Source organism: Enterococcus rotai (assembly GCF_001465345.1).
GTDB lineage: Bacteria > Bacillota > Bacilli > Lactobacillales > Enterococcaceae > Enterococcus_L > Enterococcus_L rotai.
This window is the reverse complement of sequence record NZ_CP013655.1, coordinates 1,031,462-1,146,804: the sequence shown is the minus strand read 5'-3', so window position 1 is coordinate 1,146,804 and position 115,343 is coordinate 1,031,462. Positions and strand designations below refer to the sequence as shown.

Here is a 115,343-nt window from a genome sequence, read left to right as displayed (position 1 = left end):
GAAATGGGTTGTTTTGGTTTTGTTCATTGATCATCGATCCCTTCGTTTTGTAGCTTTAGTGTACTGCTGATCGATAGATGGTTCTTTCGAAAAATGAACATCAATTTTTTTATTTTGATTTAGGGTTTGGTAAGTGGTGACTTCTCTCTTCATAGATCTTGTATTGTTCACCATCCATTCTGGAGGAGCCCGGATTGTTAATACAAGAGATTTATCATGAGCCGCACTATCTGATTTACTTTTTCTTGATTTAGGCTTTGGTGATTCTCTAGTAAGGACACTTCGCTCTCTTTGTTCGCCAAGTATTGTTCATCATCCATTCTGGCGGAGCCCAGATTGTTAATACAAGAGATTTATCATGAGCCGCACTATCTGATTTACTTTTTCTTGATTTAGGCTTTGGTGATTCTCTAGTAAGGTGACTTCGCTCACTTTGTTCGCCAAGTATTGTTCATCATCTGCTCTGCGAAGCAGTCGCAGTGATTCACAACAAATAACCCACTCTTTGGGGAAGAGTGGGTAAAAGGAGTTAAAAAATGAAAAAGTGTTTTGTTAGGGTTGTTTGTTTGGTATGAATTTATAATAACCTGAAAGTGTGACTATTTTGTGTTGAAAGATTGGTTTCTTTATTATGATTATTTGTCGGAAATCTGAAGTTTTAGTTTAACTTACCATAAAAGATTAATAATTGGAACGCTTTGTTCCTTTTACCGATCCAAAAATAATAAAAAAACTGATATAGTTCGTCACAGCCTTTGCTTTAAGAAGCTCGTTAAATACATTTTATAAGTGACTGAGACAAACACCCATGTAAATTTTATATATAAATCATATACCATTCTTCTCGTTTCCTTGTTCTCTAAAATGCCATATACATACATAAATATTCACATTTCCTAAACTTATACAAAAAAATAAAATAATATTCCTCAAAGGTAAAAATCCTCTATCACCAAGCTGTTCTACACTTTTTATACAAAAACCATCAAATAATGATTATTATTTCATTATTTGATTATCAAAAAATTGTAATTATGATGAAAAATATGATAAATGTTTTACTTAAGACTATTGTATAATTACATTTATGAAAATATAAATTTCATTAAGATTTTATATTTTTACTATATGAACATTACTACAAAAAAAGGAAGGTATGTGTGGTTTAATGAATGACTCATGGAGAAAAGGTTCGTTTAAATTTATGTTGTTTTCCAGTGTGGTTCTCATAGGTTCTGGTAGTCCTATACACGCACTGGCTGCAACAATAGAGCAAAAGCAAGCTGCTCAAACAACGTTGGAAAAAGATTATAAGAGTATATTAGAAGAATACACCACAGCGAAAAAGGAATACGAAGATACAAAAAAAGAGTATGATACTGCCTTAAATGACTACAATACCTCTAAAAGCAAAGCTGATAAAACTTATGAAACAGCTGATCAACTTAAAACGACTTTAGATGGATTAAAAGAAACGTACAAAAATCAGTTAACGATTTTCGAAGAAGCGACAACGACTTATAACGCACATAAAGCTACATATGAAACAAATAAGTCTAGCTACGAAGCACATATTGATACTTACAACGAAGCAAAAGCTGCCTATGAAGTAGAACAAAAACGTTATCAAGACACGGAAACAACTTTTCTCGGTATGCAAACAAACTATTTAAATGCCCAAGCTGAATACGAGGCATTGAACAAAGATGCTGAAGAAAAAAGAACAATCTACGAAAATTTAAGAGTGGAATACGAAGCAAAACGAAAAATTTACGAGGATGCTGCAACAGCATATAGAACCATTCAAACAGCGTACAATGAGGCAAAAAATAAGTACAACACGCAACTATCAGACTATAATTCACAAAAACTTTCTTATGAAGCGCTACTTAACAACTACACTATTAAAAAAACAGCGTATGATACTAAAGCGACAGAATTCAACGTAGCGACAGAGACATACAACACCTTAAAAACAGAACTTGAAACAGCAAAAACCAGCTATATCGAAGTAAAAACTGACTATGATAAAGCACTTGAGGAATATAACGTACTGCTAACTGAATATAATGATGCAAAAACAACTTATATAGCGGATAAAGCAACTTATGAAAAACGTTTATCAGATTTAACGGTAACCATAAGTGATTATGAACGAAAACTTACTGAATATAATAAAATTAAAGATGAATATAACACAACAAAACAAGCGTACGAAGAAGCAAAAACAACTTACGAAACTTTATCTAGTCAACTTAAAGAATTAGCAACGCAATATGAAACAGAACGTACGACCTACGAAACCGAAAAGACAGCCTTTGATCAAAAAACAAAAACATATGAAACTGCGAAAACAACCTATGATCAACAAAAAGCTGCCTATGATGCTAAATTGACTGCTTATGAAACTGATTTAGCTACCTATAATGAAAAAAGAGCAGCCGCTGAAGCTATTCTAAAACAGTATGAAGAAGGCACAGTGGAATATTCAACAGCTTTAGCAGCCTATAATGAAAATAATGCTCGTTATAACGAAGTGGACAAAGAATATCAACAAGTAAAAGAACAAGCTGAACAACTCACGACAAAGTTCAAAGACGTTCAAACAGCTTATGACACTGCAACAGCTGATTATCAAAAAATTGCTGCTTCCTATCAGTCTATCAAGCAACAATATGATACTCTTGAAGCACAATGCGAGCAAGCAAATACTGATTACCAAAAATTGGAAAAAGACTACCAAACAATCAGCACGAACTATACACAAGTAATCAGTGTCTATGAAGAAACAGAATCTGCCTATCAAGCAGCAGTCACAGAGTCTGCTGAAGTAAAACGCCAATATGACCTGTTAAAAGAAACTTATGACGCCATATCTGTTAAATTTATAAACGGATCAGACGCTTTTGACATCATAGAAGCGCACTATAATGAGGCGAGCAAAACATATGATGCTGCTAATAAAAAATATGAACTAGCACGTGCTGAATATGACCGTCTTTTACCAGAATATCAAACACTAGCAGAGGAATTAACTACACTAAAATCAGAGTTGGCTTCAGCGAAAATAGCTTTTACCAAACTAGGAGAAACATTAGAAACAACTACAAAACAATACACCGCCTTAGAAAGGCAATATACTAAAACAAAAGAAACTTATGATATAGTAACAAAACAATTTGCTGCTTTAGATAAAGAGTACCTTTTAGCTGAAACAGCATATACCACAGCAGCAACTGCCATTTCTAAAGCGAAAGACACATTTGAACTTCGCGAGAAAGAATATACGGATTTAGCTGCATATTATATTGGTCTGAAAACGCAATATGATGAAACCCTGAAAACCTATAATGCAACGCGAATCAAATTGGGTGAAGTGAAAGATGAGCAAACAGCTCACGAAAAAGAATTCGCCGCTGTTTCAAAAGAGTACACAGAATTAGAAACTTCCTTTAAAAAGCTTCATGAACAGTATAAAGGCGTTAATACAGCCTACGGTACTGCAAATGATGCGTGGGAAGCTGCTGATAAGGACTACCAACTAGCTAACGGAAAATTAAAAACTCTTACTATCAATTACGATAAAGCTCTTACACTCTATACAAATCTCAAAACTAAATATGACCTTGCAAAAGAAAGTTTCACTACAGCTGCAAAACCATATGAGGATGCACTTGCTGCTTACGAGAAGGCAGTTGTTGCTGAAAGTGAGATCAATGCTGCTATTACTGGAATGAATAACGTTCTTGATGACTTTCCAGCTGATAAAATAACGCAAGAAAATCTTGATAATCTTCCTGCTGACTTAGCATTGTGGCAAACTAAATACGAAACAGCTAAATTAGCTTTAACTAAAGTACTAAATGAATCGTGGCCAGTTATTATGGACTATCAAGATAAAAATGATAGTTACAATGCTAGTTCTATTAAACCAGAAATTACCCAAGACCTTATTTATGGACCAGAAGATTTTCAGTCTAAATTAGTAAATTTCATTGCTGAGGCTGAACATGTGATGGAGGATAATATTAATAGTGCTAAAGTGTATCAGCAATACTATCAATCATACAAAACTTATTCTGATGCTTTCGATTTATACACTAAAGGATGGAGTGTAGGCAACGCTGGAGATCCTGACGAAGAATTGGATTCTTGGATCGAAATTATTAACACTGCTGGAACCTTAGATTTTACTCCTATAGGCTATCCAACAGAACGCTTACAATCATTAAATACATCGGAAGAATGGGATAAATTTGTCTCAACTTATGAGTCAATTGCAGGTGGAGCAATTGAGAAACTTACGAATTATTCTGATTATCTAATAAGCGTTTCTGATAAATGGACAGTAGCTAATTCAACCATGGCTGCTGCAATTGAAGAATTCAATTTAGCAACGGGCAACAATGTTAAACCACCCGTAAACTTAGATAGAATTCCAACTTCAATCACTACAAGTCTCAACGTTGCAACTGGAGCTTATCAAACAAGCTTAGATGCTTTTTATGCAGATCCTTATATTGAAGATGTTGGTCTTTCTCTCTATGACTGGATAAAAATGGGGGGTGGAAGTTCAATAATCACTTGGCGAATGAGTACACAATCCGCGCTTGGAAAGGTTAACCTTCCACCTATTGATCTAAAAACAATCCAAACTGAATTAGATTCGCTAATACTCAAAAAAATCAATGCTCCAGAAATTCCAACAGTACCAGATATGCCTGAAATCCCGACAAAGCCAGTAGGAATTAACACACCTAAAAAAGTCGAAAATGTAACAGAACCAACCAATCCAGCGCTTGTGCCTGCTGCGGCTTCAACAAAAATAATTGAAAATATCACAGGAATCAACTTACCTACTTTAACAGATAAACATGCATCTACTCCTCCTAGTTCACTTGTAGAACTAGGTACTTCAGAAGATGTAACTGATGTGGAATTAGATAGCGAAGAAGCTGAAGAAAGTATTCAACCTGATGCTCCTGTTGAACTAGAAGATTTGGAAGATGTTACAGATGTCGATCCTTTAGAGAAACCTGAAGAATTAGAAGAAGCTCCTATTGTTGAAGCGCCAGTTATTCCAGAAGTTATCGCACCAGAAACCGTTGACCCAGTAACACCGCCAGTAGAACAGCCAATCGAACTTACTGCACCAACGGAACCTAATGCACTAGAAGCTCCTATCGCAGCCAATCTAGCCGAGGCGCCAGTAGCTTTAACTGATCCTAAGAAGAAGGAAGAATCTACAGGAAACACTGTGGCAACAAGTACTAAACGCAACACAGTCTCTGATCCTTCAACTAAACTATTACCAAATACTCGTTCTGAAAGAAGACTACCGAATACAGGAACAGAATCTTCTCTAATGGAACAAGGAATGGGTGCCTTTATGGCAGGTGCCGCTGGATCTCTTCTTTTCTGGAAGAGAAGAAAAGGAAAACACAGTAAATAGAATTTAGTTTTCTAAATGACACTATGATTAAAAAAAGAAGCTACGCATGCAAAATTATTTTTGCACGTGTAGCTTCTTTTAAGTACCGTTTTTTATTTTAATTGAATGACAATTCGAATTATAAGCGATTTATTTGGTTGTGTTGGTTTTGCTTCTATTGTTTTTTATATTAAGGCTTTGGTGACTCTCTAGTAAAGACACTTCGCTCACTTTGTTCGCCAAGTATTGTTCATCATCTACTTTGGTATAGCCAATCGTAGTGATTCACAAAAAAGAACCCACTCTTTGGGGAAGAGTGGGAAAAGGAGTTAAAAAATGAAAAAGTGTTTTGTTAGGGTTGTTTGTTTGGTATGAATTTATAATAACCCGAAATTGTGACTTTTTTGTGTTGGAAAAGTGGCTTCTTTATTACAATTGTTTGGTGAAAATCTGAATTTCTTTTCGTTTTCTATAAGTTGCCAATTAGTTGGTTGTTCTTAATAATGCTTGTGTAGTGCATCGGAAGGAACCGCCAAATATTCTTGAGACTTCATAATCTAATGTTTCGACCTTCACTCCATATTTTTCTAATGCTATGATCAATCTTGTAAATGATTGATCCGTAATATAAACAGAATCATTGAGTGGTAGTCCATTTGTCATGAGTAATGATGCTTCTTTTAAGGAAACATTGATTTTATCCCAGTTTGTTAATTCTTGAGGCACTCCATCTAAAAAGGCTTCTTCACAGCATATCATCAAGCCATCTTTCACCATACTCATGGCACAATCTAAATGTAAAATATCCGGATGCAACCGCACAGGTACAACATTATATCCCCAGTGCGCTAAAAATGATTTCAGCCAGTGGATTCCATTTAAATTACTTGCCAAACCTGAATGACCGACAAATATGGTTTTACCATAAACTAACACATCGCCACCTTCTAAAAATGGTCCTGCTTCACTTTTTGATCCTTGTGAAATATCCGGTTGTGGTGCTGCTACATAAATAGCCTCTGGGTGTCTTGATTCCTCAATTAAAATATCCCGAATCGGCAAAATTTCCAAGCGGCGATGGGCAAATCTCAAATTTCCTTCAATGACGAAGTGACCAATGGTAAAGAATGGATCTCTTGAAAAGAAATTAGCATAACCGCACCTACTCTGTTTTCCTAACTCTTTTTCATAAGCTGTTAGCATTCTTGGCCTGATCACTCCTACGCCATATGAAGTTAATAATTGAGTCATTTGTACTTTTTCATTTTCCCATTTTTCTTGCATTTCTGGGTAAAGATCGGCTATATCACCAACTTTATGATCAAAAAGGTTGAGGTTTTTTTCGGATAAAAAACTTGTGTCTAACTCATTTTCCTCTTCAGGTAAACAAAATTGAGATTGTGCTAAAACAACTCTTTTTAACGGAGCAAATTCACTCTCTACAAAGTTTTTTGTCATTAATCATCACTCCATCTATCCTTACTTTTCCACCATTATAGCAAGATTTCCTTATTTTTTATAGATAAGACCTTTTCTAAATGTGTCGTCTCTCATTTGATCAATTGAAAAAACCAGATCCCCACGTTGTATCTGTACGACCGTCATCCGGCCCAACGGCTACATAACGCCGTGCACCACCATGGCTGATATAACTGATCCAAACATAGCCATTGCTATGAATATAATGATCATAGTAAATCATCATACCAGGTAGATAGTAATCAAGTGCGGGGCTGGTCGCATCGTCTGGATTAGTATCTTGACTGACTGCTAATTTTCTGTCTGGATAAAAAGTTCCTGTCATTGAAATTAAACCGACCAGTTGTTCTTGCGGCACGGGCTTAGGCGTCGAAGGTGTCGGCTGTGGTCTGCTTTCATTTCTTCCATAACGATAAATCGTCATCGTAGGACAACCGTTTAATCCCCAAATCGTATCATGGTTATTGATCGTGATGCCATTATAGCCATAATTGCAGTGAATGATGTTATCTTGATCATCTATAAAAATCCCTGTATGACCAGCAGCTCCTCCTGATGCTCCACGATTTCCCCAAATAAAAATATCTCCTGTTTTAGCTGGATAATTTCCGGTTTCATCTGCTTGTATCTTAGTCCAGCCAGCATTTTCTAAATGGGAGAAAAGAGTATCTGTATTGCCCATCATGCCAGTATTTAAGAAACCTCCGTGGATCAAAGCGAGATAAACAGCGCTAGAACAATCATAGCTGTTTGGTCCTAACCTTGCATTCATCGAGTAAGTGACTTTTCCTTTTCGATCAGTCATCCATTGAATCATTTTTTCTATATTTTTCATTTTTTTCACTCCTTATTTTCTGTGCGTATAACTCATAAAATTGTTTTTGCAATTTCTTGAACGTTTTGAAGAAGTTGTTCATCTTCCATCCAATTTTCATCTTGAATCCACTGGTAAATCAATTTCATCTTTTCCGGAGTTTCAGGATCTTTAATGACTGCTTGGTAGGACTCCATCAGTTCATAGACAAAGGTGTTGATAATCTCTACATCCAGTTTCGTTTGCATTTGAAGAATATATGTTAATGGCGGATTCCAGCGTTGGCTGGCAGCTAATTTAGCTTTTCCTCCAACTAAATCCGACCAATTTAATTCTTTTTTTATTCTTATTTCATCGATTACTTGCCAGAAATCTTCGACTGTTTTGATTGTACGCATCGGTTTTACTCCTTTAGTTTCATTAATATTAAATATTTGGCTGACTTTCTTTTATCTACCTGTTTTGATCTTACTCTATTTTTATGTATATAAACTTTTAACTTACTGTTAAAAGTCTCCCGAAAATCTGTTACATTTATTTAGATAGCGTTCATCAAATGTTTCACATGAAACAAAAAAGGAGGGAGCTTCGTTAGGAGCTCCCTCCTTTTTAACTATTATTCGGCTTGTTCGGTCTTTTATACCTATTACTAGTTATTATGTCATAGCGATGTTTTAAACGTAAACAAACTACATTCTTTTTTTAAGCTTGTACTTTCGCTATCTTGCCTTGCTCAATATACACCATCAAAATCGAAACATCAGCTGGGTTCACACCACTGATTCGGCTTGCTTGGGCAATTGTTTCTGGTTGGATTTTTTGTAATTTTTGTTTCGCTTCAGTTGCCAAACCGTTGATTGCAGCATAATCGATATTTTCTGGAATTCGTTTGGCTTCCATACGTTTTAGTTTATCGACTTTTTCCAACGCTTTTTTGATATACCCTTCATATTTTAATTGAATTTCAACTTGCTCAATGACCTTATCATCTAGTTCTACATCAGAAGCTGGGATAAATTGTGTCACTTCATGATAGCTCATTTCAGGGCGTTTTAAGAAGTCTCCTGCTAAGACCCCATCTTTCAACGGAACAGAACCTTTCGCCTCTAAGAACGCTTGTACGTCCGCTGTAGGCTTCACTCTAACTGAATTCAATCGCGCGATTTCAGCTTCGACTGCTTTTTTCTTTTCAAGGTAAGCTTTATATTGTTCCTCTTTGACTAGACCAATTTCATGACCTTGTTCTGTTAAACGTAAATCGGCATTATCATGACGTAAAATCAAACGATATTCAGCTCTTGAGGTTAGCAAACGATAGGGTTCATTCGTCCCTTTTGTCACCAAGTCATCGATCATTACACCGATATAGCCATCACTACGTTTCATCACAAATGGGTCTTTGCCTTGAACTTTAAGTGCTGCATTGATCCCTGCAATCAGTCCTTGACCTGCTGCTTCTTCATAACCGCTTGTACCATTCGTTTGTCCTGCTGTAAATAAACCATCGATTACTTTCGTTTCTAACGTTGGGCGTAACTGATGCGGCACAACAACGTCATATTCGATCGCATAACCAGTACGCATCATTTCAGCTTTTTCCAATCCTGCAATTGAATGTAGGATATCCGTTTGAACATCTTCTGGTAAAGAAGTAGAAAGCCCTTGAACGTACACTTCTTCTGTGTTCAATCCTTCTGGTTCTAAGAATAATTGATGACGAGGTTTGTCCGAAAAACGAACGATTTTGTCTTCGATCGATGGACAGTAACGTGCTCCAACGCCTTCAACGATTCCAGTAAACATCGGTGCACGATGTAGATTGTCTTGAATGATTTCGTGGGTTCCTTCATTGGTATAAGTTAACCAACAAGAACGTTGATCTAAATTATAGGCATCATCTGGCGTGCTGAAACTAAAGTGATTCGGTTGTTCATCACCAGGTTGTTCTTCTGTGACAGAATAATCGATCGTGCTAGATTTCACGCGTGGCGGTGTCCCTGTTTTGAAACGATCCATTTCAAGTCCTAATTCTTTTAAATGATCGGCTAGACCAATCGATGGTAATGAATTATTGGGACCTGAGGAATATTTTAGTTCACCGATGATAATCTCGCCACGAAGTGCTGTTCCAGCTGTGATGATCACGGCCTTACTTTGGTACTGTGCACCTGTTGTTGTAATGACACCTTTGCAAATGCCATCTTCTACAAGCAAACGTTCCACGATACCTTGGCGTAATGATAGGTTATCGGTGCGTTCGATCGTGTGTTTCATTTCAGTAGCGTAAGCGTGCTTGTCCGCTTGGGCGCGCAAGGCGCGAACAGCCGGACCTTTTCCTGTGTTTAGCATCCGCATTTGGATGTATGTTTTGTCTATATTATGACCCATTTCGCCACCCAGTGCATCGATTTCTCGCACAACGACGCCTTTTGCGGGGCCTCCTACAGATGGGTTACATGGCATAAAGGCTACCATATCTAAATTAATTGTTAGTAGCAATGTTTTACTGCCCATACGAGCGGAAGCTAAGGCGGCTTCTGATCCTGCGTGACCTGCTCCAACTACGATTACATCATACGATTCTGCTTTAAATTGATTCATCGACTCTTCCTCTCTATTTTCCTAAACAAAATTGACTGAATAATTGAGTGATCAGTTCGTCTTGAACACTATCACCGACGATCTCACCTAAAAAGTCCCAACAACGGGTCATATCCATTTGAACGAGATCCACTGGCATTCCAGCTTCGATTCCACGAATTACTTCGTCTAGTGCTATCGCAGCCTGATCTAGTAAAGCAATATGGCGAGTATTGGATACGTAGGTTGCATCTTTTTCTCCTGTTTGTCCACCGAAAAATAAGTCTGCAATTTTTAATTCTAATTGTTCCATCCCTGTATTGGATAAAACGGATACTGGTAAAATTTCTTCGTCTTTCACAAACTGTTTTAATGCTTCTCGATCTAGTTGCGAAGGTAAATCCATTTTATTTAGTAAGATCACACGTTTTAAGCCTTCGGTGGCAACCAATAGTTGGCGGTCTTCTTCTGATAGTGGTTCATTCTGATTTAAAACCAGTAAAATCAAATCTGACTCCGCTAACGCTTTACGGCTGCGCTCTACCCCGATCCGCTCTACGATATCTTCTGTTTCTCTGATACCAGCTGTATCGATCAATTTTAGCGGTACACCACGAACATTGACATATTCTTCGATCACGTCACGTGTTGTGCCTGCAATATCTGTAACGATTGCTTTTTCTTCACGTAGTAAATGGTTTAGTAAGCTTGACTTTCCAACGTTTGGGCGACCGATGATTGCTGTACTTAAGCCTTCACGTAAAATTTTTCCTTGTTTAGCAGTTGTCAGTAAGCCTTCGATTTGAGCTTTAACAAAACCCGCTTTTTCAAGTAATAATTTTGTTGTTAATTCTTCAACATCGTCATATTCAGGATAGTCGATATTTACCTCAACTTGGGCTAATGTTTCTAAAATTTCCTGTCTCAATGAACGGATCAAAGAAGATAAATTTCCATCTAATTGATCTAATGCGACATGCATTGCTCGATCAGTTTTCGCTCGAATCAAGTCCATCACAGCTTCTGCTTGAGATAAGTCCATTCGGCCATTTAAGAAGGCTCTTTTTGTAAATTCACCTGGTTCAGCTAAACGTGCACCTTCTCTTAAAAGTAGCTGTAATAATTGATTCACGACCACGATTCCGCCGTGGCAGTTGATTTCAACTACATCTTCTCTAGTGAATGTTTTTGGCGCTCTCATTACAGAAACCATCACTTCATCGACCAAGCTGTCCTCTTTTGGATCAAAGATATGCCCATAATGAATCGTGTGCGTCGGCACATCTAGTAATTGCTTACTGCCTGAACGATAAACCTTATCTGCAATAGTGATTGCTTGGTCTCCACTTAAGCGGACAATACTGATTGCTCCTTCGCCAGGAGGTGTTGAAATTGCGGCGATCGTATCAAATTCTAGCGTTATTTGTTGCATGATTGACTGAGTTCCTTTCGTTAATGGATTGAGCTGTTTTCCGCGTAATAATTGCTACGTAAAATAACTCCTATCTTATTTCAAACTATGTATGCATCTATTTTTGGCTACAAAAAAAGCGCCCACTCCACCCCTATTTTTTCAGGTTGGATCTAGCACTTTCACTGCATCAATTCCTATTAATTTCTTGACATAGAATAGCATATTTTCTTATTTTTCGCAACACTATTTGTTTGCTATAAGCGTTCGTTAACGTTGCATTTCTTCTCCTTTATCTTTAAAATAAACTTAATAATGCGAGGAGGTTCCTAAAATGAGACAAGCTAAAAGAGATGAGTTAAATGAGCAAGAATTAGAAAATCGTTTAAATGGAATCACATTATCTACAGGAAATGTCAATAAAAAATATATCCTTCGTGATATTGTTTTCGCGACAGATCGAATTGAAACAGACTTATTTTCACCCGACGTCAATCCAAATGATGTGTTCAGCGGTGTTTACCGTCAGTTAAAAGTCATTGCCTTTGAATATGAAGCAGACGCGGTGATTAATTGTCATTTTGAAGAAAAATATGTGGAATATCAAGGAAAATGGGTCGTGGAAATATTTGCTTATGGCACTGTAGTTCAGTTTACCCAAACGAATATTGGTTGATCAATCAAAGAAAAACGGGAAAAGTCTACTAGCTTTTCCCGTTTTTTAACTAAAATATTGTATGAAACGCGCCAACTAGCATCCCGACAACAGGAACCAAGACCCAAGCCCAACTTGCCCAAGCATCCTTATTTTCTTCTTTGATTGTAGCTAATTTTAAACGTAAGTTTTCATTTTCCAATTCTAATTCTTCAATTCTGTTTGTTTGATTATTCATAGTGATTTCTCCTTGTTAGTTGATACCCTTATTATGCCGGAAAAATCCTGTCTTCGTTAGATTCATTTGTCATAAGCTCTTATGACTTTTGTCATATAAGCCTAGTTGTTTTAGATAAAATAAAAAACCTGATCCTAAAAGAACCAGGCTAGAAGAAGCACGAATGCTTCAACTACTTTATCATCGTATTTTGTACGTTGATAAGAATGATTTCGTTTAAAATATACTTTGTTTGACGGTATTTGTCAATGTATTTTTTAGTGAAGTGATCCAATCTAAACAAAAAATCTCCCTTTAAAAAAATACTTTTTAAAGGGAGATTTTTATTAGTAATATTTTTTCACAGGTTCAACGACTAAATAGCGGTATGGTTCATCGCCTTCTGAATGTGTTTTGATATGGTCGTCTTTGCTTAATGTAAAATGGATTTGTTTTCTTTCAAATGCTGGCATTGGTTCTAAGAAAACTGGACGACCTGTTTGCTTCACTTTTTCGGCCGTTCTTTCTGCCAAGCGCTGTAAGATTGCTTGCCGTTTTTCACGGTAATCACCAACATTTACTACTACAGATAATTTATTCTCTGCAACACGATGAACGAATACTTGCGCTAAATATTGCATAGCATTCAAGACTTTACCATGCTTTCCGATCAAGATTCCTTGTTTATCTGTATCCAAATGGAAAACCAACAAACCATCTTTACGTTCTAAACGGACTAGAGCAGGTGCATTCAATTCTTTTGAAATTTTTGTTAAATACATTGCTAGTTCTGTGATTGCGTCTTCATCTGCTAAGTTTTCCAAGACCTTTGATTCAGAGGAATCAGATTTGGAAACTAGTAATTCTTCAACAGCTGTTTCAGTTTTTACTTCCTCATCTGTCACAATGATATCTTCAACTGTTTCGGCAACTGCTTCAGCGATTTGTTCACTAACCGTTGGCTCGATCGATACTTGAGCTAATTTTTTACCAAAGCCCAAAAAACCTTTTTTAGCATCTGCGATCACATTGATCTCTACTTCTTCTTTTGACAAATTCAGTGCGTGCAACCCTTTAGTTGTTGCTTCTTCAATTGTGTTTCCCTCATAAACCGGCATCTGGAAAACCTCCTTTTATTTTTTCTTATTTTTTTTCTTAGGATTCATTGCTTTCTTCAATGCACGTTCGCGTTCTTTTACTTGTCTTTCAGCCTCTGCACGTTCTCTACGAATCTTGAATGGGTTATTGATCAATAATGTTTGACCTACTTGGAATGCATTAGAAACTACCCAGTAAAGTGATAATCCACTGGCTAAACTCATCCCCATGACAAAAATCATAACAGGCATGACAAAATTCATGATTTTTAATGAAGCATTTGATTCGATCTGACTCATACTTGTTAAATAAGTGCTGGCAAAGGTAAAGACTGCCGCAAGGATCGGTAAAATCAGATACGGATCGGGTTGTCCTAGGTTCAACCACAAGAAACTACCTTGTTTCAATTCTGGTACACGAGAAATCGATTGATAAAGTGCCATCATGATCGGCATTTGAATCAATAATGGTAAACAGCCTGCATAAGGGTTTACATTATTTTCAGCATATAGTTTTTGTTGTTCTTCACGGAATAAACGTTGTGTTTCCGGATCTTTTGATGAATATTGTTTTTGTAGCGCTTTTAATTTAGGCTGTAATTCTTGCGTTTTGCGCATACTTTTTGTTTGGAAATGCATCAATGGTAGTAAAATAATCCGAATCACTAATGTAAATAGGATAATCCCAATACCAGTATTTGCCGAAATGGATAAAAATTTGATTGCTTCAGCGAAATAATAGACAATGTAGCGGTCCCAAATTCCTGTACTGCTCTCGTTAATCGGGGCGGTTCCACAGGCAGACAGCACAAAAACAAGTGTAACTAGACCTGCCATCAATAATAAGCGTTTATACTTCTTCACAAAACTGTTCCTCTCTTATTTCAAAATTTTTGCAAGTTTTAACACATGGATCACGTTACTATGGATTTCTTCCGATGTTAACTTGTCAACACCAGGTCTTGCGATGATAATAAAATCACAAGTCGGATCGATCGATTCTTTTAGCTGGTAAATCGATGTACGAATTTTACGCTTAACAGCATTTCTGACAACAGCATTCCCGATTTTTTTCCCTACGGAAATTCCTACTCGAAAATGCTTTTGTTCCGGTTTTTCCAATACATAAACAACAAATCTACGATTGGCACAGGAACGTTTATGCTGAAAGACTGCTTGAAATTCTTTTTCTTTTTTTACTCTATAGGATTTCTTCATCTGCATCCCTTTGTTTCTTTCTATCTTTCTTTTTTACTCACTCTACAATAATAGCATATTTCAGTCATTTTTTATCAAAATTAAGGGAAAATATCCAGAGATTTTGCGAATCATGACTCTAAATTCATATAGTATCATTTTTCTGCTCTTTTTTCACTTTATTTTACGAGATTGTGATATTTTCCGAGGTTGATTCGTTTTTAGAGAATGGTTATTGTTGATTTTTCCGGCTGATTTAATTGCTATGTTTTTGGTTACTACTATAGTAAAGATGTTTATAATGTTGAAGACTGTCTTGATAAAATAACAACTCTATTTGGAGCCACATACTTAGTCCTACTTTTTTTGGGATTTAGGTTTTCGTGATTCTCTAGTAAGGACACTTCGCTCACTACGTTCGCCAAGTATTGTTCATCATCCATTCTGGCAGAGCCAGTCATGGTGATTCACAACAAAAGAACCCTTTATTATTTCCACACATACATTGTGAAGATAATAAAGGGTTCTTAGTTTGAACTTGATTCGTTATTTAAAGTCAACATACATTATGCTGAAATAACTTTTCTGCCTTTACGACGTCTGCTCGCTAATACGTTGCGACCATTTTTTGTGCTCATGCGTTTACGGAAACCGTGAACTTTTTGACGTTTGCGTTTGTTTGGTTGATACGTTCTTTTCATCTCTTGTTCCACCTCCTGAAATTGTAACTATCCATCAATACATAGACATACTTTGATAGTATACCTAGTATTGGGTATATTTGTCAATAAATTTTCTGGAATTAATTTCCTTTCTTTGTTAAATAAGTTATCCACAAAAAGGAAAAAGTCAGGGATAACTTGTGGATAGTTTTTTTTCGTGAATCATTCATTTTTAGTTTTCGTTAGACTTTTGCACAAAAAAACAGGGTGTTCAAAAGTTATGCACATCCGTTTTATAAATTGTGCATAACTTTTGGAAAAGCCTATGCTACGTGGTTTATTTTTGCAGAACCTGCTGTGGATAAATAATTTTTATCAGAGAAATCCACGGTTTACTTTCGCTTTGTGGATAAGTTTATCACCCTCTGTGAATTTTTTTTCCACAATTCACAATTTGCCTGTGGAAAAAGTTCTGAAAAAATGCTAAAATTCTATTTGCTTATCTATTTATATTTGTTCTGCTTTTTTATATAGAAAAAATTTATTTAGCTTTATGAGCTTTTACGTTAAAACATGCCAAAAACACAACAAAGAAATGAGTTGATGTTGAATGGTACAAGGTGAAATTTGTTACCATATACTATCTAGCTGCATAAGCCAGCTCTTCGGAAAAAAGATAAAATCTGAATAAGGTAAAAAACACCTTATTCAGATTTTCCTATTTTTCAGTCAGAGCTAAACGGCTTGTTCCGCTTTTAAACTAAGGAGGTCACCATATGCCCGATATGGAAAGTTTCTGGAAAGATCTAGAAGATACTTACCAATCTGTTTTGTCCGCACCAAGTTTTGATGCATGGATAAAAACAACGCAACCGCTAAAGTTGGAGAATAACCAGTTATGGTTAGAAGTTCCTTCTGCTGTTCATAAAGACTATTGGGAAAAGAATTTAGCCGCAAAAATTGTTGAAACCGGCTTTAAATTAACTGGTGCTGAAGTGATGCCTCATTTTGTTGTTACTGGTGAAAAAGAGATGATGCCGGTTCAAGAAGAGAAGAAAGCCCCTGTGACACAAGAAAAAATTGCTGAACACGGGAAAAAAGCTTTATTGAATCCAAAATACTCTTTTGATACATTCGTTATCGGAAAAGGAAATCAAATGGCGCATGCAGCAGCATTAGTTGTAGCAGAAGATCCTGGTTCTATTTACAATCCGCTATTCTTTTATGGTGGTGTTGGTCTTGGAAAAACCCATTTGATGCATGCTATTGGTCACCAAATGCTGCAAAATCGCCCCGATGCCAAAGTGAAATACGTCAGTAGCGAAACATTCACTAATGAATTCATCAATTCGATCCAAACGAAAAATTCCGAACAATTTCGTAAAGAATATCGAAATGTTGATCTGTTACTAGTTGATGATATTCAGTTTTTAGCTGAAAAAGAAGCAACTTTAGAAGAATTTTTCCATACCTTCAATGATTTGTATAATGAAAATAAACAAATCGTACTAACGAGTGATCGACCACCAAATGATATCCCGAAATTACCAGAACGTTTAGTTTCTCGTTTTGCTTGGGGATTGTCAGTCGACATCACACCACCTGATTTAGAGACCCGTATTGCAATTTTACGGAAAAAAGCAGATGCAGAACGACTGGAGATACCTGACGATACGCTAAGCTATATTGCAGGTCAGATCGATTCTAATATCCGTGAATTAGAAGGCGCTCTGGTTAGAGTTCAAGCCTTTGCAACAATAAATGGTGAAGATATTACAACGAGCCTTGCAGCTGATGCACTTAAGTCCTTAAAATCTGTCGGCAGCCAAAATCATCTATCCATTTTACAAATCCAAGAAGAAGTGGCAAAGTATTACCATATTCAATTAAAAGATCTCAAGGGCAAAAAACGCGTTAAATCGATCGTTGTTCCTAGACAAATCTCAATGTATCTTTCTAGAGAAATGACCGATAACTCGCTACCAAAAATTGGTGCCGAATTTGGTGGAAAAGATCATACGACCGTAATTCATGCGCATGAAAAAATCCAGCAATTAATGGAAAAAGATCCCACGATCCAAAAAGAAGTTGGGGAAATCAAGAACTTGCTTAATTCCTAGCCTGTGGATAAAAAAGTAAAAAAGTAAAAAGTTTTCCACAAGTTATGCACAGGTGGAAAACTCCTATTTCATTTCGTTTTCTGACTTTTCCACAGAATTAACAGGACCTACTACTTTTATTATTTATTTATATATAAATACAAAACTGTCTTAGTAAAATTTATGCGTTTAAAATCAATTAAAAAGGAGTTCAATTATTATGAAATTAACCGTAAAAAGAAATACATTTTTACAAGAATTGCAAACTGTTCAAAGAGCCATTTCTTCTAAAACAACGATCCCTATTTTAACAGGTGTAAAAATCGTTTTAACCGACGAAGGTCTATCCTTAACAGGTAGCAATGCCGATATTTCGATTGAAAGTTTTTTAAGTAAAGAAGATGAAAAAGCTCAAATGACGATCGAGTCAACTGGTAGTATCGTTTTACAAGCTCGTTTCTTTGGTGAAATCATCCGTAAATTACCTGAAGACATGTTCACCTTAGAAGTATTAGACAACAATCAAGTAGCGATTACTTCTGGGAAAGCTGATTTTACTGTTAATGGATTGGATGCAGATAATTATCCACATCTTCCTGTGATCGATGCTAAAAATCAAATTCAATTACCTGTTCACCTATTGACAAAAATTATTAATGAAACAGGATTTGCTGTATCACTTCATGAGAGTCGTCCCATTTTGACTGGGGTTCATTTTATTTTAGACGATCAAAAATTATTGGCTGTTGCGACTGATTCACATCGTCTAAGCCAACGAATCATTCCGATCGAACAAGCAGCTGAGAATTTCAATATTGTGATTCCAGGAAAAAGTTTGACTGAGCTTTCTCGTTCATTTACCAATGAAGAAGAAATGGTTGAAATTAGTATCATGGAAAACCAAGTATTGTTTAAAACACAAAATATGTACTTCTATTCTCGTTTGTTGGAAGGAAATTATCCTGATACAAATCGTTTGATCCCGACAAGCTTTAATACAGAAATTGATTTTTATGTTCCGGAATTACTATCTGCTATCGACCGTGCTTCTTTGCTGTCACATGAAGGTCGTAATAATATCGTTCGTTTAGCAATTGCTTCTGATTCCGTTATTCTTTATGGAAATTCTCCAGAAATCGGTAAAGTGGAAGAACCATTAAACTATGAAAAAGTAACCGGTGATCCATTGGAAATTTCCTTCAATCCAGATTATATGAAAGATGCCTTACGAGCATTCGGTGATATGAGCATCACAGTCAAATTTATTTCTGCAATTCGTCCATTTACTTTGGAACCAACAGAAACTGATTTAGACTTTATTCAATTGATTACACCTGTTCGTACAAATTAAAAAATTTAGAAAAAAGTGTGTGTGAAAAACTGAATTCAGTTTTTCACACACACTTTTTTCATGCTGATTACAGCTGAGAACAAGATTTATCCAGTCTCATATTTTTTTATATGTTTTTTTGTTTTTGTCCCAGTAATTGTAAAGTAGACAGTGCTCAATAAAAAAAACATCATTGGCATTATCATGATAATCAAAAAGAAGGTTTCCATGATAATCATTCCGATTAATTGAAGACCACTATACTCCCAAATACTTGGCGTTAAGTACCATGAGGATATATTCTCAAAAGATGGGTGCAACATAAGAAAATAGATAAGCATTAATAGTCCCCACATAACCGCATGATTATACAAGCGTTTATAACGATCATTACTTGAACTAACATCTGAAAATATATCAAACTCTTGGTTTTTGTAGTTTGTTGGTAAAAAAAATTGAAATCCACTCCAGCGAGTCCCACTAATATGTTGCCAACCGCTATCCTCAAATAAAGTTAAGTAAGCAAGATAGTCTGCTTTCTTTTTAAATGTTTGATAATCAATCCTATAATTCAATGGGGCAGGCGTCGTTTTATCAAATGTATAAACATTCCATAAACTGTAGTTACTTAAACACCAACCTTTTTCAGCCATTTTATTTAGATATTTTTCTTCTTTTTTGATATCAGTGAAAATTCTTAACTTTTTCATTTCATCCTCCTACAATAAATTATCAGCAAGCTGTACCAATTGTTTTAAACGTGTCACTTCTAATTTTAAAACGTCTTTTCCAGTATCCGTCAAAGTATAAATACGACGACGTTTGTCTTCACCAGGAACTTCACGTATCAATTTTTGCTTTAATAGATTCTCAGTTGCTCCATACATGGTTCCAGCCGCAATGCGCACCCGACCATTACTTAACTCTTCAACTTTTTGCATGATGGCATAGCCATGTGATGGTTCGATTAGTGAAATCATAATATAAAATGTTGTTTCCGTTAGCGGTAATATTTTATGGCTATTCATTTATAGACACCTCTGTTTTGTTGTATTCAATTATACAGTTAAACTATACAATTTGATTGTATATCGCCAAACTGTATATGTCAATTACTAAAATTTGAAAATGAATAAGTGTGAATTTATCCAAACAAGAAATTTTGCTTCTTTCCCCCTTCAAAATGAAACATGCTAAAAAAATTTTCAAGAGCTAAACTCACAAATTTCTCCTTAAAATGCATTTTAAGCCTTTTTTAATCGTTAGAATATTTTTTGTCGATTAGATTCAAAATTGCTTAGAAAGAAAATTAGACGGACAAATTTGTTTTTTGACGTAAAAAAGAGTATAATATTAAGAGTAAAAGTGAAAACAAAAAAGAGGGATGCATTTTGAAAAAGACGATTGTTTTAGAAACTGACTACATGACACTAGGTCAAGTCTTAAAAGAAGTCGACGTTATCAGTAGCGGCGGTGCTGCTAAGTGGTACTTAGCTGAGAATAGTGTTTTTGTGGATGGGGAATTAGAGAATCGCCGCGGTAGAAAATTATACGCCGGTATGATGCTCGAGATACCTGAAGAAGGTACTTTTTTTATGGCCAAAAAAGGCGAGGTAGTCGATGAGACTGAATAAAATCGAGGTACAGCATTATCGTAACTATGATGGGCTGACCTTAGATTTTCCTAAAACACTAAATATTTTCTTGGGGGAAAATGCGCAAGGTAAGACGAACCTTTTAGAAAGTATTTATGTTTTAGCCATGACACGTAGCCACCGAACTAGTAACGAAAAAGAACTAGTTCACTGGGATTCCGATTCGGCTAGAATTAGTGGTGTCATCGAAAAGAAGACAGGGACCGTGCCATTGGAAATCATTATTTCCAATAAAGGCCGCAAGACCAAAGTCAATCATATTGAACAAAAACGTTTGAGTTCGTATATTGGTCAGTTAAATGTCATTTTATTTGCGCCGGAAGATTTATCGTTAGTTAAAGGCTCACCCCAATTACGTCGTAAGTTTATCGACATGGAATTAGGTCAAGTCAATCCGATTTATCTCTATGATCTCGTTCAATATCAGTCTGTTTTAAAACAACGTAATCAATATTTAAAACAATTAGCTGAAAAAAAACAGTCAGATCACATTTATTTAGATATTTTGACGGAACAATTGGCGGAATTTGGTGGAAAAGTATTATTTGCCCGTCTAGAATTTATCAAAAAATTAGAGCATTGGGCTAATTTACTTCATAAAAAAATCAGCCATGAAAAAGAAGAGTTAGCGATCGACTATTTTTCAAGTATCCCACTAGATAAAGAAAATTTTTCACTAGAAGAGATTCAAAAGCAATTGCTGCAGAGTCTACTTGATAGCCGAAAACGAGAATTGTTTAAGGCGAATACTTTTTTAGGTCCTCATCGAGATGACCTGATTTTTAATGTAAATGGACAAAATGTCCAGACATATGGTTCACAAGGACAGCAAAGAACCACAGCTCTTAGCGTAAAGCTTGCGGAAATTGATTTAATGTATTCAGAAACAGGTGAATATCCTGTTTTGTTATTGGATGATGTCATGAGTGAGTTAGATAATGAACGACAATTGCACCTGCTAGAAACGATTGAAGGAAAGGTTCAAACTTTTTTAACTACAACCAGTTTGGATCATTTAAACAATAAATTAACTGTTGAACCAGACATATTTTATGTTCATCAGGGAGAGATAGAGAGGGAAGCAACTATATGACAGAAGAAGAAAAAAATATGAAAGAACGTGCCCAAGAATATGATGCCAGTCAGATTCAGGTATTAGAAGGTCTTGAAGCCGTTCGTAAGCGTCCTGGTATGTACATAGGATCGACGAGTTCAGAAGGTTTACACCACTTAGTTTGGGAGATCGTGGATAACTCCATTGATGAAGCGTTAGCTGGTTTTGCGTCAAGTATCCAAGTAGTTATTGAAGAAGATAACAGTATTACAGTTGTCGATGATGGTCGTGGAATCCCAGTTGGTATTCAAGCCAAAACAGGTCGTCCAGCAGTCGAAACAGTCTTTACCGTTCTCCATGCCGGAGGAAAATTCGGCGGTGGCGGATACAAAGTTTCTGGCGGACTTCACGGGGTAGGTTCTTCCGTTGTTAATGCCCTATCAACAACATTAGACGTAAAAGTCTACAAAGAAGGAAAAATCTATTATCAAGAATTCCATCAAGGTGCTGTTAAAGACGATTTAAAAGTGATTGGTGATACAGACCGTCATGGGACAACCGTTCACTTTGTTCCAGATCCAGAAATCTTTACAGAAACAACGATTTTTAACTTCGATAAATTAGCAACACGTGTGAGAGAATTAGCATTCTTGAACAAAGGATTAAAAATCTCGATCGAAGATAAACGTGAAGAAAAACCTGTCTTAAAAGAGTATCACTACGAAGGCGGGATCAAGAGCTATGTTGAGCATTTAAATGCCAATAAGGATGTTTTATTCCCAGAGCCTGTTTTCATTGAAGGGGAACAACAAGACATTATTGTAGAAGTTTCTATGCAATATACGGATGGCTACCATACTAACTTACTAAGTTTCGCTAACAACATTCATACGTATGAAGGCGGAACGCATGAATCAGGTTTTAAAACGTCATTAACGCGTGTGATCAATGATTATGCTCGTAAACAAAAGATCATGAAAGAAAATGACGAAAACTTAACCGGTGAAGATGTTCGTGAAGGCTTAACAGCGGTTATTTCTATCAAACATCCAGAACCTCAATTTGAAGGACAAACCAAAACTAAATTAGGAAATTCAGAAGTTCGTACGGTTACAGACCGTTTATTCTCTGAGTATTTCAATAAATTCTTGATGGAAAACCCAACAGTTGGGAAACAAATCGTAGAAAAAGGTCTACTGGCTTCAAAAGCCCGGATGGCTGCTAAACGAGCACGTGAAGTAACGCGTCGTAAAGGGGCACTTGAAATCAGTAATTTACCTGGTAAATTAGCAGATTGTTCAAGTAAAGATCCTGAAAAATGTGAAATCTTCATCGTCGAAGGAGATTCTGCCGGCGGTTCAGCAAAACAAGGACGTAGTCGTGAATTCCAAGCGATTTTACCGATTCGTGGGAAAATCCTAAACGTTGAAAAAGCCAGCATGGATAAAATTTTAGCGAATGAAGAAATCCGCTCACTATTTACAGCGATGGGAACAGGTTTTGGTGCTGATTTTGATGTATCGAAAGCTCGTTACCATAAATTAGTGATCATGACCGATGCCGATGTCGATGGTGCACATATTCGTACACTGTTGTTGACGTTGTTCTATCGTTTCATGCGCCCAGTTGTTGAAGCAGGCTATGTTTATATCGCTCAACCACCTTTATATGGGGTCAAACAAGGAAAGAATATCACGTACGTTCAACCAGGGAAAAATGCTGAAGATGAACTGGCTGAAATCTTAGCTTCTCTACCAGCTAGTCCAAAACCAAGTGTTCAGCGGTATAAAGGTCTTGGGGAAATGGATGACCATCAATTATGGGAAACAACCATGGATCCTGAAAGACGTTTAATGTCACGTGTCAGTGTTGATGATGCGATCGAAGCCGATCAAATTTTTGAAATGTTGATGGGGGACCGTGTTGAACCGCGCCGAGCATTTATTGAAGAAAATGCCCATTATGTGAAGAATCTAGATATTTAATGAAGAAGGAGATAAATTCATGAGTGAAGAAATCAAAGAGAACATTCAAGACGTCAATCTGACCAGTGAAATGAAAGAATCCTTCATTGATTATGCGATGAGCGTTATTGTAGCTCGTGCGCTACCAGATGTTCGTGATGGGTTAAAACCAGTTCATCGCCGTATTTTATATGGGATGAATGAGCTAGGTGTAACACCTGACAAACCACATAAGAAATCGGCCCGTGTCGTTGGGGACGTAATGGGTAAGTATCACCCGCATGGTGACTCGTCAATTTATGAAGCAATGGTTCGTATGGCACAACCATTTAGCTATCGTAGTATGCTAGTTGATGGCCACGGAAACTTTGGTTCTGTCGATGGCGATGGAGCAGCTGCAATGCGGTATACCGAAGCAAGAATGAGTAAGATTGCTTTGGAAATGTTGCGTGATATCAATAAAAATACAGTTGATTTCCATGGAAACTATGATGACTCTGAACAAGAGCCAGATGTATTACCAGCGCGTTTCCCTAACCTTTTAGTTAACGGAACAACAGGGATCGCAGTAGGGATGGCAACCAATATTCCACCTCATAACTTAGCTGAAGTAATCGAAGCAACTAGCTTACTGATGGAAAACCCAGATGTTACAACCAATGAATTGATGGAAGCATTACCTGGACCTGACTTTCCTACAGGTGGTTTAGTCATGGGGAAATCTGGTATCCGTCGTGCTTACGAAACTGGGCGAGGTTCGATCACTGTTCGTGCTAAAGTTGATATCGTTGATATGCCGAATGGTAAAGAGCGTATCTTAGTATCAGAATTACCTTATATGGTCAATAAAGCTCGTTTAATTGAGCGGATTTCAGAATTACATCGTGAGAAACGAATTGAAGGAATCACAGATTTACGTGATGAGTCCTCTCGTGAAGGAATGCGGATCGTAATCGATGTGCGTCGTGATGTGAGTGCTTCTGTTATTTTGAATAATTTATATAAAATGACAGCTTTGCAAACTTCTTTTGGTTTTAATATGTTGGCAATCGAAAAAGGCGTTCCGAAAATTTTAAGTCTAAAAGAAATTCTTGAAAATTATATCGAGCACCAAAAAGAAGTGATCACACGCCGTACAGAATTTGATAAGAAAAAAGCAGAAGCTCGTGCTCATATCTTAGAAGGGTTACGAATTGCTTTAGACCACATTGATGAGATCATTTCAATCATCCGTGGATCAAATTCAGATGACGAAGCGAAATCTTCATTGATTGAACGTTTTGAGTTTTCAGATCGCCAAGCACAAGCGATTTTAGACATGCGTCTACGTCGTTTAACAGGTTTGGAACGTGATAAGATCGAGAATGAGTACCAAGAATTGTTGAAATTCATTGCTGATTTAAATGATATCTTAGCTCGTCCAGAACGTGTTGTTGAAATCATTAAAACAGAATTAGGTGACATTCGTGATAAATATGGTGATGCTCGTCGTACCGAATTATTAGTCGGTGAAGTTTTAAGTTTAGAAGACGAAGACTTGATCGAAGAAGCTGAGGTCGTTATCACATTAACAAACAATGGCTATATCAAACGTGTAGCAAACAGCGAATTTAGAGCACAGCGCCGTGGTGGTCGTGGTGTTCAAGGAATGGGTGTTCATGATGATGATTTCGTGAAAAATCTAGTTTCTTGTTCAACTCATGATACGTTATTATTCTTTACGAATAACGGAAAAGTTTACCGTGCTAAAGGATATGAAATTCCAGAATACGGTAGAACAGCCAAAGGAATCCCTGTAATCAATATGCTAGGAATCGATTCTAGTGAGAAGATCCAAGCGATCATTGCTGTTGAAGGTCAAGCAGAGGAAGGTCACTATCTATTCTTCACGACCCGTAAAGGTACGGTTAAACGTACAGCTGTTAAAGCATTCTCTAATATTAGAAGTAATGGTTTGATTGCAATCGGGCTAAAAGAAGATGATGAATTAGTCAATGTCGTTTTAACTAACGGTGAACAAAATATGATCATCGGAACGCACAATGGTTATTCTGTGACGTTTGCTGAAACAGCCGTTCGTGATATGGGCCGTACTGCCTCTGGTGTACGTGGTATTCGTCTAAGAGAAGATGATTACGTCGTAGGAGCCTCTTTATTGGACGCTGACACGGAAGTACTAGTGTTGACGGAAAATGGTTACGGTAAGCGGACAAAAGCCTCTGAGTACCCTGTGAAGGGCCGTGGCGGTAAAGGAATCAAGACAGCTAATATTACAGCGAAAAATGGTCCATTAGCAGGGCTTACAACTGTTCGTGGTGATGAAGATATTCTAGTAATCACGAATAAAGGTGTCATTATTCGTTTTAATGTCGATTCAGTTTCTCAAACAGGACGTGCCACATTAGGAGTTCGTTTGATGAGAATGGAAGAAGATGCAAAAGTGGTGACGATGGCAGTTGTTGAGCCGGAGCCAGATGAAATCGTTGAAGAAGTTGAAGGTGTGGAAGTCGTTACTGAGACTGTAACTGAAACGCCAGAAACAGACACAACAACAGAAGAATAAATAAAAAAGAACATTTCAGCGAGATGCTGAGATGTTCTTTTTTATTTATCGTTGGTAAATTCGAAAAAAATATAATATCGTTTTTGTTTTGTTTTGAAAAAAATATGATTATAATAAAGAGTAATAAGAAGTGAGAGGTAAAAAGGATGACACAAGAAAAATTATTACTATCGAAAACTTTTTCAAAACAATTAAATATTGGAACGGCGTTATCTAACTTTATCGAAAATATACTAGAAATATTTGGTGGTAAGACAACCGTTTATGAACGTAGACCGATTACCTTTTCAGAGTATCTATATGTCGAAATGATCACTTTTTCAAATGGTTTTCAGATTAGAACTAGCTTAAAAAGAAATCCAGAAACCTTTGAAATCGAAGCATTTGCCTACTCTGAACCAAATCATGTTTATTTAGCCAATTTAACCACAGAAGAATTAAATTTGATGCATGCACTTGTCAAAAAAGAAAGAGAAAAAATCTTGAATCAAAAATATTCAGAAGTGGATCAAAATGAGCTAGATGTGATGTCCTCTTTATTTATGAAATTAAAAATCATAACTGGAGAAATTATGTAATTATAATAAAATAATATAAAAACAGAAGCATCTGGGGGAAAATCTAATGTGGATTAGTCTTTCTCTAGAATTAACCTTGAATTTAATTGATGTAAAAAAATCTTTTTTTGGAATGAGAATAAAAAAGCAGGTAAATTAAAAATAGCTACACTATTTTAACTTACACGCTTTTTTATTTTTCCGTTCGTTTAAGCAAGGTACAACGACCAACGCTGATCAGATTTCCAGTTTCATTGAAAATTTTTCCTTCCCACACTTGCAAGGAGCCGCCAGTATGATTTGGTTGGGCTATGACTGTCAGAACACCCTCCGCGACACTTTTTAGATGGTTGACTTGCAAATCAACACCGACAGCATAGGCATTTTCTTCTGAAAATTGTTCGTTTGCACCTAAACTACAGGCTGTTTCAATCAAAATACCGTTCATTCCGCCATGCAAAATTCCATAAGGTTGTTTATGAAAATCCGCTATTTTCATTGTTAGCACAACTTTTTCTTTAGATTTCTCAGTTGTTTCGATCGTTAAATAGTCTAATAAGTGCATAAAAGTCAGTCCTCTCTTGTTATTGCTCAATCGATTCTAGAAATTTGATGACGTTATCTAAAGCTAATTCATGATAACTTAAAGAATCAAAGTAAAATACTTTTTCTTTAGGATAATTCTTGAGATCAAACTGTTTCTGTAATCCTGGTACACAGATAATGGCATCAGCTTCTTGAGCGATCACATCGATATCGGCTATTGAATCATCTAAAGCGACTAGCCAAGGACTATTTTTTGTTTCAAGGGTTTTATTTAATTTAGTTACTAGTTTTTTTTGTTTAAACATCCCTAAAATTGAACCATTAGGTAGTTTACTTTTTCCGATCATCGGCGTACTTTGATACACTACAACAGCTTTATTAATAAAATCGTCTCCTTTTATTGAAAGAATTACTCTTAATTATGATAGTAACCAAGTTATGGGATGATCACAAGTGATTTTGTATTTTTTAATAAATTTATGCTCAGAGCAATTATCTATTTTCTGCTTTTATAGTATAATTTAATTTTATATCGTTAAGTAGAAATGGGAGGATTTAAGATGGGCTGTTTAGGAAATATTATTTGGTTTATTTTTGGCGGATTTTTTGGCGGACTGACGTGGCTTTTAGCGGGCATTCTTTGGTGTATTACAATTGTTGGGATTCCGATTGGTTTACAGTGTTTCAAGCTTGCAGGGTTGAGTTTTTGGCCATTTGGCAAAAGAGTTGTTTATAGCACAAGTACAGTTTCGTTTTTAGTGAATATTCTTTGGCTAGTTTTCAGCGGATTTTGGTTAGCAGTAGGGCATTGTGTCAGCGGAATTATTTTATGTGTGACGATTATTGGGATTCCATTTGGGATGCAGTCGTTTAAATTAGCTAAATTGGCGTTGATGCCGTTTGGGGCCCAAGTTGTGCCTACTAATAGTGTTTATATGGAGTAGTTTTCGAAAATGGAATGGACTGATATAAATCGGAGTAGCAGATTTTGTATCAGTCGTTTTACAAATAAAAGGTCAAGGAAGAAACGTAACGTTTTTTTCTTGGCCTTTTATGCATCCCTTGACAATGAGAAAAAAAGTTGTTATATTCTCATTTAGTTAAAACGTAACGATTACGTTTTGAGCAACCGAAATCGGAAAGGAGCAGTAAAATGAAGGCTTAAACCATTAAAAAGTTAGGAAAATAGAGCTTTTCACATTAGTAATTATTTTAAGATACGATGCATCATAAATAAAACGATTGAGGAGATCAGAAATGAAAAAGAAGTTAAATCTTATTATCGCGGGGCTATTTTTACTAGGAATTATTTTCACCGCCTGTACCAAACCAAAAACTGAGACAAAAGAGAATAAAGAACAAAAACAATTAACGATTGTTACTTCATTTTATCCGATGTATGAATTTACTAGAAATATCGTTGGCGATGTTGGTGAGGTGACGTTAATGGTTCCAGCAGGAACAGAAGCACATGATTACGAACCTTCTGCAAAGGACATTGCCAAATTACAAGATGCAGATGCCTTTGTTTATAATAGTGAATACATGGAAACTTGGGTGCCTAAGATGGAAAAATCACTAAAGAATGTGACGAGCATCAAAGCAAGTGAAGGCATGGTTCTTTTACCTGGAAGTGAAGACCACGATCATTCAGCAGAGGAAAGCCATGAAGGACATTCTCATGACTATGATCCTCATCTATGGTTGAGTCCCTTTCGAGCAATCAAAGAAGTAGAAACAATCAGAGATGAATTGATTAACCATTTTCCAGAGCAAAAAACAACATTTACTAAAAATGCGGCCGATTATATCGAACAATTAACGGAGCTTAATGAGCAATACGAAGCAAAATTAGCGAATGCCAAACAAAAGAATTTTATCACCCAACATACAGCTTTTTCTTATCTGGCATTAGATTATAACCTAAAACAAATTCCAATCGCAGGAATTTCTCCCGATCAAGAACCACAGCCTTCTCGGATTGCAGAATTGAAAAAATTAGTTGAAGAAACAGGAATCAACTATATCTATTTTGAAGAAAACGCAAATGACCGAGTAGCGAAAACTTTAGCAAATGAGACGGGTGTAGAATTACTTGTATTAAATCCATTAGAAGGTCTTACCAATGAGGATATGAAGGCAGGTAAAACATATATTAGCGTGATGAAAGAGAATTTAGAAGCATTGGTAAAATCAACAGAAGTTACCCCGAAAAAAGAATTAACTGAAACTGCCGTAAACAAGACAGTTTCAAATGGGTATTTTGATGATAAGGATGTTAAAGACCGTGTCCTTTCTGATTATGCAGGTGAGTGGCAATCGGTGTTTCCTTATTTAGAAGATGGCACATTTGATCAAGTATTTGATTATAAAGAAAAACTAACGAAAAAAATGACGGCAGAAGAATACAAAGCCTATTATCAAAAAGGATACCAAACAGACGTGGATCGAATTGATATTAGCAAAGATGCCATGACGTTTATAGTAGGGGATAAGAAGTATTCATCGAAATACAAATACGCAGGCAAAGAAATCTTAACGTATAAAGCAGGAAATCGTGGCGTTCGCTATTTATTTGAAGCCACAGAAGACACGCCTTATAAATATGTTCAATTTTCAGATCATGGAATCGCACCGTCAAAAGCAGCACATTTCCATATTTATTTTGGTAATGAAAGCCAACAAAAGTTATTGGAAGAAATGGATAATTGGCCGACTTATTATCCTGTTGGTATGACTGGATTTGAGATAGCCCAAGAAATGTTGGCGCATTGATAGGATGTAAATAGTTAAAAATAAAATGATTAGAACCTTGAAATAATAGAACCTTGCTAATTATATAAGATGCTTGTGTAATTAAGTATTCACATTTTTGATAGTTAAAAAATGGAAGCAAATAAAACAGGCATATGCTCAAAAAAGCTACTTTCCGAAAGAAATGTTATTTCAGGAAGTAGCTTTTCATTTATTCTATTTTGTATTAGTTCAATAAAATTAATCTATTAAGTTTGTGTTTATGCTAAGTGCTTTTCTTTCGTTTCATATCCGAACATGACAACAAGGGCTGTTGCAATACTTACAGTAATTAAAGCAGAAATTAAATAGATAATCATTGGACTGTATGCTGGAATTCCTAAAAAACTGGCGAATGCATAAGAGACCATTTTGACTTGAAAAAAGCCATTGATTCCTCCGCCGACAGCTCCGGCGATAATAATGTAAATAAATGTTTTGCGGTATGGAACGATTAGCCCGTAGATAATAGGTTCTGTAATACCACTTAATGCAGCTGGTACAATGGAAGAACCGGCTAAAGTTTTTAGCTTCTTATCTTTTGAACGAATAAGAAAACCTAAAGCGATACCCATTTGAGCAAAAGCACACATCCCACCCATTGCGTATAGAGGATCTCCCCCATTAGCTAAATTAGCTAAAACAATCGGGACTAACCCCCAGTGTAGTCCCATCACTATTAAGAAAGTGTAGAAACCGCCTAATAGTGCACCTGTTAAAAGACCGCTGACACCACTCATCATTACGACAAGTTTGGCAATACCTTCTCCAACGAAAGTACCAAAAGGACCAAATAACAACATCGTTAATGGAACAACAATAACGAGTGAAAGCATGGGTACCATAAACATCTGTAACATTTGTGGAATATATTTCTTTAATAACTGTTCAAGTTGCCAAAAGAATGTAACCGCTATAAAAACAGGGAATACAGTTGAAGCGTAATTGATAGGAATCAATTGAATGCCTAAAAAATCTACGTCTGTTTTTTCTATTAGTCCGACAAAGCCTGGTTCCAAGAGAGCTGCACCAATCACAGCACCAATATATTCATTTGCGCCTAGACGTCTGGCCAATGTAAAGCCTAGTAAAACAGGTAGGAAATAAAACCCCGCATTGGCAATCGAAGATAATACGATATAAGTATTATTTGTGTCGGAAATAAGGTTAAACTCTAATAACAACGTTAGAATAGCTTTTAACATTCCCGAACCAGCTAAAATTCCTAATAAGGGCAAAAAGCTCCCTGAAATAATATCAAAAGTCTCTTGAGTAATTGTTTTTTTCTTGATAGTTTCTGGTTTCACATCTGTTGTTACGCTTTCATTTTTTCTTAAGGTCTGTATAGCGGCGTATACTTCTCCTACTTTGTTTCCAATAATGACTTGATATTGACCACCAGCTACGACTGTTCCTATGACAAGCCCAATTTCTTTGACTTTGTTATCAGAAACTAACGAGTCATCGTATAATTGAAATCTCAAACGTGTTGCACAATGGGTCAAATTACTGATATTCGAAAGACCACCCACATTGGTAATCAATTCTTTTGCTGTTGTTTCATATGTCATGATTCTTTTCAACTCCTCAAACATTTTTTATTTAGCGTTAGTGTAACGTCAGTTTGGTTTCCAAACAATTCTTTTTATTTTCTAGATTTGGAAAATGAAAATTAGCCCTACATTGTGTTTATATGTTGTTTTTAATTAAGAGATATATTACTAGTGTGAAAAAAAACAACTCTATTCTCCAGAAATATTCAAGGGATTGAGACATAACTGCAATGAGAAAAGATTTTATGCTATGATAATAGGTGTAACAGCTTTATTTATATTTAATTAGAGATTGATTAAAAGTGACTCTATTTTTAACCTAGGTTATTTAAGTTTTGTGGTGTGGTAGACTGTTCTAAGTTATTTATTTTTTTAAGGAGTGAAAACGATTGCCTCAAAAACATTTTATTCCGTCTAGTCCAGTTTACGTTAAACTGACGGAATTTTTTTTCAAATGTGTTAAATCAGGAGTATACTATACGATTGCAAAAGTTTTAATCAAAAAAATCAATGAATTTCCCAATATTTATATTGAAGAAATTGCTTTTTTAGCGAATACAACGCCAGCAAGTGTTACTAAATTCTGTAAGAAAATTGGCTATGCGTCATTTAAAGAAATGCGAACTGACATATTTCCATACGCAGAATTGCCTCAGTTCTCGTCTTATAATGGGGAGTTGACATCTCAGAGTATAATGGACAATATGCTTCAAGAAGAAGAACAGCTGACAAGAAAAATCTATGAACAGATTGATTTGGATCAATGTTATCGAATTGCACAAAGAATGGCGCCTTCATCTGAGGTAGCTGTTCTGTGCAATACATATAGCTTTGCAGCGGCTAATACATTGCGAGAATTACTGAGTTATAGAGGCATTACAGTGTTTGAGATGAATCGAAGATCAGATCCAATGGTTGTTCAAGAGATGTTGCAAGAAGTAGATTGTTGTTTCATTATTTGTTTAACTGGTCAATGGTTAGTGGAAAATCCAGAGATTGTAAAAACCATAGAACAAGCCGATACTCATACATTTTTATTGACTTCTCAGCAAAATGATTACTTAGCAACTATTTTTGATGAAGTCATTTCTTTAGAGGTATTTCAATTTCTTTTTTCCTCTAATTACTATTCGCAAAAAATAATTCATACAATTTTAAAAGTCATTGCAAATAATCTTTCTTTGTTTTAACTTATATAGAGTTATTTTCCATTTTTGGAAAATGAAAAGAATAGGAATCCAAATCCTTTCCACTTATGATGAACTTAAATCATTGTGGAAGGGATTTTTACTTTCTTTTTCACATATTACTTATTATGAAAGGAAGAAATAAAATGAAAAAAAATCCAAAAACATTTCCCGAAAACTTTTTCTGGGGTGGTGCTGTTGCGGCTAATCAGCTAGAAGGAGCCTACTTAGAAGGCGGTAAAGGTCTTAGTGTAGCTGATATTAACCGTTTTCGAGATGATATTGATATTAAGAAAAAAGGAAACAAAGAGATTAGTATGGTGGATATTGAAGAAGCTCTAAATGATACAGATGGAATCTATCCTAAACGGACAGCAATAGATTTTTATCATACTTTTGAAGAAGACTTAGCGTTATTGGCGGAAACTGGAATGAATTCTTTTCGTACATCTATAAGTTGGGCAAGAATTTTTCCTAATGGTGATGAAACAGAACCAAATGAAGAAGGTCTAGCATTTTATGATCGTTTGCTTGATGCAATTTTGAAGAACGGAATGGAGCCATTAATTACAATTTCTCATTATGAAATGCCAATTTATCTTGCTACTGAATACAACGGATGGTCTAATCGAAAGATGATTGATTTTTATACGAACTTTGCTGAAACTGTCTTTAAACGATACAAAAATAAAGTTAACTATTGGATTTTAGTGAATCAGATGAACCTAATTACGCATGAATCTTTTAATCATTTAGGTATTCCTTCCGATCGAGTAGAAAATCTCATTGAAGCAAAATATCAAGGTGCTCATAATGAATTAGTTGCCTGTAGCCGTGCCATTAAAATTGGTAAAGAAATTCGTCCAGATTTTCAAATTGGAATGATGTCCTACTATGGTAATACGTATCCAGCAACGTGTAAACCTGAAGATGTATTGGCTAGTCTTAAATATAATCAAATGGAATTCTTCTATTCAGATATACTAAGTCGAGGAAAATATCCAAATTATGCCTATCGCTTTTTTGAAGAAAAAGGAATCAATATCGTTTTTGGAGAACAAGATGAAGAGGATTTTAAAAATACTGTAGATTTTGTTACATTTTCATACTACTATACACAAATTACTGATGCTGAACGAATTCAAACAGATAAGCCAACTACAACGAACCCTTATTTAAAACAAAATGACTGGGGTTGGTCATATGATCCGATTGGATTGCGAGTGGCATTGAACGAATGGTATGACCGTTACCAACTCCCCATAATGATTACAGAAAATGGGATGGGCTTCTATGAAGAATTAGATAAAAACAAGTGTATTCATGATAATTATCGGATTGATTTCTTTAAAACACATATTACAGAAATGAAGGAAGCTATTAAAGATGGTGTGGAAGTAATTGGCTTTTATCCTTGGGGACCAATCGATTTAGTTAGTTGTTCATCTTCAGAAATGAGCAAACGTTATGGCTTTATTTATGTTGATTTGGATGATTATGGTAGAGGTAGCGGGAAACGATATAAAAAAGCTAGTTTTGATTGGTATAAACAAGTTGTGAAGAGTAATGGAGAGAAACTATAAACCTATAATTTCAAATTAAAAGAACCTTACCTTTGGAGAAATACTTAGTATTTTTTTCGGGAGAGGTTTTTTATTTTCGCAAAAAAGCTTGCTTCTGCTAGTAAAATTTTATTTGCTTTTATCATTCTCTAAACCGTCTATCATTCTAAAATATCCATATTTGTGTATAATAGAGGCATTGAAAACTAATATTGCTATATAAGCTAACTCCTCGGGAAAAGAAAAAAATTGAATAAGGGAAAAAACTCAGTCATAATTTCCTATTTTCCAGTCGAGGCTGGACGAGCCCACTACACTTTTAAAGCTATCTAGCTGCACAAATCAATCCTTAGGAAAATAGATAAATTGTCAGTGAACCAAAAAACGTTTCAATGCCAATTTCCTAATTTTCTACAGGATTAACTGATTTGTTCCGCTTTTAAAATTATAAGGAGGTTTCCTCATGAGAAACTGGACAACGATTAAAGAATACGATGAAATTTTATTTGAACAAGAAGGTAAAGTGGCGAAAATCACGATTAATCGTCCTCAGGTGCACAATGCCTTTACACCAAAAACGGTCATGGAAATGATTGATGCGTTTAACATTAGTCGTGATAAACAAGATGTTGGTGTGATTATTTTGACAGGTGCAGGCGACAAAGCATTTTGTTCCGGTGGGGATCAAAAAGTCCGTGGACATGGTGGTTATGTAGGGGAAGATAGTGTTCCTCGTTTGAATGTATTAGACTTACAACGTTTGATTCGTGTGATTCCAAAACCTGTTATCGCTATGGTTAAAGGCTATTCGATCGGTGGGGGAAATGTCCTTCAACTGGTTTGTGATTTAACGATTGCAGCAGATAATGCTAAATTCGGTCAAACTGGACCAAATGTAGGTAGTTTTGACGGCGGTTATGGTTCTGGTTATTTAGCTCGTGTAGTGGGTCATAAAAAAGCCAAAGAAGTTTGGTTCCTATGCAAACAATATTCAGCTGAAGAAGCATTGGATATGGGCTGGATCAATACGGTTGTTCCATTAGCTGAAGTAGAGGATGTTACGATGGAATGGGCAGAAGAAATGTTGAAGAAAAGCCCTCTTGCATTACGTATGATCAAAGCTTCTTTAAATGCTGATACCGATGGACTAGCTGGAATTCAGCAATTAGCAGGTGATGCAACGTTGCTTTATTACACAATGGATGAAGCAAAAGAAGGCCGTGATTCATTTAAAGAAAAACGCGACCCAGATTTCGATCAATTTCCTAAATTTCCATAAAGGGTGAAAAACATGAGTAGTTGGCTGCAAAAACAAGTAAATGAAAGACCCGATCATCCTGTTTTTTATTGGCAGGATGAAATATGGTCATTTGCTGAAGTTGGGCAGGAAGTCAAACAGTGGGTAGATACATTTTCTATGAAAATTCCCAATAAAGAAAAAAGAATTGGTCTATTTAGCCGTAATTCAAAAGAAATGTATTTTTCAATTCTTGCTTTGTGGGAGTTAGGGAAAGAACTGGTTTTGCTAAATACGCAATTAAGCATACAAGAACTTCGTTATCAATTGACGGATGCTAAGGTAAATCAGGTAGTGGTTGCTACGGAAAGTTTGTCCTTTTTTGCTAAATTGGACTTTTTAACTGTAATTGAAATGGTACAGCCTGAAAATAGCGTTTTATCAACAAGTGAAACCACTGCTACCTATCAACTTGATGCAACAGCTTCGATCATGTATACATCAGGTACTACAGGGAATCCCAAAGGTGTTGTGCAGTGTTTTAGTAATCATTTGGCTAGTGCTTTAGCAACGCAAGAAAACATGAAAATCACAGAAGCAGATTGTTGGCTATGTTCGGTCCCTTTATTTCATATCAGTGGGCTGTCAATCATAATTCGTCAATTAGTATTAGGTTGCAGTTTACGTTTATATAGTAAATTTGAGGCAAAAACAGTGACGGAAGATCTAGCTGATGGTCGGGGAACGGTGATTTCGGTCGTGGCGGTCATGTTGCGGGAGTTGCTAGAACATTATCCTAAGAACGGCTACAGCTCAACTTTTAAAGCAATGTTGCTTGGAGGCGGCCCGATTTCACCTAAAGCTTTGGAAAAATGCGAAAGTTATGGTATTCCTGTGATTCAGTCATATGGAATGACTGAAACCTGTTCACAAGTCGTGGCTTTAAGCTTTGAAGATGCTGCGAAAAAAATTGGTTCAGCAGGTAAACCTTTGACGGGCATCGCGATCAAGATCATTGATGCTAATGAAAAACAGCTAGAGCCTAACAACGTCGGTGAGATTCTATTAAAAGGGAAAAATGTCGTTCGTCACTATTTAAATGGTGAACAATGGCAAACCGTAAAATGGACGCCAGATGGCTGGTTCAAAACGGGGGATATGGGGTATCTGGATGAAGATGGATATCTTTATTTGGTCAGCCGTTTAAGTGAATTGATCATTTCAGGCGGGGAAAACATCTATCCTACAGAAATTGAACATGTTTTACAAGAATTTCCGGGAGTAAAAGAAGTTGCAGTCATTGGCGAGCCCGATGAAAAATGGGATGCAGTTCCTGTAGCGTATATTGTTGGTGCACCTTCGATCACAGCAGAAATGATAAACGCTTTTGCAAAACAATATTTAGCAAAATATAAACTACCTAAACGGGTTTATTTATGCCACTCGCTCCCAAAAACAGCTAGTGGGAAATTAGCGAAACACCGTTTAACAACAATAGAAAGGGAGGCTTTTTTAAACAAATGAGCATTCCTAAAGAATTAGTACAAGCTTTTGAAAAAGGCTATCGACAATTTAGCTGGGTCAAAGAAATAAATGAAAACCAAGATTCTTTGCGTACTTTTTTTGAGAAGGGGCAAAAAAAATATAGAGGCGAACGTTTTTATTGGCAAACACCAGAAAAAAACTTTACGCTAGTTGGTTTCGGTAAAGCAAAAGAACTGACGGATGATCAGGCATCTTTTGAAAAAGTCGATGCATTTATTTTAGAGGAAAAAGCAAAAATTTATCAAAACAACTTTATTACGGGAACGGGTGCCATTTTGTTTGGTGGCTTTGCTTTTGATAACAAACCAACCGAGCAAAATGATTGGGGGCGCATGGAGCAAGGGCTATTCTATTTGCCAACCTTTTTACTGACAGAAACCGATGGAAAACAGTACCTTACAATGAATTTCAGTGCTGAAACTGAAGATATATTACAGAAAAAGTGGCAACAACTCACAGTAGAGTTTGCAAGCGTTATGGAAACTGAAAAAGTAGCGAAAAAAGGACCTGCACAAATCAAAGCAGAAGAAATTGCGGTCTCAGAGTGGATGACGGTCGTTGACGACACTGTAGCGAAATTGCGAGAAGCAGGTCCGTTAAAAAAAGTTGTTTTAGCCAGACGGATGGAAGTGGAGAGTGATCAACCCTTTCAAGCGGAGGTTATTTTACAAAATCTCCAACAACAGCAAACGAATACGTATTTTTTTGTTTTAGAATCGGATGAACAAATCTTTATTGGTGCTACACCGGAACGCTTATTAAAAGCTTCTAAAGAAACCTTTTCAACTGCTAGTATCGCAGGTTCTGTTTCACGTGGAACAACCGAAAGTGAAGATGAATCACTAGGTCATTATTTGCTAAATGATTTGAAAAATAAGCAAGAGCACAAAATCGTGGTCGATAGAATCATCAAAGAGTTAGAACAGATGACAGGGACTACGATTCAAGCAGCAACGCCACAACTGTTAAAGAATCGTGATATTCAGCATTTGTACTTACCGATCGAAGGAAATCGGCAAAAAGCTTATCGATTCTTGAAGGGAGTTCAGCAACTACATCCAACACCAGCATTAGGCGGAGAACCAAAGGAATTAGCTATAGCGTGGCTTAAGGAGCATGAACAGTTGGATAGAGGATTATATGGTGCTCCAATCGGCTGGGTTGCGATTAAAGAAGATATTGGCGAATTTGCCGTAGGGATTCGTTCAGCAGTGTTTACGGGGGCGATTGGTTATTTATATGCAGGTTGCGGGATCGTTAAAGATTCTCAAGCAGAACAAGAACGAATCGAGACAAAAATCAAATTTCAACCGATGTTAAGAGGAATAGGCGGGGAAGATCGTGACAAATCAAAGTGATATGACGAATTATTTACAAACCTTTGTTGAAGGAATGATCAGTAGTGGTGTAGAACAAGCTGTGATAAGTCCAGGTTCACGTTCCACACCACTCGCTTTATTATTGCATCGACAAGAACAAATCAAAACGTTTATCGAAGTGGATGAGCGATCTGCAGCTTTCTTTGCATTAGGGTTAAGTAAAGCAAGCAGTAAGCCGGTTGTTCTATTATGTACATCAGGAACCGCTGCTGCCAATTACTATCCAGCAATTTGTGAAGCATATGCTAGTCATATGCCGTTGATCGTTTTGACTACAGACCGGCCACATGAATTACGTCAAGTTGGTGCGCCGCAAGCAATGGACCAATTCCACTTGTTTCAAGGTCATGTCAAAGAGTTTATCGAGATGGCTATTCCAGAAGGTACGAAAACAATGTTGGATTATGCTTATTGGCAAGGAATGCGAGCGACAGATACAGCCTGTCAAGTCCCTAAAGGTCCTATTCATTTGAATTTTCCATTACGAGAACCGTTATTACCAAATTTAGATCGATCATTGATCGCTGAAAAAACAACTGCTATTTTGGCAGGTAAAAAGCAACTGTCAAAAGAACAGATAATCAACTGTGTTGATGCTTGGCAAGGGAAGAAAGGTATTTTAGTCGTAGGCGGCAATCATACATCAGAAGAAGCTGAGGTATTTATTAAATTAGCTGAAACCTTAAACTGGCCAATCATTAGCGATCCGTTGGCAAATATCACAACTTGCGGCAAAAACAGTCCGTTGATCATGAGTTGTGCGGATCTATTTATCCAAGAAGTTGAAATGATCCAATATCCAGAAGTAGTAGTTCGCTTTGGAATGTTACCTATTTCCAAAAATACAATGTTTTGGCTACAATCACTTGAGGATAAGACTACAATGTATTTTGTTGATGAAACAGGTGAGTGGCAAGACCAATTAAAACAAACACAAGTTGCGATCCAAGTCGAAGAACAAGCTTTTGTTCAAACAATCATTGATAAAGTTGAAATAAAAACTGTGGACTCATGGAGCAATCAATGGATTACTTGGCAAGAAGTAACAGAACAGCAATTAAATGAACTTAGCGAAATGAAAACATTAAACGAAACATCAGCAAGTCTGCTTGTCCATAAGAAAATGGCCGATAACGGTCAGTTGTTTGTTTCTAACAGTAATGCAATTCGCTTTCTAGACCGGTTTTCAACAGCTGAATCGAATCATTATCAATTATTTGGAAATCGTGGGATCAATGGCATTGATGGGATTATCTCAACGGCGTTGGGGATGTGTGCAATAAATCCAGAGCGTCAGAATGTGTTGTTGATTGGTGATTTGGCGATGTATCATGATATGAACGGGTTATTATTGGCTAAACGTTATAACTTACCATTGACGATTGTTTTACTGAACAATAATGGTGGCGGTATTTTCTCTTTTCTTTCACAACGTCAGTTAGCAGCGGAGGATTTTGAACCAATTTTCGGAACACCGATCGATTTAGATTTTTCTTTAGTTGCACAATTATATGATGCAAACTATGTCAAAGCTGAAAGTTTAGAACAGTTGGCGGTATTATTGGAAACAACACAAAAACAGCCTGCATTTCAAATTATTGAAGTTGTTGGTGATCGTCAAGAAAATGTTCAACTATACGAAAAAGTAATGATGGAATTAAAAGAAAAGCTAAGGGAAAAACAATGAATGCAACGATAAATGGCGTAAATTATTATTATGAGTGGTTTTCAGAGTACAAAGCGAACCGATCAACGGTGGTTTGCTTTCATGGATTTACAGGTACTAGCCAGACATTTGCGCCTGTTTTTCTAAAAGAACTAGAGTTCAATATTTTAGCGATTGATTTAATTGGTCATGGAAAAACCGACTGTTATGTCCATCCATATCGCTATCAGATGGATTGCTTGTGTCAAGATATTGCCATATTGACTGAGCAGCTAGGTATTTTCAAGTTTTCGTTATTAGGCTATTCAATGGGCGCTAGAGCAGCTTTAGGATTCGCCCGCTTATTTCCTCAAAAGATTCAGCAACTGATCTTAGAAAGCGGATCTCCAGGTTTAAAGGGGAAAACAGAGCGAATACTACGCAAATATTCTGATGAACATTTAGCTGGTTTTATTATGAGTCACTCTATCGAAGCTTTTGTTGAGAAATGGGAAAATCTACCTCTTTTTACTAGCCAAAAAAGACTATCAATCCAAGTTCAGGAAACTGTACGCCAAGAACGTTTAGCGCAACGAAATTTTGGACTTGCCTGTAGTTTGTGGTTTATGGGGACCGGAGTTCAGCCAGATTTTTGGCCAGAGTTAGATAAGATAAAAGTACCAACTTTGTTAATAGTTGGCGAGTTAGATCATAAATTTCAACAGATTGCTGCGGAAATGAAAGAAAGACAACCCGCTTTTTTGATTGAAACCGTTAGTAACACAGGTCACTGCGTCCATTTAGAAAAACCACAAACGTTTGAGAAAATTGTTACATCATTTGTCACTAGCCCACCAGAAGACAGCTAACAACTGAAGGAGGACATATAATTGAAAATTCATCGAATTGACTGTTATCGTGTTCGGCTGCCACTAAGGATTCCCTTTGAAACAAGTTATGGTCGTTTAGCAGAGAAAGCTTTTGATCTTGTGTTAGTGACCGATGAACTGGGGAATCAAGGAATTGGCGAACTGGTTCCGTTTGAGCAGCCAGATTACATAGAAGAGACAATTGATATAGCACGTATCATACTTCAAAAGCATTTGATTCCTTTACTGGATAATGTAGACATCCAACATCCTAAAGAAGTAGCACTGCTTTTTAACGAAGTAAAAGGAAACCACATGGCAAAATCTAGCCTTGAAACAGCAATTTGGGATTTATATGCTAAACGAAATGGAAAAAGTTTAAAAGAGTATTTTACTGATACTAGAACACAAATTCCTGTAGGTGTCAGCGTCGGTATCCAGACGGATTTGACTAAATTATTGGATCAAATCACTAAATATGTAGCACTAGGATACCAACGAATTAAATTAAAGATCCGTCCTGGTTATGATTTGAAACCAATTGATGCTATTCGGAATAAATTTCCTGACATACTATTGATGGTGGATGCTAATTCAGCCTATACCATTTCAGATAGCTCACATTTGAAACAATTGGATGCATATGATTTAGCTATGATCGAACAACCTTTTGCAGCGAATGACTTTTTAGATCATGCACAATTGCAAAAAGAACTGAAAACGGATATCTGCTTGGATGAAAATATTCGAACACTTAAAGATTGTGAATTGGCTTTTTCGTTGGGAAGTTGTCGGAGTATAAACCTGAAAATTCCTAGAGTTGGTGGACTCACAGAAGCGATGAAAATCGTTGAGTTTTGCAAAGAAAAAGAATTACTGGTCTGGCTGGGTGGAATGTTTGAATCTGGTGTAGGTAGAGCGTTGAATTTACAGTTTGCCTCTCAAAAAATATTTACTTTTCCTGGAGATATTTCGGCTTCTGATCGCTATTATTACGAAGATATTATTACTGAACCATTTGAGATTCGAAAAGGGGAAATCAACGTCCCTGATGGATTAGGAATTGGTGTTTTATTAGCTCAAGAAACGTTATTGAAATATGGAACTTACAACTCCTTATTTGTAAAATAAAAAGAATCACAAACTAATTTTTTTGCTTAGTTTGTGATTTTTTTATGCTCGATTTTTAATTTTCTTTCAAGGCTTTCTCAATTTGTAATCGTTGGACTTTCATTGTTGCTGTACGAGGAATTTCATCCCAATCCATGATAATCGGTTTGTTCAAGTGAGGTAAATCAGTTACTTGTTCCCACCAAGCATCCCAGTCCATTCCTTGCTTTGGATCAACAGCTAAGATTGGTTGAGGAGAGTTATCTTTCGCTCGAACAATGATCACTTCTTGAAGAAAATCAAGAGCATCTAATAAATGATCCTCAATCGCTAAATTACTATCAATTTTATCAATTAAATCGACTTGACGGTCTTTAAGGAATAAATGCCCATTTTCATCCATAAAGCCATAATCACCACTGTCCCACCAAGGACCAAAAACAGTTGCTTGGAAGCGGTCATCTTCTTTAAAGTAAGTTAGCGCGCGTCCTTTAGACAAGAATTGAATATGACCATCAGTCATAGCCGGTAAAACGTTACCGTCCTTATCCGCGATTCGTGCTTCAGTTAAACCTTCTAAACCAACCCCCATATCACGAGCATCAGATAGTTTAAGTGATTCTAATGTATGAGCTTTTAGGATCATTGGACCACATTCACTTTGACCATAAACTTGAAGGAAAATTGGATCATTTTTTTCTGAAGCTTTTAAGAAGCTCGCCATAGTAGCATTATTAATAGCATCGAAAGTAGAATGATAATAACGAACGTTTGCAAAAGCTTCAGGCTGGCTTTTTGCCAGAGATGTCCACTGAACGAAATTATTTGGATGCGTTTCTAGAGCGATTGGTTGATATTTTAAGAGCATTTCTGCTACGGAGTCACTATTCGATATCGATAATGGCATCATCGGGAAACCCATAGCCATCAAAGAAGAAATCCCAATATTGAAACGAGAGTGAACAGGCGAAATATGAAACCCAACCAGCTTTTTCTCGGCGATTTTTGTAAAGATTGTTTTTTGCCATTTTGTACGCCACCCCATAGAATTAGCAGAGTGACAGATTAGTTTAGGAATACCAGTTGTGCCAGAGGTATGTGTCATGTAAGCAATCATATCCTTAGGTAATTCTACTTGAGGGACCTCATTAGCGGGTGCTTGTAAAAGGTTTGCCACTGAAATTTGTTTTTCGGGTGAACTATTCTTTACTTTTGCGATTCTTGATGCCGTTTCTTCATCAAATAGGATAAACGGATTTTTCAAACGATCAACAAACACTTCAATTGTTTCAGCTGGGAAATGATAAGAAATCATCGCTGGAACAGCACCTAAATAGGAAGCGGCAACTGCCAACAGATACGTATCGAATTTTGAGCTTTTGAAAATGATGATTTTATCTTCAGCTTTTACGCCTAAACTAGCCAATTGATAAGCGCGGTTTAAGATCGCCTCATGACTTAATTGATAGGTGTAATTCGTTCCAAGTTCAGGAAAAGCTGGTAGAGGTTCATCATGAATAATGGCTGTTTCAGGGGTATTACGAGCTGCCTCAAGATAATTCGTGTACAGGTTGAGCGGTTGGTATTCTAACAATTGATTCAATGTAACAGCATCCTTTCAAACTACTTTAGATTATTTGTGTAATTTCGAACAAGGATAGTATACCATGAAAAATAAATAACCTAAATCATAAGTAAAAAAGTAAAAAAAGCTGATTTACACGTATATTAATAGTAAGACCTGAGAGAAAAATGATTGTCAAAAAAAATGATCAAAAATTGCGAAGAATACTTGATTTTATCAGCTTTTAACTGTATAATGAAACATTGTGAGTAGTCTATATATTTTAGATAACTCTCCTTGCTCTTAGCAAACTAAGAGCCTAAAGTCCATAGGGAGGTGAAAATCAATGAGTCAAGTTACGAATTATGAAGTTATGTACATTATTCGTCCGAACATTGATGAAGAAGCAAAAACTGCTTTAGTAGAACGTTTCGACACGATCTTAAAAGATAACGGAGCTGAAGTTATCGAATCAAAAGATTGGGAAAAACGCCGCTTAGCTTATGAAATGAACGGATTCCGTGAAGGCATCTATCATATCGTTAAAGTATCTTCTCCATCAACTGCAGGAGCAATCAATGAATTTGATCGTCTTGCTAAAATCAATGACGATATTATCCGTCACATGATTATCAAGGAAGAAGTTTAATCAAAATGTTTCACGTGAAACATTGGGTTGACGAAAGGAGATGTTTAAATGATTAACAACGTTGTATTAGTTGGAAGACTAACAAAAGATCCAGATTTACGATATACATCTAGTGGTTCTGCGGTTGCGACATTTACTTTAGCGGTAAACCGTAACTTTACGAATGGAAATGGAAATCGTGAAGCAGATTTTATTAACTGTGTGATTTGGCGTAAACCTGCTGAAACAATGGCAAACTATGCGCGTAAAGGTACATTATTAGGCGTAACTGGTCGTATTCAAACTAGAAATTATGAGAATCAACAAGGTCAACGTGTATACGTAACTGAAGTTGTTTGTGAGAATTTCCAGTTGTTAGAGTCTCGTTCTGCTTCAGAACAAAGACAAACAACAGATGGATCAGATTCAACACCTAGCTATAATGCTGGTGGCGGAAATAGTTTCCAACCACAGAACAATAATTTTTCAGGACAAAACAATTTTAATCAATCATCCTCTCAGTCTAACAATAACGGTATGCCTGATTTCGATAGAGAGTCTGATCCATTTGGTGGGACAGGTTCGACTATTGACATTTCAGATGATGATTTACCATTCTAAACGAATTTGATAGGAGGGAATAAGAATGGCACAACAAAGAAGAGGCGGACGTAAACGTCGTAAAGTCGATTATATCGCTGCTAACCATATTGAATATATTGATTATAAAGATATCGAATTATTAAAAAAATTCATTTCTGAACGTGGAAAAATTTTGCCACGTCGTGTAACAGGTACTGGTGCTAAGAACCAACGCAAATTAACAATTGCAATCAAACGCGCACGTATCATGGGCTTATTACCATTTGTTGGTGAAGAGCAATAATATAGAATTGTGTAAAGATCAAAGGACTAGTTTAGTTCTTTGATCTTTTTTTAGTTTAAATACAAACAACTGTGTGAGGCTTTAGAATGTTTCACGTGAAACATTTAGTGACTCGCAGAAATCACTTTTTTATGCTAAAATAACCTTATCTGCAGAACATGGAGGAGTCCTTATAATGAAAAAAAATGGAATGAAACGGATTTTGGGTTCTGTATTTGTTCTCTTTTTATTAGAAGTAATGTTGCTTTTCTTCTTATCTAATAAATACATGATTATAGCTGGCTTATTAATACTCAACCTTGTATTAATCAATCGGATTTTCTATTTAATCAAAAAAATTGAAATATCCAACACAGAAAAAATCAGAGAAGCAAGTACGATTGCAGAAAAGTCATTAGATTATGCTTTTAATGAAGTGTCCGTTGGGATCATAAATTACGATCCAGACACAAAAGAAGCAAAGTGGTTAAATCCGTTCGCGGAGGATATTTTTCATAAAGATGGGCAAACACTTATCAGTTCAGAATTAATACAAACCTATGTATCACGAGCTGAAAAAGGTAAGGATATATTTAAAGTTGGCGATCATGTATATCGTTTTAATATTGATACAAGTCAAAACACGATAACCTTTAAGGATATTACAGAAGAGAGTAATTTGTATCAAGAAAAATTGGAAATGCAGACAGCAATTGGAATCGTATCAGTGGATAATTATGACGATATTACAGATAGTATGGATGAGAAAGAAATTTCTTACTTGAATAGTTTTATCACTACAATGGTTTCTGATTGGATGGATGAGTATCAAGTGTTTTACAAAAGACTGAATGCTGAACGGTATTTCTTCATTGGACAGTTGGAAGATATAAAGAAAATGATGGACACTAAATTCCAAATTTTAGATAAGATCAGGAAAGAATCAAGTACAAGAGAAATACCAATAACTTTAAGCATGGGTATTTCATATGGTGGTGAAACATTAAGTCAAACAGGGAATACCGCCCAAACAAACTTGGATACAGCATTAGTTAGAGGTGGCGACCAAGTCGTAGTTAAAGAGGCAAGAGACAATGCTAAGCCCATTTTTTATGGTGGTAGAACAGCTTCCGTTGCGAAGAGAACGCGTGTTCGTTCCAGAGCAATGAGTACAGCAATTCAAGGGATTTTGGCAGAGTCATCCGATGTTTATATCATGGGACATCGCTTTCCTGACATGGATGCGATCGGTTCGGCTTTTGGGATGGCACGACTAGCTAAATTTCATCATAAGGAAGCTTGGGTCGTACTAGATAAAAATGAAAGTATTCCTGATGTTGACAGAGTAATGGCTGAACTGGGAAAATATCCTGAGCTGGCGAAGCAAATCATTACACCAAAGGAAGCAATGAAACGAAAAACAGACAGCAGTCTATTGATTATGGTTGACTACCATAAACCGTCACTTTCGATCTCGCAAGAGCTATATGAGCAGTTTGATAAAGTAGTAATTATCGATCACCATCGTCGTGGGGATGAATTTCCTGCTAAACCATTGCTAGCTTACATTGAATCATCTGCGTCATCTGCTTCAGAGTTAGTAACTGAGTTGATCGAATACCAAAGTAACGCTCAAAGAAGTTTAGACAAACTTGAAGCGACATTATTGCTAGCCGGAATCGTAGTCGATACAAAAAGTTTTAGTGTTCGAACAACGGCACGCACCTTTGATGTGGCCAGTTATTTAAGAACTTGTGGAGCAGATTCATCTTTAGTACAATATTTATTAAGCTCAGATTTAACTAGCTACTTGGAAATGAACAGTTTGATTGCTCAAAGTGAGTATGTTACACCTGATACAGTCATTGTAACGGGTAGTGAAGAGAAGGAATATGATAGTGTGACTGCAGCGAAAACGGCAGATACATTATTATCGATGGTGGGCATCAACGCAGCTTTTGTAATAACAAAACGAACGGATAAGCAAATTGGGATCAGCGCACGAAGTAATGGGTCGATCAACGTCCAACTGATTATGGAAAATTTAGGCGGAGGTGGTCATTTTACGAATGCTGCGGTACAATTAACAAATGTAACAGTGGCTGAGGTAAAAGAGCAGCTGCTGAAAGTGATCCAACAAAATATAGATGTAATGTATGATCCAGCTCCATAAACTTCTATGCTTTAAAAATAAGGAGGAATACTAGTATGAAAGTTATTTTTTTACAAGACGTTAAAGGTAAAGGGAAAAAGGGAGAAGTCAAAGAAGTACCAACAGGTTACGCTCAAAACTTTCTCATCAAAAATGGTTACGCTCAAGAAGCCAATAAAGGGAGTATCAGTGCTTTAGCTGGGCAAAAGAAAGCACAAGATAAACATGAAGCAGAAATTTTAGCGGAAGCCAAAAAAATGCAAGAATTTCTAGAAAAAGAAGAAACTGTTGTAGAGCTTAAAGCGAAGGCTGGAGAGGATGGGCGTCTCTTTGGGTCTATTCCTTCAAAACAAATCGCAGAAGCCTTAAACAAGCAATATAAGGTCAAATTAGACAAACGTAAGCTAGAACTATCACAACCGATTCGTTCACTAGGCTTTACAAAAGTTCCAGTTAAATTACATCATGAAGTAACGGCAACGATCAAAGTTCATGTTGTAGAAGAATAATGAGTAAAAAACAGAGGCTAACCTCTGTTTTTTACTTATTCCCAATCAAAAATGAAACGATAATGTCATTGTACATTTCGCTTGTTTCTTGTTAAAATAGAAAGACTGAAAAGCGTAATTTTAGCTATAGGAGAGAAAAAAATGAATGAAGTATGGCAAGATCGAGTACCGCCCCAAAGTATGGAAGCAGAGCAGGCCGTTTTAGGGTCAGTTTTTTTAGATGCTGAGGTTATTATCGATGCTTTAGAATACATAGAACCAAAAGATTTTTATCGCCGTAATCATCAATTGATTTTTCAGACTATGCTTACCTTGAATGATCGAAATGAAGCAATTGATGTGATCACGATCAAAGATCGCTTGGAACAAGAAAATCTATTAGAAGACGTGGGGGGATTAAGCTATCTATCTGATTTAGCATTAGCTGTACCAACGGCTGCTAATATTGTATACTATGCAAAAATCGTCGAACAAAAATCATTGCTTCGCAATTTGATTCAAACTGCTACAGAGATTGTTACGAAAGGATTTGAACAGGGGGAAGATGTTGAGACTATTCTAGATGATGCAGAACGAAGCATCTTAGAGGTTTCAGAAAAAAGAAATCGAAGCGGCTTTTTGTCGATTGCAGATGTCTTGAACACTTCAATCGCCAATATTGACCAACTGTATCAAAACGATGAAGACATTACTGGATTACCAACAGGTTATCCAGCCTTAGATAAAATGACAGCTGGGCTACAAGCAGAAGAATTAATCATTTTAGCTGCTCGTCCAGCCGTGGGTAAAACGGCCTTTGCCTTGAATATCGCGCAAAATATCGGGACTAAAACAGACCGTTCTGTTGCTATTTTCAGTTTGGAAATGGGGGCGGAATCGTTAGTTAACCGGATGCTTTGTGCGGAAGGTTCGATTGAAGCGGGACACTTACGGACTGGTCAGTTATCAGAAGAAGAGTGGCAAAACCTGATCATTGCAATGGGAAGCTTATCTAGAGCACAAATCTATATCGATGACACACCAGGTATTAAAATTACCGAAATTCGCGCGAAATGTCGTAAACTAGCACAAGAACGTGGCAATCTTGGTTTGATTTTGATTGATTACTTGCAGCTGATTGAAGGAACGGGTCGTGAAAGCCGCCAACAAGAAGTATCTGAAATTTCTCGTCAATTGAAGAAGCTAGCAAAGGAATTGAAAGTTCCTGTTATCGCCTTATCTCAATTATCTCGTGGTGTAGAACAACGTCAGGATAAACGTCCTGTGTTAAGTGATATTCGTGAGTCTGGATCGATCGAGCAAGATGCGGATATCGTAGCTTTTCTTTATCGCGATGATTACTATGATCGTGGGGAAGAAGGCGAGGATGGTGCTCGTGAAGAGCCAGAAATCGACAATGTGATCGAAGTGATTATCGAGAAAAACCGGAGTGGTGCTCGAGGAACTGTCGAACTGTTATTTATTAAAGAATTTAATAAGTTCGCTTCACTATCACCGAGAGAAGAATTCTAAGTATGAATAAATAGAAAGATAGCCCAGGTAAGTGTTTACTGAAAACTTACCTGGGCTATCTTTTTAATTGAAATCGGCCTTTAAAAGAGAATATTTATTTAAATCTCTAAACTCATTATACATAATAACTTCTGCTTTATCCGTTCCAACAAAAGAGAAACCACTTTTAAGGGCAACGGCATTACTTGCTTTATTTTCAGTATCCGCTCGAATACTTAATTTATTTAACCCCATATCTTCAAACCCAATTGCACAAACCTTTTTAACTACTTTTGTCATAAAACCTTTGTTGGTTTGAGATGAATGAAGCCAGTAACCAAGTTCAGCCTTTTTATTGTTAGTATCAATAAAATGTAAATCAATACAGCCAATTATTTTCTGATCAAAAGCAATAATAAATAAGCGATCTGTTCCCTTGATATAGCCTTCTAATTTCATCTTGATATAGTGCTCCTGTGGTTCAAAAGAGGTTGAAGAATCCACAAAATCAAGGAATCTCCTCAAATGATCCCGATCTGAATCAACAACTTCAAAAAGTTCCTGAGCCATCTCGAGAGTTGGCTGGACTAAAGATAGAGATTCGTCAATCTCCAAACAAAAAGAATGTTTCATATCCCGAATGTACCTCCTACTTAAGTTTATAATATATTGTTTATGATTATAACAAAATGAAATTTCTTTACAAGGGAATAACCAAATTTTCGTTTTTTTATCTGATGTAAAACCATTTTTAAATTAATGTTCGTGTTTTGCTTTATTTTTTAATTTTCTAAAAAATAATATTCGATTTTTCCTTGAAAGCGTTCTGTTTTATTGGTACAATAAATCAGGACAAAATAATTTAGAACGAGGTGTTCGAATGTCATCAGTTGTAGTAGTCGGAACGCAGTGGGGCGATGAAGGAAAAGGAAAGATCACAGATTTCTTAAGTGAGAATGCTGAGGTCATCGCACGTTATCAAGGCGGAGATAATGCAGGTCATACCATTAAATTTGATGGTGTAACTTATAAACTACACTTGATTCCTTCAGGTATCTTTTACAAAGATAAAATCAGTGTGATCGGAAATGGTGTTGTAGTCAATCCGAAATCACTAGTAAAAGAGCTAGCGTATTTAAAAGATAACAATGTGACCACAGATAATTTACGTATCTCTGACCGTGCTCATGTGATTTTACCGTATCATATCCAATTGGATCAATTGCAAGAAGATGCCAAAGGTGAAAATAAAATTGGTACAACAATCAAAGGGATCGGTCCAGCATACATGGATAAAGCAGCTCGTGTAGGGATTCGTGTGGCAGATTTATTAGATAAAGAAATCTTTGAAGAACGCTTGAAAATCAATCTAGAAGAAAAAAACCGTCAATTCGTCAAAATGTTTGATAGCGAGCCAATTGCGTTTGAAGATATTTTTGAAGAATACTATGAATATGGTCAACAAATTAAACAATACGTAACAGACACTTCTGTTATTTTAAATGATGCATTAGATGCTGGAAAACGTGTTTTATTTGAAGGTGCTCAAGGCGTTATGTTGGATATTGACCAAGGAACGTATCCATTTGTGACATCATCAAATCCAGTTGCTGGAGGCGTGACGATCGGTAGTGGTGTTGGTCCTTCAAAGATCAATAAAGTCGTTGGTGTATGTAAAGCTTACACTTCACGTGTTGGTGACGGACCATTCCCGACAGAATTGTATGATGAAACAGGAGAAACAATTCGTAAAGTTGGGAAAGAATATGGGACTACAACAGGTCGTCCTCGTCGTGTGGGTTGGTTTGATACTGTTGTGATGCGTCACTCTAAACGCGTATCAGGAATCACGAATTTATCATTGAATTCTATCGATGTGTTAAGTGGTTTAGAAACAGTAAAAATCTGTACAGCCTATGAATTAGATGGAGAATTGATTTATCATTATCCAGCTAGCTTGAAGGAATTGAGCCGTTGTAAACCGGTTTATGAAGAGTTACCAGGTTGGTCAGAGGATATCACTGGATGTAAAACATTAGCCGATCTACCTGCTAATGCAAGAAACTATGTTCACCGTATTTCTGAATTAGTAGGTGTACGTATTTCAACATTCTCAGTAGGTCCAGACCGTAATCAAACAAACGTATTAGAAAGCGTTTGGGCACAAATTTAAATTTAAAAAGCAAGCGAGAGACAAATTATCAAATGTCTCTCGTTTTTTTATTCATCTTTCTCCAAAATATGTCCTTTTTTAGTCTGATTCTACTCTAATAAAACATGAGTAACAATCGATTATGTGTTAAAATAGAAAAACAGTTAGGGAGGACTTAAAAATGACATTTAAATTAATGACAGACTCATGTTGTGATTTACCATATACATATTTAGAAGCAAACGATGTTGATTTTATCAGTATGACGATTCAGTTAAATGGGAAAGAATTAGTCGATGATTTGGGGAAGACATTTGATTATGATTGGTTTTTACAAGAAATCAAAACAGGCGGCATGCCGACAACTTCTCAGGTAAATGTGGGACGCTATATTGAATTTTTTAGACCCTTTGTAGAAAAGAAGACACCGATCTTGTATTTAGCTTTTTCTTCTGGATTAAGTGGCTCGTATCAAAGTGCGATGCAAGCTGTCGATATATTGAAAGAAGAGTACAATGACGCTGAAATTTACGTTATAGACACGAAAGCAGCTAGTTTAGGTGAAGGTTTGCTAGTTAGCGAAGCTATCCAATTAAAAGCAGATGGTCATTCTTTAGAGGATATCCTACTATGGTTATCGGAAAATAAAATGACCGTGCATTCGTGGGTCACAGTGGATGATTTAAAGCATCTGGAACGTGGCGGCCGAATCTCTAAAGCGGCAGCAGCAATCGGTGGGTTGATGAACGTTAAACCAATCATTGTAGTGGATGAACAGGGAAAACTACAAAATATCAGCAAAGTCCGCGGACGAGGTAAAGCGTTGAAAAAAATAGCAGATGAAACCGTTCAAGGAATGGTTGAACCATTGAAGCAAACCGTATTTATTGCCTATGCTGGCGATTTAGAAAGTGCAGAAAAAGTCAAAGCTTTGATCGAAGAAAAAGTTCAAGTCAAAGAAATTCGTTTACATCCACTTGGACCAACAATCACTAGTCATACAGGAAATGGCTGTATAGCGGTATTTTCAAGAGGAAAAAAGAGATAAAAACAAAACACCCAGTACGATCTTTGTGACGAGGTGTTTTATTTTATGAGTAAGTATGCTTTTATTTTGAGTCAATAAAGCATATTATAATACTATATATTTTAAAGATTAAATTTTTATTGGAGGGATTTTTAATGAATTTTTACGGCATAAATTACTTGGAATCACAATCCAATCTCAATGATTATATTAAGTATTTTTTTATTTTCGGTGCATTGATTGTAATGATTATTGCGTTTAGTTTGTATATGCGCCATAGGATTCAAACGAAATATCGCGATTTAAGTATAATCACTTTTTTACTACTATTATTTTTACTGGGTGTTCAGTATTCCGATTATACACAAAATCAAAGTAAAAATTCACAATCGTCTCAACTGGTCAATTTTGTGAAGCAGATATCAAAAGAAAAAGGGGTAAACAAAACAGAGATTCTCGTAAGTTCAACTCAACTAGTTGATGGAACACTTGTAAAAATTAAAGATAAATACTACAAGACGATATTAAGTATGGATCAAAATTCATATGTCTTAGAAGAAGCTCATTTAATGAATCCAAATATTACAATTACGCAATAGGTTGAATAGAAAGGAAGATATCATGCAACTATATAGTCCAATTATTATCAAACTTGGCTTAGGAATTATTTGTTTAATTATTCAGATAAATCTAATGGGGAAAGGTAACCTAGCGCCTTCCTCGGCAATGGATCAGGTTCAAAATTATGTCCTAGGTGGAATTATAGGAGGTGTAATTTATAATGAATCAATTAGTGTATTGCAGTTTGTTTTAGTATTGATTATTTGGACGTTGCTTGTATTGACAGTTAAGTTTGCTAAAGAGCATAATCGATATGTAAAGTATATTGTGGATGGTAGACCAATCACTTTAATCAAAGATGGAAAAGTTGATGTAAATGAATGTCTAAGGTGTGGCATTTCGGCGAATGAATTGATGTTTAAATTAAGAGCGAATGCTATTTATGAAGTTGAAAATGTAAAAAGAGCTGTTTTAGAACAAAATGGACAATTAACTATGATAGAATTCGGAGATGAAAGTATTCGGTATCCAATCATTGTAGATGGTCAAGCAAACTATGATGTGCTGGAATTAATTAATAAAGATATTGAATGGTTAAATGAGCAGGTTCAAAATGAAAAATATAAAGGAATCAATGAAATATATTTAGGTGAGTATCTCTCAGGTAAATTGAAATTATATGGATACGAACAAGATATATAATAGTTAAATAAAATGATAAGAAAAATCGATAATCGACTTTTCTTATCATTTTATTTTTTTATAAAAAATACAAAAACGGGAATTTACATTAACTTTACATACAAAACATATACACTTCACTTCGATAAAGTAAACTAAAAATCAATTCAGCAAGGAGGTAATCTTTTGAGTATTTTTCAAAGAATTTTTCAAAGTATTATCAATTTAAAAAAAAGAACCATAATTCTAGGTGTCTTATTTATTGTTGTTTCAGTCTTTTTAGTTTCAGGATCATCTATTCAACATTCATTAAAAAAAGTACTAAATGAAACAAAAGATCAAGTGAATCCTGTTATTTCAGTTGAGCTTGATCTGGATGCTTTGATGAAAGAAATGTATGGAGGAGGATCAAGTAGCGGTAAACAAAATATTGATGAGCAATTAGTAAAAAAAATTAGCGAGTCCTCATACGTGAAAGACTTTTCCGTCTATAGTAATGCTGCAGTCAGTACACAATTTTCAAATAATGAATCAACTAACGTATCAGATCAAGTACCAGAAGGTTACGTAACACCAACAAATGAACTATCAATTTTCGATAGCACTAACCCAGATTTAGCTAAGACTAAGATAAAAGTGGTCGAGGGGAAATTACCTGACAATTCTGATTTAGAAAATCCAATAATGGTATCAGAAAAGTATGCGAAAGAATATAATCTTAAAGTTGGTGATTCGTTAAATTTAGATCTAAGTTCAGGCTTCCAAGAAAACAAAACGAAAAAAGAAATGGATGCAAAAATTTCAGGAGTTTATACATTAACAGAAGATAATGAATCGGTCTATCTAAGTAAAGAAAAAGAAACATTTTATTCTACAAGAAAAGTATTGGATGATGCTAAAAAGGTTCAATTTCAAGATGAGGGTATCAACTCACCGATTATGAATTACGAAAAAGTAAAAGTCGAACTAAAAAATCCAATGAATACGGATAAATTTATTTCAGAAATCAAATCAGGTGGGGGTGATTTTTCAGCTATTAAATTCAATAGTACTTATGAGCAATATAAAACAATAAGTAACATGATAGATAAAATTATGAATATCTTCTCTGTTTTACAACTGGTGATCTTTGTAGTTGCTGCGGTAATCGTTTCATTGATCATGTTACTGTCATTACGTGAAAGAAAGTATGAAATAGGACTACTTTTAGCTTTAGGTGAAACAAAGTTTAAAATATTGCTACAAATGTTTTTAGAAGTTACAACAGTATTAGTTATTAGTTTTATGATTGGATCTGGTATTTCGAATTTCATCGTCAATCCAATTGCAGCTGAAACGATCAATCAAGAAATGCAACAAACAATTTCAGATAGTAAACAAGAGCCAATGGTTCAGCGGGGACCAAATTATGTTGAAGATACAAGTGTAAAATTAGATACAGAAATTCAAATCCAAGAGCAAGATAAAGCGCAAAATATCAAGATAGCAGGCTTTATTTTCATGATACTACTAGGAATTGTTCTGTTTTCAACAACAATTCCAACAATGAGGATTCTTAAGAAGAGTCCAAAATCAATTTTATCTAGTACAGAATAGGGAGGAACAATATGCTTGAAGTCAAAAATTTATCTTATTGTTATAATGATCAAACAATATTGAAAAATATTAACTATTCATTTGAAAAAGGAAAAATATATTCAATTGTCGGAGTATCTGGTGTTGGAAAATCAACGTTTCTTTCCGTAATATCAGGATTAGAGTTTCTCCAAGAAGGACAGGTTTTTTACAATCAAAAAGAAGTAAGTAATTACGTCAAATATAGAAAGTCAATCAGTTATATTTTTCAATCTTTTAACTTAGTCTCATATTTATCAGCAATTGATAACATCAAGTTAGGCTTAGCAATCCATCAGAAAAAAGATAGAAGTGTTCTTCCTTTTGTTCAAACAATTCTTAATCAGTTAGATATTAAAGGAGAGAATCAAACCAAGAAAAGTGCTCAATTATCGGGTGGCCAACAGCAAAGAGTATCGATTGCAAGAGCAGTTGCTTTAGATACGGACTTGATTATTGCTGATGAACCAACAGGAAATTTAGATAGAGGTAATGCTAAAGAAGTGATGAATCTATTTAAACAATTAAAAGAAAAGGGAAAATGTATCATCGTTGTGACACATGATCCCATAATAGAACAACAATCTGATGTAGTACTGACTATTAAAGAAGGCCAATTATTTAAATTAAATTAAATAATTTGCTATCCTTTAATAGAGGTGAGAATTATGAAAAAATCAATTCTTCTAATAGAGGATACAGATGAAATTAGAAAAGGTTTATGCTTGAGTTTAAAAAAAGAAAACTATGATGTGTCCGCTTTTCCAGATGCAGAATCTGCCTTAGTTTCTTTTGAATCAAAAAATTATGATTTAATTTTACTCGATTTGATGTTGCCTAAAATGAGCGGAGAAGAATTTTTGGACAGGTTAGAGATTCATCAAATCCCTATAATTGTTATCAGTGCGTTGAATGATGAATTTACGCAAATCAATCTTTATAATCGAAAAATCTATGATTATGTTGTGAAGCCATTTTCTGTAAATATATTACTCTTAAAAATTGATGCTATATTGAGACGTATCGAGTCAAATGCTCAAAAATCGGTTAAAAAACTACGCTATAAAAATATTATGATTGAAATTGGTAACTATATTGTAGAGAAAAATGGAGAAAGAATCACATTGACTGCAAAAGAATTTGACATTCTGCAAGCTATGTTATTAAACCAAGGAAAAGTATTTTCTAGAGATGAATTTTTAACGGCACTTTGGGGATACGACTACTACGTTGATTCCAGAACGATTGATGTCCATATTAAAAATCTACGCAATAAATTGGGAAAAGATCTGATAGATACGCTCAAAGGAGTTGGCTACCGAATTGAAAAAGAATAAGCCAATCCAGTGGCCAACTAAAGTAGTTATCGTTTTGCTTTCAATAATCATGTCTTTTATCGTATTTTTTATAGTGATTGGTGTCATCACATTGAATCTAGGGAAAGAAATAGAAAAAGAGCAACAAGATATATTCGATGGAACAACTGTAAAAATACGTGAAATTATTGAAACTAATAAGGATTATAGCTATCTAAGGCCTTTTGTTGTTAATGGCTATCGAGTAATCATTACAAACTCAAATGGGAAAATTATTTATCCTCAAAATGATTCAGAACCATTTAACTACGATTTCAATATGCTGTTAGTGCCTATGAGAGGAATTGTTACGCAATTTAAGGTGAATGATCTAAACGTTTATATAAGTTATCCAATTCAATTAACGCCTCCAGATATCAGCAATATAATATTGGAGTCTGTTCCATATGTCTTATTTTTAGCTGCCTTTAGTATAGCTGTAATTATTACTATCTATGTTTCTTTATTTAAACGTGAAAGAAAAAAATTGGATATTTTATTTGATCTAACCAAAATGAATGTATCAAATGATGAAATAGTTGACCTCAATTTAAATTTGAGATTAGAAGAATATGCAGAAATCGAATCACAAGTAAAAGAACTTTATTCAGAATTAAAGTATGCACAAAATAAGCTAGAAAAAGAAGTTCAACTTGTAAAAAAACTGGAATCAAACAACTCTGCTCTTTTAAAAGGGATGACACATGAAATGAAAACACCCCTGATGTCTACTAAATTATTGGTTAATCAATTAGAAAATCTAAATCAAGCACAAAATACTCGAGATATTTTGATAGAAATCAATAATCAAACCAATAATTTAGACCAATTAATTAGAGAAATATTATTTATCAGTCAAAAAAATAACCTTAGTCAACAGTCAGAACAGTCTTCAATAGAAATCATCAATGAGGTTATTCATCACTATGATGTACTATTAGAGGACAAAAAACTGACGGTCTGCCGTGAGTTTATAAATGATTTTTTTATGGAACTAGACAGAAAAATTATTGAAAAAGTTTTTTCTAATTTAATCAGTAATGCAATTAATTATACATTAGAAGATAGTATTATATTCATAAAAGTCACCGAAAATAGCCTAGCGATTAAAAATAAAATATCCGGACATAATAACATTGACTTGCAATTAATTGGAGAACCCTTTGCAACGTTTAGTTCGATAAGTGGTACTGGATTAGGCATTTATCTGGTTGAAACAATGCTGGCTAATTCTCCGTATACTTTGACAATTGAAATTCAAGAAGAAGGATTGTTTGTTACCAAAATAAGTATAGCAGAACCACCTCTCAATTAAAAAAACGAAGGGAACTATTCTAGAGTAAAAAGTAGCTATAGATAATGAGTTCAGACGTTACTTTTTACTCAATATCATGGATTTTAAAAAAGTAAAAATATAGTGAATATTTGTATCGGGTGAAACAAAAAATTCTTGAATAGTCAATTTTTAAATAGATGGAATATTCAATCTATTTAGGGTGCAAAAAAATAAGTATACAATATACATATGTAATTAACGAAATATAGTTAAAAAATTAGAGAAAATAGACCCCGTATTTATTTCTTATTTCTACGACAAATAAGAAATAAGAAATAATGATTAATTTGTGAAAAATAACTTAAATTTATCTATTAAATTAAATTTGTATTTATATTAACTGAGAAATCTCTTAAAGTCAATAATCGTTTTTATCTAATATTTTAAAAAAGATTAAAAAAAATGAGAAAAAAACATTTTTTTAGAAATTTTTTTGAAAGGAATCGAATTATCTTTTGATAAGCCGTCAAAAAAATCGTCAAGAAAGGATCAATTTACTATGGTAAGAAAAGGTGAAAATATTTATAAAAGAAAAGATGGTCGTTGGGAGGGGAGGTATATTAAACAACGAACACCAGAAAAAAAAATAATTTATGGTTCCATCTATGGCAAACAGTATTCAGAAGTAAAAGAAAAGCTAACATTTGTCAAAGCTAGATACCTTACCTCCAATTGTTCTGTTGCTAGTTATAATGAGACATTTGAGGAATTCATTGGAAATTGGATGATGACAACGATGAGATATACTGTGAAACCTACGACATACTCAAATTATACTAGGCTGATCAAACGTCATATTTTACCGAAATTAGGTGATATAAAAGTTCAAAAACTCACACAGGATACGATTCAAGAGTTTGTCTATCACCTTGCTGAGCAGAATTTTGCTTCTGGTACGATCAAAAATATATTCAATATTTTAAAGAAAACCTTAAACTCAGCTGTAAAACAAAGATATTTACTTCAAAACCCATGTGACAATATCGTTCTTCCCAAAACTACAACAAAAAAAATAAATGCACTTACATTAGAAGAGCAGAGAAAAATTGAAATGTTGGCTTTAACAGAAAAGAAATGCTCCCCTGTTTTTTTAGCATTATATTCAGGTATGAGAATTGGAGAAATTAGTGGTCTAAAATGGGAAGATATTGACTTTGATAAGAATTTGATTCAAGTAAGAAGAACAATCACCCGAATAACCAATGAAAGTACAACACTAACAAAAACCATAGTAATAGCAGGTTCTCCAAAATCGGATCATTCAGCCCGAATAATTCCTATGGCGGAAAACCTTAGAAACTATTTACTGGAAAAACAAAAATATTCTTCAGGGCCGTATGTGATTTGTTGTAATGGTGGATTAACGGAGCCACGAACGATAAATTATCGATTTAAAAAAGTTGTTAATAAACTAGAACTTCCAGACATTCGTTTCCATTCTTTAAGACATACCTTTGCCACACGTTGTTTGGAACAAGGAGTAGACATAGCGAGCTTGAGCCAAATATTAGGACATCATTCAATTAAATTGACTCTGGATACATATGCTGATTCATTGTTAGAAAACAGGATAAACGCTATCACAGCAATAGATCATTTATTTCTGAAAGCTCAATAGCATGTATTACCTAAATAACTCCGTCAAAGAAATGGTCAAAAAAAGAGATAAGTGTCGTGTAGAACAATAATCCCACTTTATTTCTTATTTGTCGTAGAAATAAGAAATAAAAAGACGGAAAAGCTGTGAACAAAAAGAGAGAATCAGATAGTTCAAATATCGTCTATAATTTTCATTATAGAGGGTTCGAACCATTAATAACAGTATTTTAACTGTTTATTTATGTGCAAACTAGAAATGTGTTGTAGAAGAGAATTTGTTGATTGATATCAGAAAGGAAGAATTAAAAATGTACAAAATCGGCTATGTATCTTTGCCCAAAGATGAGGAAGGTAAACTAATAAAGAGTTTTAACAATCATGAACTTTCATTAACATGTTTTGAAAAAGAAGATATTGTGAGTCACTTAAATGAATTGGATGCTATTTTAATAAAAAAAAATGATATTTTGAGCAGTACAACGATATTTAGATTGTTGATAGAAATACGCAAGAAGACGACTAAGTTTTTATGGATTCTTTCTGAAGTAAAAGAAAATAGTGAACGTACACTATTTCTTGAATTGGGAGCTAATATGGTATTTGATAGCTCTAATAATTTGGATGAAGTTGCATTAATTATTTCAAACAACTTATGTACTGTGAAGGGTGAAATGAAAGAACAAATTTTTTTCAGCAAAAGTTTCTCAAAAAAGAAAAAGAATGGGGCATCGTTTAAATTAATTCCCCAGAACCTTAGTGTGCTTTTGGGCGATGAAGAAGAGATTTATTTGACGAAACAAGAGTTTAAAATACTAGAAATACTTTACAAACATAGTAAGACGACGGTTACATATGAAGAAATTCTAAACGAAGTATGGAAAAAGACAAATAATGAAAATTACAAAAAATATCGTATAAGTAACTTGATATTCCATTTGCGCCAAAAGTTAGATGAACATAACGAGTCACATACCTATATTAAAACAGTTCGTTCAAAAGGCTACATGCTGGATATTTGATAATGCAAACACTGTCTGTCATGGCGGTTGAAATTGTTGAGTGAATACTTATCTCTACAAGGGAAATGACGGTGACGGAGAATTGACCATAATAGTTTTCATTTTTTTGAGCTAAGAATAACATTTTGCAAATAAGAGAAAATCAGCATTATCAATCATACGATTTGCTGTTGGAAACGTCGAAGCGATGATTAAACGGACATAGCTAATTTTCTCATAATTTAAGGTATCAAAAAATAATATTCTTAGCAAGGAAAATGGAAATACATTGTACGTTCTAAAGACAAACGTACAAATAAATTTGAAAGGAGAGGAGTTGAAGAAAAAATGAAAATCGGAAAAAAGTCTTTTTTCTTAGGAATTATCTTCTTGGGAATGATTGTTCTATTGGGATTTTTAGGTAAACAGTCATTAATCAAAGCAGAAGATATACAAACTACTGAAGGAAACGTAGCAACTGGAGAAGTTGACTTAACACAATTTACTGGTAATGAAATAAGAGAAGTACAAAGCTGGGAGCAACTGATTCGTGCTATAGATGATACTAGTGTCAAAGCGATAAGTATTACTAAGTCGTTTGAAACGCCTGACGATCCTAGTATCAGCGGTACATTAAATTCTATAAGCGCTGGTGCAACATCGAATGCCAATGCTACTGCTAACTTTAGGTACATGACTAGAACTGGGATTGCTAGAAAATTAGTTATAGAGGGCAATAATAATACAATCGATTTCAGATCATTAATGATTGGTTTTTATAACAACACAGTGACTGGAACAAATGGTTGGGATATTACTTGGCAAAACTTAACTGCTTACCATGGAAACTATTATGGATTTACTAGCTATGTAGATTTAAGTGCCGACAATCAGAGACTGTCTAAACTAACATTCCATAACCTCAAGGATACAGGTTCAGAATTACTCCATTCCCCATACGCACAAGTATATATGTCAGGTACTGTTGAGAATAATATGACACAATACTACACGTCTCCATTTCGGACAAATTGGCAAATCAATGCATTGGGTCAAGCAAATTTAGAGATATCCAATTTGACTTTAATGGAAAATGCCACTTTTAAAAGTAACACAATCAATTCTGGAAATATATGGTTGATGAATGGTGGATCATTGGTTTTAGATAAGAACTCAACGATGACCGTCACAACGGGACCATCAAATGATTGGGGAGAAGCGTACGGACAAAATTTATATGTAGCGAATGGTAATGTTACGCTGAATGAAGGAGCGACCTTAAATCTAAATTCTCCAAAAGGAAAAACAGATTGGGGTTCATTGGATCTTTATTCAGCAAATTCCAAATTAACAATCGGCAAAAAAGCGGCCCTAAATATTAAATCAGATGGACGTACTTCTGGAGGATCTGGTGATACTAGAAGTATTATTTCTATGGGTGGCGGATCGTCATTGATTGTTGATGAAGAAGGAGCCTTAAATATAGAGGCAACAAGCATGGGCAACTCTGAAACGGATATTATTTATGCTAGCGGTGATGCAACGTTTAAAGTAAATAAAAAAGGGACTTTCAATATTTCAAGCGACAGTACCAATCCAGCTCAAAGTCTAATTCGCTTTGCGACGCAAGGATCAACTTTCCAATTTGCGGATGCTTTACGAGTTAACTTACAACGAACAGCTGTAATGAACGCAGGTGATTCAGGCTTGATTCGTATTGGAGGAACCCTTGGAAAGCTAGATGTTGATATCCAAAAAGTTAACATCTGGAATAGAGGAGTTTTGGACGGTTCGCCTAATAGAAGTTGGACACCAATGTATGGCATGCTGATCAACTATAGCGAAATTAATCCCACTATCACAAAAGCCTCTTCTCTAACGACGGCAAATGAAGCGAGCTTTAAAAATTCAACGACTGGATTTACAACTAAAAATGTTCAACGTGTTTTGTATGAGTATATTCCTGATGTTAGTGTCAGTATTTTGAGCAAAGCAACAGATGATATCTCTTCAACAGATTCAACAACAATCAGTGGAACAACCAATCCAGGTGCATATGTCAGGTTATCAGATAAACCAATTGTCGATAGTGTCGGAGTATTGATTGATCCAGCTAAAAATAGTGTGAAAAGCCCAGTAACAAGTTCAGGACAAGATCCCTTATATTCAGACAATTTTACTGTTCAGGCAGATGCTTCTGGTAATTATTCCTATACATTGCCGGAAGGAAAACATTTTTCAGCAGGAACAACCATTACAGCTTACTCCTTTTTAGATGGTAAAACAGATACTGCAACCCAAGTTGTTTTAGACGTCACACCACCAAAGGGAGAGCCTAAAGAGTATCATCTTGGAAAAGGAGATACCACACCGAATCCAAGTGTATTCGTTCAAAATCCCACAGATACTAATCCAGTGATACAAAATTTTACCTATAAATATACTGCAGAAACACTGGGTGAAATTGATACGCTTGTTAATACTGTTGGCGAACATGAGGTTAAAGTCATTGTAATGGATGATGCGAAAAACGAAACAGTTGTTACGTCTAAGCTAATCGTACATGAAACAACAAATGGTATTGATGCACAAGATATCACTTTAGAGACGAAAACGATTAAGGATATGACAGAGGCACAGCTAAAAGCACAAATTTTATCACAGAGTAACGTTTCTTCCCATAAAATAGTAGATGGCGTATATACAGATTTAACAGATAAGGTTCAAGTTACTGACTTAGCTGGTTTGTCTCCAAGCAAGACGAGTGGGACGTATCCAGTCGTTCTTACTGTCAAAGCCGCAGACTCTGGTTTGGCAACAGATATCACAAAAGTGATTCAGGTTACGGTCAAACTCTCAGAACAAACGGTCAAAGTTCAATTTGTTGATGAATCAGGTGGAAGCTTGCATGACAATGTTACCTTAAAAGGAAATGTAGGTTCTACGATAGACTTAACAAAAGAAAAATTGGTGACAGACGCAATTAACTCTGTTCTTGCAGACCGCTATCTGCTAGAAAATTCTGGACGTCCAACGAATGAAACTGCCGTGCCTATTGGAACAGAAGAATCTACAATCACTTATACGTTCCAAGGTACGTTGTCAATTTATTCTGGTCCAACAGAAATTAATTTTGGCAGTCACGAGGTCAGCTGGAAAGGAACAAAAGATAATAATCCATCTTACGATCAACCTTTAGTGATTTGGGATAATAGAAAGAATCTAGATAACTGGAAGTTATCTGTAAAACTTGAAGATGAACTAAGTATGCCAGATAGTCCGGCGCATGTACTAAGTGGTGTTTTAAGCTATCAAACAGCTTCAGATAAGAAAGTACTATCGACTGATGCACAAGATGTGCTTCAGACAAAACACGATGCTTCAGGACAATACGATATCTCCACAAGAACTTGGGGACCAGATAAACAAGGCCTTCGACTAGATGTCCCTTCTGGTGCAGTGAAGTTGACTGGAGAATACGAAACCACATTGATTTGGCGAGTAGAAGAAGCATATTAAGCGATGGAGGAAGAAATAAATGAAGAAAATCGTAAAAAATCGTTTCTTATTTGTCTCTATTTTATGCTTAAGTTTCTGCTTAACTACTTTTTCAACTGTTTATGCTGAAGAAATAGGACAAATACAAACAAAAGCTGGCGTGGGATTTTATGAAGCTAGTACCTCAGAAAGCGAAAGTAATACAACGAATACAACTGCAACGACGGTCACGAGTAAGTCAGAAGTTGTCACGAAACCAAAAGGCAGATATCCCTCAACGGGTGAACTTGTCAAAACTAGTTTAAGTATTAGTGGTTTGATCTTGGTTATTTTAGTCTTAATTCTTTTTTTACGAAAGAAAAAGGAAAAAAAATCAGCAAGAAGGGAGCGTTAAAATCAATGAAAAAACAACGCATTTTTATCCTTATTGTTGTAGCGATGGTAGTAACAAGTATTAAATCATTAAGTGTATCTGCTGAAACAACTAGTTACTCTGGCAGCGGTACAGTGAAGTTTACAGGTGAGTATCCTAAAGAAATTGTTGACCCAGAACATCCTGATAAGGCTGCTGATCCAGGTGCAACGCCAACAACCGAGGGGCCACTGAGGTTTGATTTTGTTCCTAAGTTAAACTTTTGGAGCAATGAAGTTTCAGACAAAGATCAAACGTATTTTGCAAATGCACAACTATTTCTTGACGGAACAGGTGCAAGAGGGAATTTTGTTCAAATATCCGATTACCGTGAAAATAAAAGCGGATGGACCTTACAAGTCCGACAAGAAACACAGTTGAAAAATGAGACAACCAAAAATAAAGAATTAAAAGGTGCCGTTATTTCATTGGATCAATCGTGGACAAATTCGATTAATGACAGCAGCTTTGCGCCGACTGTGTCAAAAGAGGTTATTCACATTAATAATATTGGCGAAACTTACGACTTGGCACAAGCAAAAGCTGGGGCAGGTGAAGGAACGTGGTCAATTATTTTTGGGGCAACCATTGATAACCAACAAGGACGCAAAGACACACTCAGTCCGAGAATTGATCAAAATGGACAGCCTATCCTTGATCCTGATTTTAATAATCAGCCAATCTATCAAAATAATGCAGTCTCTTTAACCGTACCAGGGAAAACAAAAAAAGACCCAGTACAATATGAAACGGTGTTAACTTGGGTATTATCCGAGTTGCCATAAATTTAAAACAAATCCTAGGAGGAAACAAGAATGAAATTGACACACAAATTATGCGGAGCAGCATTATTAACAGTAATCGGAGTAGGACTAGCGTTACCATCAGTAGCAAAAGCCGACGGAGGAGATGCAAAAGTAAGTTCTTCAACGGGTAAAATTAAATTCAAACAAGATGGTACTGGAACAGATACTGTTACACCGCCTGAAACAGATGGACCTGAAATTACAGAACCACCAGTAAACCCAGATAATGGCCCATTGAAAGTTGTATCAATTGCACCACTTGATTTTGGTACAAACGAAGTAACAACGCCAACGGCTAACGGTTGGGAATACTATGCGAGCACATTTAAAACAACTGAGAAAGATAATGCAGATAATACTGTAGAAATGCCTAACTTTGTGACGTTTAAAGATGAACGTGCAGATGATCTTCCCAATAAATATAAATTAACTGCAAAAGCAACAACATTCAAAAATACAGCTGGAAAAGAATTAAAAGCCGCAACACTTACCTACGATAACATTCGCTTAACAACAACAGGTGATGCAGGCCAAATTAATCCAACAGCTGCAGCAAAAACGCAAGTATTAGCAACAGATGGAACGACTCCTACTGAATTTGTAAATCAAGATGCAGATGATAAAGGATTTGGTCGTTTTGATTTAGTCTTTGGTAAAATGGCAGACGGAAATGCAGATAAATCTGTAAAACTTTCTATTCCAGCTGCAAATAACAAATTATCAACAGCTAGTGAATATACATCAACAATTACTTGGACAATCGCTGACGCACGCTAATATAAATTAGCATAAAAGTAAGTTTGAGCAGGATCATCAAAAAGTAATAATGGTGATCCTGTTCACTTTGAAAGAAGGAACGTGAAAAGAATGAATAAAAAATTTTTAGCCTATATTACTATTATTTTTTACATAGCGATTACTCTGATCAGTAGGCCGAATGCTGCTTCAGCAAATGAAAGTAGTGAAGAAGCTGCCAGCAGTGGTTTCAGCTACAAAGTAATCTACCCAGAAAATCAACATAAAGAAGCAAGTTACTTCGACTTAAGAATGACACCAGGTCAAAAACAAACGGTTGTAATCCAATTAAGCAATAGCTCTGATAAAGAGGTTACCGTAGATGTAGGGTTAAACAGCACAAAAACAAACAGCAATGGTGTATTAGAAAATGGACCATCAAGCTTAGAAAAAGATTCCTCTCTAAAATATGATTTTGCAGATATTGTGAAAGGAAAAGAATCTGTCGTGATTCCACCAAAGCAAACAGTTGATTATCCTATTGATATTACGATGCCAGAAGCTACATATGATGGTGTTATTTCTGGTGGTATTTACATGATTGAACGAGATCAGGAATCTGAAAAGCAAGAAGGCATGATTAAAAATAAATATGCTTATTTAGTTGGAATGTTGCTGACTGAAACGGATAGAGAAGTTAAACCAGACTTGAAATTAAATAAGGTGTATGCAGATTTAAAAAATTATCGTAACGCGATCATGATTGATTTTTCTAATACACAATCTGCTTATTTAGATGATATGACGGTGGATGTTCAAGTAATGGGCGCAAAATCAGATGAAGTTTTGTATGATACAAAGCAAACAAAAATGCGTATGGCACCCAATTCTAAAATAAAGTTTCCTGTATCAATGAACGGTGAGAAAATGGTGCCAGGCGATTATCGAGCACATGTATTGGTTACAGCAAAAACAGGTGAAAAGTGGGAATGGGAGCAGAAGTTTACAATCAGTAACGAAGAAGCAGATAAGTTTAATCAGGAAGATGTCAGCTTATTACAAGAAAACCGAATTAATTGGCAACTGATTCTACTGATTATCTTTGGAGTATTGATTGTAATTTTGATTATCTATTTCATTGTTCGAACAATGAATAAAAATAAAAAAAAGAATACTAAAAATAAAAAAAGAGTCTCTAAAGGCAAGAAACGTTAAGCGTTTATAGGAGGATAGAAAAATGCTATTACTAGACTGGGTATTTATTGCTACATTATCAGGAGCTATCCTCTTTGCATTGTTTTCTTTATTTTGTTTCTTTAGCCTACTTAAAACAGGAAAACTATTGGGACAGTTGTCACGTATAAAAACAAAAAATACACGCAAACGAAAAAAAATTAGACGAAAAATAAAAAAAGCAACTGTAAAGCGAAAAAAACAACGACGTAACGTTATTGTTTGTTTTGTCCTGGCTCTTTGCTTATGTTCAACAGCCTTTTATTCTCGCTATTATCAAGCAACTAATTTAGGCGAACGAGATTCAGAAGGCATTGTTCAGGGATATTACTTACTCAATGAGACGATTAATCAAATTAATTCGCTGAGTGAAAATAATAATTCTGAGAAAGCTGAAAATAATTTACGTGAATTAGCAGCAAAACTATCTAGTTTTGGAATGCGAGGGGCAGATGGCAGGTTAACAACAGAAGGACAGCGGTTATTGACACGTTATTACAATCAAGTGAAAGAACTTGGTTTAAATTTGAACAATCAAAGTAGTGAAATGATCGAAAACCCACAAACGCGTGAAGAATATATTAGTGTAATCCAAAAGACTCAAGTGACGCAAACGAAAATTATCGACTACTTCAAAGTCAACGAGCAGGCATTACAGCAAAAAAAGTAAGTGGATGATAAAGATGTCAAACAAAAAAACATTGAAAAAAAAGCCACAAAAAAAGGATAGCACCCAATCAAAGGTTACTCGGAGAAAGTCAACTAAAGAAAAAATAGTAAAAACAAAAAAGAAGCGTGTTTCTATAAAAAAAAATACATCAAAATCAATGAAAGAATTTTGGAAAGAAATACTTTTAACAACGGTTATCGTATCGTTTCTTTTCATGATCCTCTCATTAACCATTTTTACCTTACCGAAAGTAGAAGGGTATGGGATGACGCCTGTCTTGAATAACGGCGATCGTGTTTTTGTGAATCGTTTAGGCACGATCAGGCGATTCAAACTTATCTATTTTAAGTTACCAAATAGTCAAGAAACATCCATTCGACGAGTGATAGGTCTTCCCAATGAACATATTCAATATAAAAATGATCAATTGTATATCAATCACCAAGAAACTGTTGAACGTTTTTTACAGAATCAGTTGAATCACGCCAAACAAAATGAAGAATTAGTAACGGATGATTTTCAGTTACAACAATTGCCAAATGTAAAATATGCTACTATTCCAAGAGGTAAATATTTAGTTTTAGGAGATAATCGACCGTATTCCACAGATTCCCGTTACTATGGTTTAGTGGATGAAAAAGACATTATTGGGACGGTTGAGATGAGAATTTTACCGCTGCACAAACTAGCCAGTTTCTAATCAAGTGTGTATAAAAGTAAAAAAGGATTGTTCTAAAAATCTTTCATTTCTTTCAATGTAATCAGATTAAATGGGCAGAATTTGACTGTGATTAGCCTCTGATTCACATAGGAAAGTTGAATGGAAATCTACTAGTTAAAGGGGTAGGAAAAGTATAATGAGACAGTTAAAAACTAAATATTCACTTGGCATAAGTTTTAATAAATATGCACTTGCAAGTTTTATTATGCCTGTTCTAATTTTAGGCTGCATCTATTTTTCAATTGGGATTTATCCAGGAAGTAAATTGAGTATCTTAGCAAGCGATGCTTTTGGCCAATATTCTAATTTTTTTGCAAGTTTTAATACAATGATGAAGAGTGATAAAAGTATTTTATATTCGTGGTCGGGTTCTCTGGGGTTAAATTACTTCTCTTTTATCAGTTACTATTTGGGTGGAATTTTTACACCGCTTGTTTATTTTTTTGATAATCAAAATATGCCGGATTTTATTTATTTTTTAACTTTATTGAAAATTGGGTGTATCGGCTTATCTTTTTGGTTTTTTTCTTCTCGAACTTTTTATATTCCTAAATGGGGAGATGTGATGCTTAGTATAAGCTATGCATTAATGGGCTTTACTATTGCTAATTCAGAAGTCATTATGTGGCTAGATGGCATTCTTTATTTACCACTGATTGTCTTAGGGATTAATCGATTAATGGATTACCATCGTCCAGCACTATTATTTGTCGGTTACTTTTTCTTATTCATTTCCAATTATTATATTGGTTTCATGGTAGGGATCTATTCATTTATGTACTTTATAGTACGGTTGTTGACAGATAAGAAACGGTATGCAAAGAAAAGTTTCAGTTATTTGCTTACAGCCATACTTGCTGGTGGAGCATCGATGGTATTACTTTTACCGGCAATAATTGATTTGAAAACGAATGGAGAGGCATTAACGGATATCAACAAGCTAAAAACTGCTGCAACGGGACCGTGGGATATAGTGATAAAAAATATGATTGGTGTTTATGACTCCACTCGTTATGGCTCAATTCCGTTCATTTATGTAGGACTTGTGCCAATTATATTTTGTTTATTCTTTTTCTCAACCAAAAAAATACCACGTTTAAATAAAATTTGTTATGGGAGTCTTTTACTAGTATTAGTTCTTAGCTTTTATATAGAAGGCTTAAACTTGTTTTGGCATGGCTTTCATGCACCTAATATGTTTTTATTTCGTTTTAGCTTTTTATTTTCGTTTACAATTTTATTGTTGGCAGGATTTGGTTGGTCTAACTATAAAAAAGAAGATTTTGAGCGGATTGTTAATATTATTTTAGGATTACTTATCCTTTTTTTGATTGTCCGTGTTGTGACGGCCAAAAGTGACGGATATGACTACTTAAGCTATACTTCTTTTATCTTGACGGTGTTATTTTTAGCAGCTTATTTATCATTGTTCTTTTGGCATCATAAAATGAAAAGTAAAAGGATCGTTTTAATTAGTGTATTCATAAGTATATTTCTCATGGAACTGAGTATCAATACGGCTTATTTAGTTAAGGGAATTGATGATGATTGGGGATATACAAACCGTTCTTTATATAACGAAGATTATTCAACTGTTCAAAGTTTAGTCAGACAGACGGAAAAAGAAAGTAATAATTTCTACCGATTAGAAAACGTGACAGCAATTTCTAATAATGAAAGTTTTCGCTATGGATATAGCGGTATTGGGATGTTTTCGTCAATTAGAAATCGCCACTCATCTTATTACATGAATACACTAGGATTTCGCTCAGCGGGTACGAACTTGCAAATTTATTATCAAAATAATACGTTAATTACAGATGCGTTGATGGGGATAAAATACAATATTGCAAACAAGCCATTATCAAAGGCAGGTTTTGAAAAAATTGGAGCAGAAGGTCAAAATTATTTGTATGAGAACCAATATGCTTTACCAATGGGCGTATTAACCGATGAAAGAGTCTATGAAAAAGATGTTTCTTCAGATCCAGAACAACTTTTATCAGCACTTTCAGATTTGGACGAAAAATTCTATAAGACGAGTTCTCCCAAAATCATTGATATAGAGAATGCAGAGTTAACGACAGAAACAAAATATGGAAAAGAGCTACTTGTTTTAAACGCAAAAGAAAAAGAGAAACCCATCAAAATTGAATGGAAAATTAAAACAGATGAGGCATCACAAGTCTATTTAGATTTATTACCTGCAAGCTATGAGAATTTGAGCCAAACAAGAGTAAAAATAGATACAGATAAACAACAATCAAACACACCAATGGCTAAAACAGGGCAGTATTATTCTTTAGGGAACTATCAAAATGCACAAGAAATCACTGCAAAAGTGGTCTTTGAGTATGCGGATCATTTAGAATTGTTTGAACCGAAAGTGTTAACCTTAAACACAGAAAAATTTGCTGAAGCTACTAAAAAAGCACAGCAAAAAGGTGTAGAATTTAAGGTATCTGGACGAAATGCTACTGCTGAAGTGGTTATTGAAAATGAACAAGTGCTTTTTACAACAATTGCGGCTGATAAAGGCTGGAAAGCTAAAATTGACGGAAAAGAAGTGGATATCCGTACAATCAATGATGGTGTATTGAGTATCACAGTTCCATCAGGGAAACATCAAATAGACTTTGTGTATTTACCACAGGGATTTAAGTTGGGCATGATACTTTCAATTTGTTGTATAATAATTTTTGCTGGATATTTATATCTGTTGTTTAGGAATAGCCGAAAGTGATAGTCTATTTAGATAGTTAAGAAACTTGCAACCATAATTATCTGGAATATAGATTAAAAGAAAAGGCATGAACTATTGAACCGACTCCCAAAAGTCAAACTTTTGGAATCATTTCAATAATTCATGCCTTTTTTTATTAAAAATAATTTATTATACTAGTTATATAATCTTAATACTCACCAGAAAATAGCTCATCCAATTGTTTTTGAACGTCTTTATTTTCTAAGAATTCATCATAAGTTGTATCCGCACGATCGACAACACCTTTGTCAGAAACAGCGATGATGCGATTTGCTAATGTTTGAATAAATTGGTGGTCATGTGATGCGAATAAAATTGCACCAGTAAATGCCATTAGTCCATCATTCAAAGCAGTGATTGATTCTAAATCCAAGTGATTCGTTGGATCATCTAGAACAAGCACGTTTGATTTAGACAACATCAATTTAGATAACATCACACGAACTTTTTCGCCCCCTGAAAGCACGTTAACTGATTTCAGTACGTCTTCCCCAGAGAATAACATTCTTCCTAAGAATCCACGTAAGAACGTATTATCATCTTCTTCTTTACTTGCAAATTGGCGTAACCAATCTAAAATCGTCAAATCAGTGTCGAAGTCTTTGCTATTGTCTTTCGGTAAGTAAGCTTGAGTTGTTGTAACACCCCAGCGGACACTACCTGTATCAGGTGTAATTTCACCCATGATCACTTTGAATAATGTTGTTGTAACGATATCATTATCAGCAATGAACGCTACTTTATCAACGTTATTTAAAGAGAAAGAAATATTGTCTAAAATTTTCTTGCCATCGATCGTTACAGAGACATTTTCCACGTGGAGTAAATCATTTCCGATTTCTCTATCTGGTGTAAAGCCAACGAATGGGTAACGGCGTGATGATGGTTGAATATCATCTAAGGTAATTTTATCTAACATTTTTTTACGAGAAGTTGCTTGTTTTGATTTCGATGCATTCGCACTGAACCGAGCGATAAAGTCTTGTAGTTCTTTGATTTGTTCTTCTTTTTTAGCGTTAGCATTTGATTGTAATTTTGCCGCTAATTGGCTCGATTCTAACCAGAAATCATAGTTCCCAACATATAATTTGATTTTACCGAAATCAAGATCGGCCATGTGCGTACATACTTTATTTAAAAAGTGACGGTCATGGGAAACGACGATAACGGTATTTTCAAAGTTGATCAAAAATTCTTCTAACCAATTGATTGAACGAGTGTCTAAACCATTGGTCGGCTCATCTAGTAGTAAAACATCAGGTTTACCAAATAGAGATTGAGCAAGCAATACTTTGACTTTTTGACCCGCTGTTAATTCACTCATTTTTTGGTCATGCAAACTTTCAGGAATGTTCAAGCCTTGTAGTAAAACGGCTGCTTCAGGTTCAGCTTCCCAACCGTTTAACTCTGCAAATTCCCCTTCAAGTTCAGCCGCTTTGATTCCATCTTCATCAGTGAAATCTTCTTTCATGTAAACAGCATCTTTTTCTTTCATTACTTCGTACAACCGTTTGTGACCCATAATAACTGTTTCTAGGACAGTATTGTCTTCAAAATCAAAATGATTTTGTTTCAAGATAGCTAAACGCTCATCAGGACCTAAAGCAACATTCCCAGTCGTTGGTTGGATATCGCCAGATAAAATCTTTAAGAATGTTGATTTACCGGCGCCATTCGCACCAATTAAACCATAACAGTTACCAGGTGTGAATTTAATATTTACATCATCAAAAAGTTTGCGGTCAGAAAATAGCAAACTTACATCATTTACAGTAATCAATTGTTTTCCTCACTTCATATAGAATAATAGTTAAACCTCTCTGCATTATAGCGAGGAAACCCACATTTTTCAAGGAAATCTATTGATATTTATAAATAGAAGAAGGAAAACAAACTATTTTTCTGTTGTGTTCTCAAATTTTTCTACATAAATTTTATTAGCAGATAAAAATCCCTTTTCACATTTCAAGCGAGGATAGCCCCAATCAGAAAATTCAATATCTAGAACTTCAACTACAGTGCCTTTAGTGATTGGCTCTAATCGAGTAGAAAAATCAGTTGAAGTATAGTAAAAATCATCAGTGATTATTTTGACAAAACCTGGATTAGAAGTGAAATAGTTACTCATATCTTGTTGTTGCACATAAATTTTGTTGGCAGACAGGTAACCTTTTTCACATTTTAGACGAGGATAACCCCAATCAGAAAATTCAATACCTAAAACTTTGACCATCATACCTTTTGCGATTGGTTCTTTTTGAACAGAAAAGTCAGTTGAAGTGTAGTAAAAATCACTGGTAATCATCTTGATAAAACCTGGATTAGAGGTGAAATAGTTACTCATATCTTGTTGTTGCACATAAATTTTGTTGGCAGACAGGTAACCTTTTTCACATTTTAGACGAGGGTAGCCCCAATCAGAAAACTCGATACCTAAAACTTTGACCATCACACCTTTTGCGATTGGTTCTTTTTGAACAGAAAAGTCAGTTGAAGTGTAGTAAAAATCACTGGTAATCATCTTGATAAAACCTGGATTAGAAGTGAAATAGTTACTCATATCTTGTTGCTGCGCATAAATTTTGTTGGCAGACAAATAGCCTTTCTCACATTTCAATCGGGGATAGCCGAATTTTGAAAATTCAATACCTAAAACTTTGACGATTACGCCTTTTTTTATAGGTGCTCTTTTTGTGGTGAATTCGGCAGAAGTATAGTAGAAATCATCAGTAATTATTTTTACAAAATTGGGGTTTGACAGGAAATAATTATTCATGTTTTGTTGTTGTACATAAGATTTGTTTGCTGTCAGGTATCCTTGGTCTGTTTTCAAACGAGGATAACCAGCTTTTGAATATTGAACATCATTCACTTTGACAATTGTTCCTTTTGGAACATCTGCTTTTTTTGTTGTAAAATCCGCGTTTGTATAATAAGAACAATCTGTAATCGTCTTGACAAAACCTGGATTATTTGTGAAATATTTGGATAAATCGATCTGTGGACCTAAGTCTTTAAAATGAATATATCCATCTACGGCATTCTTATCGATCCATCTAGTTGCATAGTTTCCAGAACCAGCTGGATTATTGTACTCCTCAATTAGAACATTGCTTCCACTAATTTCTGCTACCCAAGCTACGTGAAATTTAGCATTCCACCAAGCTACAGATCCTATAGTTGGGTTCTTGTCTACTTTATACCCCATACTTTGAGCATTGTTTCCCCAGACATTTGCATTCCAATTGCTAGGTGGTCGCGTGATATTAAATTTATTCACAATACTTAACCGATTTGCTACAAAAGAGGTACATTCCCGAGTATACATACCCCAGGAATCAATTGCACCGTCCAGTGGTAAGTTTTTCCATTTGGCTGGATAGTCATCGCCAATTTTTGCCATAATAATTTCCTTCTTTCTTTTTTCTTTTTCGCAGCTGCTATACATAGTTTAATAAAAATATGAAATCTCAACCTATCAATATCCACTCACATCTCTGTCTAAGTTTGTTTCATGTGAAACATTCTAATAAAAGGTTATTAGTATACTTTTAAAACGATACACTGTATGATACACATAAAAATAGTGTATCGTTTATTATGATCTAGCCTTATAAGCTAATGTCGTTTTCAAGTGGGAAGGAGACGTAAAAATGAAGCGTATTGAACGTATCTACCTTTATGTAAAAGAACAGACGGAAGATTTAACGCCTAGCGATGTTTCATTGGGTGGTGGAGTGACAACTGGCGATGTTTCAGAAGCATTAGATATCCAAAGAACGAATGCTAGTAAAGACTTGAATCAGCTCGTTCGAGAAGGATTACTAGAAAAAACAGATGGTCGCCCAGTTAAATATGTCGATAAAGCGATTTTTAAGTATCAACCACTATCTAAACCTGTTATGAGTTACCGTGAAAATAGTTTAGTAAATGGTCAGGGATCTACTTCGGAAGAGATACATAAGCCAGTGAAAAAATTTGCTGGGGATGATATTTTTAAAGGTATGATCGGGTCTACTGGGAGTATGAGAACACCCGTTGAACAAGCTAAAGCGGCTATTCTCTATCCACCAAAAGGGTTGAATTGCTTAATTACAGGACCAACTGGATCAGGGAAAACATACTTTGCTCATGCAATGTTTCAATTTGCCTTATTAAATCATGTGATAGATTCAGATAAAAAATTAGTTGTTTTTAACTGTGCTGATTATGCTCATAATCCTGAATTATTGATGTCTCATCTTTTTGGCTATGCTGAAGGCGCATTTACAGGTGCGACGAAGGCCAAAGAAGGGATCATTCATGAAGCAGATGGGAGTATTTTGTTTCTTGATGAAGTTCACCGTTTACCGCCAGAGGGGCAAGAGATGGTCTTTTATTTTATGGATCATGGCACCTATTCAAGACTTGGTGAAACGGTCAAAAATCGTCATGCAGATGTACGGATCGTTTGTGCTACGACCGAAAATCCAACCTCATCTTTACTAAACACTTTTGTCCGAAGAATTCCGATTATTATTCAGTTACCGAATTTTATTGATCGTCCGGCTAAAGAGAAAATCGATTTGTTAAGAGTCATGATTTCAATGGAAGCATCACGAATCCAGCGTAAAATTTCTTTATCTGAGGATGTGGTCAAGGCGTTGATCGGCAGTGTGTCTTACGGAAATGTCGGTCAGTTAAAATCAAATGTTCAGTTAGTGACTGCTAGAGGATTTTTAAATCATATTGACCAAGATGAACTAGCAATCACGATCGATGAGCTGACAGACAGTATTAAAGACGGTATGATGCAGCTGGCAAGTAATCGTGAAACTTTAGCTGAGCTCTCTAAGTATTTAGAACCGCAAATGATTGTAGCCCCAAATGAACCGTTAGTTACGATTCAGTCAGATTCCTATGAATTGCCGTATAATTTATACGAAATCATTGGAGATAAAGCAGCCTTATTAAAAGCAGATGGTTTAGAACAAGAAGTGATCAATAACTTTATTACGACGGATATCAATGTCCATTTAAAATCCTTCTATAAAGATCATGGTTTTACTTTTGATACGGAGAACAAACTAGCAGAAATCGTAGATCAACGGATTATTGACGTTACCAAAGAAATTTATAATTTCGCTAAACAAAAACTAAATTATAATTTTCAGTCAAATTTTATTTATGCGATGAGCTTACACATTAGTTCGTTTTTGAAACGAATCCAAAATGGCGAAGAGCGTCAGCATCAATTAAATGAAAATATCAGAAATATGGTGTTGGATTATCCAGTAGAATTTGAAACAGCTCAAGAAATCAAACGAATCATCGAAATCAATTACCAAATGAAGATCCCAGAATTTGAAACCTATTATTTAGCAGTTCTCTTGATTTCACTGAGGGAAAACAAAGATGCAGGACGAATTGGGATCGTGGTTGCGGCACATGGGAAAAGTACTGCGACAAGTATGGTGCAAGTTGTATCACAATTGTTGAATGTTGATAACTTAAGGGCAGTTGACATGCCTTTAGAAATGCAGCCCAAAGAAGCGCTGCGTCAAATTGTCAATGTAGTGAAAGAAGTCAATGAAGACAGTGGTGTGATTCTTCTAGTCGATATGGGCTCACTCGCTACTTTTTCAGATGAAATCACACGGCAAACGGGTATCGACGTTCGTACGGTGGATATGGTCACGACCCCCATCGTTTTAGAAACTGCCAGAAAAACAACATTGATCGATACACAGTTAGATACACTATATGATTCATTGAAAAACTTCCAAGGTTATGCGGAGATCCATCAAGAAAGAGAGCTAGATCCGTTAGCGCCTTGGAAAAAACGTGTGATCATTGCGATCTGTGCTTCTGGTGAAGGAACAGCCAAACGGATGAAAGAAATGATCGAAGCCTCTGTGCCACCACAGTTAGGCCTGGAATTAGAAGTATTGCCGTTGTCTATTATAGATATGCAAGAGCAACTTGTGACGATCCAAGAAGAATATCGCGTCATTGCAGCAACAGGAATCACTGATCCTAAAATCGCTGCACCGTTTATCCCGATGGAAACATTTTTCTCAGGTGAAGCTGAATCTGTGATCAATCAGTTATTGATGGATAGTGAGATTTATGTGGAAGCTCAGAAAATGGACGAATCAGTTGCCCGAAAAATCTGTATGGATTACATGGAAGAAAGTTTTACCTTCATCAATCCTAAAAAAATTATCGATCCATTATGGGAGTTTGCAGATATCATCCGAACAAAATTAGATTTACAGTTGGATTATTCTTTTTATGTGAATTTAGTCATGCATTTAGCTGGAATGCTGGAAAGAGTGCTACAGCATGATACATTGACACTTACGCAAGAAGAATTAGAACAAATTACATCTGAGCCTAGCTATGACGTGGTGGTGCAAGCGGCACTATATCTTAAACAATTATTCAAATTAGAATTACCAATGGAAGAAATTTATTATATTATTCAACTGATTAAAAATACACAGTTGAATCAAATACAAAATACAGAAGATACACTAGAGTCGATACACAAAGAAGATACACTATTTTAGTGTATCTTCTTTGTGTATTTTCTTAAATAATCCCTTAGTTTTTCCTTTTGATGTACAATACACTATTTTTGGCACGAAACTTGCTTTAAATAAGTCAGCGGATGAAATCTGTTCGTCACGTAAGCATTTTTAAATACTTTAGCTAATTTTGCTAGTCGTTATTTTGGCAATAAATGTCAGGGCATAGTATTTTATTAATAAAGTATTAAGAATGTGCTAAAGGAACTAATGTAATGAAGGAGAACAAGACATGATGGATATTCGTTTAGTGCGGATCGATGATCGTTTGATCCATGGACAAGTAGCGACTGTCTGGACTAAAAGCACCAATGTAAACCGAATCTTAGTCATTAGTGATGCCGTTGCTCATGATACGCTGAGAAAAGCGTTGTTAGTACAAGCGGCTCCACCCGGTGTAAAAGTAAATGTTATTACGGTCGATAAAATGATCGAGGCTTTTGCAGATGCGCGTTTTGATAATTTAAAAGTAATGCTGTTGTTCACAAATCCTGAAGATGTCAAACGTGTAGTTGAAGGGAATGTAGTCTTTAACTCTGTCAATATTGGTGGTATGAGTTTTACAAGTGGAAAACGGATGATCACAAATGCAGTTGCTGTTAATGAAGAGGATATTGCTGCATTTAAGTATTTACATGATCAAGGGATTAAATTAGAAATCCGCAAAGTGGTTGCAGATAACCAAGTAGATTTGATGGAATTACTGAAAAAAGAACAGCTAGTATAATTTTTTTTCAGGTTCTATATAAATGATGGGACAGGCTGACTCGATGTTCATTGTCGTAACTTATGCATAGAATTGGAAGGAGTGATCCGATCGATCGAATGTTGACGTAGTATCGTTGAGTAACAGTGGTCATCGAAAATCAATTGACAGATCGCAAGAAGTAATTGAAAACGCAAAGCAAGTAATGCATTTTTTCTTTTTTATATATTCTAGTCAGTGTTTTCATCTGTTAGTGATTTAGTAAGTAGTTTGAAAAAAATATAGGAGGTATCAAATTATGGTAGGAATTATTATTGCTAGCCATGGGGAGTTTGCTCAAGGCATTTTACAATCCGGTTCCATGATTTTTGGCGAACAGGAAAAAGTACAAGCAGTTGTATTGATGCCTAGCGAAGGCCCAGACGATTTAAAAGCCAAATTAAAAGCAGCAATCGCAACGTTTGATGAAGAAGACGAAGTATTGTTCTTAGTCGATTTATGGGGAGGAACACCGTTTAACCAAGCGAATAGTTTGTTTGAAGAACATAAAGACAAATGGGCAATCGTTAGCGGTTTGAACTTGCCAATGTTGATTGAAGCATATGCATCTCGTTTTTCAATGAATTCTGCTCAAGAAATCGCAACACATATTCTTGAAACAGCTAAAGAAGGCGTAAGAATCAAACCTGAAGAGTTAGAACCTGCTGAGGCACCAAAAGCTGCTGTGGAAGATACTCAGCCAAAAGGTGCATTGCCTGAAGGTACAGTAGTAGGCGATGGCAAAATCAAATTTGTTTTAGCACGTGTCGATTCTCGTTTGTTACATGGACAAGTAGCGACAGCTTGGACAAAATCGGTTTTACCAAATCGCATTATTGTTGTTTCAGATGCTGTTTCTAAAGATGATCTTCGTAAAAAATTGATTGAACAAGCGGCTCCTCCAGGAGTAAAAGCCAATGTTATTCCAATCAGTAAAATGATTGAAATTTCAAAAGACCCACGTTTTGGGAATACAAAAGCATTATTGCTTTTTGAAAACCCAGAAGATGTGGTAAAAGTAGTCGAAGCAGGCGTAGATATCAAAGAAGTCAACGTTGGTTCTATGGCGCATTCAGTCGGTAAAGTCGTAGTAAGTAAAGTATTATCAATGGGACAAGAAGATGTGGATGCTTTTGAAAAATTGGAAGGTTTAGGCGTTAAATTTGACGTTCGTAAGGTTCCAAATGATTCTAAGGCTAATATGGATGAGATCCTGAAAAAAGCAAAACATGAGTTAGCAGAAGCGAAATCAAAATAAGTTAAAAATTCAAATGAAAATAGGAGGCTTATCATGTCTATTATAACAATTATTTTAGTAATTTTAGTTGCCTTTCTAGCTGGTATGGAAGGAATTCTAGATGAATTTCAATTTCACCAACCGTTAGTGGCATGTACCTTGATCGGTTTAGTAACAGGTAACTTGGAAGCTGGGATCGTTCTTGGCGGAACATTGCAAATGATCGCACTTGGTTGGGCGAACATCGGAGCCGCAGTAGCACCGGATGCAGCGTTGGCATCTGTTGCATCAGCAATTATTTTAGTATTAGGCGGACAAGGTGTTAAAGGTGTTCCATCAGCAATCGCGATTGCGGTACCACTTGCAGTAGCAGGTCTTTTCTTAACAATGATCGTTCGTACACTTGCTGTACCGATCGTGCATATGATGGATGCGGCAGCTGAAAAAGGCGATATCAGAAAAATTGAAATGTTGCACATTTTAGCAGTATGTATGCAAGGGATTCGTATTGCGATTCCAGCAGCAGCTCTTTTATTCATTCCAGCAGAAACAGTGCAATCAGCATTAGAATCAATGCCAGCATGGTTGACTGAAGGTATGGCTATCGGTGGTGGTATGGTTGTGGCTGTAGGTTACGCATTAGTAATCAACATGATGGCAACCAAAGAAGTATGGCCATTCTTTATCATTGGTTTCGTTGTAGCAGCAATTTCTCAATTAACATTGATTGCACTTGGTGCTTTAGGTGTAGCTTTAGCGTTAATCTACTTGAACCTTTCTAAAATGGGTGGTTCTTCAAATGGTAGCGGCGGTGGAAGCAATACTGGTGATCCACTGGGCGATATCTTGAACGACTATTAAAACAAGAGGAGGAGAAAGAGACATGGCAGAAAAAATTGAATTAACAAAAAAAGATCGTTTAGCCGTTGCATGGCGCTCTACATTCATCCAAGGTTCTTGGAACTATGAACGTATGCAAAATGGTGGTTGGGCATTTTCAATGATCCCAGCGATCAAAAAATTATATAAAACAAAAGAAGATCGTGCGTCTGCACTAAAACGTCACTTAGAGTTCTTTAACACACACCCATACATTGCTTCCCCAATTCTTGGTGTAACATTAGCTCTTGAAGAAGAACGTGCCAATGGCGCTCCTGTTGATGATGTAGCAATTCAAGGGGTTAAAGTTGGGATGATGGGACCTTTGGCTGGTGTTGGTGATCCAGTGTTCTGGTTTACTGTTCGTCCGATGTTAGGTGCACTAGGTGCTTCACTGGCAATTGGTGGAAATATCTTAGGCCCAATCATTTTCTTCGTCGCTTGGAACTTAATTCGTTGGTCATTTATGTGGTATACACAAGAATTCGGTTATAAAGCTGGTTCTAAGATCACAGAAGACCTTTCAGGCGGATTATTGCAAGATGTAACAAAAGGTGCTTCGATCCTCGGTATGTTCGTCCTGGCGGCGCTTGTACAGCGGTGGGTATCAATCAAGTTTATCCCAATCGTTTCTACGGTTAAGTTAGATAAAGGCGCGTATGTTGAATGGGACAAACTACCAATCAATGGCGAAGGTCTACAAAAAGCCTTTGAAGAAGTTGGCTCAGGTAAAGCTCTTTCTGCAATGAAAGTCACAACATTACAAAATAACTTGGATCAATTGATTCCTGGACTAGCAGCGTTACTACTTACATTCTTCTGTATGTGGTTATTGAAGAAAAAAGTATCGCCAATCGTTATTATTCTTGGCTTATTCGTAGTCGGTGTAGCTGGCCACGTAATCGGATTATTATAATCTATCTATGCGTTTTATGCTTGGGGTAAAGCCAGTCGGTTTTGTCCCAAGTTTCATTTACATAGCGTAATCGTTTAAAAACACATATAATGTTAAGTAGTATCAATCACTGAGGAAATGGAGCAGATAAAATGGTTCAATCACTGAATACACAAGTAGATTTCATAACAGATGCCACCGCTTTTACTGGCCTTACAGATTATGGAAAAATTATGATCGGCGACAAAGGCTTTGAATTTTACAATTCACGTGATAGCCGTAAATTTGTCCAAATCCCATGGGAAGAAGTTGATTATGTGATCGCTTCTGTCATGTTTAAAGGAAAATGGATTCCACGTTATGCAATCCAAACCAAGAAAAATGGGACCTTTACGTTCTCTTCTAAACAGCCTAAAAAAGTGCTTAGAGAAATACAGGAGTATGTAGCACCAGATCATATGGTGCAATCTTTAGGATTTTTCGATGTAATCAAACGAGCTTTTCGCTCAATTGGCAAGAAAAAATAAAAAACGGCCTAATTCAAAACTTGTTTGTTTTGAGTTAGGCTGTTTTTTTAGCTGGAGCTAGCTTTGTTTCTCTTGTGTATAAAATTGAATGGCAGGCAGGACAAATAGTAGCAGTAGAAGCAGTGTTGAGAAGATAGCTTTGCTGCCTAATGATAATGTAGCTGGGTTTACTAATCCGATCAGAACAGTAAATTCTAAAATGGCTAGAATCACAGTAGGGATGATTTCAAAAAAGCTACTTTTTTCTAAGTAATATCCGACTAAAATAATGCCAGATAAAATCAAGAGAATCAATGCAAAGGTTTGATGGGAAAGGATGATTGTTTGTCCGATGCCGTTCAATCTAGTATCAATGATGGGGACTAAAAAAGTCGCTAACCAACAAATAAAAGCGAGTAGAGCAAAAGAATAGCTAGTCTTTTTGGAAAAGCTGTAGTATTTCACCACGGCAAGGATGAAAAAAATGGCCGCAGCAGACAATAAAATTGGCAGACCCGTTTTAAAGAAACTAATCGCTATCACAGGCTCTAAAAGAATAGTAATTAAATTAAACTGTAGAAGCAAAACAAAGATCAGCAGTACAAATTTTATTAAAGATGTTCCAGAGCTACTTGGTAGTTCTGCTAGAATATTGTCACTAATTTCTTTCGGATTTTTCCCAAAAAATTCTTTGGCAGAAGTCCCATTTTTTTGTGCATCCAAAATATCTTGTAAGATTTCTAGGAGAGTTTCCTCTGTTTGCTGTTCATCTTTATTCACGTTTACACGGATATAAACAAGAATCTCTTCATAGTATTTCTTGTTTTCTGGATTAAGCTGGTTTCTTAATTGGTTATTTTGTTTGATCATATCTTTGGTATTCATTTTCAGCCCTCATTTCCTTTTTCTAAAATATTATTAACACCTGTGGAGATCAGTGACCACTGTTTTTCAAATTGTAGAAGATATGTTTTTCCGGCAGATGTTAACGAATAATATTTTCGTTTTGGCCCATCTGTTGAAGGATGCATTTCTCCGATGATCAGTTGTTGTTTTTGTAATTTTAGCAAGACTGGGTAAATACTGCCTTCACTAACCATATTTAGTCCATATTCTGATAGAAGAGTGATCATTTCATAGCCGTAAACGGATTTTTTTTGAATAATTTTTAAGATGCATCCTTCAAGTAAACCTTTTAGCATTTGGGTTGTATCCAAGCGAACTCCTCCTTTTGGGCGACTATCTTGTAATACAATATAGCAAGGAAATACTATGTTGTAAAGCAATATAGTGGTAATTCTGTTCAATTTTTAGAAATTAACAACTATCGAAATAGGAAAAATACTTGGTGTACTTGCTCTATTCATACACAAGCTTAACCTAGAGGACTTTATTTTTGACTATACCAATTTTTAGGAGTACCATAAAATAGTAGAGAGAAATAAGATAGGAAGAAGTGGAATATTATGAATGAAACAAGCAAAAGAGGGATAGACTGGGGATCATTGATTTTAGGAATACTGTTCGTTTTAACCGCGCTATTATCCTTTCAAGATCCAGCAGGCAACTTGATTGCAATTGTGATGGTTTTCGCTATATTTGCAATTTTGAAAGGGGTCTTTGAGATTTTTGCCCGTAACAGAATGAAGGAATTAACTGGATACAAAGCGTATGCACCAATTATTTTAGGTGTGATCGATATTATTATTGGGGTTTACTTCTTATTTAACTTAAATATCGGTGTTGCTGCGTTACCATTTATATTTGCAATCTGGTTTATTCTAGACTCTGTATTTGGATTATTTGCTTTAGATTTGGCAAAATCCGTTAGTACTGGATATTTCTGGTTTACTTTGGTTGTGGATGTGTTGGGGATCATTTTAGGGATCATGTTACTGATGAATCCTTTATCTTCTGCACTAACACTAAGTTTTCTAGTTGGATTTTATTTTATGCTTTTTGGTATTACTCATATCGTTTACGCATTTAGATAAAACAAGGAGGAATTAAGTATGGCAAATTATGCAGAAAAAGAAGCAAAACTAGTAGAAAAAATCGGGAAAGAAATGGACAAGTTAGATGTGACTCTTGGAAAGATGGAAGACACAGATAGCAAAATCAAACATTTTTTTGAACAAGAAAAAGCATTGCATGAAGTAAAATCAATTATTCGCAAAGAAAATAAAATCGAAAAAGAAGAACAAAAAGCTCATGATAAAGCAGTTGAAGATGCTGAAAATTGGATTGATAAAGAAGATTCATTAGTTTATCAAATCAATACCGAAGTTGATAAATTAGAAAAAACGTTGGACAAAATCGATAGCGATGAAAATAAAGTGAAAAGCTATTTGGAACAAAAAAAGGCCATTCATGAAATTAAAAAAATCGTTAAGAAAACAGAAGAATTAGGATAACAGTTAATTTTAAATAAAAGGTAGAGGGTAGCTTAAAAAACTATCCTCTATTTTTTATTTAAAATAATACGTTATAATAGAAAAAAATATGAAGGAATGACAACATGAATTATCACCGTTTTAAACATCTAGGAGCCTATTGCCCAAAATGTTCAAGAAAAGTAGAGTTGCTTTTTTCAGAAGAGACATCAGAGTTGCCGCAGTTTTATATTTGTTTTAAATGCAAAATAATTGGGCAATTTGGGATAGGTGAATTATCTACGAATGAGTTTTCAGCTTTTTCTCCTGAAAGAAAAAAAGAAATCAAAGCATGTATTGAAGAAATTCCAGATAAATATCGTTATCAAGCAAAGGGGAGTCAGCTACGTTTAGAAGAAAAATCAGATACCTATACAAGACGTTGGTTAAGCCTATACGAATATGAAAAAGCCTTTGGGGAAAAACTAGGCTTTGAATCGATTGATTTTAGAGAAGATAAGTACATATGCAAATGGTGCAATCAACCTTTAGAAGGTCGGCGTCGATCTTTCTGTTCAGATCGGTGTAGTCGAAATTATGGTAAAGCCACATTTTTTAAAAGAGGGGTTTCAACATTACCATACAGAATTGCCAGTAGAGATCGTTTTTACTGCAGAGTGACAGGGGAAGATTTAGCGGTGACGAATCGTTTTGGTGTTAGAATTCCAGCGAGTAATCAGCAACTAGAAATCCATCATCTCGTTTTTGTATCAGAACACGGGAGTGATCATGAAACCAACCTCTTAACTGTTTCTAAACAAGTCCATCAAGATTATCATAAGGGTGAAGTATACGCAGTTCAAGCAATAGAAAATATAAAAGAAGAACAATTACGCATGCATAGTGATAAAATGTATACAAAAAAATAGAATAAATAGTGAAATTCTCAAAAAATTAGATTAATCCTTAGAAGATTGAGATAAAACGCTCTTGTTACTATAGTAAAATGGAAAGAGTGTTCAATAACTTTCAAGGGGAGAATGGGATGAAGAAGTTAGGATTAGTATTGTTATCGGCAGTTGCTATTGTGTCATTAGCAGCATGCGGAGGAACTGGGTCTTCTAAAAAAGGTGGAGACGACAGTAAGTCTGAGACAAAAGCGGCAAAATCGAAAATCGCATCAATTTCGATCGATGAAGGGGAATATGTTATTCCACAAGAAGAAGAAGTCGAAGATGGGGAAGGCTTTCTTGCATTAAAAGTAACAATCAAAAATGAAACAGATAAAAGCTTGGATATGAGTGCAACAGATATTATGCTTTACGATGAAGATGATAGTAAGATCGAATCACTAAGTCTTTATTTAGATGAGAGCAAAACGCCGCTCCTTTCTTATGAAAAAATTTCAGGTAAGAAAAGCAAAACAGGTTATGTAGTATTTCCAGTAGAGAAAAAAGGAACATATAAACTACACTTTGAACCAAGAATTTATGAAGTAGAAAAAGAACCAAAGCCAATTATTCTTGATGTTGATGCTTCTAAATATAAAGATCATAGCGAAGATGCAGCTAAAGCTGTAACTGCTTTTGTGGACGAAGTTTTCTTAGCAACTGAAAATGAAGATTACAATAAGCTTGTAGCCAACGATCGTGATGAAGCAGTCAAAAACTTTGATGAAAACTTTAATAAAGCAATCAAAAACAAATTCTATGATTACAAAGTAACCGACGAAGAAGGCCTAGCACTAGCAAAAGTCTTTAGAGAAGACAATGCAAAAGTTGCGACAGTTAAGTATGAAATAGCTTCTTATTTCCCAGATGTAGCGGAAGTAACGGTGAATATGGAAGGATTATCATTTAAAGAAATGAAAGATGATATGGAAGCCGTAAACAAAGAATATTATGATGCACATAGAGATCAAGACTATGACGAAAGAAGTAAGGCTGCTCAAAAAGCAGAACTTGATAAGCTTCCTGAAATCTTTAAAAATACAAAACCAGTAAGTATTGATAGTTATAGTGATGGATTTAAAGTGATTATCAAGAAAAAAGAAGATAAGTGGGAGATTCAAACGAAAGGGTCTATCAATTATTTTGATAACCTTGAACAAGCCTTCCGTGGTGACATAAGCAAATAAAACAAAAAATCGATTCAGCTCATAAAGAGCTGAATCGATTTTTTTATTTATAAAAAAGCAGATGTGCTGAGCTAGCTTCTGTGCTTAGTAGTATCTACGACGGTTGTTTGAAGGACCTGAAATCATGCGGACTAACCAAACAGCAATTGCCACAGGAATCATGATCTTGATAGCAAACCATAATAATCCACCTAAAACACCAAGTACGATACTCAAAATAATACTTCCTACAAAAAATAACCCAATTACCATTAATATATTCATTAGCATTGATCGTTGTCTCATTGTTAAAACCTCCATTTTTTTCTCTCGTTCTCTATGAATAAAGTATAGCAAGAATCTCTTTTCAAGGAATCCACCTTTAGGCTGATTTTCTCTCCAACTTGAGACTGGTCGTATTCATTGCAATTGCTTAAAAAAAACGTAAAATAAAAACGAGGAGATGAAATCATGTCAAAATCAAGAGTAGAAGCTTTTACAGATGCAGTTATCGCAATCGTGATGACCATTTTAGTTTTAGAATTGCATCAACCAAATACAGATACTTTAGCAGGATTAGCAGGCATTGAACGAAAACTATTTATTTACATAGTAAGTTTTGTGATGTTGGCAATTTATTGGAATAATCATCATCATATGTTTCAATTAGTTCGTAAAATCGATGGACGAGTCTTGTGGGCGAATAATTTTTTTATTTTTACGCTAACACTCGTTCCATTTGCTACTGCCTGGGTAGGCGACTTTATTGATAGTTTGATTCCTCAGCTGACTTACGGTATTATGACCCTTTTAGCAAACACTGCTTATTTAGTCTTGACTCGAGAGTTGATCCGAGCAAATGGCAGTGATTCTACGCTTAGTGAATTGTTTCAGCGCTATAATAAATCTTATGTGTCAATTTTCTTAAATATCCTAGGGTTGGTATTAGGTTGGTTGATCCATCCTTATTTTGTATTGATTGTGAATATTGGTATTTTGATCATGTGGATTATTCCAGATAGACGAATTGAAAACCAGTACAAGGAATAATTATAAAATTTATTTATCTATATAAAAAAAAGATGAACAAGACTATTTTTAGTTTTGTTCATCTTTTTTATTTAAATGAAATTTATTTACATTTTTAAGACCTTGTTATTCTCATTTTTTTACGATTTTAGAACATTTTATGAAAACAATTCGTGTGGTTTATAAGGTAAAATAAGAAATGATTGTTCAAAAAAAGAGCATAGTAAACATAGAATTAAAAAAAGCGTAGAGGGGATCAGAACATCAGTTACGTGATGTTACTTAAATCCAAATCAACTGGTTCCACAAAGTTTTTTTGATAATAAATGACCGAGTCGATCTGATCAGCTTTTACGTAAAGTTGATGGTCTGATTTTCAAGGGAAATGGTGGTTCCAGCCTCGTTGAGTATAAAGAGGATAAAAGGGTGTTTGTAAATAAAAAGGTAAGATACAAGTCAAAAAGGGGCCGTTAGTACATATGGAAAAGTTGAATCTTACAAAGAATACAACAGAGAATAAAAAAGTTTTTTTAAGAAAAGAAATCGAAGCTAACCGTTTAGGTGAAGAACTCTATTCGGATGATGTATTAAGTCAGTATTCTGTCTATCTAATCAGAAAATTTGAGGTGTCGTCTGATTATGAGCAGCCAGAACAATTCGAAGCTCTCTTAGTAGATCTTCCGGAGCAATTCAATCATGAATTTGAAGATTGCGTTGCAAAGAACCTTTATGTGCGGGTAACGCAAAAAGCTGTCTATGTGACGCTACTGTTAGCCTTGGCGCATCCACTCAGCAAATTACAGATCAGTGATCTACGTACTTGGATCAGCAGCTTAGAAGTCCCAGAAATGCCCTTAGAGCATATGACTGGTTTTTCTGAGGAGATACCAATAGAGATGGTAAAAGGATTGCAAGAAACCAATAGCGAAGTCTTACTTTTAACAGAGATGATGAATCAATTCAGTGAAAATCTGAATGATATCTACAAAGAAGTCCAATCAGTGAAAGATAAAAGAACGCCGCCCGTGGTCAAAGTAATCCCAAGTAAAGTTGCCGCAAAAGAGGCATTGGAATCTGAAAATGCGAGACAATTAAGCAAAGTAGACGAAAAAATTACGCAGCTAACAAAAGAATTTTCAACCTTTAAAACACATGTGACTGATAAGTTAGCCAAACTACCAAAGCCAAAGCAACCACCAAAATTCAAAATCACACTTGGTTCAGGAGAAGAATCTGGGCCAACTGTTGAAATGCGCTTAGAAGAAGCGATCAAACGGATAGATTTACTGGGGCAAAGAGTGAATCAGTCAGACCAGCAAGTGGCCAAATTAAACCAGACCATGGCAGAAAATAAGCAAGAAAAACGACCAAAGCTGAATTTTTCTTTAGCGAAGCAAGCAACTGCTGAACAACATAAATTAGCTGATAAACTAGCAACGACGAGTGAGGAAGTTACAACGATTGCTCGCCAATTACAACAAATCAATGAAAAATTGACTACAGTAGAATCAACTGTCTTAGATGCGAAGCCAGACTCTGAAGCGTTGGCTAGAATTGAAAAAGATCACGGACAATTACAAGAGACAGCATCGGAAATGGTTAAGTTAAACCAAGTCATTGATCAGTTAACAACAAAACTGGCCACGGTTGAAACTGAATTGACCACAGTCAAAAAAGAAAAGAAAAAAATTCCTACAGTAAGACTGACCAAAAGCGATTCGGCAAAAAAACTAGCGGAAAAGCATCAAAAAGATCAGGAACAATTAAAATCAAATGCAACAGAGATCAAAAAATTAACTCAAACAGTTGGTAAAGTAGATGTTCAATTGATCAAAGCACATCAAAAAATAGCTGAATTAGAACAAAAAATGCGCCAGACAGTCACAGCACCACCGGCAAAAAAAGAGCAAACGCCTGTGGTGAGAAACAATTCGATGATTGGACCAGTTGCACCACCAGTATCTAAAGCAGCACAACCAACTCAAACAGTACAAGAAAAACGGGATTTCCCATCAAAAGAGAGTTTTTTGCAAGCCACTAGACCTATGAAATCTATTGTGGCTACTGAAGAAGAAAGACCAACAGTCACATTAGCGATCGAAGAAATGCTGGACCGAGTTTCTGAAAAACATCCGCAATCAACAGAAATAAAAAGTCCTTGGACATTGGATGAAAACTACAGTCAAAACCTTAATAATGCCCAAGACTCGCAAGGGCCATCTTTGCGTCGCTTGAAAAAATTAGAGTGGGACATCCATTCGTTTTTCCAACAAGGACGAGGCATGGGACATAAAGGGATGATGCCGAAAGCTGATTTTTACACCAATATTCGTAAAATTGAAGTGCTGCCGTATCTATGGGCCTCTGTATATGAACGAGAAAAGAAAGATATTTTATTAGGGAATGAATTAAGCACACAACAATTGGTCAATGACCTGAATGACTTTTTAGAAGAGGTAAATGTACTTTCTAAAAAACGAAAAGTTATGGGGAAATGGATTTATTGCCCTAAGGAAGTGGAACAAAAAATGGAAGGTTATAAACTATTAAGCGAATATCTGGAAACATATCTTGCTCGACAAAAAGGGGGAAGAGCATAGAAGAGGAACTGAGATTGACTATTTAGTTGATCTCAGTTTTTTGTTTAGTACTATAAGTTTCTAAGGAATAAAGCGGACAAAATTTAATCAACTTTAGCTTAGTTTGTTTGAACCTAGAAACATTGATTTTCTAAATGCTGATTAACTGGTACAATAAAAGTAATAAAGAAATTAAAGGTGCAGATAAATGACAGGATCATTGATTACAAAAAAGAAAATTGCGAAGATCTTTAAAAAACTTGTTGGTCAAATTGGTTTTGAAAAAGTAACGATTGCAAAAATCATGCAGGAAAGCCATATGCGTCGCCAAACCTTTTATGACTATTTCCAGGACAAGTATGAATTGGTGGACTGGATTTTCCAGCAAGAGGCAATTGAAAAAATTGAAGATAACCTTGCTTATGAGGCGTGGCAGACTATAGTAGAGAATCTTTTTATCTATTTTGAGGAAAATCAACTTTTTTATCGAAGGATTTTACAATTTGAAGGTCAAAATTCATTTCAAGAATATTATACACAGCATTTAAAAGCATTGATCAACCAAGTTCTGGTAGTTAAAAACCGATCTGAAGGAGAGCTTAAGGAATCAGATCGTTTGTTTTTAGAAGAGTTTTATGCAAATGCCTTTGTTTCTTTAACAAGCAAATGGATCATTGAAGGCTGTCAGGTTGATTCACATCGATTTGCGGAGCAGATGAAAATTGCCTTTTTAATGGGATTTGAAGAAAAACAATGAACAATAATGTATACATGGAAATTACATTATTTGTTCATTGTTTTTTGTTTGGGACTGAGAAGTTCATTCCGCTTTCTTATGATCTAGCTACACAAAGCAACTCTCAAGGAAAATAGATAATCTGACTATGAAACAAAAAGCGTTTCCTAGTCAGATTCCTAATTGCCTCGACACACAATGAGTGAAATGAATTGATGTAGAAAGGTACCTACTTGGTTTCATGAGAGTTAAACGCCTCATTCCGCTTTTCTTATTTCCAACCAAAAGCATCAGTTGGTGCATTTAAATAATCTATCCATTTTTCTTCTGTAACGGTTAATAGTGTTAGTGAAAGTCCGTTAGTATTATAGGCGGTTAAAAAGTTGCCCATTCGTTTGTAAACTATTTCAATATCTTCAATATCCAATAATTGTTGGACGTCATTCATGAAAATACTCAGCTCAAGTAAAGGGATTCCACCTAAACCGTTTACTAAGACAGCCGCTTTGTTTAATTCGTTTCTTGGATATTGTTGTTTTAGCTTATTCACTAACTCGATTGCGATCCGCTCAGAAGATTGCATTGTTTCAATGCGATAACCAGGTTCTCCGTGGATGCCAATGCCAAAGTACATTTCGTCTTCTGCCAGTTCATATTGTTGGGGGATCATCCCAATAGGAGAAGCGGGTGAAAAAGCGACTCCTAATGTTTTGATTTGAGAAATCAGTTGTTTACCTAGTATTTGCAGTTCATCTAAAGAGTGGCCAACAGCAGCTGCCGCTCCGAGAATTTTATGAACAAAAACAGTTCCAGCAACTCCGCGTCGTCTCTTTTCAAATGAACCACTTTCAATAGAACAGTCGTCATCAACGATGACATGAGAAACGAGCAACCCTTTTGCTTTGGCTAGTCGTTCAGCTTCAAGAAAGCTTGCTAAGTCCTTTTCAAAGTTTTTGATAATCAACAAGGTTCCGCAACCATTGTAAGTTTGTTCGATAGCTTGTAAGATTTCACCACTAGTTGGTGGCTCAAAGATCGCTCCCATTACGGCACAATCCAGCATATTTTCACCAATATAGCCGATATGAGCTGGCTCATGTCCACATCCTCCGCCACTGATCAGGACCACTTTATTTTCCGGGATTATTTTTTTAGTGACGATTCCAGTTTCAGGTTGCCAATTTAATTTGTCATTATATGTATAGATGATACCAGCTAATAATTGCTGCCGAATATGCCCGCTTGAATTGATTAATTGCTTCATTGAGCCACTGCTCCTTTTCCATTAATATCAGTTTCTATTATACGCTGTCTTTCCAGTGAAAACTATAGTTTAGAAAAAAATCAAAATGAAAGCGGACACATAAACTTGTTTGTCCGTTGCAACTTTTTTCATATGCGAGTATTGTAAACGTATACAATGTTGGTAACAACGTTTCGCTTTGCTACACCTTGTACTTTTCAACATCAGTTCATTTCACTTACTGTGTTTCAAAGCAAAGCGTAGCGGGCTCGACCAACTTCGACAGAAAAATAGGAAAATATGAGGGTGGCGCTTTTTGCCTCACTCAGATTTTATCTTTTTTCCGAGAGACTAGCTTGTGAAGCTAGATAAAATAAAAGCTAAACAAGTTCGTTCAGCCACAACAGAAAAAACAGGAGGGAATATCATGAAGAAAATTATCAATCAAGCTCAAAATGTAGTTCCGGAAATGGTGCAGGGATTTGTCCGTGCTCATCAAGAGATAATCGAGCAAGTACCAGAAACATTTGTTTTAAAACAAAAGGAAATTGGTAAACAAGTTGCATTGATCAGTGGTGGTGGCAGTGGTCATGAACCGGCTCATGCTGGATTTGTCGGCTCGGGTATGTTGCAGGCAGCAGTTTGTGGTCAGGTATTCACATCACCAACTCCTGATCAGATTTTTGAAGGAATTAAAGCGGTCGATCAAGGGCAAGGTGTTGTGATGGTCGTAAAAAACTATTCTGGGGACATTATGAACTTTGATATGGCGAAAGATTTAGCTGAAATGGAAGATATCAAAGTTGGCACGGTGGTTGTGGATGATGATATTGCAGTTGAAGACAGCACATACACTCAAGGGAAACGTGGTGTAGCAGGTACTGTTTTAGTTCATAAGATTCTAGGAGCAGCAGCGCGTAATGGCGCATCAGTAGAAGAATTAGTTGAATTAGGAGAATGCGTGGTTAAGAATCTAAAAACAATCGGAGTTGCTTTGACAGGCGCAACGGTTCCTGAAGTAGGAAAACCAGGATTTGTATTAGCAGATGATGAAATTGAATTTGGTGTTGGTATTCATGGTGAACCAGGTTATAAACGAGAAAAAATTAGACCATCTAAGGAGATGGCTGAAGAATTGATTTCTAAATTAGCAGCAGCGTTTCAATGGAATAAAGGAGATCAATTCGCTATTTTAGTGAATGGTTTAGGTGGGACGCCCTTGATGGAACAATACATTTTTTATGATGATGTAATGAGTTTGTTAGATGCTGAAGGTGTAAAGGTTTCATTTTCAAAAGTTGGTAATTATATGACTTCATTGGAAATGGCCGGAATTTCTGTCACGTTATTGAAAGTAGAAGATGATTGGGTAGCAGCGCTGAATGAAGACGTTGATACAGTAGCTTGGTAAAGGTCAATCTAGATTGAGTATTGTTACGTATAGTTTGAAAAACGGAGGGGACTTTAATGTTTACAGTAGATAATCTAAAAAAATCATTACAACTATTCAAAGAAAAAATCGATAAAAACAAAGATTACTTAAGTGAGCTGGATACGCCAATCGGCGATGGGGATCATGGTAATAATATGGCACGTGGTATGGAGGCTGTTAGTGAGAGTTTGCAAAGTAAGGAGCCTCAAACCGTGCAAGATGTCTTCAAGCTTACTGCAATGGCTTTGATCAGTAAAGTTGGCGGGGCTTCAGGTCCACTTTATGGAACAGCTATGATGGAAATGGCCAAAGCTGCTGCAACAACTTCGGAGGTATTACCTATTTTAGAAGCTGGCTTAGCAGGAATTGAAAAACGTGGAAATAGCAAACCAGGTGAAAAAACCATGCTGGATGAATGGGCACCAGCAATCGAGGCAATCAAAAAGGATATGTTAACAGAAGCCTTACTGGAATCAGCGGTAGAAGCAACTAAAGAGATCACTGCAACCAAAGGACGTGCTTCTTATGTTGGCGAACGCTCGATCGGTCATATCGATCCAGGAGCAATGTCCAGTATGTATTTCTTTCAATCTTTAATGGAAGCGGGTGTCTTTGATGCGTAATGGTGTAGTGATAGTCTCTCATGTTAAGGAAATAGGCGAAGGTGTTGATCGTTTGATCAAAGAAGTGGCGAAAGATGTCCCGATAACAGTTGCTGCTGGATTAGAAGATGGTGCAGTCGGTACTTCTTTTGAAAAAATCATGGAAGCCTTTGAAAAAAATTCAGGTGAAACATTATTCGCATTTTATGATTTAGGCAGTGCCAAAATGAATTTAGAAATGGCGGTTGATATGACAGAAAAAGAAGTGCTTTTGTTTGATACGGCTTTAGTAGAAAGCGCTTATACAGCGGCTGCGTTACTGCAGGTAGATACACCGATCGATGCCATAAAGGAGCAATTAGCGCCTTTAAAAATAAAATAAAATAAGATAAGAATAGGAGTTTTCAAACATGAGAAAAGCGTTTATTAGTCCAACGAAATACGTTCAAGGTGAAGATGAGTTATTGAATTTAGGTTATTTTGTGACAACATTTGGCAAGAAAGCTTTGTTGATTGCTCACGCAGATGATGTGAACCGAGTAAAAGATAAATTAGATAAAACAGCTGAAACCTTTGATATTTCTTTTGTTGAAAGTAATTTTCACGGAGAAGCATCACGTATTGAAGTGGCCCGTCTACAAAAAGTGGCAGAAGAAAATGAGTGTGATTGTGTAATCGGTCTTGGCGGTGGTAAAGCAATCGATACCGCAAAATGTGTGGCAGAAGGGCATAACTTGATCATTGTGCCTACGATCGTTGCAACAGATGCGCCAACAAGTCACTCAGCAGTGCTTTATACAGAAGATGGTCAATTTGATGATTATGCTTACTTTGTGCAAAGTCCAAGTGTGGTGTTGATCGATACAGTCGTAATTGCGAATGCGCCAACGCGCTTCTTAGTTTCTGGTATGGGTGATGCGTTATCTACTTATTTTGAAGCAAGAGCAACCCATAATTCATATTCTAATGTCAATGCTGGCTTGCCTTGTGGCGCACGAGAAGGTGTCTGTCCACCAGCGAAAGGAACAAATACAGCGTTGGCCTTAGCTAAATTATGTTATGAAACAATTCTGGAAGATGGTTTAAAAGCCAAAGAAGCTTCAGATAATAATGTGGTGACCCCTGCATTGGAAAACATTATTGAAGCGAATATCTTACTTTCAGGTTTAGGGTTTGAAAGTGCGGGTCTGGCAGCAATCCATGCGATTCATGATGGTTTGACTGTTTTACATGATGCACATGGCGCAACTCATGGTGAAAAAGTAGCATTCAGCACGATTTGCCAGCTGGTTTTAGAAAATGCGCCGAAAGCTGAACTATATGAAGTATTAGATTTTGCACTATCGATCGGACTGCCAGTTTGTCTAGCAGATTTAGGCGTGAAAGAAATTTCAGATGCGGAACTAACAGAAGTCGCTGAAAAATCTTGCATTCCAGAAGAATCGATCCATTCAATGCCATTTCCGATTACAGTGGATCAAGTCAAAGCAGCGATTATTGTGGCGGATAAAATTGGGACGGAATATAAGAATCATTAGTATTAGTAAATAGATAGAAGTAGTCGTTGAGCTTAGTTATTTAAGTTTAGCGGCTATTTTTATAGAAAATAGTCGATTTCAAGAGCTAAAGTGGAAAAATAATCCGTTATACGCTAACATATAAAAGAAAATACATTATAGAACTGGATCATAAGAAAAGCGGTGAACAAATGAAAAACAAAATAGACCAGTTATTTCATTGGATGAAAGAGCATAGTTTATTATTAAAACTAATATTTCTTGGTTCTGTGCTGATTTTTGTAGCGAATCAAGTAACCCATATTGTGCAGGGCATGACGTGGGAAGATGTCTTTCATACAATGGGACAACAGAATCGTTTTCGGATTCTCGGCATGATTTCAGCAGGCTTGATCGGTGTTTTACCGATGCTTTTATATGATTTTGTGGTCGTAAGTGTACTTGAGGAACAAGGCAAGCCTAAAATGAACCGCTGGGAGTGGTTTGTGTCTGCTTGGGTCACCAATACGATCAATAATCTTGCAGGTTTTGGCGGTGTCGTTGGGGCAACGCTACGGGCTAATTTTTATGGAAAAGACACGCCGCGTAAAAAAGTTGTTGCAACGGTCTCTAAAGCGGCTCTATTTATGATTTCTGGTCTGTCGATTTTAGCGTTTATTGCGTTTGTTGATGTTTTTTTTATTCGACCAGATAGCTTATTCCGAGAATATTGGGTTTGGTTACTTGCTGGAAGTTTGATTGCGCCAGCATTATTGCTATTTACGCAATTAAAAAAATATACTTTATTTAAAGATTTTTTTCCGAAAGGAATATTTTTATTGTTTGGTGCGTCACTGGGGCAATGGCTAGGTGCGATGTTGGTTTTTTTAAGCGTGGGGGCTTTGATGCAAGTCGATGTATCATTGATATCTGTTTATCCAATGTTTGTGATCGCTACTTTGATCGGAATGCTGACGATGGTGCCTGGAGGAATGGGGACGTTTGATGTACTGATGATTTTAGGTTTATCTCAATTAGGTGTGAGCCAATCGACAGCTGTTGTATGGTTGATTTATTATCGTTTATTTTATTACGTATTGCCGTTTATGACTGGAATTATTTTGTTTATTCATCAAACAGGAATCAAGATCAATCGATTTTTTGATAATTTACCACGGATGTTTTCACAAAAAGCGGCACACTTTATTTTAGTAGCGGCACTTTATTTTGCCGGGATCATGATGGTTTTATTGTCTACGATCACAAATCTATCGAATGTTAGTCGACTGTTTAAACTTTTATTGCCGTTTTCGTTTGATTTTTTAGATCAAACGTTTAATATGCTGATTGGTTTTTTACTATTAGGACTAGCCAGAGGGATTTCGATGAAAGTGAAAAAAGCCTATTGGCCAACGATTGGCTTGTTGATTTTTGGGATCATCAATACCATTTCCAGAACAGCTTCATGGCAATTGGTACTGGTCTATCTGATAATTCTATCCGCCGTTTTTTTAGCAAGAAAAGAGTTTTATCGGGAAAAGTTTGTCTATTCTTGGGGTGCATTAACAGTTGATAGTATTTTATTCAGTTTCTTATTCATTATTTATGCTGTAGCGGGGTATTATAGCTCTCACCCGGATAAAGTAGGTCCGATTCCTCACATGTTTCTGTTATTTCCATCGGATGATGTCTGGCTATCTGGTTTGATTGGATTAGGGATTTCGATGATCGGTTTGATCACGCTCTATCAATACTTGGCAGAGACGTCCAAACATTTAGGTGATCCGTATCAAGGAGATCGTTTAACAGCTCTGATCGAGAAATATGGAGGTACAGAAGGCAGTCATTTACTGTACTTAAAAAATTACTCCTATTATTATTATCAAGAAAATGGTGAAGATGAAGTTTTATTTGCCTATCAAATCAAAGCCAATAAGTGTTTTCTTTTGGCTGATCCTGTTGGAAATCAAGAGAAGTGGGCTGAAGCTACGCTAGCATTTATGGATGCAGCTGATCTGCTTGGATATCAAGCGGCATTTTATCGAGTTAGCGAAAAATATACCATGATCCTGCACGATTTAGGGTTTAATTTCATGAAAGCTGGTGAAGAAGGGCTTGTATGTTTTTCTGGTAAAGATAAAGCCTCAATTTCTTTTGCGCCTGATCAGATGGAGTTACAACATTTAACGAATTTAGGATATACATTTAGGCTGTATCATGAGCCTATTTCAGCTGAGCTGTTTCAAGAACTAGGGCATGTGTCTGAGGAGTGGCTAGGTAGTCAACGGGAGAGAAATTTTGTCTGTGGTTATTTTGATCAAGAATACTTAGGGTTGAGCGATGTAGGTGTTTTACGGAATGAGCAACATGAAGTGATCGGTTTTATTTCAGCTAAACCAATTGTTCAAGGTCGTGAAATGTCCTATGATTTGCTTCGATATCGTGAATCAGCACCGAAGTATACTGCAGATTTCATGCTAACGCATTTTATCACAGACTATCAAAATCGTGGCTATCGCTCGGTTAATTTAGGAGCTGCACCGCTAGCGAATGTCGGTGAAACAAAATACTCATTTTTAAATGAGCGTCTGATCAATATTTTTTATAAGTATGGCGATCAATTGTATGGATTCAAAGATACGAGAAAAGAAAAAGAACAATATGTTACGAGTTGGGAATCCAGATATTTTGCTTATTCAAAACAAAGTAATGTGCTCTTTGCATTTATTCAGTTGGCGTTATTGATTGAGCGAAGTAAAGGCAAAGTTGCTTCACTAGTTGAAGAGGTCATGACAAGATCATAAAAGAGGGGAGGATGAAGCTAGAAATGGTTTCATTCCCCCTTTTTGTACTGCTTAAGTCCCACTAGTAAAAAAATGTGAATAGCGTATAATAATTTAAAAGGAGGTTTTTTTGGATGAATAGTAAGCAAGTGAGAGTAAGCACGAAAGCTGAATTAGCAAAGGAATTAGACAAGAAGACAGATGAAATTATTGTTGAAGGTGATTTCAGTCAAACCATTGCTGAAATCAAAAAGGGGCAACTAAACGATACAGACATGCTAGGTTTTGCAGTTGGTAGCGGCGGAACAGGTATGATCATGGAATATGGTATCAGCAAGTTAATGGATGTTTTTGATCCTACAGCAAAAGAAGACAAAAAAATTCGGAAACAAATTGAACGATTATATACAATCAAGCGTTTAACGCAGGAATCATTTTTGCTGCATTTAAAACAGTTAGATTATTAAAATAGAAGAAGGCGGGGAAACAGGCACTTTTTCTGTTTCCCCCTTTTTTATAAAAAAGGGGTAGCTTTAATTTTCTGAAATGAGCATGGGAGAAAGGCTTTTTCAGATAATTTTAGTTGAAAAGGAAGGATTACGTAACGTGAAAAAAACAAGAAAAATCATTATCGATACAGATCCAGGAATCGATGATGCAGTAGCAATTGCAGCGGCGCTTTTTGATGAAAGGCTGAACGTTAGATTGTTTACGACTGTTGCTGGTAATGTCAGTGTAGATAAGGTAACCAAAAATCTACTTAAACTGCTCGCTTTTTGGGGGAAAGAAGTTCCGGTGGCAATCGGAGCAGATCGACCATTACTTCGTGAAGCGATCAATGCAAGCGATATTCATGGAAGCACTGGGATGGACGGCTATGAATTTCCCGAATCAAAATATGAACTATTAACAAAAAATCATGCAGTGCTTGAGATGTATAAAGTCTTGATGGAGTCTAAAGAAAAAACAACGATTGTGGGAATCGGTCCGCTGACGAATATTGCTCTTTTACTTAGAATTTATCCGGAATGTGTGGAGAGAATTGAAGAACTGGTGATCATGGGTGGTTCTTTGGGGAGAGGAAATTACGGAATATTATCTGAATTTAATATTGCTGCAGATCCAGAAGCGGCTAAAATCGTATTTGAAAGTAAGATTCCATTGACGATGGTAAGCTTAGATGTTGGAGAGAAGGCGTTAATATTACCTGAAGATCGTATGCGAATCAAGAAAATGAATAAAACAGGTGATATGATCGACCATTTATTTAGCAAATATCGTGGTGGCAGTTTAGATACAGGATTAAAAATGTATGATGGCTGTGCTGTGGCCTATTTATTAGCGCCGGAAATGTTTGAGGTTAAAGAATCTTATGTGGCAATTGAAACACAAGGTAGCTTGACTGCTGGTGCTACTTTAGTTGATTTGGCTGGGTACTTAGGGAAAGAGATTAATTGCCGAGTGTGTGTGGATATTGAGGAAGAACAATTTAGGCAGTGGTTTATAGAAGCGATTGAGAAGTGTGATTGATCGCTAGGCTATAAGATAAAAGTGTTGCTTATACAAAAAAGCAGTCGTAATTACGATTGCTTTTTTAGCGTTTACCCTACAAATTCAAGCATCATAAAATAGAAAAGCGTAGCTAGTAGAAATAAGATATAGGCACCTGTAACCATTCGACTTAGATGAACACTCTTCCATTTGTTAGAATAGGCTTTTTGAAAAGTGATCATCAACATAGATAATGTAATTATTGTTACCAAAATAGGTCTAAAATTAAAAAACATATTCCAATGTGGAGACAGTGTTGTAATTTGGATTCTTGGTAAAAAGTAATAGATGATTATCGCTAAATTAGTACCAAAAATTGAAATAGGTTTTGCTTTGTTCATAGCTAGTCCTCCATTCTAGTATAAGTTTATGTTTGAGCTAATTCAAAATAGTTTCATAGTTAAACTTTCGATTAGTAGGCTACTTTCCTATTTTAATGATAATATATGATTTTTTACTCGTCAATCCTATCTGCTTGTTCTAAGTGTTAAGAATAAAAAAAGTCAGTGTAATAAAAAAAGAGTGCCTGAGACATAACTCTTCGAGTCATATCCCAGACACCTGGAATCCGGATAAACGGTGGGAGCAAACGGTCCTCCATGCTTCGAGGATCGGAGTGAAACGAGAACCGTAGATGCAGAAGCAATCCCTTCGGAAATAAGCCAGAATTCACAAAAATTTGAAGAGCACCAAGTAGGTACCAAGAATCATCAGTTCGTAAACTCACTGTGATTCTTGGCAATTTTCGTGAATTCTTTCTTATTGCTGTAAAACACAGCGAGGTACGAGCTGATGTTGCACAGTACCTACTTGGTTCTCGGGATTAAACACTTCTGTCCCAACCTCTTCACAAAAGATCATTTTAACGTTTTTTCCGTTTTCTTTTTTTAGGTTTTACTAAAGTGAGTTTAGGTTTATTCGTAAATCGTACATAAACCACAAATCCCCCGATACAAACAACAAACAAAATCGCACCAGGTATAAAACCTTCCGGTAGATAAACAAATTCAATCGTATGCTCACCTTGTGTTACTGGAATGCTGACAAAGGCTTTTTTAAACGCTTCGACCGGTACTTTTTTTCCATCAACATACGCTTTCCAGCCTTTATCGTAAGGAATCGTTGTTAAAAGGACCTGGTCTTTCTCAGCGTTCACTGTACCTACAGCTTTTCGTCCTTTAGCAGTTAGATCAGCGCCTTTGGCTTGGATTGCCTGAACAGATGATTCAAAGGCTTTGGTATCTAAACCGACAACTTTAGGTTCCATAAAACTAACGGTTGTTGTGCCATAAAAGCTCACTGTAAAGGTAACAGTAGTTGGTTTATCGTAATAGCCGATATTGTAATACTGTCCTGTAATGTTGATTTGTGATTTTTGGCTAACACCGTTGACCGACATCGTTGCACTTGAACTTTCTAGTTGAGCGAAATCTGTTGGGAATAAGCTAAGATACGCTTGAGTATTAGCTGGTACATCAACTGTCCAAGTAATATCTTTAGAAATGTTGTTTTGAATTTCTCTATAAGTTACTGATCCAGCATTTTGCTCGATTTTAACATTTGTTTTATTAATAATCGTTGGTTGATAAAATTTGAAATAATTTTCTTGTTTATCAGATAATGCATTGAATAACTCCGTTTGACTGGTTAAGTTATCGTTGGCGGGCTGTTTGACTTTATAAATATCTTTATCAGCTAAAAAGCCTAATGGCAACGCATTACTATTTTCGTATAATGAAAATTTATCTGCTTTATCTGTTGGGAAAAAGCCAAATTTCAAGGGATCACTTTCCGAAATATTGTATTTGATTCCAACAAGTGAGTCCATTAACAACGTATTATTAGGGTAGCGAATATTCAAACCAGTTCCTCTAGAACGGAAACCTAAGTCATTCAAGTAAGAAGAAGAATGACGATTTCGGATAGAAGAAAACAAACTGACTCCGCTGTAACCGTAATTAATACTATCATTAGAAGAAACAGGATTTAAGTTTTCCAACCGATAAAAAGAATCATTTTCTTTTTTTGTTTTATCCACTAATTTTTTGATGGATGGATAAGGCTCAGAGTAAAGGCTACGTGAAGCATAGTTCCAATCATCGAGAATACCTTTTAGCATTGTATTAGTATTGATGAATGCCTCTGTTGAGACGAGCAACAGCAATAATATAATCAGATAATGCATCGGTATTTTTTTCAGTTGATAAAAGACGATACTAGCTAGATACAAGAGTAAAAATAAAGCTGTAATGACAAAGGCCGAAATCGGAACATAGTCATAACTTGTGGCGTTTTTTGTACCTTCCGCTAAGGCGAAAATAGCGATCAACATAATCGTAGAACCTGCTAAGACGCCGAGATCATCTGTTTTAAATTTTTCAAAGCCGTATCCTGCTAATAAAACCACTAAGAAAGAAAATAAAAAACTATAACGGAACAAGAACATATTCGGTGCGTGCATCCCGTGCCAAAATAGGTTCAGCGGCGTGATATAAAAGCTAGCAATCAAGATGATAAATAGGCTACCAAATAAGAATTTGTTTTTCCGTGGAATTTCCTTTGTGACAAAGTAAAAGATACAGAAAATTAGTGGAAGCAGACCAACATAGATAAACGGAATCGAACCATATTTGGTCGTATCATACACACCGATCATGTTTTTCATGACGATATCCCAAAAAGCAGTGGCTTCTGTTTTAAACTGAGTGACTTCAGATAATGTTTCGCCATTTGCACGTAAATCAAGAACAGCGGGCAGCACTAAAATCATCGAAGCGCCTCCTGCTAAAAGAGAAGTCAGACCATAAGGAATGATCCGTTGTTTGTATACTTTCCAATTCGTCAACATTCGAGCGATAAAGTACAAGAATGAGAACACACCAATCATAAAGCCCATGTAAAAATTGGAAATGAACAAGAGCAGATAACTGACAAATAGCAGTGTTGGTTTTCGTTCATCCATCAGACGATGAATACCGAGAATAACCAAAGGCAGATAAGTAAATGCATCTAACCACATGATAATTTCAGAATGTGCGGTTGCAAAAGACATCAAAGCATAGGGTACACTAAGCATGACATGTCCCCACTTAGGCATTTTATAAGTGTTCTTAGCAAAGACCCAAAAAGCCAAACCAGCTGAACCGATTTTCAGTAAGGTGATCAGATATAGTGCATCTGGGATATTTTGGTTTTTAAAGAATAGGACGAGCGGGGTAAATAGTCCACCCAGATAATAAGAAATCAGGGAAAGATAGTTTAATCCCAACGATGCATTCCATGTATAAAAAATACTTTGTTTACCATGTAGCATATTGTTAAAACTAGCGTGAAAATTGGAAAATTGTGAAAAAGAATCACTGGCCATCACACTTCGGCTACTACCGGGGTAAATACCAATACTTAAATAAACAATGACCATCACAAAAAAGGGAATAAAAAAGCTGGCGGTCATATAAGGCCAGTTTTCTTTGATAAATGCTTGCATTTTTTTCTTCATAATCGACCTCGCAACGTAATAAATAGAATATATATAGTTTAGCATATCCGTTGAAAAATTGATTGTCAGAAAGAAAAAATTAAAGAAATTAAAAGGGTTTTGAGAGGTATCAATAGGAAAAAAAGGTGTAATAGCGTATTTTTGGATTATTTTGTGTAATTTAAAAAAATAAGCATATAATAATTGCTATAAAATAATCAGTATAGGACTACCTTATACACAATACACATCAGTTGATGACTTAAGTAAAAAGAGCAAGATTTGTGGATAACTTTTCACAAGTCTTGCTCTTTTTTAAAGGTATTGTGTAATTTTCTCGTATCCTTGCCCAACATCAGCTAGTGAATGTGTATCAGACCCATAAACAAATGGGATGCCTAGTTCGATAGCCTTTTCAGTTATCCACACCTGTGGATAACTCTGTTGATAACCCTGTTTATAAAATCCGGCAGTGTTTAAATCTAAGCTGTATTTTTCCTGCTGTATACGTGTCAAAAGGGTGTGGACAAGTGCAGTATTTTCGAAAGAATAATCAGTTGGTTCTTCAAAGAAACGCTCGAATTTTTGGCATAAAGAAATATGACCTAAACGTGTAGGTTTAAAAGGACCAAAATCAACTTCTAGAGAGGCTAAAACCTTTTGATAGTAGGACTTTTGAGTCTTTTGGAAACTCCCTAAATAATCAACAACACCTGTCTTATATTCTTCAAATGAGTAATCAATTCCGCGTAATCCACCTTCCCCTTCAAGAAAGTGTACCGATAAAATACTATCATCAGTTTGAGATCCATACTCCGCTAAAAAATCACGGGTCCATCCTTCAAACTCTGAAAAATAATCTAACTCAAAGCCAATGTGAATAATGATGTCAGAAGCGTACTTTTTTCGTAAGCGATTCATCCTTTTAAAATAGTTATCCACATCATTTAAAGCCATCGAGGCAGTTTTCCACACCTCAGGGTCTCCCGCTGCAAATTTTTCTATACCCTTAGGTAAAGGAGCGTGTTCTGTAATGGAGTATTCTTTAAAACCTAGACGAATTGCCTGTTGAATCAATTGCTCAGTATCTTCCACTTTTCCATGTGGACAAAATTCTGTGTGGGTGTGACCATCACGTTTCATGAGAAATCCTCCTTTTTTTAATTGTGTATAACTTTCTATTGTATCATTCGCAGTTATAGATAGTGTATCAAAAGGAATTCTAAATGTATATCTGAAGAAAGTATGATTGTAAAAAATAAGCAATAGGAATAAAAGATCTCCGTAAAAAGTTCTCTCTCTTTGATATAATAAACATAAGGGAAAGTCTTGCTATATAAGCATTCTACAAAATATAGAGACCTAGATTATCCTCTTTCTACAAATACAAGGTAGTCTAACGCATCTTTTTATTATAAATTAGAGTTAGAAAGGAGCTTGGATAGTGGAACTAAAAACGCAATTAAAAAAATATCGGAATACAAATGAATGGACACAAAAAGATTTAGCAGAAAAATTGAATGTATCTGACAAAACGATTTCTAGTTGGGAAACAGGGCGTACTTATCCAGATGTGCACATGTTGATAAGTCTAAGTGAGTTGTTTGGGATTACTTTAGATGAGTTTATGAGAGGAGATTCAAAAATGGTAAAAAGAATCGATACGGATTTAAAGTTAAAAAAAGTGTATAAATATGGCTTGATCACAACCGTTCTCGTTTTGCTAGTTGCGGTGATTTTTTTGAACGTGTATCAATATAAAAATCAATGGGTAGATCGGTTTAATCCATTTATGGAAATGAAAATAGGGTATGCCACTTTGCCTACGAAAGTTACCTATAATGGGGGAAAAAAGTATGAAGAAAGTAAAGAGGGGTTACAATTCCCAGATCCTTATGAGGATATTTGGGTAGCGGACGATCCTTTTGGTGGTGGAAGTAAATTGACTTTTTCTGGAGGTCAAGCGCCTGAAGGAAAAAACTATGCATTAGTACAACATAAAGGAATCTACGTACGACGAATATCTTTTGTTTCTTGGGAGTCTATTCCAGGTATGTATCGGGACATAATGAATAAAGAATATGAAAAAATTCCTTAGATAGACAATCGTCTCTAAGGAATTTTTTTACTAGTTTTACTTTCGATATTGCCCATCACCATAAACAATATATTTCGTAGAAGTTAATTCTGCTAAGCCCATCGGCCCACGTGCATGTAACTTCTGCGTACTAATACCGATTTCTGCACCAAAACCAAACACAAATCCATCTGTAAATCGTGTCGAAGCATTGGCATAAACGGCTGCTGCATCAACTTGCTGTAAAAATTGTTGTGTAGCAAAATAATTATCACTGATGATACTTTCAGAATGTTTGGTATTGTAGCGATTGATATGATGAATCGCTTCTTCTAAAGAGTCTACAACTTTAATGGCTAAAATGAAGTCATTGAATTCCGTTTCCCAATCTTCTTCAGTGGCTGGAATTGATTGTTCAAAAATAGCTAGTGCTCGTTCATCCGCACGTAGCTCTACATTATATTCACTTAATGCTTTTTCGATTACAGGTAGAAAATCCTTCGCCACATCTTGATGGATCAATAATGTTTCTGCTGAGTTACAGACAGAAGGACGTTGGCATTTTGCATTGACGATTATATTAGTAGCCATTTCTAATTGGGCATCTTTATCAATATAAACATGGCAATTGCCAGTTCCTGTTTCGATCACTGGAACAGTTGCAGTTGTTAAGACTGTTTTGATCAAATTAGCACCACCACGAGGAATCAACACATCTAAATAATCATTTAATTTCATCAATTTTTGCGCCGTTTCCCGAGAGGTGTCATCAACAAACTGAATCGCAAAAGGAGAAGCGCCTTTTTGTGCTAAGGCTTGTTGTAAAATCGTAACAAGGATTTGATTTGAGTAGAAGGCTTCTTTCCCGCCCCGTAAAATCACAGCGTTACCAGTTTTAAAACAAAGACTTGCTGCATCTGTCGTCACATTTGGACGGGATTCATAAATGATGCCGATTACACCCAGTGGCACACGTTGTTTACCGATCATCAAGCCATCTTCATTTTTCCACATTTTATCGACTTCACCGATCGGATCAGGCAAAGTTGCAACTTGACGGATGCCATCTGCCATTTCTTTAATTCGTTCATCAGTTAAACGTAAACGATCAAGCATTGTTTCAGTAATCCCGTTTTCTGTGGCTGTGGCTAAATCTTTCTGATTTTCGAGTAAGATTGTAGCAGTATTTTTTTCTAGCTCATCCGCCATATGCAGTAACAGATCATTTTTTGTTTTTGCGTCCATCAAACCTAGTTGATAAGCTGTTTCTTTCGCTTGTTTGCCTAATTGTATTAAATCAGTCATGAAACGTTCCTCCTTTTTTGAACTAAATAAATAACGTACCAATCATTTCACCATTTAAAATATCAAAAATAATCTTAGGTTGTTGCCCATTTGCTAAAATCATAGCGCCATTATGTGCTAGTACACGTTCTGCAGCTTTCAATTTACTGTACATACCGCCAGTTCCAAAGCGGCTGCCTTTGCCACCTGCTAATTGTAAAAGCTCGTCGTTGATCTCATTGATTTCTGAAAAGAGTGTGGCGTCTTTATTAGTATTCGGATTATCAGAAAAGAACCCATCAATATCAGATAACATGATCAACGCATCTGCTTGTATCAGTTGAGCTACGATTGCCGATAGTTGATCATTGTCGCCAAATTTTGTTAGATGATCTAATTCGTCGATTGCTACAGTGTCATTTTCATTGATGACAGGAATGATGCCCATTTCTAGGAGTTGCTCTATTGTGTTTGTTACGTTTTTGCGGCTTTCAGGATATTCGATTACATCTCTGGTCAATAATAATTGGGCAATTTGCTGGCTATAAGTCAAAAAACGCTGATTGTAAATGTTCATCAACTCCGCTTGCCCAACTGCCGCTACTGCTTGTTGTTCTGGAATGGTCGGGGGTCGTTTGTCCATGTTTAATTTATTCAACCCAACACCGATCGCACCAGAAGAGACTAAGATGATTTCTTTACCTTGGTTGCGCAAATCGGATAAGGTGAATGCCAATTGATCAATGGCACTTAAATTAATATTACCATTGGGGTAGATCAACGTACTTGTTCCTACCTTGATAACGATTCGTTTTGCATCTTTTAATTGTTTTCGCATGGTTGACCTCACTTATTTCCTAACTCTTCCAGAGTATTTTACATAAGGCTATTATCTAGCCATTTCCGTTTATTTGCAAGAAAGCTTGGACAAAAATTTTGCTTTTGTCCAAGCTTCGATTTTATTCTTCTATTTTACAGCTTTATACGTCATTTGTCTCTAGGTCGTGCACAAATAATCCACTCAATAATTTTGGTTCAAACCACGTTGATTTTGGTGGCATGATTTTTCCAGCATCGGCCACATTTAATAAATCATCCATTGTAGTTGGGTAAATAGCAAAAGCTGCTGTCCACTCACCACTATCAACTAATTGTTCTAATTCTTTCATTCCACGAATTCCACCGACAAAATCGATCCGTTTATCGGTACGAACATCTTGAATGTCGAAAATCTCCGCAAATACATGATTTTGTAGCAAAGAAACATCTAAACCATCAACAGGATCATCAGATAAAAGCGATTCTTTAGCAGTCAATGTATACCATTGTCCATCTAAATACATACCGAACGTTTTCGGTTGGTCAGGTTTTCCTGTTTCGGTTTTTGTAACTGAGAAATTAGCGCTTAGACGTTCAAAGAAATCTGCTTCAATTGGAACATTGACAACCCGATTGTAATCTAAAATCTCCAGTTCTTCTTTAGGAAAAATCACTGATAAAAAGTAGTTGAACTCAGCTGTGTCTGCTGCATTAGGTTGGGCATCTTTTTTCTTTTGACCGACTTTTACCGCTGATTCTGTTCGGTGATGACCATCAGCGATATATAATGCTGCTACATCTTGGGCAAAAGCTGTAACTAGTTGATCGATTACTTCTGATTGATCGATCAGCCAAACACGATGAGTGACCTCATGGAAACTAGTAAAATCATAGACTGGCTTATGCGTTTTTTTCCATTCATCTGTCACTGTTTGGATTTGTTCGTTTCGGCGATACGTTAGAAAAATCGGGCTAGTATTAGCATCACAAGCTTCAATATGGCGAATGCGGTCAACTTCTTTTTCTGGACGGGTAAATTCATGTTTTTTGATCCTACCATTCGTGTAATCAGTAATCGAAGTACACGTTACGAGTCCTGTTTGAGCACGTCCATTCATTGTTAACTCATAGAGATATAAAAGCGGCTGGTCATCTTGTATCAGCCATTGTTTTTGCAAAAAAGTTTGCAGGTTGCTAGCAGCTTTCTCATAAACTTGATCATCATAAGGAGAAAGTGTCTCTGGTAAATCGATTTCTGCTTTATCGATATGCAAATAAGAATAAGGATTATTTGCGCCGAGCTCTCGTGCCTCAGCAGAATTCAAAACATCATAGGGTAATGTAGCGATTTTTTCGCTGAATTCAGTTGCTGGGCGAATACTCTTAAAAGGATGAATCATAACCATTAATAGCTCACCACCTCAGTATTTTTGATTGTGCGTACACGGATGATATTTTCAGCAGCTTGAATTTTCTCAGCGGCAGCATTGATTTTTGCTTCATCTGTTTCAGCAATATCAACAATCGTATAGGCGTAATCATCACGACTACGGTTGATCATCGTATCGATATTGATTTCTAAATTTGCGATTCCTGTTGAGATTTGTCCCAGCATATTCGGAACATTTCTATGCACGATCGTAAAACGGAATGGTGAATTAAAGGCCATTTCTACAGTTGGAAAATTGACAGAACGTTTGATATTCCCTGTTTCTAAGAATTTTTTCAACGTACGTGCGGCCATTTTGGCACAGTTGATCTCAGCTTCTTCTGTAGAAGCACCTAGATGAGGTAAAACTAAGATTTTGTCATTGTGTAATAATCGTTCATCGGCGAAGTCAGTCACAAAATTGCTGATTTCTCCATTATCAAGAGCTTCGATCACAGCAGTAGTTTCTACTAATTCACCACGAGCAAAGTTCAGCAAAACAGCATTTTCTTTCATTTGTGCTAATTGTTTTTTGCCAATCAAATGATGGGTATTTTCAGATAAAGGAACGTGAACCGTCACAAAGTCACAGGTTTTTAAGACTTCGTCCATGCTTTGTGCTCGTTTAACACGGCGTGAAATGCTCCAAGCTGTATCAACAGAAACGAAAGGATCAAAACCAGTCACTTCCATACCTAAGCGATAGGCATCGTTAGCAACCATCGCACCAATCGCGCCAAGACCGATCACACCTAGTTTTTTGCCTTCTAATTCAGTACCAGCAAACTGTTTTTTCTGTGCTTCGGCTTGTTCTTCAGTGTCTGTTCCTGTCAACGTTTGAACCCAATTAGAGCCTTTTAAAATCGGGCGAACAGATAAAAGCAAGCAGGCAATAACCAACTCTTTTACAGCATTGGCATTGGCTCCTGGAGTATTGAAAACCACAATACCGTCTTCGGTACATTGTTTGACGGGAACATTATTCGTTCCTGCACCTGCACGAGCGACAGCCAGAACAGAAGCGGGAAAGTCATAATCATGGAGTTTTTCACTGCGTAAGATAATTCCAGCAGGAGAATTTGATTGATTGATCGTAAAGTTCTCTTCGTTAAAACGAGCTAAACCAACAGGTGCAATTGCATTGAATGTTTTAATATCATACATCTATTTTGTGCCTCCGTTTTCTGCTTCAAATTTTTTCATCAAATCAACTAAAGCTATAACACCCTCTTTAGGAAAGGCGTTATATAAACTAGCGCGCATACCACCTACAGAACGGTGACCTTTTAAGTTTTCAAAACCTGCTGCTAAGGCTTCTTGGTTGAATTTTTTATCTAGTTCATCGCTTCCTGTAATGAATGGAATATTGTTGATTGAACGGTCTTTAGGCGTTACAGGTGAAGAAAATAGTGTAGATGAGTCGATGGCATCATATAAAATCGCTGCTTTTTCTTTATTCTGTTTTTCCATTTGACGAACGCCACCTTGTTCTTTGATCCATTCAAAGACAAGTTTTGCCATATAGATGCTGTAGGTTGGTGGTGTATTGTACATTGAGCCATTTTTCGCATGGATGTCATAATCTAACATGGCGCTAAGAACATCTGCTTGCCCAATCAAATCATCACGAACAATCACGACGGTCAGTCCAGCTGGCCCAATATTTTTTTGCGCTCCAGCATAAATCAAGCCAAAATCAGCTACATTATAATCAATTGATAAGATATTAGAAGACATATCCGCGACAATTGGTACATCTCCTGTGTCAGGTAGATTAAAGATGGTTGTGCCTTCGATTGTATTATTGGTCGTGATATGGACATAAGCAGCATCTTGAGGAATATCTTCTTTGCGGATTTCAGGAATATAAGTAAAATTCTTGTCCTCGCTTGATGCAATTACTTCAACATCGACAATACCAAGTTTTTTCGCTTCACTGATTGCTTTTTTTGCCCATGAACCAGTATTGACATATACAGCTTTTTTATTTTGTGCCAAGTTTAAAGGAACCATAGTAAATTGCATACTAGCGCCTCCTTGTAAAAAGAGCACTTTATAATTATCAGGAATAGTCATTAATTCTCTGAGTAAGGTTTCAGCATTTTCAATGATCGATTCAAAAAGGGAGGAACGATGACTCAACTCCATCACGGACATGCCGCTGTTCTCATAATTCACCAATTCGGATTGTGCTTTTTCCAATACACTTTTAGGTAAAACGGCGGGACCTGCTGAAAAATTGTAAACAGTTTTCATACATCTATCTCTCCTTTGATATGATCATTCATCTACTATTATATAGTAAATGTGAAAACCATTATAACAGAAAGCTTAGATTAAAAAAAGATTAAAAGTAAATTTCGTAAAATTTTTCACAGAGGTTTTCATTTTAAAAAAGTCAAACATGTTTATAAATTGGTAAACATGTTTAAATCTGTCTGAAAGCGCTTCTAGTTCTGGTTTTTTTCAACTATAATGCACATGAAGAAACATCGGCCGAATCGTTCTTCTACTGTAAATTTTGAAGTGTGTAACTCATTAATAATTCAAATTGAATTAGAACTGTACCAAAAAATAGCTGAGGGTAAAAATCTTGATGGGAGCTCGGAGAATAAGTATTTGTACTGATAGAAAGTGTGGACAGTTTGCTGATGGTCGATTGATCATTGCCGACAAAGCAAATGCTTTCTAGTTCATTGGCTTGGGCGATTTCTGCTAGTTCAAACATTCTACCGGTATTACCGGAATTACTGATGAAAATCAACAGAACATCATCTTGGTGACTCGCTCTTAAAAATTCTAAATGACTATTAGAAGTAGCTCTAAATCCATAAAGATTCAAGTATTCAGAAAAGTAATTGGCTAAGTTTTGTGAGAAACCAGAACCTAAAATCATGATGTTTTTATCGTGGTACTTCTTTAATAACGCCAAAAAGTCTTCGCCATAAGTTGTGATCACATCATGGTTTTCAAGACGTTCTTGGCTAAGGTTGAATTCGCTAATATAAAAAACCAACTCACTATAACCTGTAAAATTCATCTTTTTAGCCATATTAACGACCGTAGCCGTAGATACAAAACTTTGTTTCGCAATTTCTCGAATACCTAAATTCTTTAATTCTTGGCGATGCTCAGCCATATACCTTAAAATTTGAACCTCGGTTTTATTCAATTGGTATTTTTCTGCAAGACTATCGATATTCACATGAATCACCCTTAAAATCATTTTAGTTAGGAGTATTATAACATGACAGAACAAGAATATATTAATGATCCCTGGGCAAGAGTTAAAACTAGAAATAATTTAAATGGCGATGAAGTAGTCTCTGCTTTACAAAAGTCGATCCGCCGTGGTAATGAACGGGCAGCATGCGATTTTGCTTATGAAATGTATATCACTTCACCCCAGTTTGAAGAAAAATTATGGCGTCGGTTGCTGGCAATTTCAGTAGAAGATATTGGGATGGGCAACGAAAATGCTGCAATTATGGTCAACAATTTAAATCAAATGCGTAAAGAATTTCAATACAATGAATCGGATCGCGCGATGTTCTTTTTCCATGCGATTCGTTACTTATGCCAATCAGAAAAAGACCGTTCCTCTGATTTGTTAAAAAATATTGTGATCAAAAGTTTTGCAATGGGGTATGTCCCTGAAATTCCAGATATTGCGTTGGATAAACATACTACTCGAGGCAAAGAGATGGGACGAGACTCAAAACATTTCTTAAACGAAGCGAGCATTGTTATTCCCCAAGCAGATGTGACGAATGACTATAAAGAAGAATATGCGAAAATTATTGATCGTTACGATCCAAATGAAGTCGTTGAGTCAGCTTTTGAATTTAACTCTTGGCAAGTTTAAGGAGGATCCCTGATGAAAAATTCAGCGAATGCGAAAGAATCTATTGTAAATCGATTAAATGATGTTTTAAGTCCGTTTGCCAATAAGATCGGTAATCAACGGCACCTTAAAGCAGTTTCTACTGGAATGATGTTTGGGTTACCGTTTATCGTAATTGGTTCTTTTTTCCTGATATTTGCTAATCCGCCGATTAATATGGAGCAGTATGATCCTGCTCATGCTGGAGTATTTATGAAGTTTTTAGCTGCTTGGAAAGAATTTGCGGTTGCTAATTATGATATGATCACCGCCCCCTATAATCTGACGATGGGGATCATTGGCTTGATCAGTGTTTTTGGGATAGCCTACTCTTTATCAAATGAATACAAACTAAATGCTGCAATGAATGGTATGGTCAGTATGGTGACATACTTGCTCGTTTGTACACCTGTTAAAGAAGGGACGATATCGTTAGCCTACTTAGGAACAAACGGTTTGTTTGTAGCTATTATCTTAGGACTTTTAGTTGTTGAAGTTAGCCGTTTTTTTGAAGTGAAAAATATTAAGATTTCGCTGCCTGATACAGTACCACCGATGGTTGTGACGTTTATTAATACGTTGATTCCGTTGTTGACGAATATTGTGCTTTTTTATGGCTTGAATTTGGTTTTCTTAGGGCTGATCGATCAAACATTCCCTGATGCCGTCATGTCCGTGTTGACTCCAGCCGTTAATATTGCAGGAAGTTTAGGTGGTTTACTGTTGATCGTCACTCTAGGAAATGTTTTGTGGTTATTTGGAATCAATGGATCCTCGATCATTTTTCCAATCGTCTTTACGCTGGGAGTGGCTCAAACCGGTTTGAATGCAGAACAAGCTGCCAATGGAGAAGCCATGACACATTTGATGAATTTACAGATGTTTCGGATCTCTGTTTTAGGTGGGGCTGGAAATACGCTAGGCTTAGTTCTTTTGATGATGTTTAGCAAAGTGCCGCAATATCGAACGATTGGGAAATTATCTTTTGTTCCAGGAATTTGTTCGATCAATGAACCAGTTATTTTCGGATTGCCGATAGTCTTTAATCCGATTTTAGGGATTCCATTTTTGATTATGCCAGTCATTTCGCTATTTTTAACCTATTTTGCTCAAAAAATTGGGCTGATATCACTTGGGTTTATCGTTGATCCATCATTCACTCCATTTTTTGCTCAAGCATACTTAGCAACGATGGATTGGCGGAATATTGTTTTTTATGTATTTTTAGTTGTTTTAAGCATGGTGGTTTATTATCCATTCTTCAAAGTTTTAGAAAAAAATCAAACGAAATTAGTGGATGAAGTGTTATAAACAGAAAAAAGTTAATGAAAAGAGACGTCTATTGCATAGTTTATGTTATAGGCGTTTTTTTCTATTAGTGGATGATTTCACTTTTTTCATTATCATGGTAGACTACCAACATAACAAACCGTTTCAAAGGAGATCAACGAATGTCTAAACTAAAAGAATTAGCCCGCAATTGTTTGCAAGTGGCGCCGTTTATTTTATCCAATACAGTTATTTTCATCCCTTATTTTTTATTTCTGAGTTTAAGTGATGGCACGACGATGGAAAGAATTTTACCTTTTGTACTTTTTTATACCTTTCGTATGACAGGCATCTTTTTGTTAAAAAGTTTTAAGCTAGCTTTGACTAGTTTTAATGTGCTGATCATTTCTATCCTGATTGGTGGTGCTGGGTGTTTGATCGGCGTGTTAGGTCAATTTTATTTTCCAGCCTATCTGTTTTCGGCGGTTTTACTAGGGCTTAGTGCCTCATGGTTGCCGGCCGCTAATACCACAGTTAATTATCATGAGAAAAGGCAGGGGTATTCAGCTTTGACTGGTAGAAAATATCTTTTTATCCTATTGATATTAGGTGGGGTGATCGCTTCTTTGATGCTGACGAAAGAATTAAGGATTCCGTTGGTTTTAGGTGAATATACCTTATTGTATATAGCTGCCTACCATACTGTAACGCATTATCCTGACTATGAAATTGATTTTAATGAAGTCAACCAACAAGTGGTATCGCTTAAAGA

At 35.9% G+C, this 115,343-nt stretch carries 100 protein-coding genes (2 of these 100 running past the window's edge); 67 read left to right on the top strand and 33 right to left on the bottom strand.

The features are described from left to right. Positions 1-27 carry the beginning of an isocitrate lyase/PEP mutase family protein gene (locus ATZ35_RS05330; RefSeq protein ID WP_208929826.1) on the bottom strand. Its footprint begins 801 nt before the window's first position, so only the first 27 of its 828 coding nucleotides appear in the window; the start codon lies at positions 25-27; the stop codon falls past the left edge of the window. 1,141 nt (positions 28-1,168) lie between these two features. On the opposite strand from ATZ35_RS05330, the gene ATZ35_RS05325 reads away from it, so the two are divergent. Continuing rightward, the gene (locus ATZ35_RS05325) at positions 1,169-5,452 is read left to right on the top strand and encodes an LPXTG cell wall anchor domain-containing protein (RefSeq protein WP_208929825.1); all 4,284 of its coding nucleotides are present in this window, start codon (positions 1,169-1,171) and stop codon (positions 5,450-5,452) included. 462 nt (positions 5,453-5,914) lie between these two features. Here the strand turns inward: ATZ35_RS05325 and ATZ35_RS05320 are convergent, their stop codons facing one another. From ATZ35_RS05320 to mnmE, 5 genes are all read right to left on the bottom strand, one after another. Next, positions 5,915-6,889: a dimethylarginine dimethylaminohydrolase family protein gene (locus ATZ35_RS05320; RefSeq protein ID WP_208929824.1), complete on the bottom strand. Its 975-nt coding sequence runs from the start codon at positions 6,887-6,889 to the stop codon at positions 5,915-5,917. A 100-nt stretch (positions 6,890-6,989) separates the two neighbouring features. Further along, entirely contained in the window at positions 6,990-7,745 is a 756-nt protein-coding gene (locus ATZ35_RS05315; RefSeq protein ID WP_208929823.1) for a peptidoglycan amidohydrolase family protein, read from the bottom strand. Positions 7,746-7,777: 32 nt separating this feature from the next. After that, entirely contained in the window at positions 7,778-8,122 is a 345-nt protein-coding gene (locus tag ATZ35_RS05310) for a hypothetical protein (protein WP_208929822.1), read from the bottom strand. Between the two features lie 304 nt (positions 8,123-8,426). Beyond that, on the bottom strand, positions 8,427-10,325 hold the full coding sequence (gene mnmG / locus ATZ35_RS05305) for a tRNA uridine-5-carboxymethylaminomethyl(34) synthesis enzyme MnmG (RefSeq protein WP_208929821.1): 1,899 nt from the start codon (positions 10,323-10,325) through the stop codon (positions 8,427-8,429). A 13-nt stretch (positions 10,326-10,338) separates the two neighbouring features. Next, the gene (gene mnmE, locus ATZ35_RS05300; RefSeq protein ID WP_208929820.1) at positions 10,339-11,736 is read right to left on the bottom strand and encodes a tRNA uridine-5-carboxymethylaminomethyl(34) synthesis GTPase MnmE; all 1,398 of its coding nucleotides are present in this window, start codon (positions 11,734-11,736) and stop codon (positions 10,339-10,341) included. Between the two features lie 313 nt (positions 11,737-12,049). On the opposite strand from mnmE, the gene ATZ35_RS05295 reads away from it, so the two are divergent. Further along, positions 12,050-12,391 (top strand): hypothetical protein, encoded by a 342-nt coding sequence (locus ATZ35_RS05295; protein WP_086277641.1) that lies wholly within the window; start codon positions 12,050-12,052, stop codon positions 12,389-12,391. A gap of 49 nt (positions 12,392-12,440) precedes the next feature. Here the strand turns inward: ATZ35_RS05295 and ATZ35_RS05290 are convergent, their stop codons facing one another. The 5 genes from ATZ35_RS05290 to rpmH all read right to left on the bottom strand — a co-directional run bounded on the left by ATZ35_RS05290 (position 12,441) and on the right by rpmH (position 15,582). Then, entirely contained in the window at positions 12,441-12,608 is a 168-nt protein-coding gene (locus ATZ35_RS05290) for a hypothetical protein (protein ID WP_208929819.1), read from the bottom strand. A 326-nt stretch (positions 12,609-12,934) separates the two neighbouring features. Then, complete coding sequence (jag, locus tag ATZ35_RS05285; protein ID WP_208929818.1) at positions 12,935-13,705, bottom strand: RNA-binding cell elongation regulator Jag/EloR; 771 nt, start codon at positions 13,703-13,705, stop codon at positions 12,935-12,937. Between the two features lie 15 nt (positions 13,706-13,720). After that, a complete protein-coding gene (locus ATZ35_RS05280; RefSeq protein WP_086277643.1) occupies positions 13,721-14,548 on the bottom strand; it encodes a YidC/Oxa1 family membrane protein insertase in 828 nt (275 codons plus the stop codon). A gap of 15 nt (positions 14,549-14,563) precedes the next feature. Then, positions 14,564-14,902, bottom strand: a complete 339-nt coding sequence (gene rnpA / locus ATZ35_RS05275; RefSeq protein WP_086279660.1) for a ribonuclease P protein component — start codon at positions 14,900-14,902, stop codon at positions 14,564-14,566. A 545-nt stretch (positions 14,903-15,447) separates the two neighbouring features. Then, positions 15,448-15,582, bottom strand: a complete 135-nt coding sequence (gene rpmH, locus ATZ35_RS05270; protein WP_010762140.1) for a 50S ribosomal protein L34 — start codon at positions 15,580-15,582, stop codon at positions 15,448-15,450. Positions 15,583-16,319: 737 nt separating this feature from the next. On the opposite strand from rpmH, the gene dnaA reads away from it, so the two are divergent. Beyond that, the gene (gene dnaA, locus ATZ35_RS05265) at positions 16,320-17,663 is read left to right on the top strand and encodes a chromosomal replication initiator protein DnaA (protein WP_208929817.1); all 1,344 of its coding nucleotides are present in this window, start codon (positions 16,320-16,322) and stop codon (positions 17,661-17,663) included. 199 nt (positions 17,664-17,862) lie between these two features. Beyond that, positions 17,863-18,993 carry a DNA polymerase III subunit beta gene (dnaN, locus tag ATZ35_RS05260; RefSeq protein ID WP_208929816.1) on the top strand — a complete coding sequence of 377 codons (1,131 nt, stop codon included), beginning with the start codon at positions 17,863-17,865 and terminating at the stop codon, positions 18,991-18,993. Positions 18,994-19,079: 86 nt separating this feature from the next. Here dnaN and ATZ35_RS05255 read toward each other — a convergent pair whose 3' ends face one another. Beyond that, positions 19,080-19,682: a DUF2812 domain-containing protein gene (locus ATZ35_RS05255; RefSeq protein WP_208929815.1), complete on the bottom strand. Its 603-nt coding sequence runs from the start codon at positions 19,680-19,682 to the stop codon at positions 19,080-19,082. A gap of 9 nt (positions 19,683-19,691) precedes the next feature. Next, complete coding sequence (locus ATZ35_RS05250; protein ID WP_208929814.1) at positions 19,692-20,000, bottom strand: PadR family transcriptional regulator; 309 nt, start codon at positions 19,998-20,000, stop codon at positions 19,692-19,694. A 363-nt stretch (positions 20,001-20,363) separates the two neighbouring features. Here ATZ35_RS05250 and yaaA point away from each other — a divergent pair, with 363 nt between their 5' ends. The 5 genes from yaaA (at position 20,364) to ATZ35_RS05225 (ending at position 26,786) form a co-directional block, all read left to right on the top strand. Further along, a complete protein-coding gene (gene yaaA / locus ATZ35_RS05245; protein WP_086277646.1) occupies positions 20,364-20,606 on the top strand; it encodes a S4 domain-containing protein YaaA in 243 nt (80 codons plus the stop codon). Then, positions 20,593-21,720 (top strand): DNA replication/repair protein RecF, encoded by a 1,128-nt coding sequence (gene recF / locus ATZ35_RS05240; RefSeq protein ID WP_086445378.1) that lies wholly within the window; start codon positions 20,593-20,595, stop codon positions 21,718-21,720. The genes yaaA and recF overlap by 14 nt, the downstream gene beginning before the upstream one ends. Next, complete coding sequence (gene gyrB, locus ATZ35_RS05235; protein ID WP_010766626.1) at positions 21,717-23,666, top strand: DNA topoisomerase (ATP-hydrolyzing) subunit B; 1,950 nt, start codon at positions 21,717-21,719, stop codon at positions 23,664-23,666. The genes recF and gyrB overlap by 4 nt, the downstream gene beginning before the upstream one ends. Positions 23,667-23,685: 19 nt before the next feature. Further along, positions 23,686-26,208 carry a DNA gyrase subunit A gene (gyrA, locus tag ATZ35_RS05230; RefSeq protein WP_208929813.1) on the top strand — a complete coding sequence of 841 codons (2,523 nt, stop codon included), beginning with the start codon at positions 23,686-23,688 and terminating at the stop codon, positions 26,206-26,208. A 146-nt stretch (positions 26,209-26,354) separates the two neighbouring features. Continuing rightward, entirely contained in the window at positions 26,355-26,786 is a 432-nt protein-coding gene (locus tag ATZ35_RS05225) for a hypothetical protein (protein WP_208929812.1), read from the top strand. Between the two features lie 172 nt (positions 26,787-26,958). Here ATZ35_RS05225 and ATZ35_RS05220 read toward each other — a convergent pair whose 3' ends face one another. Further along, entirely contained in the window at positions 26,959-27,330 is a 372-nt protein-coding gene (locus ATZ35_RS05220; protein ID WP_208929811.1) for a PaaI family thioesterase, read from the bottom strand. 19 nt (positions 27,331-27,349) lie between these two features. After that, positions 27,350-27,676: a hypothetical protein gene (locus ATZ35_RS05215; protein WP_244148218.1), complete on the bottom strand. Its 327-nt coding sequence runs from the start codon at positions 27,674-27,676 to the stop codon at positions 27,350-27,352. A gap of 195 nt (positions 27,677-27,871) precedes the next feature. Between ATZ35_RS05215 and ATZ35_RS05210 the strand changes: the two genes are divergently transcribed. Together ATZ35_RS05210 and ATZ35_RS05205 are read left to right on the top strand one after the other, a co-directional pair. Then, the gene (locus ATZ35_RS05210; RefSeq protein WP_208929810.1) at positions 27,872-28,255 is read left to right on the top strand and encodes a YccF domain-containing protein; all 384 of its coding nucleotides are present in this window, start codon (positions 27,872-27,874) and stop codon (positions 28,253-28,255) included. A 313-nt stretch (positions 28,256-28,568) separates the two neighbouring features. Continuing rightward, positions 28,569-30,086, top strand: coding sequence for a zinc ABC transporter substrate-binding protein AdcA (locus ATZ35_RS05205; protein WP_208929809.1), 1,518 nt, complete (start codon positions 28,569-28,571; stop codon positions 30,084-30,086). 239 nt (positions 30,087-30,325) lie between these two features. Here the strand turns inward: ATZ35_RS05205 and ATZ35_RS05200 are convergent, their stop codons facing one another. Continuing rightward, positions 30,326-31,675, bottom strand: coding sequence for a PTS transporter subunit EIIC (locus ATZ35_RS05200; RefSeq protein WP_208929808.1), 1,350 nt, complete (start codon positions 31,673-31,675; stop codon positions 30,326-30,328). Between the two features lie 371 nt (positions 31,676-32,046). On the opposite strand from ATZ35_RS05200, the gene ATZ35_RS05195 reads away from it, so the two are divergent. The 8 genes from ATZ35_RS05195 (at position 32,047) to menC (ending at position 42,212) form a co-directional block, all read left to right on the top strand. Further along, positions 32,047-32,847 (top strand): MurR/RpiR family transcriptional regulator, encoded by an 801-nt coding sequence (locus ATZ35_RS05195; protein WP_208929807.1) that lies wholly within the window; start codon positions 32,047-32,049, stop codon positions 32,845-32,847. Between the two features lie 143 nt (positions 32,848-32,990). Further along, positions 32,991-34,427: a glycoside hydrolase family 1 protein gene (locus tag ATZ35_RS05190; RefSeq protein ID WP_208929806.1), complete on the top strand. Its 1,437-nt coding sequence runs from the start codon at positions 32,991-32,993 to the stop codon at positions 34,425-34,427. Positions 34,428-34,869: 442 nt separating this feature from the next. Further along, a complete protein-coding gene (menB, locus tag ATZ35_RS05185; protein ID WP_010770283.1) occupies positions 34,870-35,685 on the top strand; it encodes a 1,4-dihydroxy-2-naphthoyl-CoA synthase in 816 nt (271 codons plus the stop codon). Positions 35,686-35,697: 12 nt separating this feature from the next. Beyond that, positions 35,698-37,167, top strand: coding sequence for an o-succinylbenzoate--CoA ligase (locus ATZ35_RS05180; RefSeq protein ID WP_208929805.1), 1,470 nt, complete (start codon positions 35,698-35,700; stop codon positions 37,165-37,167). Then, complete coding sequence (locus ATZ35_RS05175) at positions 37,164-38,546, top strand: isochorismate synthase (protein WP_208929804.1); 1,383 nt, start codon at positions 37,164-37,166, stop codon at positions 38,544-38,546. The genes ATZ35_RS05180 and ATZ35_RS05175 overlap by 4 nt, the downstream gene beginning before the upstream one ends. Beyond that, entirely contained in the window at positions 38,530-40,254 is a 1,725-nt protein-coding gene (gene menD / locus ATZ35_RS05170; RefSeq protein WP_208929803.1) for a 2-succinyl-5-enolpyruvyl-6-hydroxy-3-cyclohexene-1-carboxylic-acid synthase, read from the top strand. Before ATZ35_RS05175 ends, menD begins: the two co-directional genes overlap by 17 nt. Continuing rightward, on the top strand, positions 40,251-41,081 hold the full coding sequence (gene menH, locus ATZ35_RS05165) for a 2-succinyl-6-hydroxy-2,4-cyclohexadiene-1-carboxylate synthase (RefSeq protein ID WP_208929802.1): 831 nt from the start codon (positions 40,251-40,253) through the stop codon (positions 41,079-41,081). The genes menD and menH overlap by 4 nt, the downstream gene beginning before the upstream one ends. Before the next feature lie 21 nt (positions 41,082-41,102). Then, a complete protein-coding gene (gene menC / locus ATZ35_RS05160; protein WP_208929801.1) occupies positions 41,103-42,212 on the top strand; it encodes an o-succinylbenzoate synthase in 1,110 nt (369 codons plus the stop codon). 55 nt (positions 42,213-42,267) lie between these two features. Here menC and ATZ35_RS05155 read toward each other — a convergent pair whose 3' ends face one another. Further along, a complete protein-coding gene (locus ATZ35_RS05155; protein ID WP_208929800.1) occupies positions 42,268-43,794 on the bottom strand; it encodes an AMP-binding protein in 1,527 nt (508 codons plus the stop codon). 307 nt (positions 43,795-44,101) lie between these two features. Here ATZ35_RS05155 and rpsF point away from each other — a divergent pair, with 307 nt between their 5' ends. The 6 genes from rpsF to dnaB all read left to right on the top strand — a co-directional run bounded on the left by rpsF (position 44,102) and on the right by dnaB (position 49,421). Then, a complete protein-coding gene (gene rpsF, locus ATZ35_RS05150; protein ID WP_010766612.1) occupies positions 44,102-44,404 on the top strand; it encodes a 30S ribosomal protein S6 in 303 nt (100 codons plus the stop codon). A gap of 48 nt (positions 44,405-44,452) precedes the next feature. Continuing rightward, positions 44,453-45,004 carry a single-stranded DNA-binding protein gene (ssb, locus tag ATZ35_RS05145; protein WP_208929799.1) on the top strand — a complete coding sequence of 184 codons (552 nt, stop codon included), beginning with the start codon at positions 44,453-44,455 and terminating at the stop codon, positions 45,002-45,004. 25 nt (positions 45,005-45,029) lie between these two features. Continuing rightward, positions 45,030-45,269 (top strand): 30S ribosomal protein S18, encoded by a 240-nt coding sequence (rpsR, locus tag ATZ35_RS05140; RefSeq protein ID WP_010762117.1) that lies wholly within the window; start codon positions 45,030-45,032, stop codon positions 45,267-45,269. Between the two features lie 175 nt (positions 45,270-45,444). Next, positions 45,445-47,421: a DHH family phosphoesterase gene (locus ATZ35_RS05135; protein WP_208929798.1), complete on the top strand. Its 1,977-nt coding sequence runs from the start codon at positions 45,445-45,447 to the stop codon at positions 47,419-47,421. Between the two features lie 35 nt (positions 47,422-47,456). After that, complete coding sequence (rplI, locus tag ATZ35_RS05130) at positions 47,457-47,909, top strand: 50S ribosomal protein L9 (RefSeq protein ID WP_069653499.1); 453 nt, start codon at positions 47,457-47,459, stop codon at positions 47,907-47,909. A 141-nt stretch (positions 47,910-48,050) separates the two neighbouring features. Further along, positions 48,051-49,421, top strand: coding sequence for a replicative DNA helicase (dnaB, locus tag ATZ35_RS05125; RefSeq protein WP_208929797.1), 1,371 nt, complete (start codon positions 48,051-48,053; stop codon positions 49,419-49,421). A 63-nt stretch (positions 49,422-49,484) separates the two neighbouring features. Here the strand turns inward: dnaB and ATZ35_RS05120 are convergent, their stop codons facing one another. After that, positions 49,485-50,033 (bottom strand): GNAT family N-acetyltransferase, encoded by a 549-nt coding sequence (locus ATZ35_RS05120; protein WP_208929796.1) that lies wholly within the window; start codon positions 50,031-50,033, stop codon positions 49,485-49,487. A gap of 247 nt (positions 50,034-50,280) precedes the next feature. On the opposite strand from ATZ35_RS05120, the gene ATZ35_RS05115 reads away from it, so the two are divergent. From ATZ35_RS05115 to ATZ35_RS05030, 18 genes are all read left to right on the top strand, one after another. Next, complete coding sequence (locus tag ATZ35_RS05115) at positions 50,281-51,573, top strand: adenylosuccinate synthase (protein WP_208929795.1); 1,293 nt, start codon at positions 50,281-50,283, stop codon at positions 51,571-51,573. 160 nt (positions 51,574-51,733) lie between these two features. Further along, complete coding sequence (locus ATZ35_RS05110) at positions 51,734-52,600, top strand: DegV family protein (protein WP_208929794.1); 867 nt, start codon at positions 51,734-51,736, stop codon at positions 52,598-52,600. Positions 52,601-52,734: 134 nt separating this feature from the next. Then, positions 52,735-53,178 carry a DUF3290 domain-containing protein gene (locus ATZ35_RS05105; protein WP_208929793.1) on the top strand — a complete coding sequence of 148 codons (444 nt, stop codon included), beginning with the start codon at positions 52,735-52,737 and terminating at the stop codon, positions 53,176-53,178. 22 nt (positions 53,179-53,200) lie between these two features. After that, entirely contained in the window at positions 53,201-53,842 is a 642-nt protein-coding gene (locus tag ATZ35_RS05100; protein ID WP_208929792.1) for a DUF421 domain-containing protein, read from the top strand. Between the two features lie 165 nt (positions 53,843-54,007). Further along, entirely contained in the window at positions 54,008-55,417 is a 1,410-nt protein-coding gene (locus tag ATZ35_RS05095) for an ABC transporter permease (protein WP_208929791.1), read from the top strand. 11 nt (positions 55,418-55,428) lie between these two features. Continuing rightward, on the top strand, positions 55,429-56,070 hold the full coding sequence (locus ATZ35_RS05090; RefSeq protein WP_208929790.1) for an ABC transporter ATP-binding protein: 642 nt from the start codon (positions 55,429-55,431) through the stop codon (positions 56,068-56,070). Between the two features lie 33 nt (positions 56,071-56,103). After that, the gene (locus ATZ35_RS05085; protein WP_208929789.1) at positions 56,104-56,772 is read left to right on the top strand and encodes a response regulator transcription factor; all 669 of its coding nucleotides are present in this window, start codon (positions 56,104-56,106) and stop codon (positions 56,770-56,772) included. After that, positions 56,759-58,105: a sensor histidine kinase gene (locus tag ATZ35_RS05080; RefSeq protein WP_208929788.1), complete on the top strand. Its 1,347-nt coding sequence runs from the start codon at positions 56,759-56,761 to the stop codon at positions 58,103-58,105. Before ATZ35_RS05085 ends, ATZ35_RS05080 begins: the two co-directional genes overlap by 14 nt. A gap of 520 nt (positions 58,106-58,625) precedes the next feature. Continuing rightward, positions 58,626-59,744, top strand: coding sequence for a tyrosine-type recombinase/integrase (locus ATZ35_RS05075; protein WP_208929787.1), 1,119 nt, complete (start codon positions 58,626-58,628; stop codon positions 59,742-59,744). A 289-nt stretch (positions 59,745-60,033) separates the two neighbouring features. Further along, positions 60,034-60,744 (top strand): winged helix-turn-helix domain-containing protein, encoded by a 711-nt coding sequence (locus ATZ35_RS05070; protein WP_208929786.1) that lies wholly within the window; start codon positions 60,034-60,036, stop codon positions 60,742-60,744. A 327-nt stretch (positions 60,745-61,071) separates the two neighbouring features. Next, the gene (locus ATZ35_RS05065) at positions 61,072-64,242 is read left to right on the top strand and encodes a pectate lyase-like adhesive domain-containing protein (RefSeq protein WP_208929785.1); all 3,171 of its coding nucleotides are present in this window, start codon (positions 61,072-61,074) and stop codon (positions 64,240-64,242) included. A 19-nt stretch (positions 64,243-64,261) separates the two neighbouring features. Then, a complete protein-coding gene (locus ATZ35_RS05060; RefSeq protein ID WP_208929784.1) occupies positions 64,262-64,615 on the top strand; it encodes an EF2685/EF0750 family sortase-dependent surface protein in 354 nt (117 codons plus the stop codon). A gap of 5 nt (positions 64,616-64,620) precedes the next feature. Further along, on the top strand, positions 64,621-65,418 hold the full coding sequence (locus ATZ35_RS05055; protein WP_208929783.1) for a WxL domain-containing protein: 798 nt from the start codon (positions 64,621-64,623) through the stop codon (positions 65,416-65,418). 30 nt (positions 65,419-65,448) lie between these two features. Continuing rightward, the gene (locus tag ATZ35_RS05050) at positions 65,449-66,216 is read left to right on the top strand and encodes a WxL domain-containing protein (RefSeq protein ID WP_208929782.1); all 768 of its coding nucleotides are present in this window, start codon (positions 65,449-65,451) and stop codon (positions 66,214-66,216) included. 90 nt (positions 66,217-66,306) lie between these two features. After that, positions 66,307-67,389 carry a WxLIP family cell surface protein gene (locus tag ATZ35_RS05045; RefSeq protein WP_208929781.1) on the top strand — a complete coding sequence of 361 codons (1,083 nt, stop codon included), beginning with the start codon at positions 66,307-66,309 and terminating at the stop codon, positions 67,387-67,389. Positions 67,390-67,411: 22 nt separating this feature from the next. Next, a complete protein-coding gene (locus tag ATZ35_RS05040) occupies positions 67,412-68,077 on the top strand; it encodes a hypothetical protein (RefSeq protein ID WP_208929780.1) in 666 nt (221 codons plus the stop codon). A 13-nt stretch (positions 68,078-68,090) separates the two neighbouring features. Beyond that, entirely contained in the window at positions 68,091-68,777 is a 687-nt protein-coding gene (gene lepB / locus ATZ35_RS05035) for a signal peptidase I (protein WP_208929779.1), read from the top strand. A gap of 157 nt (positions 68,778-68,934) precedes the next feature. After that, the gene (locus ATZ35_RS05030; protein ID WP_208929778.1) at positions 68,935-71,541 is read left to right on the top strand and encodes a YfhO family protein; all 2,607 of its coding nucleotides are present in this window, start codon (positions 68,935-68,937) and stop codon (positions 71,539-71,541) included. Positions 71,542-71,710: 169 nt separating this feature from the next. Here the strand turns inward: ATZ35_RS05030 and ATZ35_RS05025 are convergent, their stop codons facing one another. Both ATZ35_RS05025 and ATZ35_RS05020 read right to left on the bottom strand, forming a co-directional pair. Then, a complete protein-coding gene (locus ATZ35_RS05025; protein WP_207113624.1) occupies positions 71,711-73,342 on the bottom strand; it encodes an ABC-F family ATP-binding cassette domain-containing protein in 1,632 nt (543 codons plus the stop codon). Between the two features lie 114 nt (positions 73,343-73,456). Further along, on the bottom strand, positions 73,457-74,965 hold the full coding sequence (locus tag ATZ35_RS05020) for a DUF5776 domain-containing protein (protein WP_244148217.1): 1,509 nt from the start codon (positions 74,963-74,965) through the stop codon (positions 73,457-73,459). Between the two features lie 250 nt (positions 74,966-75,215). On the opposite strand from ATZ35_RS05020, the gene ATZ35_RS05015 reads away from it, so the two are divergent. The 6 genes from ATZ35_RS05015 to ATZ35_RS04990 all read left to right on the top strand — a co-directional run bounded on the left by ATZ35_RS05015 (position 75,216) and on the right by ATZ35_RS04990 (position 82,414). Then, complete coding sequence (locus ATZ35_RS05015) at positions 75,216-78,113, top strand: sigma-54-dependent transcriptional regulator (RefSeq protein WP_208929776.1); 2,898 nt, start codon at positions 75,216-75,218, stop codon at positions 78,111-78,113. Positions 78,114-78,363: 250 nt separating this feature from the next. After that, entirely contained in the window at positions 78,364-78,858 is a 495-nt protein-coding gene (locus ATZ35_RS05010) for a mannose/fructose/sorbose PTS transporter subunit IIB (RefSeq protein WP_208929775.1), read from the top strand. Between the two features lie 277 nt (positions 78,859-79,135). Continuing rightward, entirely contained in the window at positions 79,136-80,134 is a 999-nt protein-coding gene (locus tag ATZ35_RS05005; RefSeq protein WP_208929774.1) for a mannose/fructose/sorbose PTS transporter subunit IIA, read from the top strand. Between the two features lie 33 nt (positions 80,135-80,167). Then, positions 80,168-80,974, top strand: coding sequence for a PTS mannose/fructose/sorbose transporter subunit IIC (locus ATZ35_RS05000; protein WP_010762081.1), 807 nt, complete (start codon positions 80,168-80,170; stop codon positions 80,972-80,974). A gap of 22 nt (positions 80,975-80,996) precedes the next feature. After that, positions 80,997-81,908 (top strand): PTS system mannose/fructose/sorbose family transporter subunit IID, encoded by a 912-nt coding sequence (locus tag ATZ35_RS04995; protein ID WP_208929773.1) that lies wholly within the window; start codon positions 80,997-80,999, stop codon positions 81,906-81,908. 131 nt (positions 81,909-82,039) lie between these two features. Continuing rightward, entirely contained in the window at positions 82,040-82,414 is a 375-nt protein-coding gene (locus ATZ35_RS04990) for a DUF956 family protein (RefSeq protein WP_086277739.1), read from the top strand. Positions 82,415-82,471: 57 nt separating this feature from the next. On the opposite strand, the gene ATZ35_RS04985 is transcribed toward ATZ35_RS04990, so the two are convergent. Both ATZ35_RS04985 and ATZ35_RS04980 read right to left on the bottom strand, forming a co-directional pair. After that, a complete protein-coding gene (locus tag ATZ35_RS04985) occupies positions 82,472-83,278 on the bottom strand; it encodes a DUF1129 domain-containing protein (protein WP_208929772.1) in 807 nt (268 codons plus the stop codon). A 2-nt stretch (positions 83,279-83,280) separates the two neighbouring features. Beyond that, positions 83,281-83,610 (bottom strand): PadR family transcriptional regulator, encoded by a 330-nt coding sequence (locus tag ATZ35_RS04980; RefSeq protein WP_208929771.1) that lies wholly within the window; start codon positions 83,608-83,610, stop codon positions 83,281-83,283. 249 nt (positions 83,611-83,859) lie between these two features. Here ATZ35_RS04980 and ATZ35_RS04975 point away from each other — a divergent pair, with 249 nt between their 5' ends. The 4 genes from ATZ35_RS04975 to ATZ35_RS04960 all read left to right on the top strand — a co-directional run bounded on the left by ATZ35_RS04975 (position 83,860) and on the right by ATZ35_RS04960 (position 86,902). After that, positions 83,860-84,387 carry an HdeD family acid-resistance protein gene (locus tag ATZ35_RS04975; protein ID WP_208929770.1) on the top strand — a complete coding sequence of 176 codons (528 nt, stop codon included), beginning with the start codon at positions 83,860-83,862 and terminating at the stop codon, positions 84,385-84,387. Positions 84,388-84,405: 18 nt separating this feature from the next. After that, a complete protein-coding gene (locus ATZ35_RS04970; RefSeq protein ID WP_208929769.1) occupies positions 84,406-84,807 on the top strand; it encodes a hypothetical protein in 402 nt (133 codons plus the stop codon). A gap of 104 nt (positions 84,808-84,911) precedes the next feature. Next, on the top strand, positions 84,912-85,694 hold the full coding sequence (locus tag ATZ35_RS04965) for an HNH endonuclease (protein ID WP_208929768.1): 783 nt from the start codon (positions 84,912-84,914) through the stop codon (positions 85,692-85,694). 116 nt (positions 85,695-85,810) lie between these two features. Continuing rightward, positions 85,811-86,902 (top strand): DUF5105 domain-containing protein, encoded by a 1,092-nt coding sequence (locus ATZ35_RS04960; protein WP_208929767.1) that lies wholly within the window; start codon positions 85,811-85,813, stop codon positions 86,900-86,902. A gap of 84 nt (positions 86,903-86,986) precedes the next feature. Here ATZ35_RS04960 and ATZ35_RS04955 read toward each other — a convergent pair whose 3' ends face one another. Then, positions 86,987-87,187: a hypothetical protein gene (locus ATZ35_RS04955; RefSeq protein WP_208929766.1), complete on the bottom strand. Its 201-nt coding sequence runs from the start codon at positions 87,185-87,187 to the stop codon at positions 86,987-86,989. A 165-nt stretch (positions 87,188-87,352) separates the two neighbouring features. Between ATZ35_RS04955 and ATZ35_RS04950 the strand changes: the two genes are divergently transcribed. The 3 genes from ATZ35_RS04950 to dhaS all read left to right on the top strand — a co-directional run bounded on the left by ATZ35_RS04950 (position 87,353) and on the right by dhaS (position 91,246). Further along, entirely contained in the window at positions 87,353-87,931 is a 579-nt protein-coding gene (locus ATZ35_RS04950; RefSeq protein WP_208929765.1) for a TMEM175 family protein, read from the top strand. A 458-nt stretch (positions 87,932-88,389) separates the two neighbouring features. Further along, positions 88,390-90,510, top strand: coding sequence for a coiled-coil domain-containing protein (locus ATZ35_RS04945; protein ID WP_208929764.1), 2,121 nt, complete (start codon positions 88,390-88,392; stop codon positions 90,508-90,510). 187 nt (positions 90,511-90,697) lie between these two features. Further along, positions 90,698-91,246 carry a dihydroxyacetone kinase transcriptional activator DhaS gene (dhaS, locus tag ATZ35_RS04940; RefSeq protein ID WP_208929763.1) on the top strand — a complete coding sequence of 183 codons (549 nt, stop codon included), beginning with the start codon at positions 90,698-90,700 and terminating at the stop codon, positions 91,244-91,246. 250 nt (positions 91,247-91,496) lie between these two features. Here dhaS and ATZ35_RS04935 read toward each other — a convergent pair whose 3' ends face one another. Further along, positions 91,497-92,489: a dihydroxyacetone kinase subunit DhaK gene (locus ATZ35_RS04935; RefSeq protein WP_208929762.1), complete on the bottom strand. Its 993-nt coding sequence runs from the start codon at positions 92,487-92,489 to the stop codon at positions 91,497-91,499. A 406-nt stretch (positions 92,490-92,895) separates the two neighbouring features. Between ATZ35_RS04935 and dhaK the strand changes: the two genes are divergently transcribed. The 7 genes from dhaK (at position 92,896) to rihC (ending at position 100,311) form a co-directional block, all read left to right on the top strand. After that, entirely contained in the window at positions 92,896-93,879 is a 984-nt protein-coding gene (gene dhaK, locus ATZ35_RS04930) for a dihydroxyacetone kinase subunit DhaK (protein ID WP_208929761.1), read from the top strand. Between the two features lie 56 nt (positions 93,880-93,935). Further along, a complete protein-coding gene (dhaL, locus tag ATZ35_RS04925) occupies positions 93,936-94,523 on the top strand; it encodes a dihydroxyacetone kinase subunit DhaL (RefSeq protein ID WP_208929760.1) in 588 nt (195 codons plus the stop codon). Continuing rightward, positions 94,516-94,884: a dihydroxyacetone kinase phosphoryl donor subunit DhaM gene (dhaM, locus tag ATZ35_RS04920; RefSeq protein ID WP_208929759.1), complete on the top strand. Its 369-nt coding sequence runs from the start codon at positions 94,516-94,518 to the stop codon at positions 94,882-94,884. The genes dhaL and dhaM overlap by 8 nt, the downstream gene beginning before the upstream one ends. 28 nt (positions 94,885-94,912) lie before the next feature. Beyond that, positions 94,913-96,040 (top strand): glycerol dehydrogenase, encoded by a 1,128-nt coding sequence (locus ATZ35_RS04915; protein ID WP_208929758.1) that lies wholly within the window; start codon positions 94,913-94,915, stop codon positions 96,038-96,040. Positions 96,041-96,210: 170 nt separating this feature from the next. Continuing rightward, positions 96,211-98,802 carry a bifunctional lysylphosphatidylglycerol flippase/synthetase MprF gene (mprF, locus tag ATZ35_RS04910; RefSeq protein WP_208929757.1) on the top strand — a complete coding sequence of 864 codons (2,592 nt, stop codon included), beginning with the start codon at positions 96,211-96,213 and terminating at the stop codon, positions 98,800-98,802. 113 nt (positions 98,803-98,915) lie between these two features. Beyond that, positions 98,916-99,248 carry a hypothetical protein gene (locus ATZ35_RS04905; RefSeq protein ID WP_208929756.1) on the top strand — a complete coding sequence of 111 codons (333 nt, stop codon included), beginning with the start codon at positions 98,916-98,918 and terminating at the stop codon, positions 99,246-99,248. A 139-nt stretch (positions 99,249-99,387) separates the two neighbouring features. Continuing rightward, positions 99,388-100,311 carry a ribonucleoside hydrolase RihC gene (gene rihC / locus ATZ35_RS04900; protein WP_244148216.1) on the top strand — a complete coding sequence of 308 codons (924 nt, stop codon included), beginning with the start codon at positions 99,388-99,390 and terminating at the stop codon, positions 100,309-100,311. 71 nt (positions 100,312-100,382) lie between these two features. On the opposite strand, the gene ATZ35_RS04895 is transcribed toward rihC, so the two are convergent. From ATZ35_RS04895 to hisJ, 3 genes are all read right to left on the bottom strand, one after another. Continuing rightward, complete coding sequence (locus ATZ35_RS04895; RefSeq protein WP_208929754.1) at positions 100,383-100,673, bottom strand: hypothetical protein; 291 nt, start codon at positions 100,671-100,673, stop codon at positions 100,383-100,385. A 521-nt stretch (positions 100,674-101,194) separates the two neighbouring features. Next, the gene (locus tag ATZ35_RS04890; RefSeq protein WP_208929753.1) at positions 101,195-103,831 is read right to left on the bottom strand and encodes a YfhO family protein; all 2,637 of its coding nucleotides are present in this window, start codon (positions 103,829-103,831) and stop codon (positions 101,195-101,197) included. A gap of 294 nt (positions 103,832-104,125) precedes the next feature. Then, the gene (gene hisJ / locus ATZ35_RS04885) at positions 104,126-104,953 is read right to left on the bottom strand and encodes a histidinol-phosphatase HisJ (protein WP_208929752.1); all 828 of its coding nucleotides are present in this window, start codon (positions 104,951-104,953) and stop codon (positions 104,126-104,128) included. Positions 104,954-105,254: 301 nt separating this feature from the next. Between hisJ and ATZ35_RS04880 the strand changes: the two genes are divergently transcribed. Further along, on the top strand, positions 105,255-105,908 hold the full coding sequence (locus tag ATZ35_RS04880) for a helix-turn-helix domain-containing protein (RefSeq protein ID WP_208929751.1): 654 nt from the start codon (positions 105,255-105,257) through the stop codon (positions 105,906-105,908). A 36-nt stretch (positions 105,909-105,944) separates the two neighbouring features. Here ATZ35_RS04880 and ATZ35_RS04875 read toward each other — a convergent pair whose 3' ends face one another. From ATZ35_RS04875 to ATZ35_RS04850, 6 genes are all read right to left on the bottom strand, one after another. Next, entirely contained in the window at positions 105,945-107,192 is a 1,248-nt protein-coding gene (locus tag ATZ35_RS04875) for a glutamate-5-semialdehyde dehydrogenase (RefSeq protein WP_208929750.1), read from the bottom strand. 22 nt (positions 107,193-107,214) lie between these two features. Continuing rightward, positions 107,215-108,009 carry a glutamate 5-kinase gene (gene proB / locus ATZ35_RS04870; protein ID WP_208929749.1) on the bottom strand — a complete coding sequence of 265 codons (795 nt, stop codon included), beginning with the start codon at positions 108,007-108,009 and terminating at the stop codon, positions 107,215-107,217. Positions 108,010-108,151: 142 nt separating this feature from the next. Continuing rightward, positions 108,152-109,396, bottom strand: a complete 1,245-nt coding sequence (locus ATZ35_RS04865) for a DUF1015 domain-containing protein (RefSeq protein WP_208929748.1) — start codon at positions 109,394-109,396, stop codon at positions 108,152-108,154. Beyond that, on the bottom strand, positions 109,396-110,583 hold the full coding sequence (locus ATZ35_RS04860) for a phosphoglycerate dehydrogenase (protein WP_208929747.1): 1,188 nt from the start codon (positions 110,581-110,583) through the stop codon (positions 109,396-109,398). Before ATZ35_RS04860 ends, ATZ35_RS04865 begins: the two co-directional genes overlap by 1 nt. Then, the gene (serC, locus tag ATZ35_RS04855; protein WP_208929746.1) at positions 110,584-111,675 is read right to left on the bottom strand and encodes a 3-phosphoserine/phosphohydroxythreonine transaminase; all 1,092 of its coding nucleotides are present in this window, start codon (positions 111,673-111,675) and stop codon (positions 110,584-110,586) included. A 253-nt stretch (positions 111,676-111,928) separates the two neighbouring features. After that, complete coding sequence (locus ATZ35_RS04850) at positions 111,929-112,624, bottom strand: MurR/RpiR family transcriptional regulator (RefSeq protein ID WP_208929745.1); 696 nt, start codon at positions 112,622-112,624, stop codon at positions 111,929-111,931. A gap of 42 nt (positions 112,625-112,666) precedes the next feature. Here ATZ35_RS04850 and ATZ35_RS04845 point away from each other — a divergent pair, with 42 nt between their 5' ends. The 3 genes from ATZ35_RS04845 to ATZ35_RS04835 all read left to right on the top strand — a co-directional run. Beyond that, positions 112,667-113,284, top strand: a complete 618-nt coding sequence (locus ATZ35_RS04845; RefSeq protein ID WP_086445433.1) for an AAA family ATPase — start codon at positions 112,667-112,669, stop codon at positions 113,282-113,284. 12 nt (positions 113,285-113,296) lie between these two features. Next, positions 113,297-114,613, top strand: a complete 1,317-nt coding sequence (locus ATZ35_RS04840; RefSeq protein WP_208929744.1) for a PTS sugar transporter subunit IIC — start codon at positions 113,297-113,299, stop codon at positions 114,611-114,613. 140 nt (positions 114,614-114,753) lie between these two features. After that, positions 114,754-115,343, top strand: partial view of a hypothetical protein gene (locus ATZ35_RS04835; protein WP_208929743.1) — the 5' end (the start) only. Its footprint extends 796 nt past the window's final position; the window shows 590 of its 1,386 coding nt (coding positions 1-590); its start codon is at positions 114,754-114,756; its stop codon lies beyond the right edge, outside the window.

Coding starts and splice junctions, on each gene's coding strand:
- ATZ35_RS05295 (WP_086277641.1), top strand. CDS start 12,050: ATGAGACAAGCTAAAAGAGATGAGTTAAATGAGCAAGAATTAGAAAAT.
- gyrA (WP_208929813.1), top strand. CDS start 23,686: ATGAGTGAAGAAATCAAAGAGAACATTCAAGACGTCAATCTGACCAGT.
- ATZ35_RS04975 (WP_208929770.1), top strand. CDS start 83,860: ATGAATGAAACAAGCAAAAGAGGGATAGACTGGGGATCATTGATTTTA.
- lepB (WP_208929779.1), top strand. CDS start 68,091: ATGTCAAACAAAAAAACATTGAAAAAAAAGCCACAAAAAAAGGATAGC.
- ATZ35_RS05290 (WP_208929819.1), bottom strand. CDS start 12,608: ATGAATAATCAAACAAACAGAATTGAAGAATTAGAATTGGAAAATGAA.
- dnaB (WP_208929797.1), top strand. CDS start 48,051: ATGAATGAAGTATGGCAAGATCGAGTACCGCCCCAAAGTATGGAAGCA.
- gyrB (WP_010766626.1), top strand. CDS start 21,717: ATGACAGAAGAAGAAAAAAATATGAAAGAACGTGCCCAAGAATATGAT.
- ATZ35_RS05250 (WP_208929814.1), bottom strand. CDS start 20,000: ATGAATAGCCATAAAATATTACCGCTAACGGAAACAACATTTTATATT.
- ATZ35_RS04970 (WP_208929769.1), top strand. CDS start 84,406: ATGGCAAATTATGCAGAAAAAGAAGCAAAACTAGTAGAAAAAATCGGG.
- ATZ35_RS05040 (WP_208929780.1), top strand. CDS start 67,412: ATGCTATTACTAGACTGGGTATTTATTGCTACATTATCAGGAGCTATC.
- ATZ35_RS04950 (WP_208929765.1), top strand. CDS start 87,353: ATGTCAAAATCAAGAGTAGAAGCTTTTACAGATGCAGTTATCGCAATC.
- ATZ35_RS05310 (WP_208929822.1), bottom strand. CDS start 8,122: ATGCGTACAATCAAAACAGTCGAAGATTTCTGGCAAGTAATCGATGAA.
- menB (WP_010770283.1), top strand. CDS start 34,870: ATGAGAAACTGGACAACGATTAAAGAATACGATGAAATTTTATTTGAA.
- ATZ35_RS04960 (WP_208929767.1), top strand. CDS start 85,811: ATGAAGAAGTTAGGATTAGTATTGTTATCGGCAGTTGCTATTGTGTCA.
- rpsR (WP_010762117.1), top strand. CDS start 45,030: ATGGCACAACAAAGAAGAGGCGGACGTAAACGTCGTAAAGTCGATTAT.
- rnpA (WP_086279660.1), bottom strand. CDS start 14,902: ATGAAGAAATCCTATAGAGTAAAAAAAGAAAAAGAATTTCAAGCAGTC.
- ATZ35_RS05200 (WP_208929808.1), bottom strand. CDS start 31,675: ATGACATATGAAACAACAGCAAAAGAATTGATTACCAATGTGGGTGGT.
- ATZ35_RS05065 (WP_208929785.1), top strand. CDS start 61,072: ATGAAAATCGGAAAAAAGTCTTTTTTCTTAGGAATTATCTTCTTGGGA.
- ATZ35_RS04995 (WP_208929773.1), top strand. CDS start 80,997: ATGGCAGAAAAAATTGAATTAACAAAAAAAGATCGTTTAGCCGTTGCA.
- ATZ35_RS05255 (WP_208929815.1), bottom strand. CDS start 19,682: ATGAAAAAGTTAAGAATTTTCACTGATATCAAAAAAGAAGAAAAATAT.
- ATZ35_RS05090 (WP_208929790.1), top strand. CDS start 55,429: ATGCTTGAAGTCAAAAATTTATCTTATTGTTATAATGATCAAACAATA.
- ATZ35_RS05060 (WP_208929784.1), top strand. CDS start 64,262: ATGAAGAAAATCGTAAAAAATCGTTTCTTATTTGTCTCTATTTTATGC.
- ATZ35_RS05055 (WP_208929783.1), top strand. CDS start 64,621: ATGAAAAAACAACGCATTTTTATCCTTATTGTTGTAGCGATGGTAGTA.
- ATZ35_RS04840 (WP_208929744.1), top strand. CDS start 113,297: ATGAAAAATTCAGCGAATGCGAAAGAATCTATTGTAAATCGATTAAAT.
- ATZ35_RS05005 (WP_208929774.1), top strand. CDS start 79,136: ATGGTAGGAATTATTATTGCTAGCCATGGGGAGTTTGCTCAAGGCATT.
- dhaM (WP_208929759.1), top strand. CDS start 94,516: ATGCGTAATGGTGTAGTGATAGTCTCTCATGTTAAGGAAATAGGCGAA.
- ATZ35_RS05045 (WP_208929781.1), top strand. CDS start 66,307: ATGAATAAAAAATTTTTAGCCTATATTACTATTATTTTTTACATAGCG.
- ATZ35_RS04915 (WP_208929758.1), top strand. CDS start 94,913: ATGAGAAAAGCGTTTATTAGTCCAACGAAATACGTTCAAGGTGAAGAT.
- dhaL (WP_208929760.1), top strand. CDS start 93,936: ATGTTTACAGTAGATAATCTAAAAAAATCATTACAACTATTCAAAGAA.
- recF (WP_086445378.1), top strand. CDS start 20,593: ATGAGACTGAATAAAATCGAGGTACAGCATTATCGTAACTATGATGGG.
- ATZ35_RS04935 (WP_208929762.1), bottom strand. CDS start 92,489: ATGAAGCAATTAATCAATTCAAGCGGGCATATTCGGCAGCAATTATTA.
- ATZ35_RS05015 (WP_208929776.1), top strand. CDS start 75,216: ATGAAGCGTATTGAACGTATCTACCTTTATGTAAAAGAACAGACGGAA.
- ATZ35_RS05105 (WP_208929793.1), top strand. CDS start 52,735: ATGAATTTTTACGGCATAAATTACTTGGAATCACAATCCAATCTCAAT.
- ATZ35_RS04860 (WP_208929747.1), bottom strand. CDS start 110,583: ATGTATGATATTAAAACATTCAATGCAATTGCACCTGTTGGTTTAGCT.
- ATZ35_RS04945 (WP_208929764.1), top strand. CDS start 88,390: ATGGAAAAGTTGAATCTTACAAAGAATACAACAGAGAATAAAAAAGTT.
- ATZ35_RS05030 (WP_208929778.1), top strand. CDS start 68,935: ATGAGACAGTTAAAAACTAAATATTCACTTGGCATAAGTTTTAATAAA.
- ATZ35_RS05135 (WP_208929798.1), top strand. CDS start 45,445: ATGAAAAAAAATGGAATGAAACGGATTTTGGGTTCTGTATTTGTTCTC.
- ATZ35_RS05050 (WP_208929782.1), top strand. CDS start 65,449: ATGAAATTGACACACAAATTATGCGGAGCAGCATTATTAACAGTAATC.
- ATZ35_RS05070 (WP_208929786.1), top strand. CDS start 60,034: ATGTACAAAATCGGCTATGTATCTTTGCCCAAAGATGAGGAAGGTAAA.
- ATZ35_RS05180 (WP_208929805.1), top strand. CDS start 35,698: ATGAGTAGTTGGCTGCAAAAACAAGTAAATGAAAGACCCGATCATCCT.
- ATZ35_RS04875 (WP_208929750.1), bottom strand. CDS start 107,192: ATGACTGATTTAATACAATTAGGCAAACAAGCGAAAGAAACAGCTTAT.
- ATZ35_RS05315 (WP_208929823.1), bottom strand. CDS start 7,745: ATGAAAAATATAGAAAAAATGATTCAATGGATGACTGATCGAAAAGGA.
- serC (WP_208929746.1), bottom strand. CDS start 111,675: ATGAAAACTGTTTACAATTTTTCAGCAGGTCCCGCCGTTTTACCTAAA.
- ATZ35_RS05325 (WP_208929825.1), top strand. CDS start 1,169: ATGAATGACTCATGGAGAAAAGGTTCGTTTAAATTTATGTTGTTTTCC.
- ATZ35_RS05000 (WP_010762081.1), top strand. CDS start 80,168: ATGTCTATTATAACAATTATTTTAGTAATTTTAGTTGCCTTTCTAGCT.
- ATZ35_RS04865 (WP_208929748.1), bottom strand. CDS start 109,396: ATGGTTATGATTCATCCTTTTAAGAGTATTCGCCCAGCAACTGAATTC.
- ATZ35_RS05010 (WP_208929775.1), top strand. CDS start 78,364: ATGATGGATATTCGTTTAGTGCGGATCGATGATCGTTTGATCCATGGA.
- mprF (WP_208929757.1), top strand. CDS start 96,211: ATGAAAAACAAAATAGACCAGTTATTTCATTGGATGAAAGAGCATAGT.
- ATZ35_RS05225 (WP_208929812.1), top strand. CDS start 26,355: ATGACACAAGAAAAATTATTACTATCGAAAACTTTTTCAAAACAATTA.
- ssb (WP_208929799.1), top strand. CDS start 44,453: ATGATTAACAACGTTGTATTAGTTGGAAGACTAACAAAAGATCCAGAT.
- hisJ (WP_208929752.1), bottom strand. CDS start 104,953: ATGAAACGTGATGGTCACACCCACACAGAATTTTGTCCACATGGAAAA.
- ATZ35_RS05175 (WP_208929804.1), top strand. CDS start 37,164: ATGAGCATTCCTAAAGAATTAGTACAAGCTTTTGAAAAAGGCTATCGA.
- rpmH (WP_010762140.1), bottom strand. CDS start 15,582: ATGAAAAGAACGTATCAACCAAACAAACGCAAACGTCAAAAAGTTCAC.
- ATZ35_RS04895 (WP_208929754.1), bottom strand. CDS start 100,673: ATGAACAAAGCAAAACCTATTTCAATTTTTGGTACTAATTTAGCGATA.
- ATZ35_RS05205 (WP_208929809.1), top strand. CDS start 28,569: ATGAAAAAGAAGTTAAATCTTATTATCGCGGGGCTATTTTTACTAGGA.
- ATZ35_RS05220 (WP_208929811.1), bottom strand. CDS start 27,330: ATGCACTTATTAGACTATTTAACGATCGAAACAACTGAGAAATCTAAA.
- ATZ35_RS04965 (WP_208929768.1), top strand. CDS start 84,912: ATGAATTATCACCGTTTTAAACATCTAGGAGCCTATTGCCCAAAATGT.
- dnaA (WP_208929817.1), top strand. CDS start 16,320: ATGCCCGATATGGAAAGTTTCTGGAAAGATCTAGAAGATACTTACCAA.
- ATZ35_RS04905 (WP_208929756.1), top strand. CDS start 98,916: ATGAATAGTAAGCAAGTGAGAGTAAGCACGAAAGCTGAATTAGCAAAG.
- ATZ35_RS05075 (WP_208929787.1), top strand. CDS start 58,626: ATGGTAAGAAAAGGTGAAAATATTTATAAAAGAAAAGATGGTCGTTGG.
- ATZ35_RS05320 (WP_208929824.1), bottom strand. CDS start 6,889: ATGACAAAAAACTTTGTAGAGAGTGAATTTGCTCCGTTAAAAAGAGTT.
- ATZ35_RS05085 (WP_208929789.1), top strand. CDS start 56,104: ATGAAAAAATCAATTCTTCTAATAGAGGATACAGATGAAATTAGAAAA.
- ATZ35_RS05100 (WP_208929792.1), top strand. CDS start 53,201: ATGCAACTATATAGTCCAATTATTATCAAACTTGGCTTAGGAATTATT.
- ATZ35_RS05190 (WP_208929806.1), top strand. CDS start 32,991: ATGAAAAAAAATCCAAAAACATTTCCCGAAAACTTTTTCTGGGGTGGT.
- ATZ35_RS04990 (WP_086277739.1), top strand. CDS start 82,040: ATGGTTCAATCACTGAATACACAAGTAGATTTCATAACAGATGCCACC.
- ATZ35_RS04890 (WP_208929753.1), bottom strand. CDS start 103,831: ATGAAGAAAAAAATGCAAGCATTTATCAAAGAAAACTGGCCTTATATG.
- dhaK (WP_208929761.1), top strand. CDS start 92,896: ATGAAGAAAATTATCAATCAAGCTCAAAATGTAGTTCCGGAAATGGTG.
- proB (WP_208929749.1), bottom strand. CDS start 108,009: ATGCGAAAACAATTAAAAGATGCAAAACGAATCGTTATCAAGGTAGGA.
- dnaN (WP_208929816.1), top strand. CDS start 17,863: ATGAAATTAACCGTAAAAAGAAATACATTTTTACAAGAATTGCAAACT.
- ATZ35_RS05020 (WP_244148217.1), bottom strand. CDS start 74,965: ATGGCAAAAATTGGCGATGACTATCCAGCCAAATGGAAAAACTTACCA.
- mnmE (WP_208929820.1), bottom strand. CDS start 11,736: ATGCAACAAATAACGCTAGAATTTGATACGATCGCCGCAATTTCAACA.
- ATZ35_RS04845 (WP_086445433.1), top strand. CDS start 112,667: ATGACAGAACAAGAATATATTAATGATCCCTGGGCAAGAGTTAAAACT.
- ATZ35_RS04955 (WP_208929766.1), bottom strand. CDS start 87,187: ATGAGACAACGATCAATGCTAATGAATATATTAATGGTAATTGGGTTA.
- ATZ35_RS05210 (WP_208929810.1), top strand. CDS start 27,872: ATGGGCTGTTTAGGAAATATTATTTGGTTTATTTTTGGCGGATTTTTT.
- jag (WP_208929818.1), bottom strand. CDS start 13,705: ATGCCGGTTTATGAGGGAAACACAATTGAAGAAGCAACAACTAAAGGG.
- ATZ35_RS04985 (WP_208929772.1), bottom strand. CDS start 83,278: ATGAATACCAAAGATATGATCAAACAAAATAACCAATTAAGAAACCAG.
- menH (WP_208929802.1), top strand. CDS start 40,251: ATGAATGCAACGATAAATGGCGTAAATTATTATTATGAGTGGTTTTCA.
- ATZ35_RS05115 (WP_208929795.1), top strand. CDS start 50,281: ATGTCATCAGTTGTAGTAGTCGGAACGCAGTGGGGCGATGAAGGAAAA.
- mnmG (WP_208929821.1), bottom strand. CDS start 10,325: ATGAATCAATTTAAAGCAGAATCGTATGATGTAATCGTAGTTGGAGCA.
- ATZ35_RS05110 (WP_208929794.1), top strand. CDS start 51,734: ATGACATTTAAATTAATGACAGACTCATGTTGTGATTTACCATATACA.
- dhaS (WP_208929763.1), top strand. CDS start 90,698: ATGACAGGATCATTGATTACAAAAAAGAAAATTGCGAAGATCTTTAAA.
- rpsF (WP_010766612.1), top strand. CDS start 44,102: ATGAGTCAAGTTACGAATTATGAAGTTATGTACATTATTCGTCCGAAC.
- rplI (WP_069653499.1), top strand. CDS start 47,457: ATGAAAGTTATTTTTTTACAAGACGTTAAAGGTAAAGGGAAAAAGGGA.
- ATZ35_RS05120 (WP_208929796.1), bottom strand. CDS start 50,033: ATGAAACATTCTTTTTGTTTGGAGATTGACGAATCTCTATCTTTAGTC.